This window comes from Polaribacter sp. Hel_I_88, assembly GCF_000687935.1.
GTDB lineage: Bacteria > Bacteroidota > Bacteroidia > Flavobacteriales > Flavobacteriaceae > Polaribacter.
Map to the genome: position 1 here is coordinate 1960826 of NZ_JHZZ01000001.1, position 115343 is coordinate 2076168.

The 115343-nt window shown below is 29.5% G+C and carries 102 protein-coding genes and 1 tRNA gene (2 of these 103 running past the window's edge); 41 read left to right on the forward strand and 62 right to left on the reverse strand.

Going from position 1 to position 115343, the window contains the following annotated elements; genetic code table 11:
- The 3 genes from P161_RS0108795 to P161_RS0108805 form a co-directional block, all read left to right on the forward strand.
- Positions 1-597, forward strand: partial view of a DASS family sodium-coupled anion symporter gene (locus P161_RS0108795; protein WP_026776641.1) — the 3' end only. Its footprint begins 834 nt before the window's first position; the window shows 597 of its 1431 coding nt (coding positions 835-1431); its start codon lies beyond the left edge, outside the window; its stop codon occupies positions 595-597.
- Between the two features lie 111 nt (positions 598-708).
- Complete coding sequence (locus tag P161_RS0108800; protein WP_026776642.1) at positions 709-1074, forward strand: S24 family peptidase; 366 nt, start codon at positions 709-711, stop codon at positions 1072-1074.
- Positions 1071-2345 (forward strand): Y-family DNA polymerase, encoded by a 1275-nt coding sequence (locus tag P161_RS0108805; RefSeq protein WP_026776643.1) that lies wholly within the window; start codon positions 1071-1073, stop codon positions 2343-2345. The genes P161_RS0108800 and P161_RS0108805 overlap by 4 nt, the downstream gene beginning before the upstream one ends.
- 17 nt (positions 2346-2362) lie before the next feature.
- On the opposite strand, the gene P161_RS0108810 is transcribed toward P161_RS0108805, so the two are convergent.
- From P161_RS0108810 to P161_RS0108820, 3 genes are all read right to left on the reverse strand, one after another.
- Positions 2363-3031, reverse strand: a complete 669-nt coding sequence (locus P161_RS0108810) for a LysE family translocator (RefSeq protein WP_026776644.1) — start codon at positions 3029-3031, stop codon at positions 2363-2365.
- Positions 3032-3168: 137 nt separating this feature from the next.
- Positions 3169-4215 (reverse strand): ferredoxin--NADP reductase, encoded by a 1047-nt coding sequence (locus P161_RS0108815; protein ID WP_026776645.1) that lies wholly within the window; start codon positions 4213-4215, stop codon positions 3169-3171.
- A gap of 8 nt (positions 4216-4223) precedes the next feature.
- Positions 4224-5213, reverse strand: a complete 990-nt coding sequence (locus tag P161_RS0108820) for an aspartate-semialdehyde dehydrogenase (protein WP_026776646.1) — start codon at positions 5211-5213, stop codon at positions 4224-4226.
- Positions 5214-5910: 697 nt separating this feature from the next.
- On the opposite strand from P161_RS0108820, the gene P161_RS0108825 reads away from it, so the two are divergent.
- Positions 5911-6942, forward strand: coding sequence for a rhodanese-related sulfurtransferase (locus P161_RS0108825; RefSeq protein WP_026776647.1), 1032 nt, complete (start codon positions 5911-5913; stop codon positions 6940-6942).
- Positions 6943-7154: 212 nt separating this feature from the next.
- On the opposite strand, the gene P161_RS0108830 is transcribed toward P161_RS0108825, so the two are convergent.
- The 5 genes from P161_RS0108830 to P161_RS0108850 form a co-directional block, all read right to left on the reverse strand.
- Positions 7155-8237, reverse strand: a complete 1083-nt coding sequence (locus tag P161_RS0108830) for a hypothetical protein (protein ID WP_026776648.1) — start codon at positions 8235-8237, stop codon at positions 7155-7157.
- A 120-nt stretch (positions 8238-8357) separates the two neighbouring features.
- On the reverse strand, positions 8358-9122 hold the full coding sequence (locus tag P161_RS0108835) for a LytTR family DNA-binding domain-containing protein (protein ID WP_026776649.1): 765 nt from the start codon (positions 9120-9122) through the stop codon (positions 8358-8360).
- A 36-nt stretch (positions 9123-9158) separates the two neighbouring features.
- A complete protein-coding gene (locus P161_RS0108840; RefSeq protein WP_026776650.1) occupies positions 9159-10166 on the reverse strand; it encodes a sensor histidine kinase in 1008 nt (335 codons plus the stop codon).
- Positions 10167-10271: 105 nt separating this feature from the next.
- Positions 10272-12644 (reverse strand): outer membrane beta-barrel protein, encoded by a 2373-nt coding sequence (locus P161_RS0108845; RefSeq protein ID WP_026776651.1) that lies wholly within the window; start codon positions 12642-12644, stop codon positions 10272-10274.
- Positions 12645-12953: 309 nt separating this feature from the next.
- Positions 12954-13652 carry a zinc metallopeptidase gene (locus P161_RS0108850; RefSeq protein WP_026776652.1) on the reverse strand — a complete coding sequence of 233 codons (699 nt, stop codon included), beginning with the start codon at positions 13650-13652 and terminating at the stop codon, positions 12954-12956.
- A gap of 148 nt (positions 13653-13800) precedes the next feature.
- Here P161_RS0108850 and P161_RS0108855 point away from each other — a divergent pair, with 148 nt between their 5' ends.
- The 6 genes from P161_RS0108855 (at position 13801) to P161_RS0108880 (ending at position 18203) form a co-directional block, all read left to right on the forward strand.
- Positions 13801-14847 carry an asparaginase gene (locus P161_RS0108855; protein ID WP_026776653.1) on the forward strand — a complete coding sequence of 349 codons (1047 nt, stop codon included), beginning with the start codon at positions 13801-13803 and terminating at the stop codon, positions 14845-14847.
- 231 nt (positions 14848-15078) lie between these two features.
- A complete protein-coding gene (locus tag P161_RS0108860) occupies positions 15079-15804 on the forward strand; it encodes a MotA/TolQ/ExbB proton channel family protein (protein ID WP_026776654.1) in 726 nt (241 codons plus the stop codon).
- An 86-nt stretch (positions 15805-15890) separates the two neighbouring features.
- Positions 15891-16277, forward strand: a complete 387-nt coding sequence (locus P161_RS0108865; RefSeq protein ID WP_231494721.1) for a hypothetical protein — start codon at positions 15891-15893, stop codon at positions 16275-16277.
- A 4-nt stretch (positions 16278-16281) separates the two neighbouring features.
- A complete protein-coding gene (locus P161_RS0108870) occupies positions 16282-16926 on the forward strand; it encodes a biopolymer transporter ExbD (RefSeq protein ID WP_026776656.1) in 645 nt (214 codons plus the stop codon).
- 21 nt (positions 16927-16947) lie between these two features.
- On the forward strand, positions 16948-17415 hold the full coding sequence (locus P161_RS0108875) for a biopolymer transporter ExbD (RefSeq protein ID WP_026776657.1): 468 nt from the start codon (positions 16948-16950) through the stop codon (positions 17413-17415).
- Positions 17416-17528: 113 nt separating this feature from the next.
- Positions 17529-18203, forward strand: coding sequence for a porin family protein (locus tag P161_RS0108880; RefSeq protein ID WP_026776658.1), 675 nt, complete (start codon positions 17529-17531; stop codon positions 18201-18203).
- On the opposite strand, the gene P161_RS0108885 is transcribed toward P161_RS0108880, so the two are convergent.
- The 5 genes from P161_RS0108885 to asnS all read right to left on the reverse strand — a co-directional run bounded on the left by P161_RS0108885 (position 18198) and on the right by asnS (position 22320).
- On the reverse strand, positions 18198-18797 hold the full coding sequence (locus P161_RS0108885; RefSeq protein WP_026776659.1) for a hypothetical protein: 600 nt from the start codon (positions 18795-18797) through the stop codon (positions 18198-18200). The two genes, P161_RS0108880 and P161_RS0108885, sit on opposite strands and share 6 nt — an antisense overlap.
- Positions 18797-20260, reverse strand: coding sequence for an RNA polymerase factor sigma-54 (gene rpoN / locus P161_RS0108890; protein WP_026776660.1), 1464 nt, complete (start codon positions 20258-20260; stop codon positions 18797-18799). The genes P161_RS0108885 and rpoN overlap by 1 nt, the downstream gene beginning before the upstream one ends.
- A gap of 82 nt (positions 20261-20342) precedes the next feature.
- Entirely contained in the window at positions 20343-20576 is a 234-nt protein-coding gene (locus P161_RS18300; protein WP_051605706.1) for a type II toxin-antitoxin system RelE/ParE family toxin, read from the reverse strand.
- Entirely contained in the window at positions 20564-20797 is a 234-nt protein-coding gene (locus P161_RS0108900) for a hypothetical protein (RefSeq protein ID WP_026776661.1), read from the reverse strand. The genes P161_RS18300 and P161_RS0108900 overlap by 13 nt, the downstream gene beginning before the upstream one ends.
- Positions 20798-20886: 89 nt before the next feature.
- Positions 20887-22320, reverse strand: a complete 1434-nt coding sequence (asnS, locus tag P161_RS0108905) for an asparagine--tRNA ligase (RefSeq protein WP_026776662.1) — start codon at positions 22318-22320, stop codon at positions 20887-20889.
- Positions 22321-22458: 138 nt separating this feature from the next.
- On the opposite strand from asnS, the gene P161_RS0108910 reads away from it, so the two are divergent.
- Positions 22459-23505, forward strand: a complete 1047-nt coding sequence (locus P161_RS0108910) for an ATP-binding protein (RefSeq protein WP_026776663.1) — start codon at positions 22459-22461, stop codon at positions 23503-23505.
- Here the strand turns inward: P161_RS0108910 and P161_RS0108915 are convergent.
- The 17 genes from P161_RS0108915 to P161_RS0108995 all read right to left on the reverse strand — a co-directional run bounded on the left by P161_RS0108915 (position 23500) and on the right by P161_RS0108995 (position 41903).
- Complete coding sequence (locus P161_RS0108915; RefSeq protein ID WP_026776664.1) at positions 23500-24228, reverse strand: LuxR C-terminal-related transcriptional regulator; 729 nt, start codon at positions 24226-24228, stop codon at positions 23500-23502. The genes P161_RS0108910 and P161_RS0108915 overlap by 6 nt on opposite strands.
- 225 nt (positions 24229-24453) lie before the next feature.
- Positions 24454-26826: an RND family transporter gene (locus tag P161_RS0108920; protein WP_026776665.1), complete on the reverse strand. Its 2373-nt coding sequence runs from the start codon at positions 26824-26826 to the stop codon at positions 24454-24456.
- Positions 26827-26926: 100 nt separating this feature from the next.
- Entirely contained in the window at positions 26927-27481 is a 555-nt protein-coding gene (frr, locus tag P161_RS0108925) for a ribosome recycling factor (protein ID WP_026776666.1), read from the reverse strand.
- Positions 27482-27566: 85 nt separating this feature from the next.
- Positions 27567-28274 carry a UMP kinase gene (gene pyrH, locus P161_RS0108930; protein ID WP_026776667.1) on the reverse strand — a complete coding sequence of 236 codons (708 nt, stop codon included), beginning with the start codon at positions 28272-28274 and terminating at the stop codon, positions 27567-27569.
- A gap of 166 nt (positions 28275-28440) precedes the next feature.
- Positions 28441-29256: a purine-nucleoside phosphorylase gene (locus tag P161_RS0108935; RefSeq protein ID WP_026776668.1), complete on the reverse strand. Its 816-nt coding sequence runs from the start codon at positions 29254-29256 to the stop codon at positions 28441-28443.
- Between the two features lie 40 nt (positions 29257-29296).
- On the reverse strand, positions 29297-29944 hold the full coding sequence (locus P161_RS0108940) for a TIGR04282 family arsenosugar biosynthesis glycosyltransferase (RefSeq protein ID WP_231494722.1): 648 nt from the start codon (positions 29942-29944) through the stop codon (positions 29297-29299).
- Positions 29937-30431, reverse strand: coding sequence for a rhodanese-like domain-containing protein (locus tag P161_RS0108945; RefSeq protein WP_026776670.1), 495 nt, complete (start codon positions 30429-30431; stop codon positions 29937-29939). Before P161_RS0108945 ends, P161_RS0108940 begins: the two co-directional genes overlap by 8 nt.
- Before the next feature lie 76 nt (positions 30432-30507).
- Complete coding sequence (locus P161_RS0108950; protein WP_026776671.1) at positions 30508-31335, reverse strand: metallophosphoesterase; 828 nt, start codon at positions 31333-31335, stop codon at positions 30508-30510.
- A complete protein-coding gene (locus P161_RS0108955) occupies positions 31320-32702 on the reverse strand; it encodes a sodium:solute symporter (protein WP_051605707.1) in 1383 nt (460 codons plus the stop codon). The genes P161_RS0108950 and P161_RS0108955 overlap by 16 nt, the downstream gene beginning before the upstream one ends.
- Before the next feature lie 66 nt (positions 32703-32768).
- The gene (locus P161_RS0108960) at positions 32769-34214 is read right to left on the reverse strand and encodes a SusD/RagB family nutrient-binding outer membrane lipoprotein (protein WP_026776673.1); all 1446 of its coding nucleotides are present in this window, start codon (positions 34212-34214) and stop codon (positions 32769-32771) included.
- A 118-nt stretch (positions 34215-34332) separates the two neighbouring features.
- A complete protein-coding gene (locus tag P161_RS0108965; RefSeq protein WP_026776674.1) occupies positions 34333-37527 on the reverse strand; it encodes a SusC/RagA family TonB-linked outer membrane protein in 3195 nt (1064 codons plus the stop codon).
- Positions 37528-37602: 75 nt separating this feature from the next.
- A complete protein-coding gene (locus tag P161_RS0108970) occupies positions 37603-38280 on the reverse strand; it encodes a DUF2064 domain-containing protein (RefSeq protein ID WP_026776675.1) in 678 nt (225 codons plus the stop codon).
- Positions 38281-38395: 115 nt separating this feature from the next.
- On the reverse strand, positions 38396-39451 hold the full coding sequence (gene arsS / locus P161_RS0108975; RefSeq protein ID WP_026776676.1) for an arsenosugar biosynthesis radical SAM (seleno)protein ArsS: 1056 nt from the start codon (positions 39449-39451) through the stop codon (positions 38396-38398).
- A gap of 124 nt (positions 39452-39575) precedes the next feature.
- Positions 39576-39902, reverse strand: a complete 327-nt coding sequence (locus P161_RS18305; protein ID WP_036841365.1) for a hypothetical protein — start codon at positions 39900-39902, stop codon at positions 39576-39578.
- Positions 39903-39988: 86 nt separating this feature from the next.
- On the reverse strand, positions 39989-40324 hold the full coding sequence (locus tag P161_RS0108985) for an arsenosugar biosynthesis-associated peroxidase-like protein (protein WP_026776677.1): 336 nt from the start codon (positions 40322-40324) through the stop codon (positions 39989-39991).
- A 39-nt stretch (positions 40325-40363) separates the two neighbouring features.
- Complete coding sequence (locus tag P161_RS0108990; protein WP_026776678.1) at positions 40364-41074, reverse strand: DUF547 domain-containing protein; 711 nt, start codon at positions 41072-41074, stop codon at positions 40364-40366.
- Positions 41075-41195: 121 nt separating this feature from the next.
- Positions 41196-41903 (reverse strand): queuosine precursor transporter, encoded by a 708-nt coding sequence (locus P161_RS0108995; RefSeq protein WP_026776679.1) that lies wholly within the window; start codon positions 41901-41903, stop codon positions 41196-41198.
- A gap of 233 nt (positions 41904-42136) precedes the next feature.
- On the opposite strand from P161_RS0108995, the gene fabD reads away from it, so the two are divergent.
- A complete protein-coding gene (fabD, locus tag P161_RS0109000; RefSeq protein WP_026776680.1) occupies positions 42137-43018 on the forward strand; it encodes an ACP S-malonyltransferase in 882 nt (293 codons plus the stop codon).
- A 100-nt stretch (positions 43019-43118) separates the two neighbouring features.
- Here fabD and P161_RS0109005 read toward each other — a convergent pair whose 3' ends face one another.
- Positions 43119-45965 (reverse strand): pitrilysin family protein, encoded by a 2847-nt coding sequence (locus P161_RS0109005; protein ID WP_026776681.1) that lies wholly within the window; start codon positions 45963-45965, stop codon positions 43119-43121.
- A gap of 174 nt (positions 45966-46139) precedes the next feature.
- On the opposite strand from P161_RS0109005, the gene P161_RS0109010 reads away from it, so the two are divergent.
- From P161_RS0109010 to tsaB, 14 genes are all read left to right on the forward strand, one after another.
- A complete protein-coding gene (locus tag P161_RS0109010; protein ID WP_026776682.1) occupies positions 46140-49532 on the forward strand; it encodes a class I tRNA ligase family protein in 3393 nt (1130 codons plus the stop codon).
- A 157-nt stretch (positions 49533-49689) separates the two neighbouring features.
- Positions 49690-50460 carry an enoyl-CoA hydratase/isomerase family protein gene (locus P161_RS0109015; RefSeq protein WP_026776683.1) on the forward strand — a complete coding sequence of 257 codons (771 nt, stop codon included), beginning with the start codon at positions 49690-49692 and terminating at the stop codon, positions 50458-50460.
- Between the two features lie 3 nt (positions 50461-50463).
- Positions 50464-51021, forward strand: coding sequence for an MOSC domain-containing protein (locus P161_RS0109020; protein WP_026776684.1), 558 nt, complete (start codon positions 50464-50466; stop codon positions 51019-51021).
- Entirely contained in the window at positions 51021-51578 is a 558-nt protein-coding gene (locus P161_RS0109025) for a hypothetical protein (RefSeq protein WP_026776685.1), read from the forward strand. The genes P161_RS0109020 and P161_RS0109025 overlap by 1 nt, the downstream gene beginning before the upstream one ends.
- A gap of 215 nt (positions 51579-51793) precedes the next feature.
- A complete protein-coding gene (gene cyoE / locus P161_RS0109030) occupies positions 51794-52696 on the forward strand; it encodes a heme o synthase (RefSeq protein WP_026776686.1) in 903 nt (300 codons plus the stop codon).
- Positions 52697-52699: 3 nt separating this feature from the next.
- On the forward strand, positions 52700-53287 hold the full coding sequence (locus tag P161_RS0109035) for a cytochrome c oxidase subunit 3 (RefSeq protein ID WP_026776687.1): 588 nt from the start codon (positions 52700-52702) through the stop codon (positions 53285-53287).
- 52 nt (positions 53288-53339) lie between these two features.
- Positions 53340-54323: a cytochrome c oxidase subunit 3 gene (locus P161_RS0109040; RefSeq protein WP_026776688.1), complete on the forward strand. Its 984-nt coding sequence runs from the start codon at positions 53340-53342 to the stop codon at positions 54321-54323.
- Between the two features lie 90 nt (positions 54324-54413).
- Positions 54414-54755: a cytochrome C oxidase subunit IV family protein gene (locus P161_RS0109045; protein ID WP_026776689.1), complete on the forward strand. Its 342-nt coding sequence runs from the start codon at positions 54414-54416 to the stop codon at positions 54753-54755.
- Positions 54756-54868: 113 nt separating this feature from the next.
- Positions 54869-55540: a hypothetical protein gene (locus P161_RS0109050; protein WP_026776690.1), complete on the forward strand. Its 672-nt coding sequence runs from the start codon at positions 54869-54871 to the stop codon at positions 55538-55540.
- Positions 55537-56187 carry an SCO family protein gene (locus P161_RS0109055; RefSeq protein ID WP_026776691.1) on the forward strand — a complete coding sequence of 217 codons (651 nt, stop codon included), beginning with the start codon at positions 55537-55539 and terminating at the stop codon, positions 56185-56187. Before P161_RS0109050 ends, P161_RS0109055 begins: the two co-directional genes overlap by 4 nt.
- Entirely contained in the window at positions 56180-56719 is a 540-nt protein-coding gene (locus P161_RS0109060; protein ID WP_026776692.1) for a DUF420 domain-containing protein, read from the forward strand. The genes P161_RS0109055 and P161_RS0109060 overlap by 8 nt, the downstream gene beginning before the upstream one ends.
- On the forward strand, positions 56712-56930 hold the full coding sequence (locus P161_RS0109065; protein ID WP_026776693.1) for a hypothetical protein: 219 nt from the start codon (positions 56712-56714) through the stop codon (positions 56928-56930). The genes P161_RS0109060 and P161_RS0109065 overlap by 8 nt, the downstream gene beginning before the upstream one ends.
- Before the next feature lie 125 nt (positions 56931-57055).
- Positions 57056-58387, forward strand: a complete 1332-nt coding sequence (locus P161_RS0109070; protein ID WP_026776694.1) for a TolC family protein — start codon at positions 57056-57058, stop codon at positions 58385-58387.
- An 81-nt stretch (positions 58388-58468) separates the two neighbouring features.
- Positions 58469-59155 carry a tRNA (adenosine(37)-N6)-threonylcarbamoyltransferase complex dimerization subunit type 1 TsaB gene (gene tsaB, locus P161_RS0109075; RefSeq protein ID WP_026776695.1) on the forward strand — a complete coding sequence of 229 codons (687 nt, stop codon included), beginning with the start codon at positions 58469-58471 and terminating at the stop codon, positions 59153-59155.
- Here tsaB and P161_RS0109080 read toward each other — a convergent pair.
- From P161_RS0109080 to P161_RS0109095, 4 genes are all read right to left on the reverse strand, one after another.
- Complete coding sequence (locus P161_RS0109080; protein ID WP_026776696.1) at positions 59152-59820, reverse strand: hypothetical protein; 669 nt, start codon at positions 59818-59820, stop codon at positions 59152-59154. The two genes, tsaB and P161_RS0109080, sit on opposite strands and share 4 nt — an antisense overlap.
- 39 nt (positions 59821-59859) lie before the next feature.
- Entirely contained in the window at positions 59860-60666 is an 807-nt protein-coding gene (locus tag P161_RS0109085; protein ID WP_026776697.1) for a mechanosensitive ion channel family protein, read from the reverse strand.
- Positions 60667-60728: 62 nt separating this feature from the next.
- Positions 60729-61085, reverse strand: a complete 357-nt coding sequence (locus P161_RS0109090) for a DUF1304 domain-containing protein (protein ID WP_026776698.1) — start codon at positions 61083-61085, stop codon at positions 60729-60731.
- Between the two features lie 15 nt (positions 61086-61100).
- Entirely contained in the window at positions 61101-61301 is a 201-nt protein-coding gene (locus P161_RS0109095) for a dodecin family protein (RefSeq protein WP_026776699.1), read from the reverse strand.
- 161 nt (positions 61302-61462) lie between these two features.
- On the opposite strand from P161_RS0109095, the gene P161_RS0109100 reads away from it, so the two are divergent.
- Positions 61463-61816, forward strand: a complete 354-nt coding sequence (locus tag P161_RS0109100; RefSeq protein WP_026776700.1) for a toxin-antitoxin system YwqK family antitoxin — start codon at positions 61463-61465, stop codon at positions 61814-61816.
- 411 nt (positions 61817-62227) lie between these two features.
- Here P161_RS0109100 and P161_RS0109105 read toward each other — a convergent pair whose 3' ends face one another.
- The 6 genes from P161_RS0109105 to P161_RS0109130 all read right to left on the reverse strand — a co-directional run bounded on the left by P161_RS0109105 (position 62228) and on the right by P161_RS0109130 (position 74482).
- On the reverse strand, positions 62228-62953 hold the full coding sequence (locus tag P161_RS0109105; RefSeq protein WP_026776701.1) for an energy transducer TonB: 726 nt from the start codon (positions 62951-62953) through the stop codon (positions 62228-62230).
- Positions 62954-63015: 62 nt separating this feature from the next.
- A complete protein-coding gene (locus P161_RS0109110; protein WP_051605708.1) occupies positions 63016-63393 on the reverse strand; it encodes a VanZ family protein in 378 nt (125 codons plus the stop codon).
- A complete protein-coding gene (gene gcvH, locus P161_RS0109115) occupies positions 63359-63739 on the reverse strand; it encodes a glycine cleavage system protein GcvH (RefSeq protein ID WP_026776703.1) in 381 nt (126 codons plus the stop codon). The genes P161_RS0109110 and gcvH overlap by 35 nt, the downstream gene beginning before the upstream one ends.
- 29 nt (positions 63740-63768) lie before the next feature.
- Complete coding sequence (gene sprA, locus P161_RS0109120; RefSeq protein WP_026776704.1) at positions 63769-70962, reverse strand: cell surface protein SprA; 7194 nt, start codon at positions 70960-70962, stop codon at positions 63769-63771.
- 4 nt (positions 70963-70966) lie between these two features.
- Positions 70967-71548, reverse strand: coding sequence for a Holliday junction branch migration protein RuvA (ruvA, locus tag P161_RS0109125; RefSeq protein WP_026776705.1), 582 nt, complete (start codon positions 71546-71548; stop codon positions 70967-70969).
- A gap of 657 nt (positions 71549-72205) precedes the next feature.
- Positions 72206-74482 (reverse strand): NADP-dependent malic enzyme, encoded by a 2277-nt coding sequence (locus P161_RS0109130; protein ID WP_026776706.1) that lies wholly within the window; start codon positions 74480-74482, stop codon positions 72206-72208.
- A 278-nt stretch (positions 74483-74760) separates the two neighbouring features.
- Between P161_RS0109130 and P161_RS0109140 the strand changes: the two genes are divergently transcribed.
- Positions 74761-77226 carry a DUF5686 and carboxypeptidase regulatory-like domain-containing protein gene (locus P161_RS0109140; RefSeq protein WP_026776707.1) on the forward strand — a complete coding sequence of 822 codons (2466 nt, stop codon included), beginning with the start codon at positions 74761-74763 and terminating at the stop codon, positions 77224-77226.
- Positions 77227-77238: 12 nt separating this feature from the next.
- On the forward strand, positions 77239-77481 hold the full coding sequence (gene moaD, locus P161_RS0109145; protein WP_026776708.1) for a molybdopterin converting factor subunit 1: 243 nt from the start codon (positions 77239-77241) through the stop codon (positions 77479-77481).
- 133 nt (positions 77482-77614) lie between these two features.
- On the opposite strand, the gene P161_RS0109150 is transcribed toward moaD, so the two are convergent.
- Positions 77615-77890 carry a DUF3817 domain-containing protein gene (locus tag P161_RS0109150; protein ID WP_026776709.1) on the reverse strand — a complete coding sequence of 92 codons (276 nt, stop codon included), beginning with the start codon at positions 77888-77890 and terminating at the stop codon, positions 77615-77617.
- A 164-nt stretch (positions 77891-78054) separates the two neighbouring features.
- Here P161_RS0109150 and P161_RS0109155 point away from each other — a divergent pair, with 164 nt between their 5' ends.
- Positions 78055-78477, forward strand: coding sequence for a molybdenum cofactor biosynthesis protein MoaE (locus P161_RS0109155; protein ID WP_026776710.1), 423 nt, complete (start codon positions 78055-78057; stop codon positions 78475-78477).
- A gap of 25 nt (positions 78478-78502) precedes the next feature.
- Here the strand turns inward: P161_RS0109155 and P161_RS0109160 are convergent, their stop codons facing one another.
- The 6 genes from P161_RS0109160 to P161_RS0109185 form a co-directional block, all read right to left on the reverse strand.
- Positions 78503-79864 (reverse strand): exonuclease domain-containing protein, encoded by a 1362-nt coding sequence (locus tag P161_RS0109160; protein ID WP_026776711.1) that lies wholly within the window; start codon positions 79862-79864, stop codon positions 78503-78505.
- A 131-nt stretch (positions 79865-79995) separates the two neighbouring features.
- Positions 79996-80652, reverse strand: a complete 657-nt coding sequence (gene rpe, locus P161_RS0109165; RefSeq protein ID WP_026776712.1) for a ribulose-phosphate 3-epimerase — start codon at positions 80650-80652, stop codon at positions 79996-79998.
- A 162-nt stretch (positions 80653-80814) separates the two neighbouring features.
- A complete protein-coding gene (locus P161_RS0109170) occupies positions 80815-81618 on the reverse strand; it encodes a hypothetical protein (RefSeq protein ID WP_155810449.1) in 804 nt (267 codons plus the stop codon).
- Positions 81619-81738: 120 nt separating this feature from the next.
- On the reverse strand, positions 81739-82005 hold the full coding sequence (locus P161_RS0109175; protein WP_026776714.1) for a hypothetical protein: 267 nt from the start codon (positions 82003-82005) through the stop codon (positions 81739-81741).
- A 9-nt stretch (positions 82006-82014) separates the two neighbouring features.
- Positions 82015-82353: a hypothetical protein gene (locus P161_RS0109180; protein ID WP_026776715.1), complete on the reverse strand. Its 339-nt coding sequence runs from the start codon at positions 82351-82353 to the stop codon at positions 82015-82017.
- Positions 82354-82789: 436 nt separating this feature from the next.
- On the reverse strand, positions 82790-83653 hold the full coding sequence (locus P161_RS0109185; protein ID WP_015482077.1) for an RNA polymerase sigma factor RpoD/SigA: 864 nt from the start codon (positions 83651-83653) through the stop codon (positions 82790-82792).
- A 199-nt stretch (positions 83654-83852) separates the two neighbouring features.
- On the opposite strand from P161_RS0109185, the gene P161_RS0109190 reads away from it, so the two are divergent.
- Complete coding sequence (locus tag P161_RS0109190; RefSeq protein ID WP_081817009.1) at positions 83853-84422, forward strand: RNA polymerase sigma factor; 570 nt, start codon at positions 83853-83855, stop codon at positions 84420-84422.
- 703 nt (positions 84423-85125) lie between these two features.
- Here the strand turns inward: P161_RS0109190 and P161_RS0109195 are convergent.
- From P161_RS0109195 to P161_RS0109240, 9 genes are all read right to left on the reverse strand, one after another.
- A complete protein-coding gene (locus P161_RS0109195) occupies positions 85126-85899 on the reverse strand; it encodes a LuxR C-terminal-related transcriptional regulator (RefSeq protein ID WP_026776717.1) in 774 nt (257 codons plus the stop codon).
- A gap of 26 nt (positions 85900-85925) precedes the next feature.
- The gene (pulA, locus tag P161_RS18310; RefSeq protein ID WP_081817010.1) at positions 85926-87878 is read right to left on the reverse strand and encodes a type I pullulanase; all 1953 of its coding nucleotides are present in this window, start codon (positions 87876-87878) and stop codon (positions 85926-85928) included.
- Positions 87879-87977: 99 nt separating this feature from the next.
- A complete protein-coding gene (locus tag P161_RS0109205; protein ID WP_026776718.1) occupies positions 87978-88895 on the reverse strand; it encodes a glutaminase in 918 nt (305 codons plus the stop codon).
- A gap of 50 nt (positions 88896-88945) precedes the next feature.
- Entirely contained in the window at positions 88946-89404 is a 459-nt protein-coding gene (locus tag P161_RS0109210) for an RES family NAD+ phosphorylase (protein ID WP_026776719.1), read from the reverse strand.
- A complete protein-coding gene (locus P161_RS0109215) occupies positions 89404-89910 on the reverse strand; it encodes an antitoxin Xre/MbcA/ParS toxin-binding domain-containing protein (protein ID WP_036841369.1) in 507 nt (168 codons plus the stop codon). The genes P161_RS0109210 and P161_RS0109215 overlap by 1 nt, the downstream gene beginning before the upstream one ends.
- A gap of 272 nt (positions 89911-90182) precedes the next feature.
- Entirely contained in the window at positions 90183-91877 is a 1695-nt protein-coding gene (gene lysS / locus P161_RS0109220) for a lysine--tRNA ligase (RefSeq protein ID WP_026776721.1), read from the reverse strand.
- Between the two features lie 549 nt (positions 91878-92426).
- Positions 92427-93527, reverse strand: a complete 1101-nt coding sequence (locus P161_RS0109230; protein WP_026776722.1) for a DUF4407 domain-containing protein — start codon at positions 93525-93527, stop codon at positions 92427-92429.
- A gap of 87 nt (positions 93528-93614) precedes the next feature.
- The gene (locus P161_RS19095; RefSeq protein WP_081817011.1) at positions 93615-95927 is read right to left on the reverse strand and encodes a M56 family metallopeptidase; all 2313 of its coding nucleotides are present in this window, start codon (positions 95925-95927) and stop codon (positions 93615-93617) included.
- Entirely contained in the window at positions 95924-96295 is a 372-nt protein-coding gene (locus tag P161_RS0109240) for a BlaI/MecI/CopY family transcriptional regulator (RefSeq protein ID WP_026776723.1), read from the reverse strand. Before P161_RS0109240 ends, P161_RS19095 begins: the two co-directional genes overlap by 4 nt.
- Positions 96296-96406: 111 nt before the next feature.
- Between P161_RS0109240 and P161_RS0109245 the strand changes: the two genes are divergently transcribed.
- Genes P161_RS0109245 through P161_RS0109255 form a run of 3 tightly spaced genes read left to right on the forward strand, consistent with a single transcriptional unit; the run spans position 96407 to position 98263 of the window.
- Complete coding sequence (locus P161_RS0109245) at positions 96407-97036, forward strand: peptidylprolyl isomerase (protein WP_026776724.1); 630 nt, start codon at positions 96407-96409, stop codon at positions 97034-97036.
- 2 nt (positions 97037-97038) lie between these two features.
- Complete coding sequence (locus tag P161_RS0109250) at positions 97039-97611, forward strand: hypothetical protein (RefSeq protein WP_026776725.1); 573 nt, start codon at positions 97039-97041, stop codon at positions 97609-97611.
- A gap of 37 nt (positions 97612-97648) precedes the next feature.
- Positions 97649-98263: a DUF2490 domain-containing protein gene (locus tag P161_RS0109255; RefSeq protein WP_231494723.1), complete on the forward strand. Its 615-nt coding sequence runs from the start codon at positions 97649-97651 to the stop codon at positions 98261-98263.
- A gap of 60 nt (positions 98264-98323) precedes the next feature.
- Here P161_RS0109255 and P161_RS0109260 read toward each other — a convergent pair whose 3' ends face one another.
- Positions 98324-99493: an OmpA family protein gene (locus P161_RS0109260; protein WP_026776727.1), complete on the reverse strand. Its 1170-nt coding sequence runs from the start codon at positions 99491-99493 to the stop codon at positions 98324-98326.
- Positions 99494-99648: 155 nt separating this feature from the next.
- On the reverse strand, positions 99649-101037 hold the full coding sequence (locus P161_RS0109265) for a dipeptidase (protein ID WP_026776728.1): 1389 nt from the start codon (positions 101035-101037) through the stop codon (positions 99649-99651).
- A 90-nt stretch (positions 101038-101127) separates the two neighbouring features.
- On the opposite strand from P161_RS0109265, the gene P161_RS0109270 reads away from it, so the two are divergent.
- The 7 genes from P161_RS0109270 to P161_RS0109300 all read left to right on the forward strand — a co-directional run bounded on the left by P161_RS0109270 (position 101128) and on the right by P161_RS0109300 (position 112593).
- Positions 101128-101209 (forward strand) — tRNA-Leu (locus P161_RS0109270).
- 119 nt (positions 101210-101328) lie between these two features.
- Positions 101329-108048, forward strand: coding sequence for a PAS domain S-box protein (locus tag P161_RS0109275; RefSeq protein WP_026776729.1), 6720 nt, complete (start codon positions 101329-101331; stop codon positions 108046-108048).
- Positions 108045-108686 carry a response regulator transcription factor gene (locus P161_RS0109280; protein ID WP_026776730.1) on the forward strand — a complete coding sequence of 214 codons (642 nt, stop codon included), beginning with the start codon at positions 108045-108047 and terminating at the stop codon, positions 108684-108686. Before P161_RS0109275 ends, P161_RS0109280 begins: the two co-directional genes overlap by 4 nt.
- 193 nt (positions 108687-108879) lie before the next feature.
- A complete protein-coding gene (locus P161_RS0109285; protein ID WP_026776731.1) occupies positions 108880-109251 on the forward strand; it encodes a response regulator in 372 nt (123 codons plus the stop codon).
- A 496-nt stretch (positions 109252-109747) separates the two neighbouring features.
- Positions 109748-110728, forward strand: a complete 981-nt coding sequence (locus tag P161_RS0109290; RefSeq protein WP_026776732.1) for an NADPH:quinone oxidoreductase family protein — start codon at positions 109748-109750, stop codon at positions 110726-110728.
- 58 nt (positions 110729-110786) lie between these two features.
- A complete protein-coding gene (locus tag P161_RS0109295) occupies positions 110787-111818 on the forward strand; it encodes an AraC family transcriptional regulator (RefSeq protein WP_026776733.1) in 1032 nt (343 codons plus the stop codon).
- Positions 111819-112134: 316 nt separating this feature from the next.
- On the forward strand, positions 112135-112593 hold the full coding sequence (locus tag P161_RS0109300; RefSeq protein WP_026776734.1) for a hypothetical protein: 459 nt from the start codon (positions 112135-112137) through the stop codon (positions 112591-112593).
- Positions 112594-112724: 131 nt separating this feature from the next.
- On the opposite strand, the gene P161_RS0109305 is transcribed toward P161_RS0109300, so the two are convergent.
- The 3 genes from P161_RS0109305 to P161_RS0109315 all read right to left on the reverse strand — a co-directional run.
- Positions 112725-113048, reverse strand: a complete 324-nt coding sequence (locus tag P161_RS0109305; protein ID WP_026776735.1) for a hypothetical protein — start codon at positions 113046-113048, stop codon at positions 112725-112727.
- An 11-nt stretch (positions 113049-113059) separates the two neighbouring features.
- Entirely contained in the window at positions 113060-113614 is a 555-nt protein-coding gene (locus P161_RS0109310; protein WP_026776736.1) for a hypothetical protein, read from the reverse strand.
- 187 nt (positions 113615-113801) lie between these two features.
- Positions 113802-115343, reverse strand: the 3' portion of a protein-coding gene (locus P161_RS0109315; RefSeq protein ID WP_026776737.1) for a CHASE3 domain-containing protein. It continues 240 nt past the right edge of the window; the window shows 1542 of its 1782 coding nt (coding positions 241-1782); the start codon falls outside the window, past its right edge — the gene reads right to left on this strand; it ends in the stop codon at positions 113802-113804.

The following is a 115343-nucleotide window of genomic DNA, read 5'->3' on the forward strand; positions in this document are numbered from 1 at the left end:
TTTTTATGGATTACAAGAACCATTATCAATTCTATTTTGCCAGAATTAAAATTATCAGATACTATAATTAGTTTAATTGGGGCAGTTTCTTTATTTGCAATTCCTATGAACTTTAAAAAAGGGAATTTTATTTTAGAATGGAATGATACTCAAAAATTAGCTTGGGGAATATTACTGCTTTTTGGAGGAGGTTTGGCACTTGCAAAAGGAATGGATTCCAGTGGAATTGTAGCTTTAATTACAGATACAATTGCAACAGGAAATTTCAACATTCTATTCACAGTTTCGCTATTAATTATTTTGATGTTGTTTATGACAGAATTAATGAGTAATGTTGCCTTGGTTGCTGTTTTGGCGCCAGTGGTTGCAGGGATTGCAGTTGGATTAAATATTCCGATTTTAAACTTGTTAATTCCTGTAACCATGGCAAGTAGTTGTGCATTTATGTTGCCAATGGCAACGCCTCCAAATGCCATTGTTTTTGCAAGTGGTTATGTAAAAGTAAACGAAATGGTAAAAGCAGGTATTTTCTTAAATATCATTGCAGTTGTTTTGTTAATCTTGTATTATCAATTTGTAATTCCGTTGTTTTTTTAACGGTTTCATTTTTCAATTTTATAAAATATTGATTTTCAAAACATTGAAAATTGTTAATTAGTTCTTTTAATATTAACATTTACCAATTGCTTTTTCTTGTAATTTTAAAGTGTGAAATCAGGTAAGGTAAATTTAGTAGAAAAGTCTAAAAAAAGCTATAGAGTTGCGCGTCCAAAACAGACGGGTTTCTCTAGTCCTGCAACACATTACACAGAACCAAGAATCGATTTAAATGCTGAATTAATTACAAATCCGTCAGCAACTTTTTACGTAAGGGTTATCGATAATAGCTTTCAAGATTTTGATATTTTAGAGAACGATGTTCTAATCGTAGACAAATCATTAACTCCAAAAAATAACCAATTGGCAGTTGTTGTAAAACAAGACGCTTTTCAAATTGAAAGAATTGATACAAACTCGAAAGAAGAAATTCAACTTTGGGGAGTTATTACCTATGTTATAAAATCTGTTTTATGATTGCTTTAGTAGATTGTAACAGTTTTTATGCTTCTTGTGAGCAGGTTTTTAGACCTGATTTACAAGGAAAACCTGTGGTGGTTTTAAGCAATAATGATGGTTGTGTAATTGCTGCCAACAAAGAAGCAAAAGCGTTGGCACACATCCCAATGTTTCAACCTGTTTTTAAAATTAAAGAAGTTTTAAAAGCAAATAATGTTACCTGTTTTTCATCCAACTATACCTTATATGCAGATTTATCTCAAAGAGTAATGGATACTTTACGAGAATTTTCGCCAATTGTAGAGGAATATAGTATAGATGAAAGTTTTGTAGATTTATCTCATTTTGATGTGGATGAACTAGAAGAAATTGCACATAAAATTAAAGAAACTGTGCATAAAAATACAGGAATTCCGGTTGGAGTAGGAGTTGCCAAAACAAAATCGCTCTCAAAAATGGCGAATAAATATGCCAAGAAAATTCCAGCAAATAATGGAGTTTATGTAATTGATTCCGAAGAAAAAAGAAGGTTTTTATTACAAAATAATAGCGTTAAAGATATTTGGGGAATTGGACGTAAACATACAATTCGCGTAGAAAAAACGGGAGCAAAAACAGCGTTAGATTTTGCTGAAACTAATTTAGCTTGGGTTCGCAAAGAAATGACAGTAGTTGGTGAGCGTTTATGGAGAGAACTCAATAATTTTCCTTGCCACACAATGGAAGTTGAAATTGCCACCAAAAAAGGAATTGGCACTGCAAAATCTTTTGGTTATAAACTCACAGAATACAGTTTAATTGAAGAAGCAACTAGTTATTATGTAGCAGAAGTTGCAGATTTATTGCGTCAACAAAACTCGGCTGCTACTTATTTAGAAGTTTTTTTACAAACCAATAGTTTTAGCAATACAGATCATCAATATTATAAGAAAATTATCATCACTTTAGAGATGCCTACCAATAGTACAATTAAGTTAACACAAGAAGCTATTAAAGGATTAAGGCAAATTTTTATACAAGGATATCGCTATAAAAAAGTAGGTGTTCATTTATTTGGTTTAGTACCAGATTCAGAAATTCAAACCAACTTATTTTATCAAGAGCAAAAAAGCGAAAGTAAAAAACTCACAAAAGCAATTGATGCTTTAAACAGTAAGTTTGGTAAAAATAAAGTAAAATTAGCCTCTGTTGGTAACAGAGAAAGTGAATGGGCTTTGATTAAAGAACACAGAAGCCCAAGATTTACCACACAATGGAAAGAGCTTTTAACAATTGGGAAAATTAAATAAGTATTGGTTTGCTTTTTTTAACTAATAAATTCATTTATTTTTTCCTTTGGGATAAAACCCATTAACATTAAATAAACTCCACAAACAATTAAAATAATGCCCATTACTTTTTTTACGCGATAAATAACAGCAGGTGTCATTTTACTTTTAAGCTGTTTTGCTAAAAATATTTTGCCTAAATCTGTTATAAAATAACCGAGAATAATGGTTGCAAAATACCAGAAAATAGCATTTTGATCCATATTTAAAGTTGGGCCAATTACTAAAACTGTGCCTAACCAAAAAGCTAAAACGCCAATATTTATAAAATTTAAAAAATAGCCTTTAAAAAATAATTTCAGATAATTATTTTGCACAATTGGTACTTCAATAGCTTTGGCAGATGCTATATCTTGCTTTTTATTTGCCCTATCAAAATAGCTGATTAAACCGTAAATAATTAAAACCAAACCGCCAATAAAAAACAATCTTGGGTCGTCTTTTATTTTTTCTAACAAAGATCTACTGCCATAATAAGCGATTAAAATAAAGGAAATATCTCCGAAAATTACACCTAAATCAAAAATAATAGCAGCTTTTGCACCTTTTAAAATACTGGTTTGTATCAGCATAAAAAAAACAGGGCCAATCATAAAAGCCATGAAAAAACCAATTAGTAAAGCATTTTTGAAATCGTAAATATCCATAGTTTAAAAATACTGCTTTTTGTTTGAAGAATAAAAAAAGGATGTGAAAAACATCCTTTATAAATTTTATTTTGATGTTTATCTATAGGTTTAATTTTTACAATTAAACAGGTACACAAATAAACAATTCCTAACTTCTAAACATCATCAAAATCAATAGAAATTGTTGGGGTTGTTGGGTGTGCTTGGCAAGCTAAAACAAAACCTTCTTCAACTTCACTGTCTGTTAATATTGAGTTCTTAACCATTACAGCTTTTCCATCAGTAACTTTACACAAACAAGAACTACAAACACCACCTTGACAAGAATAAGGAGCATCTAAATTATTGCGCAAAGTTGCTGCCAAAATATCATCAGTTTGTTGCATTGTAAACGTAGTTTCTTCATCATCTAACAATACTGTTATTTGTGTAGTTCCTTCTTTTACTTCAGCCAAAGCTTCTTCATCAACAGAAACCGTAAACAGCTCAAAATGAATATTTTCTTTATCAATTTTGTTGCTTTCTAAAGTGCTAGAAACCTCATGAATCATTTCTTCTGGGCCACATAAAAAAGCGGCATCAAAAGTGGTTTCTTTGTACATGTTTTTTACAAAATAATTGGTAACACTTTTATCAATTCTACCTCTTAATTGATTTTTAACTTCCTCTCTACTAAAAATATAATGCAATTTAAAGTTGTTTGGAAAAGACTCTTTCAACGCATTTAATTCGTCATAAAAAATAGTGTCAGCAGCAGTTTTATTTCCATAAACCAATGTAAAATTCGATTTTGGTTCACTTTCTAAAACTGTTTTTACCATCGATAAAATTGGTGTAATTCCAGAACCAGCAGCAAAAGCAATATAGTTTTTTTTGGGTTCAGCATTTAACAAAAAGCGCCCTTCAGGAGCTGTAATTTCAATTTCATCGCCTGCTTTTAAAACAGAAGTTGCATAGGTAGAAAACATGCCATTGTCTACAGTTTTGATAGCTACTCTAATATCGCCACTTTTTGGAGTAGAACAAATAGAATATGCTCTTCGAACTTCTTCGCCATTAATTGTTGTTTGTATGGTAATGTATTGACCAGCTGTAAAACTAAACTCCTCTTTTAAGTTTGTAGGAATGTCAAATAATACAGAAACCGCGTTTGCGGTTTCTTTTTTAACTTCTTTGATATGTATTTTGTGAAAATCTGCCATAAATATGTTTAAACTAAATTCTTTGCAATTAAATATTCAGCTATTTGAACTGTGTTTGTTGCAGCACCTTTGCGTAAGTTATCTGCAACTATCCACAAATTTAAGGTTTTTTCTTGAGATTCGTCTCTTCTAATTCGTCCAACAAAAACTTCATCTTTGTCATGGGCATTTATGGGCATTGGATATACGTTATTTGCCAAATCATCTTGTACAACAACTCCAGGAAAATCATTTAAAAGTTGACGAACTTCAGTCAAATCAAAATCGTTATGAAATTGTACGTTTACAGCTTCAGAATGCCCACCAGCAGTAGGAATTCTAACAGCAGTTGCAGTAACTGAAAAGGAATCGTCGCGTAAAATTTTCTTAGGTTCTTTTACCAATTTCATTTCCTCTTTTGTGTAACCGTTTTCAAGAAAAATATCACAATGAGGCAAAGCATTTCTACCAATCTTATGAGGATATGCCATTTCTCCATCAATGCCAGCTTCTTCATTATCCAATTGCTGAACCGCTTTTACACCAGTTCCAGAAACAGACTGATAGGTAGAAACCACCAAACGTTTCATTTTGTATTTTGCATGCAAAGGCGCCAAAGCCATTACCAATTGAATTGTAGAACAGTTTGGATTTGCAATAATTTTGTCATCCGCAGTTAAAACATCACCGTTAATTTCTGGAACAACCAATTTTTTGTCTGCATCCATTCTCCAAGCAGAAGAATTATCGATAACAGTTGTGCCAACTTCCGCAAATTTTGGTGCCCATGTTAAAGAGGTTTCTCCACCAGCAGAAAATAAAGCAATATCTGGTTGCATTTTTACAGCGTCTTCTAAAGTTACAATGGTAAATTCTTTTCCTTTGTATAATAATTTTTTTCCAGCAGATCTTGCAGAAGCTACAGGAATAAACTCTGTGATTGGTAAATTACGCTCTTCTAAAACTCTCAACATTACTGTGCCAACCATTCCAGTTGCACCAACTACAGCTACTTTCATTGCTTTTATATTTAGTATTTTTTATATTTCTGTTTTTACAGAAAAAACAATTTATTTTTTTTGAGAAAAACTAAAAAAGCGTTTTCTCGTGTGCAAATATGAGGACAAATAAAAATATGACCATTATTTTAATAAATATTTACCAATATAATTCCTGTTGTTTAAAATTTAACAAGTTGATATAATTTTATCATTATAATTATTATTTGGAGCTATTTCCAGCTTTCAGCACTCGCTTTTTTTTATGCTGAATTTATTTCGGCATCCGTTCATATTTAGAACAAATTTAATTATAGCCAACAGATACTGAATCGAGTTCAGCATAAAAAAAGAGCTCAAACATTAGCCTGTTTTGAGCGCAGTCGAAAGGCTTTAATCTGGGCTAGACTAGTTTGTTGGCTTTTTGAATCTACGAAATCTAAAAGCTGATATTCAAAAATACACGTTAAAACTATCATCACACACTTTTGTTTTTTAGACCTTTTGGGAGAAATCACATAAAGTTTTAATTTTTGTTGGAAATTAGTTTATGAGTTTTGCTTCTATAAATTGGGTCAGTTCTTAATTGATTCGCAAAGACGAGTTTTTATTGCTTTTTAGTAATTTTCTTTGAAAACTCGTATAATTCGTATCAAAAAAAGATAAAAATTGTAATTTTGCATTCTTATTATTAATCATAAACTAAAATTAGTATAGCATGCAACTGTACAATAAGTTAAGCGCCATTGAACGCGCAGAATTAATTGATAAAGCTGGTAAAGACAGACTTACCATTTCTTTTTATCAATATCACAAAATAGAAAATCCACAATTATTTAGAAATAAGTTGTTCCTAGAATGGAATCCTTTAGATGTTTTGGGTAGAATTTACGTTTCTTACGAAGGGATTAATGCTCAACTTTCTGTACCCTCAGAAAATTTTTATGCGCTAAAAGAACAACTAGATGCTATTTCCTTTTTAAAAGATATTCGTTTGAATGTTGCTATAGAGCAAGACAATAAATCGTTTTTAAAACTAAAAGTAAAAGTAAGAGACAAAATTGTTGCAGATGGTTTAAATGATGAAACGTTTGATGTTACCAACAAAGGTGTGCATCTAAACGCAAAAGAATTCAATGAAATGTTAGCAAATCCTGATACTGTTTGTGTAGATATGCGAAACCATTATGAAAGTGAAATCGGGCATTTTGATGGAGCTGTAACTCCAGATGTTGATACCTTTCGTGATTCTTTAGATATTATAGAGGCTGATTTAAAAGACAACAAAGAAGACAAAAATTTGTTGATGTATTGTACAGGTGGAATTCGATGCGAAAAAGCTTCTGCTTACTATAAACATAAAGGTTTTAAAAACGTTTTTCAACTTGAAGGTGGTATTATAGAATACACACGTCAAGTAAATGAAGAAAATATTGAAAATAAATTTATTGGTAAAAATTTTGTGTTCGATCATAGAAGAGCAGAAAAAATTACAGAAGATGTAATTTCCAACTGTCATCAATGTGGAAAACCTTGTGATACACACACAAATTGCGCTAATGAAGGTTGTCATTTACTATTTATACAGTGTGATGCCTGTTCAGAGAAGATGGAAAATACTTGTTCTACAACTTGCCAAGAAATAATTCAATTGCCTTATGAAACGCAAAAAGAATTAAGAAAAGGGAAACACGCTAGTAATAAAATATTCAAAAAAGGGCGTTCTAAATTGCTTAAATTTAAGAATTAACGAGTAAAAATTAAGGAAAACTCACTGTTAAAAAAATGATTCAAAACAGTGAGTTTTTGTTTAACTTTAATCTTCTCTTTTAAAGTTGATATTTATTATTTCGTAGTAATGAGGCTAAATCTATAAACCTTACAGTTGTTAAAATTGTTGAGACTTATAGTAAGTATGCTAATAAAAATCGTGATTATTTTAAACTTTTGTTTTTAATCCTGTTATTTAAATTCAGCAGTAAAAGCATTTAAGTGGTGTTCTAAAAATACATTCCCAGCTTTTATAATTCCTTCATTATATTTTTTAGGATCTACTGGTATTACAGTAGTTTTTGATGATGTTTTATTATCGGCTTCGTATAGTTTTCCAAAATAAGTGTCAGTTCCAATAAAATCTACATCACTTTTAGTATAACTTTGTATTACTTTTTTATCAATTACATTTTCTATAGTAAAATCTTTTTTCAAAACGCCAGTATAAACTGACTCTGCACTTCCACCAATCTTATATTTTCCACAAACAAAAGAAATACTATTTGCTCCTGTAACATATTCTACTTTTTTTCTGAAAAATAAACTTTTATCGTTACTTTTTGCAGAAATTGCTTCATTTGCCACCAAGCTTAATTGTGTTTTAATTTTAATGTTTGCTGCTGTTCCTTGAAACGCATATGCATCTTTCATAAAAAACACATACAAATCTACAGCTACAACTACAGCATCATCCATGTCTTTAGATAAATTTTGTGGTGTTTTATCCAAGCCAGCAAGTTTTTCAGAAATTAATTTCCCTACTTTGGTTTTTTCTAAATAATAAAAATCAAAACCTGCAGGAGTTGCAGAAATTAAACCTGGTTTGTCTGGTGGCGTTACTATAATTGGTCCACTAGCTTTGGTCCAACCTTCATACGTTTCTGTTTTGCCAGCAACATCTGCAGTAATAATTTCAAATCCATTCGCTGTTAATTTGGTTATAAAATCATCATATAAAGTATTTGTTATTGTTTGAAAATTGTTTTCGTTAACATTTCCAAGACCTACCATTAATTCTGCAGTTGCATCACCTCTTACGCCTTTATCTCTAAACAAACTTCCACCAGAATTCTTTTTTTGTTTTTCATTATATAATTGAAAGTTTACCGAAAAATTAGAGATGTAAATTTTTTTTGATTTCTTTTTTAATTTGTTTAACCCAAAAGTTTCTTCTTTAGGTTTAAAATCGCCAAGTTCTTGACTAACTATTGCTGTATTTGAAATTAATAAATACAAAAACAAGGCAATTTTTAGATATAGTATTTTTTTCATTTGTAAAATAATTTAAAATTATAATACAATATTATCAAGTTTGATAATTAAATGAAATACGTCATTTGACGTATATTTTATTTAATGAAATCTCTAATTAATTATAAATAATGGATTGGTTTAATTTTCCAACCATTTCCTGAAATCAGCAGTTGTAGAAGAACTCGTCATTACTTTTTCTTTGTAATTTTTGATAGAAATCAATAATCTGTTTTTAAAATGACTTTCTATTTTTTCTATAAAATCGATGTTCACGATTTCACTTCTATTAATTTTAAAGAATTTCTTTGGATTGAGTTGCTCGTAAATACTGCCTAAATTTTGAGAAATTGTATGTCGTTTTCCAAGATTATCGATCACCAAACAAAAATCTCCAGAGGCAGAAATTAACCCAATATCTGTTGCATTTAATAGTTGAATTCCGGAATTTTTTTTAATGACAAATCGTTTTTTATAGGTGGTGTATTCGTTTTGTAAAGCCGTTTTTAAAGCATCAATTGTAGTAGTATTTAACGGATTGTAATCACCTTTATTAAATAAAGATTGATATTTATAAATTGCTTTATCAAAATCGTCTTGAGAATAAGGTTTTAAGATATAGGCAATTCCATTGGTGTTAAATGCTTGAAATAAAAATTCATCATGAGCAGAGCAAAAAATAATAGGAGTGTCAGTTTTTATCTTGTTGAATAAATCAAAAGAAATACCATCTAATAACTGAATGTCAGAAAGAATAAAATCAAAAGAATCTTCTTGCAATAATTTTTCTCCATCAGCAATACTTCTTCCCCAAGAATGAGAAATTTTTATATCGTAAAAAGTATCTAAACATTTTATGAGTTTTTGATATGCAGGTATTTCGTCTTCTAAAATTAAAATATTCATTTTATTTTTCTTTTTGCAAGGGGTTGAAACCCCTTGTTAGCCTTGTAATTTTATGATTGGAATAAAAACTTCAAATTTTTTGTCCATATTGTGCACTTGAATTTTTTCATTTGATAACAATTTGTAACGAGCTCTCAAATTGTTTAAACCAGTTCCAAAAGATTCTTCTTTAGATTGTAAAGTAGCTTTTGAGTTTGTAATAATTAACCAACCTTCATTGATTAAAATAGAAGTTTTTATGATGTTCTTTCCATCAGATTTATTGTGTTTTACCACATTTTCTAACAAACTTTGCAAAGCACCTGTGGGTATAAATTTATCAACCAAAGAAATATTTTTTTCGATAACAAATTCATAATCATTACCAAATCTGGTTTTTATCAAAAAAATATAATTTTCAGCGAATTCAATTTCGCTGGCAAGTTCCATAACTTCTGCGTCTTTTGTTTTGATTAAATACCTATAAATTAAAGACAATTTATTAATATATTCTTTTGCTTTTGTGGGATTGCTGTCAATTAAACTATCTAATGTATTTAAATTATTGAATAAAAAATGAGGATTTATTTGAGAACGTAATAATTTAAGTTCGTTCTCTTTTTGCTGTTTTTGAGTTTCTAACAATTCTTGCTGCCCTTCATAAAATTTTTTGATTAATAGAATTCCAAGTGGAAGTCCAATCATATCAACAGCATTGTACAAGCCATCATTTAAGTAAGAAAGTGTGTTTTTAATACTGCTTAAATTGCCTCCTGCACTATATCTACCAATTACATTATCTAAAGTTCCAACTAAAGTTAAGAGCAATAAACTAGCTATAAAGAATAAAAAGTAGTTTTTTCTTTTTACTAAAAAAGCGGGCACAATTTTTTGAATAAAGATTAAAATAACAATAATTGACAAAATTGTACTTGCAGGAAAATCGATTATATATTCGATTAATTTATTATTTTCTCTATAGTAATCAAAACATCCTAAAATAATAGTAGTTCCAAAAACAATGGCAAGAATTATCCAATCAGATTTATTTAATTTCGTATTCATAATTTGATTTTTTAATCAGTAGTCATAAATAAACCTGTTAAGATTACATAAAACATTTTTACAAACTTAAAGATTATTTATTTTCCATTTTTTAACACCCAACTCCTAACTATCATCATTTATTCTATCTTGTTCATCTCTATTTGTATTTCTGTTAGATTTTTTCTTTCCAAATCGATCTCCAAAACTATACGTTAAACGAAACTGAATGTTTTGTCTAGAACCATTACTTTCAACTGCAGCAGCTCCATTTCCATAATCAATAGTACCTACAAAACCTCTGTTTAGCATTTTGTTAAAACCAAGATTAGCTTTTAATGTATCATCCAAAAAAGTTTTACCGAAAGAAAAATCCAGTTCTGCAAACCAATCTACTTCAATTTGATCCTCTAAAGCCCCAGTTCCATAATTTCCACTCAATTCAAAATTAATATCCCAAGGCAATTCGTAGCTTGCTTGTAAAAACCAAATTAAGTTCCATTTGTTTAAATCGATGCCAAAAGTTGATGATTGATAATCTGTATTTGTTACGATGATTCCTGTATAACCTTCCAAACCATCCGTAAAATCTACTGGCGCAAATAATCTAAAATTCCAATTTTCATTATTTTCTACATTTACAACTTGTTGCCTAATTTGTGCAGTTTGGTTGTCTTGTTTAATCAAATCGAAAATAGTATCATCTGTTTTACTATACCCAATTGTGAAAAATGGTTGCCCTTCATACGTTAAATTAAATTGATAATTATTGGTGTAAGAAGGTGTTAGTCTTTGGTTTCCTTGACTTGCAGAAAACGGATCTAAAAATGTTTGAAACGCATTTAAGCTACTGTATGAGGGTCTTTGAATTCTATAACTATAAGATAAACTTGCGCCTAAAACATCTGTCATTTTTCTGCTGATAGACGCACTTGGGAATACTTTCTGAATTGGTCTTTTTAAAATTTCAGTTTTTAAACTTCCATTTTCCATAAATATGGATGTTCCATCTGTGTTGCTATCTTCATAACGCAAACCTCCAGAAAAAGACCATTTCCCAGCAGTTGCATTCAGTTTCGAATAAAGTGCAAAAATGGTTTCGTCTATTAAAAACTGACTGCTTTCTTCTTCTAATACATTAAAACTCCCATTTTCATCGATTAAAGACTGTAAATCGTTGTTGGTAGCAACATCTGCAAAACGTGAACCAGCGCTTACTTTAAAGTTGTCGGAAATTGTTTTTGTATAATCTAAACTATACGTTTTTATTTTATACGTTCCATCTTGAATGTATTTTCTGTCAGTAAAAGGAATTGTACTTCCAGCAACATCATACAATGTGTTGGTGTTGTCGCTTACAAAATCGATATAATTAAAATCGATTAATAAACGATCAGTTTCAGATTTGTATTCGTAATAAGGATTGATGCTATAGTTGTTTCTTTTTCTATCAAAACTATTTTCAGAAAATAATGTGTTTATTGTGTTTTCATCAGAAATAATGGTTTTACTACTAGCAATTCTTGTGGAGTTTCTAGTGTTTAAACTTGCACCAATTCCGATTGAATTTTTATCATTTAAATAATAATCCATACTACCACTAATTCTAAAATTATCAGGATCATAAGGTTCTTTGGTAACTTGGTCATAAGTTTCGTTACCAACAGTTCTTACTAAAAATAAATCTTCTCTAAAAGTAGGTTGAGAATAGCCAATACTTGTTTGCCAATTCAATTTATTCTTATAACTAGCGATTGAAAATCCTGAGCCCCATTCAAATCCTTGATCTTCTCCAACCCAAGTATTTGCACTTCCATGCGTGCCTAATTTTACGTTTTTCTTTAAGATTATGTTGATGATTGCTCCAGAACCAGAAGCCTCATATTCTGCTCCAGGTTGTTCTACAACTTCAATTTTCGCAATATTATCTGCTGGGAAATCTCTTAAAAGTGTATCCACATCCATATATTCTGTAGTTTTTCCGTTGATAAGAATTCGAACACCTCTATTTCCTGCAATTGAAATTCCGTTGTTTGTAACCAAAACTCCAGGAACTTTTCGCATCACATCTTGTAGATTTGTGTTGATCATTTCTGAATTTTCTAAATCTACAATTAGCTTTTCTGCAGTTTGCCTAATAATTGGACGTTTGCTTTTTACAACAATCTCGTTTAACGTTTGACTTTCTTCTTTTAGAGTGATGTTAAACGTTTTGTTTTCATCTAAAGTAAATTCATCGATATTTTGAGTTTTAAAACCCAACATCGAAAACTGTATTTTGTAGTTTCCTGATGATAAATTATCAAAATTAAATGCTCCTTTATCATTAGAAACAGTTCCTTTTGGAGTTGGTTCTTCACTAATTTTATACAAAATAATATTTGTAAAAGGAAGTGGGCTATTTTGTTCATCAACAATTTTACCTGAAATAGTATGTTGAGAAAAGGTTGTTGAAATTCCGAAGAAAAAAATAAAAACACTCGTTGTAAAAAGTTTCATTTGGTTGATTTTAAAAAAAAATTACTCATCAACATTTTTTATGTTGATGTTTCATTTGAAATTGTCATTCCATTTAAGGGATCTCAATTAACACTGTAAAAGTGCCAATTTTGTTACAAAAGAAATATCAAAATCTGATGAAGTGGGTTAAATTTCGGTTCAATCAGAATTTCTTTTCCATAAAAGTTAAGACGCCTAAAATCAACAAAAGGTTTCCTGCAAAAAAAAATGCTTCGAAAAATTCGAAGCATTTTAGAGTGTTTTAAGTAAAGTTTATGGCAATAGAGCATAAAAAAATGTCTATGATGCTTAATCTCTTCCTCCTAAAATTTGTAACCCCCAATATAAAAGCATTGCTAAAGAACCTAAAGCTGCTACTAAATACGTTCTTGCTGCCCATTTTAAGGCATCTGTAGAACCAGCAAGTTCTTCTTGAGAAACCATATTTTTATTTTTTAGCCAAGCTAAAGCTCTGTTACTTGCATCATATTCTACAGGTAAAGTTATAAAGCTGAAAAGCGTTGCAAAACCCATAAAAACTAAACCTGTTACAGCAATGTAAAATCCAATTCCTGTAGCACCAGAAGCTGCACCTAAAATGATTCCTCCAATTACTAACCATTGAGAAAATTTTGATGTAACACTCACAACAGGCACTAATTTAGAACGCATTGTTAACCAATCGTAAGCAGTTGCATGTTGTACAGCATGCCCAACCTCATGAGCAGCAACAGCAGCTGCAGCTGCATTTCTTTGGTTATAAACAGCTTCACTTAAATTCACGGTTTTATCTTGTGGATTGTAATGATCTGTTAATCTACCAGGAGTCGATATTACTTTTACATCAAAAATACCATTATCAGCAAGCATTTTTGTGGCAATTTCTGCTCCACTCATGCCATTTCTTAATTGTACTTGAGAGTATTGTTTAAATTTTTTCTTTAGTTGATTACTCACTAACCAGCTAATTAAGGAAATTGCACCTATTAATATATAGAATCCTATCATAATTTATTGTCTTTTAAAAATTGTATATCATATTTGTTTGATAAATTTACAACATAAAGTATTCCAATTTATTTTTTGCTGATAAATATTGATTATTGGCATACATAAATAGTAGGAATTTAATAATTATTTAAGAATAAATGCCATAATGTCAAGAAAACCTAACATTTTAATTGTGTACACAGGAGGTACAATAGGAATGATTAAAGACTATAAAACAAACGCTTTAAAAGCTTTCGACTTTAATCAAATAACCAAAAATATTCCTGAGTTAGAACAGTTAAATTGTACCATTAAAACAATTTCTTTTGAGGAACCAATTGATTCATCAAACATGAATACTTCTTTTTACGTGGAAATTGCAGAGACAATAGAAAGTAATTATGAAGAGTTTGATGGTTTTGTAGTGTTAACAGGTTCAGATACCATGTCATTTATTTCATCAGCCATTAGTTTTATGTTCGAAAACTTACAGAAGCCAATTATTTTTACAGGTTCTCAATTACCAATAGGAGATTTAAGAACCGATGCAAAAGAAAATTTAATTACATCTATAGAAATTGCTTGTGCAAGAAAAGATGATAAACCTATTGTGTCAGAAGTTTGCTTGTATTTTGAATATAAATTATACAGAGCCAATAGAACCACAAAAATAAATGCAGAACAATTTGAAGCATTTACATCTATGAATTATCCGCCTTTGGCAGAAAGTGGTGTACATCTTAATTTTAACAAACATTATATGTACCATCCAAAAAGTGCAGAAAAACAATTAGTAATTAGAAAAAAGTTAGTGAATGATATTGCTATTCTGAAACTATTTCCAGGAATTACAAAAGAAGTTGTAGAAAGTATTTTAAACATCAAAAACTTAAAAGGGATTATACTAGAAAGTTATGGTGCTGGAAATGCGCCGAACACAACTTGGTTTTTAGAATTACTTAAAAAGGCAATTTTAAATAATATTAGAATTGTAAATGTTACACAATGTAAAGGAGGTGCAGTTGCTCAAGGGCATTATGAAACCAGTATTGGCTTAAAACAAATAGGAGTAATTAGCGGAAATGATATTACTACAGAATCTGCTGTTGCAAAATTGATGTATTTATTGAATGAAAACTTATCTTTAAAAGAGTTTACGTATCATTTTGAAAAATCTTTAAGAGGAGAAATTTCAGACGTTTTTAGTTCGTAACTTTAGGCAGAAAGTATTCAAACACCAAAATTTTTTAAAAAAAGTGATAAAAAGAAAGAATTAGCATAAAAATATTTTTTTATGCATAACATTTTTTGTTACTTGGCAGTCTCTTAAAAATAAAAGAAAGTGGTTTTTATAAAAAATCACAAAAATTACTATTTTTTCTTTTTTTGAGATGAAAATTTATATCTTTAACCCGTTAACTATTAAAATTAATTTATAACAAAGATGAAAAAAGTAGTAAATGTCTTATCTGTAACAGGATTTATGTTTTTTGGAGCTATACAATCCACTTTCGCTCAAGAAGGAGCAGCAGAAGAATCACAAACGTTTCACCAAATTTTAAAGCAAAACTTTATTGATGGTGGCCCAGAATTTATGGGAATTGTTTTAGTAGCTTTAATCTTAGGATTAGCTATTGCCATTGAAAGAATTATTTATTTGAACATGGCAACAACAAATACAAAAAAATTATTAGCTAATGTAGATGACGCTTTAAGTTCAGGAGGAGTAGAAGCTGCAAAAGAAGTTTGTAGAAATACAAAAGGACCAGTTGCTTCAATTTTTTATCAAGGTTTAGATAGAGTTGATGAAGGAGTTGAAGAAGCAGAAAAAGCGGTTGTTTCTTATGGAGGAGTTCAAATGGGACAATTAGAGAAAAACGTTTCTTGGATTTCTTTATTTATTGCACTAGCGCCAATGCTTGGTTTCATGGGTACTGTAATTGGTATGATTGGAGCATTTAATGATATTGCTGTTGCAAACGATATTTCTCCAGCAGTAGTTGCAGGTGGTATTAAAGTAGCCTTATTAACAACTGTATTCGGTTTAATCGTTGCAATTATTCTTCAAATCTTTTATAATTATATCGTTGCAAAAATCGATAGTATTGTAAATAGTATGGAAGATGCTTCTATCTCATTGATAGATTTATTAGTTAAGTATAAAAAATAATATTCAATATGAAAAGTAATAAAATTTTAAATTTTTTAATTGCTGCAATAGCTATTATTGGCGGGATTCTTTTCATAAGGATTTTTATGGAAGACTCTCAAGAAATAGTTGATAATGTAGATGATTTACAGAATACTGTAGTGAGTCCATTAATTTCTTTTTCTTTTTGGTTATTTATTATTGCAGTAATAGTAACAATTGCTCTATCTTTTTGGAGCATGGTAAGGAATCCAGAAAATCTAAAAAAGACTTTTGGAGGTATAGCTGTTTTAGCAGTACTTCTTGTAATCGCTTATTTCTTATCTGATAGCAACGTTGTTTACAATACTGCTGGAGGTATAGAAAGAGGAGGTGAAGAAGGTTCTGCAATAAATCGTTGGGTTGGAGCAGGTATTTGGTATAGCCTTATTTTAGGTGGTATAGCAGGTATATTCTTTATCGTAGATTTATTAAAAGGATTAGTTAAATCATAAAATTATGGCAAGAAGAGAAAATCCAGAAATTAACGCAGGTTCTATGGCAGACATTGCTTTTCTGTTATTAATTTTCTTTTTAGTAACAACTACCATGAATGTAGATTCAGGGGTATCTAAAAAGTTATCAGAAAAGCCACCACCAGATTACGTGCCACCAATCGTTAAAGAGAAAAACATATTTGAGGTTAGCATCAATAGAAATAATGATCTACTTGTAGAGAATGAACCTATGGAAATAAAAGACCTTAAAGATGCTGCTCTTAAGTTTATCGATAATGGTGGAGGTGTAGGAGCGCCAGGTGAAGATGGAACTCCTCCTAGTAGATGTGATTATTGTCAAGGTGAAGGTCTTGAGAGCTCATCAGATCATCCTAACAAAGCAATTATTTCTGTACAAAGTGATAGAGGAACCGAATATGGAACTTATATTAGAGTACAAAATGAGTTGTTGAGAGCTTATTCAGAACTAAGAAATAGATTATCTAAGCAAAGATATAATATGTCTTTTGATGAATTAGAAGAAGCTTACGATAATGCTAAGAATAATGCTGATTTAACAGATCAGGTTGAAACTTTACAGAGAAGAGTGGAAGATATCAAAAAAGCATATCCTCAAATTATCTCTGATATGGAACCAACATCATAATTAATTATAAAATTTTAAAGTATGTCTAAATTTAGAAAGAAGAAAAAAGGAATGCCTGCAGTAAATACTGCATCACTTCCAGATATCGTTTTTATGTTATTATTCTTCTTCATGGTAACAACTACTATGAGAGAGACAGATTTAAGAATAGAAAATCCTGTATTACCTAGTGCTACTGAAATTAAAAAATTAGAAGACAAAAGTTTGGTAAGTACAATCTATGTTGGTAAGTCTACAGATGTTAATAGAGATGGAGCAGGTTATAATAAAATTCAATTGAATGATAAAATATCTACTGCAGATCAAGTGCCAGCTTTTATTTTAGGAAAAAGAGATAAAATAGCTGAGAAATTAGTTCCTTTTATGACTACTTCTATTAAGGCAGACAAAAGATCTAATGTAGGTACAATTATAGATATTAGATTAAAATTAAGAGATGTAAATGCTCTTAAAATTAACTATTCTTCTACACCTGATTCGAAAAATTAAAAATAACGTATTTTATATAAAAAGGATAATTCGAAAGAGTTATCCTTTTTTTTATAATAAAATTTAAATATGTTATTTCTAAATTGTCTATATTTAATTTCAATAATTATATAATGAAGAATATAATTTTTATTGTTTTTTTTATCATGACTATAAGTAAATTATCTGCTCAGAAAGATTCTTTACAATTAGGAGATAGTTATGCAGATGATCAAATATATTTTTCGGTTTCTTATGCACAATTTAATAATCAACCTACAGCAATAAGTAGAAGTAATTTTTCTTATGCAGTTTCTGCGGGTTTTTTGAAAGATGTTATTTTAAACAAAAGAGGTAATATTTCTTTTGCAGCTGGTGTTGGTTATGGATTTAACTTTTTTAATCATGAGCTTAAAGTAGAGGAACTAAGTTCGGGAACAAGCTTTAATTCTGCATCTAATTTGGCTTCAAATATTTTTACTTCACATAATTTAGAGTTTCCAATTGAGTTTAGATGGAGGACATCTACTGCAAAAAAATACGATTTTTGGCGGATATATGGAGGTGTTAAATTTTTATACAATGTATCTAATACATTTAGATTTGAAGAGAATGGAACTAAGTTTAGTTATAATAACGTAAGTGCGTTTAATAACTTTCAATATGGTTTAACGCTTTCAGTGGGTTATGACGTTTTTAATCTCAACTTATTTTACGGTTTAACTCCTGTTTTTAAAAATGCTACTATAAATGGAGAGGAAATTAATACTACTATTTTAAAGTTTGGATTTATTTTTTATATCTTATAAAAGATAATATATTATTGAAGGTGATAGTAATCCTATAAAAAAACCTATGTAAATTTCTTTTGATGAATGCGCTTTTAGTGATAATCTTGCACTGGCTAAAACACCTGCAAGTAAAAAGAGAATCATTATTACTATAGTAAACGACTTCGAGTGTATATTTGTTAAAACAATAAAAAAGCCTGCAAAGATTCCTAAAGACAGTAGGTGAACACTAGTTTTTATCTTAAAAAAAAAGAGTAGGTAAACAATGAATAATGCTAAGGATGTTGCATAAAAAAGAATTCCTAAATCTCTTAAATTTACCACGTTACTAATTGTAGTTCCTAATAAATAAAATAGAAAAACCATTAAGGCAACAGGTAATTTTCTTTCTTTAATACCTTTTATTTTATAACTTTTAATAAACCTTAATTTCTTAAAAAGAACTATTAATAACAACGGAATCAAGTAGGTTACAATAAAAACCAAACTTAAAACTAGTAGTTTTTGCTTACTTACTAAGTTGCTAGGAATTAGTAAAAAGTATAGCATTACACCAATTGTGGGAATAACAATAGGATGTAGAATGGTAGATATGTATTTGAAAAATGACACTATATTTCTTTTCGTAAACGAGCCACAGGTAAATCTAACTGTTCACGATATTTAGCAATTGTTCTTCTTGCAATCGGATACCCTTTTTCTTTTAATATAACAGATAATTTTTCGTCCGTTAAAGGTTTCTTCTTATTTTCTTCACTAATAACAGTTTCTAAAATTTTTTTAATTTCTTTGGTAGATACATCTTCTCCTTGATCATTTTTCATAGATTCAGAAAAGAATTCTTTAATTAATTTAGTTCCATAAGGTGTAGATACATATTTGCTATTTGCCACTCTAGAAACTGTAGAAACGTCCATATTTATTTTATCTGCAATATCTTTTAAAATCATGGGTCTTAACTTGCGTTCATCACCTGTTAAAAAATAATCATATTGATAATGCATTATTGTATTCATAGTTACCAAAAGTGTTTCCTGACGTTGTTTTATAGCATCAATAAACCATTTAGCAGCATCTAGTTTTTGTTTGATAAAGAATACTGCATCTTTTTGAGATTTACTTTTTGTAGTTGCTTCTTGATAGCCTTTTAGCATATTATTATACTCTCTTGAAACATGTAATTCAGGAGCATTTCTAGAGTTTAGCGTTAAATCTAGTTCGCCATCTATAATTTTAATTGAAAAATCTGGAACAATCTGTTCAGCAATTTTGTTATTACCAGCATAAGAACTGCCAGGTTTAGGATTTAATCTAGAAATTTCTGAGTTTACTTCTTTCAACTCATCTTCAGAAATGTTGAATTTTTCTTGAAGTTTTTTGTAATGTTTTTTTACAAAATGATCGAAAGCATCTTCCAGAATAGCAATTGCTAAACTTCTAATTTTATTACTTTCTTTTGCTTTAAGTTGAATAATTAAACACTCTCTTAAATCTCTGGCTCCAACTCCAATAGGATCTAATGTATGCACTGCTCTTTTTAAAACAGCAACAACTTTTTCTTCAGTAGTAAAAACATTTGCTGTAAAAGCTAAATCATCTACTAGATCTATAATTTCTCTTCTTATATAACCACTATCATCAATACTACCCACTAAAAACTCTGCAATTGCACGTTCTTCTTCTGTAAAGTTATACGTATTTAATTGGTTTTTTAAAGATTGATGAAAACTTGTTCCAGCTGCATAAGGCACATTTTTTTCTTCATCGTCTGCAGAATAATTATTGGCTTGCGTTTTATAATTCGGAATTTCATCGTCACTTAAATATTCATCAATATTAATATCTTCAGCATCAATTTTTTCGTTTCCATCTTCTGCATCATCATATTCGTTTGATAAATCGTCATCTATAGAATCTGCATCATCTTTGCCTGTATCTAAGGCTGGATTCTCTTCAATTTCTTGCTTTAAACGTTCTTCAAAAGCTTGCGTAGGCAATTGAATTAACTTCATCAACTGTATTTGTTGTGGAGATAATTTCTGTAAAAGTTTAAAATTAAGACTTTGTTTTAGCATTTTTTAGTTTTGTTTTAAAAACTTTAAAAGTGTTTTTGGATCTTGTCTATTATCCCAAAAAGCAACAATGATAATTTTATAATTAAAAAACTTTATAAAAGATTGAATAATGTTCAAGATTAATCTTTCTTAAATTTAGTTTTTCTGTTGGATTTCCCATTTCAGGAAAATCTTTTAATAACGTAGTTTTTTCTTTAATTTTTAAATTTAATCTTTTAGAATAAGCATTACTATTGTTTCTTAAATTCCAATACTTAAAAACTTGATTCCTCTGTTTTAAAGCTGTTAGAGTCCAAACAATAGTTAGTTCATCCATGAAGCATCTAATTTATCTACTTCTTCTTCAGAATATAAACGTCCATATTTTATATCTTCTTCACTCATTTTTAACATTTCTAGTTGTTCAAGAGAAAAAGATGTTTTTTCATTTACTTTAGATACTTCAAAAATAGAAATTATAGCATTCAGCAACTTTTCATTTTCAGTTGCAGCAATTTTATCAATTAAATTATTTTTTAAATTATCTAATGTATTCATTGTAAATGTATTTTTATAAAAATACAAAATTTAATGTAATATTTACCTTATAAGAGTTTCTTCCTTTTGGAAAGATTAAAATAGGCTTATTAAAATTCAGCATTTTGTGGCGTTCTTGGAAAAGGAATTACGTCTCTAATATTACTCATTCCTGTTGTAAATTGCACCAATCTTTCAAAACCAAGACCAAAACCAGAATGTACAGCAGTTCCGAATTTACGCAAATCTAAATACCACCATAATTCTTTTTCATCAATATCTAAGGCTTTCATTTTATCAACCAAAACATCATAACGTTCTTCTCTTTGTGAGCCACCAACCATTTCTCCAATTCCTGGAAACAATACATCCATAGCTCTTACTGTTTTTCCATCATCATTTAAACGCATATAAAATGCTTTGATATTTGCAGGATAATCAAATAAAATAACAGGACATTTAAAATGTTTTTCTACTAAATAACGTTCGTGCTCAGACTGTAAATCTGCTCCCCATTCATTAATAGGATATTGAAATTTCTTCTTTTTATTCGGTTTTGAGTTTCTTAAAATGTCAAAAGCCTCTGTATAAGACACACGTTTAAAGTTGTTGTCAACCACAAATTTTAATTTGTTTAACAAACTCATTTCACTTCTTTCTGCTTGTGGTTTGCTTTTATCTTCTTGCGTTAATCGCTGATCTAAAAATGCTAAATCATCTTTACAGGTTTCTAAAACATCTTTTAAAACCGATTTTATAAAATCTTCTGCCAAATCCATATTGCCATCTAAATCCATAAAAGCAACTTCGGGTTCAATCATCCAAAATTCTGCTAAATGACGAGTTGTGTTGGAGTTTTCTGCTCTAAAAGTTGGTCCAAAAGTATAGGCTTTACCTAAAGCCATAGCAAAAGTTTCAGCTTCTAATTGTCCAGAAACTGTTAAATTAGTCTCTTTACCAAAAAAGTCTTTAGAATAGTCTATGTTTCCATCTTCTGTTTCAGGAGCTTTATTATCTTCAAAATTGGTAACTCTAAACATTTCTCCAGCACCTTCTGCATCAGAACCCGTAATAATTGGTGTGTTTACATAGTTAAAACCATTTTCTTGAAAATATTTATGGACTGCAAAAGATAGTTTAGAACGAACTCTCATAACTGCACTAAACGTATTTGTTCTTACACGTAAATGTGCATTCTCCCTTAAAAACTCAAAGCTATGTTTTTTAGGCTGAATAGGATATTCATCTGCATTAGAATCTCCTAAAATTTCTATATTAGAAACTTGAATTTCTACAGATTGCCCTTTTCCTTGGCTCTCGACAATAGTTCCTTTTATTGAAACAGCAGCACCAGTTGTAATTCTTTTTAAAGTATCTTCTGGAGTATTTTCAAAATCGATAACACATTGTATATTGTTAATTGTTGAACCATCATTGATAGCTATAAAACGATTACTTCTAAAAGTTCTTACCCAGCCATTTATATGAACTTCTTGTAAAATCGAATCTGATTTTAAAATTTCTGCAACATTTTTCTGTGTCATTTTTTCTTGATTTTTTTGATTTACTTTAAAAAACTTACTGAGTTGTAAAGATACTTTTTTGAAGTAAAAAGCAAACTTAATTTGTCGTTAAATTAAAGGTGATAAAAAAAAATTATCTTTGAGCAAAACAAACCAGTTATGAAAAAAACGATTCCTTTCAAAAGAATTTTAAAGCAATTAAAAGATGATGCCATTGGTAAAGATTCTCATAGAGGAATTACTTTAACATATGCTTGGTTGGCAAATCAATTTGGTCATATTTCCTTAGGTTTTATTCCTAGTTATTTACTTTTTTATTTTTCGAATTTTGATGCTGTAAAATCTTCAATATATGTGTCAGGTTTTTGGTTACTTTTTGAGTTGTATAATTTTTTAGGCCCTTTATTAAGTAAAAGCGAATCGAAATCTGATATGGTTTTTATCCCAAAAAAAACAACTTATAAATTTAAACCAAAATGGAATAATTTAGCTTTTGATACTTTTACAGATGTCTGTTTTTTTGCATTTGGTGCTTTTTTGTTTAGTTTGTTAATAACAGAAGGAGATAATAAAACAGTTTTAATTGTTTTATCAAGTTTAGGCATCTATTTATTATTTGCTACAAGATATTGGTTTGTCACAAAAATGTACCAATTTTATGCGAGGTTTCCTTTTCAATTTCGCTTAAGTCAATGGGATTTTACTATTGATGCTGAAAACAAAAATAAGGTTGAACAATTTAAAAAATCAACAAAAAAAGATGGAAATCATTTATTAATATACGGAGCTTTAAGTACAGGAAAAACAAGTTTAGGAGTAGGGATTTTAAATGAATTAAGTATAAAAAACAACAGTTGTTTGTATGTAAATGCGTTTAAAATGTTTAATTATTTTTTTAATGATGAAAATGACGTTTTAGAAGAACATGAAATATGGAATTGGAAAACGACCAATTTTTTAATGATTGATGATATAAATCCAAGTGAACCCATTCAAGATGAATTGATATCGCCTAAAATATTATTAAGTTTTATTGATACTTTACAACCAATTAACAAAGCAAATAGAGATATTTTAAAGAATAAAAATATAATTTGGGTTTTAGGTAATAAGCAACCTTTAAAAATAAATTATGAAGATTCTTGGAAAAATATGCTTTTAGAAATTGGTATTCCAGAAGAAAAAATTACTACAATTAGTTTATAAGATATGATTATCGTGCGCAAAACTTATTAAATGAGGCAAGCTTTTTACATCAAATCTTTTATATAAAGGATATATTCTTTTTTCTATGGCAGATTGACTCACATTTAATTCACACGCAATTTCTTTAAAGGTAAAACCTCTTGCAGCCAATTCTAAAACTTCTATTTCTTTTCTAGAAATTGCCAATTCGTTAAATAATTGCTGATTTAAAGATTCTTCAAACTTAGATAATTTTGGTCCAAAAGCTGCATATTGCATAATATTACCTAACTTTCTAGAATGTATTTTTTCTGAAATTCCTATAATTTCTAAAATGTTACCGTCTTTAGATTTAAAAACACCCACTCTAGAAAATAGTGGAATGATATCGCCATTTTTATGAATTTTTTCAACTTCGATTGTAAAACTATATTTTTCTAAATCTTTTTTAGTAGCTAATAGAAATTGTAGTGCTTTGTCATTTAGTTCGTTAGAGAAGTTAAAGTGTCTTTTAGAGGTGATGCTAACAATTTTAAATAAGGTAATTTCTTCACTTTTGTACCCTAATAAATCTTCCCAGCCAGCAGCGTACAACATTCTGTTTTTTTCAAAAGAATAAATATATACAGCTTGTCCAATAAAACTTTGTACTTTACTTTTATATTCTTCAAATATTAAATCTTCAGAATCATAAGGAATATCTGATACTCGTACTCTAGTAAATTCTCCGAAATTTTTACTCATTATACGAAAATAATCAAAAACTGCGAAAAAACACAGTTGACATCATCAAAAAAGCACCTTAAATTTGATTAACTATTGAAAAAGAAGATTCTTAAAAAAAAAGTTGCTATGAATAAGAATTTTTTATTAAAAAGTTGCTGTGTTTATAAGACTTAATAACTAATCCCCCGATTTTTTTGATTATGAAAAAGAGATCTCCATTAATTATTTTAATGGAGATTTTTTTTATTCTATATTTTCCTCTTTTGGAGGAATAATTTTAATCTTTGGTTCTTTGAACATTTCTTTATTTGCAATTTTCTTTTCGAAAGTTAATAATAAAGAAGGTAATAACAATAAATTAGAAACCATTGCTAATAATAAGGTGATGGAAACCAAACCACCTAAAGCAATTGTGCCACCAAAACTAGAAAGCGTAAATACTAAAAACCCAAAAAACAATACGATAGAAGTATAAAACATACTAACTCCAGTTTCACGTAAAGCTGCATACACAGATGGTTTTATTTTCCATTGATTTGCCATTAATTCCTGCCTGTATTTTGCTAAAAAGTGAATGGTATCATCCACAGAAATACCAAAAGCAATACTAAAAACTAAAATTGTAGATGGTTTTATAGGAATATCAAAAAAGCCCATTAATCCTGCAGTGATTAATAAAGGCAAAATATTTGGTAGTAAAGAAATTGCAATCATTTGAGGCGATCTAAACATCCAAGCCATAAAAAGTGCAATTAAAACAATAGCTAACGATAATGAAAAAACTAAATTCGTAATTAAATAATTTGTTCCTTTTATAAAAACTAATGCTTTTCCTGTTATGGAAACTGTGAATTTATCTGCAGGAAACTCTTTGTTAACAACAGCTTTTAAGCGTTCTTGAATAACATCCATTTTATCTGTACCAATATCTTTCATAAAGGTGGTTATTCTTGCATAACGTCCTGTAGAATCTACAAATGTTTTTAGCATTCCTGCATCGCTATTTGTGTTTTTGGTATAAGCAAAAATGTAGCTTTGTTCTTGTGTTGTGGGTAGTTGATAATATTTAGGATTCCCTTTATAGTAGGCTTGTTTTGAGTATTTTACTAAGTTTACTACAGAGATTGGTTTCGACAATTCTGGAAAAGATTCTATAACTTCATTAATTTTATCCATCTTTTTTAAAGTGGATAATTTCATAACACCTTTATCTTTTTTTGTATCAATTAAAATTTCTAAAGGCATAATACCTCCAAACTCTTTTTCAAAGAACTTAATGTCTTTGTAAAAGCTTGTGCTTTTAGGCATGTCTTCAATTAAACTTCCAGAAACATTAATTTTATAGACACCAATAATGCTTAAAACCAGTACAATTACTGTTGCAAAATAAATAGTAATTCTTTGATTTCTTACCATTCTTTCCATCCAATCTACTACATTTTCAATCCATTTTCTTTCTAAATGATTTAAATGTTTCTTTTTAGGCAATGGCATAAAACTATAAATGATAGGAATAATCAATAGAGCCAGAATAAATATACTTACAATATTTACAGAAGCTAAAATTCCGAATTCACGTAATAAATCGCTTTTAACAAATACAAACGTTGCAAAACCTGAGGCAGTTGTAATGTTAGTCATTAAAGTGGCATTCCCAACTTTTGCAATTACACGTTGTAAAGCTTTGGCTTGTTGCCCATGTTTTTTAATTTCTTGTTGATATTTATTAATTAGAAAAACAGCATTAGGTACACCAATTACAATAATTAAAGGGGGAATTAAGGCAGATAAAACTGTAATCTCAAAACGGAATAATCCAATAAAACCAAATGCCCAAATAACACCAACAGTTACTACTAATAGTGTAATAAATGTAGCTCTGTAAGACCTAAAAAAGAAGAAGAAAATAACAGCTGTTATTAACAAGGCGCCTAAAACAAAGAGTAATATTTCATCTTGAATGTTTTGTGCATTTAAAGTTCTAATGTAGGGCATTCCAGAGATTCGAATATCTACATTGTTTTCTTTTTCAAATTTTTCTATAATTGGAATTAATTTATCAAAAATAAAATCTCTACGAACAGGCGTATTGATAATTTCTTTTTTGATGTAAATAGCAGTTTGTAAGGTTTCTGTTTCTTTATTAAATAATAGATTATCGTAAAAAGGCAGTTTCTGAAAAAGTTCTTTTTTTATAGCATTAACTTCTTTGGATGTTGTAGGATTTTCAGAATATAATGGTTCTAAAACAAATTTTCTTTTATTTCTATCTGCTTTTAGTTTTTGAACATCGGCAATTGATATCGTAAAATCAATTTCATCTAAATCGTCAAATTGTTTTACTAAGTTATTCCAAGCGTTAAATTTTTTTGGTGTAAAAACTGTAGAATCTTTAATACCAAGAATTACAAGATTACCTTCTTCTCCAAAAATTTCAAGAAATTTATTGTATTCTAAGTTTGCTTCGTGGTTTTCTGGTAAAAGATTTGCTTCTGTATATGAAAACTGCATATACTTCATTTGTGAAGCTAATAGCCCAGTAATGATTGCAATACCTATTAAAACCAAGTATCGGTTTCGTAAAATAATACTTGCAACTTTTGTCCAGAAATTCATTTAAAAAAATATTTCTACAAAGGTAGGTAAATTGTAGAAGTGTATAAAACAAACAAAGAGTGTTTTGCAACACTCTTTGTTAAATATATAATAAGATTTTTTAAACAGTCATTATTTCTTTCTCTTTTACAGCAAGAATATCTTCTATTTTTTTAACATATGTATCTGTTAGTTTTTGAACATCATCTTCTGCAATTTTTTTCATATCGTCAGAAATATCCGTTTTTTTGATGTCGTTGTTGGCATCTTTACGTGCATTTCTAACCCCAACTTTTGCATCTTCAGATTCTGCTTTTGCTTGTTTAGCCAAACCAATTCTTCTTTCTTCTGTTAAAGGTGGTACATTTATCATGATTAAATCACCATTATTCATTGGGTTTAAACCAAGGTTGGCAAGTTGAATTGCTTTTTCAATTGGTTGTAACATGTTTTTTTCCCAAGGTTGAATACTTAACGTTCTTGGATCTGGAGTGTTTACGTTGGCAACTTGAGTCAATTTTGTTTGCGAACCATAATAATCTACCATTACAGTACTTAACATTGCAGGAGATGCTTTTCCTGCTCTAATTGAGCGAAATTCTTTTTCTAAATGCTCAATGGCATTATGCATAGATTCTTTTGCTGTATCTAAAATAAATTCAATTTCTTCGTTCATCTTTTTTTAGAATTTGTAAATTTTATTTGTTCTTAACTTTATTCATTTTAAAAAATAAAATTATTAGAACATTTATTAAAAAATATTAATTTTCAACAATTGTACCAATTTTACCTCCAGAAACTAATTTTAGTAAGTTTCCATTTGTATTCATATCAAATACAATAATAGGTAATTTATTTTCTTCACTTAATGTAAACGCAGTCATATCCATTACTTTTAAACCTTTTTCTATAACATCTTTAAAGGTTATAGATTCAAATTTAATGGCATCTTTATTTTTTTCTGGATCTGTATTATAAATACCATCAACTCTGGTTCCTTTTAAAATACAATCTGCATCAATTTCAATAGCTCTTAAAACGGCTGCAGTATCTGTTGTAAAATACGGGTTTCCTGTTCCTGCACCAAAAATTACTACTCTTCCTTTTTCTAAATGACGAATTGCTTTTCGTTTAATATAAGGTTCTGCAACTTCTTTAATTTCTAAAGCAGTTTGCAAACGAGTATGCACTTCTTCATCTTCTAAAGCACTCTGCAAAGCCAATCCATTTATTACAGTAGCTAGCATACCCATGTGATCTCCTTGCACACGATCCATGCCATTTGCAGCTCCAGCAACGCCTCTAAAAATATTTCCACCACCAATAACAATGGCAACTTCAATCCCTTTTGCTACTACTTCTTTTATTTCTTTTGCATATTCAGAAAGTCGTTTTGGGTCAATTCCATATTGTCTATCACCCATTAAAGCTTCGCCACTTAATTTTAAAAGAATTCTTTTGTATTGCATATTTTATTTTGAGAATTATGCAAAATTACATTTTTTTTTTGATTTTACTTTTTGATGGAAACAAAAAATATTCTTCTGTATTTTAAAATAAACTCAATTTTTAAAAAATGATAATTAATATTACATAGAATAATTAATTATGAAAATGATAAGCATATATAATGGCTTATAAAACCTTAATAACCTCTTTAAACAGTGTAATCATATTCGGTTCTGCTTTGCCAGCAACAGCAATAATTTCTGCAATATCTACAGGTTGTAAATTTTTTGGATCACATTCATCTGTTAAAACAGAAATTGCTGCACAAGGCAAGTTTAATTGTTTGGCGACAATAACTTCAGGAACTGTGCTCATTCCTACAGCATCCGTTTCTAAAATTTGTAACATTCTATATTCTGCTCTGGTTTCTAATTGTGGGCCTAAAACACTGGTGTAAACTCCTTGATGCAATTGTATTTTATGTTCTTGCGCAATTAAATTTAGTTGTATGTTAATTTCTTTGGAATAAGGTTCTAACATATCTGCAAAAATATTTCCAAAATTATTAGCGCCATTAAATGCTAAAGGTGAGCTGCCTTGTAAATTAATATGATCTTCAATCAACATTAAATCGCCTTTTTTGTAATCTAAATTTATAGCACCTGCAGCATTTGAAATCAGTAAATTTTTAATTCCTAAGCCATGCATTGTTCTAATTCCATAAGTAACTTCCCAAGCATTATAGCCTTCATATAAATGAAATCTACCAGACATTACTACAACTTTTTTGCCTGATAATTCTCCATAAATTAATTTCCCAGAATGAAACTCTACAGTTGCTTCAGGAAAATTTGGAATATCTGAATACGAAACTTCTTTTTCAATTGAAATTTCATCTACTAATTTTCCCAAACCTGTTCCTAAAACAATGCCTATTTCAGGGTTTGTAATTCCTTTTGATTTTAAAAAATCTATCGTTTCTTGTAGTTGTTGCGCTTTCATATATGTTGAATTTTAAAGCAATTTAATTTGAATGATAAAGTTACTTATTTTCAATGAATGTAGTCATAATTTCAGGAATATTTACAATATCCTCATAGACATCTATGTCATTTTTAAACTCTAATAATTTTACTTTTTTATCACTTAAATCATTTAAAGTATCTTTTCTTACAGTTTCTGTGCCCCAATCTTTATTTTTAAAAACGTTTTCTTGTAGATAATTCATTCCTAAAAGATAATAACCACCATCTTCTGCAGGACCAATTACTACATCATTTTGGTCTAATTCAACAAATGCTTTTTCAATATTTTTTTCTGATAAATCGTATAAATCACTACCAATTATCATCACTTTTTTGTAACCAGCGTCAAATCCGTTTTTGAATGCATTCAACATTCTTATTCCTAAATCTTCTCCAAACTGTTGATGTTTTTGATAAATATCTGGATTCCAAATATCGTTTTCTCTAATTTTTACAGAATAGTAAACTGCTTTATCAGCATTTACCTTTAATGAAATGTCTCTTGTTCTTTCTAACAAAAATTTATAAATTTCTAGAGCAGTTTCATCGCCAACAGTTTTTGCCAAACGTGTTTTTGCTTTGCCTAATTCTGGATTTCTTGTAAAGATTAATAATAAGTTTTTACTTCTAACTTCCAACTTCATACTTCCATCTTTTTTACTCATAAACTTTCTCTCCTTTTTTCAACCATTTGCTCCAATTTTTGTTAAAAGCGTGAACTTTTTCTGTTGATTTTCCTAAAGTATCAACCACTTTAAAATTCGCATTTTTCCATTCGAAAATTCCTCCATATAAATTGTAAACATTTGTATAGCCTTCTTCAATTAATTTATGAGCCACAGTTTCAGATCGAATACCTAAAGAGCAATACACCACAATTTTTGTACTCTTGTCTTTAGGTAATTTTGCCATAGTTTCATTAAGCTTAAAATCGTTATAACCCACACGAATTGCTTTCTCTAAATGACTGATGTTGAACTCTTCTTCTTCTCTTGCATCCAATAAAATTGCATCATTTTTTGGCATTGCTAACGTCTCAACAGACATATAAGGAACATTTCTTGTGTTCCATTTATCAAGAAGTTTATCCAATTTTGTCTGCCCAAAAGTTGTAGCGCTAACAACTAAAAAAAGTATCACTATTTTTTTCATTTTGATTTTATTGATTTTTCTTTATTTTTTGATTAAAGAATTCATTTAAAATTGTCATTCCTGTTAAAACAGGAATCTATAGTTGAATTCCAAAACCTTGTAAACCAGATTCTAATGGAGGTAAAATTTCTGTATTATCCCAAATTCCTGTAACAATTGTTCTAGAATATTCTTCGGGTAATAAACCATTTTGCATCAACTTACTCGTTAATTTATAATTGTATTCTAATGTTTGATGTGTAAAGTTAAAACTATTATTTGAATCGTCTAAAATAGCATACCAAACAGAAGGATTTCCATCATTTGCAGGCATTCCTATAACTCCAGGATTCAACCATAATTTTTCTTTTTCTTGATGATAAAAAGGCAAACCACAATGTCCTGCAACAATAACATCGCTATTTGTAGTCTTAAAATTTGGTTTTTTAACCTCCCAATCTGTAGATTTAAAAATAAATTCTGATACATTAAAATACGAACCATGTACAACAGTCACTTTTTTATCAGCATATTTAAAACTGATATTATGTGGCAATGTTTGTAAAAAATCTAATGAATTTTCAGACAATTTACTTTGTGCAAAAGGATACCAAAGTTGCGAAAAACCATCACATCTTGAGCCTTCTCTAAAATCGCAACCACAATCTTCTGCATTTTCTCTTAGCTGAATTTCTACATTGCCAACAATACTTTTTGCGCCCCAAAGCTTAAAAAGTTGTACAGTTTCTTCAGGTTGTGCACAATAACCAACAATATCGCCAGTACAAATACAATTTTCTGGAGCAATATTCTCTTTTTCTGCAATTTGTTTTAAAGCTTCTAAAGCTTGTAAATTGCTATACACACCACCAAAAAGCAATGTTTTTCCTGTTATTTGACCTAAATCTACTATTTTTTGATCCATTTTGGAATAAAATATAAAATGATACAACTTAAAATTCCCCAAACATTTACCCAAAGTAAAGATGCGTATTTTCCTTTTGTAAAAATGAGCGATTCTGGAAACCAATTAAATACTAAAAGGATTCCAAAAATCAAACCACAAACTACAGATACATAAAAACTAATTTTTGGCACTTTTACATTCCAAAAAATAAAAATAGGCGTCAACCCAATAACCATTGTTCCAGAAATGGTGGTTGCCGATAAAATTTCTGCATTTAAAAAAACGGGAATGGTTCCTAAAATTGCAACAGCAATCATAGAAATTCTTCCAAAAGAAACCGATTTTCCTAAATTTAAATCGACAGCTAAAAGTTTAGAAAATGATGAAAAAGTAGAATCTAATGTAGAAGCTGCAGAGGTGATCATAATAAAATTGATAACCAACAAAATGACAACTCCAAAAGCTTTTCCAACTTCAACAGCAGCTTGACCTTGCATTCCTTTTGTTTGTGCATACACACCAATCAAACTAAATAAAACAATACAAATGGCACCCAAAATACTTGCCCACAAAAAACTTTTACGAGTTACTTTTGGAGAAGATATAAACCCTCTATCTGTTAAAACAGGATCGTGAAAAGGATAACTAAAAGACTGAATAAGTGCTGCAAAAAAGAGATTTAAACCGAGTTCAAAACTCCAAGTTCCAGAAGTTACTATTTGTTCTGTAGAAAAATCATCTGTCGTAAAAATTGTTCCTAAAATGATCATTAATAAAACAGAAAACAACACCATTTGAATAACATCTGTGAAAATTGAACTGCTTAAACCACCTTTAACTGCGTAAGAAAGTGTCAAAATAGTAAACAAAATAATTGCCCAATAATAGGAGGAACTTCCCATTTCTCCAAAATAACTTCCAATAACCATTGTGTTACTCCAAACTTCATTAAAAAGCCTGAAAGCTATCAAAATAGAAAAAATTGCCATGGCTTTTTTACCGAATTTCGAAATTAAAAATTCGTGAATACTTTTAAAATTTCCTTTGGTTCTTAATTGATAAATGATAATTCCAGCTACAGCAAAAGATAAATAATAACCAGCATACGCAACTCCACCAACCAAACCAAAGTCTAAACCAAGATTTGCTGCGTTTGTAATGCTTTTCGCAAAAATCCAAGAAATAATTAAGCTTCCTGTTAACACTAAAGTATTAGGCGCTTTTTTCTTGTTTACAGCTTTAAAAAACTGATCTGTTGTTTTCGCTAAAGGAGATAAGAAAAATAAGATTAAACTAGAAACAATTATTAAAATCCATTGAGCCCACCCTAACCCTCCCAAAGGGAGGGAATTTTCACTCAATTGAATAAAAAAGGATGTTATCATACTTTATTTTTTTTTATTTTATTTATACAAAAATTTCCACAAGAGTATTTCCCTCCTTTGGAGGGATTAAGGGAGGCTATTCCACCAAACAGGAACATCCAAACTATTCCCATTTGTAGCAGTTTCTGCAACTTTATAATTTTCTTGATTTAGAGATGCAGCTTCTGGTGGATAAGGCATTCTCACAGGAATTAATCCGTTGTTTAAACTTGCTGAAATATTTTTTAAACTTGGAAAACCTGTTCTTCTAAATTCAATCCAACCTTCGTAACCATTTATAACGGATGCAATCCATTTTTGAGTAATAATTTGCTCTAAAGGTGTTTTTCCAATAGCATTAAAGTTTGCATTTCCTGCTAAATATGTGGCTGGTAAATTCGTGTTCCAATATTCAAAAGCTTGTGCAACTCCAGTATTGTATAAAGATTCTGAATTTGTACTGATAAAACCTTTTTCAGCAGCTTCTGCTAAAAGAAAATTGGTTTCCCAAGCTGTCATAAAATTAGCATCTAATGTTGATGTATCTTCTCTAAAAGCAGTTCCTGAAAGAGAAAAATCTGCTAATGCAATTGATGTTGTAGACGAGTTAATTCCGTTGATTAAACCATTAAAACCTGCTGAAGTTGAATTGGCAAAAGGCCTAAAAAAGCTGCCAATTCTATCGTCATTCAAATCGATTAAAATTTCTTCCATGGTTTCAGACAGTACAAAATTGTTAAAATCTCCAATTCTTAATTGTGCCAATCTAAAACTATTGGGTTCCGAATTTGTAAAATCGAAAACGGCATTCTCAGAATTATTTTTGATGTAATTTCCTTCCGAAAAAATAGTTTGTAATTGGCTTGAAACATCAACTTTACCAGAAATTCTAACTAAATATTTAATTTTTAATGAGTTTGCAAATTGTATCCAAGATTGTAAATTTCCATCATATAAAATATCTCCTTGTAAAGGAATTGAACCTGAATAACCATTGATTGCTGCAATACCTTTGTCTAAATTGTCTAAAATTCCGTTTTCATTTTGATAAATATCCTCTTGTAAATCGTAAGCAGGTGTTACAGATCCTTCAATTCCGTTAAAAGCCTCAAAGTAAGGAACATCACCAAATAAATCTGTTAAACCAGCAGTCATATAGGCTTTTAAAATTAAGGCAGGGCCTTCATACACTGCAAAAGCTGGTGTTTCTCTGCTTTGTTTTAAAACAATTTCATTATCACGTAAATTGGTGTAAAAAATCGGCCAAGGATTCCCTCCCAATTGAGGACTTTTTAAATCGTGTCTGTCAAATAAGTTAAAGTCCAAAGCTGTTCTGTGTTGTGCTAATAAATCTCCTGCTACAAAACCTTCGTAACTCATTTGTTCGCCAAAATCGTAAATTACTTGTCTTAATAACAAGTTGGGTTGCACAGCAACTGGTGCATTTTGGTTGGTGTTGATTTCTTCAAAATCTTTTGTGCAACTTGCAAATGTGATTGCAAAAATTGCGACTGTATATATAATATTCTTCATTTTTTATCGATTATCCTGCAAGGTTTCAAAAACCTTGTAGGTATTTTAATTTTCAATTAATTGGTTTATGCTTTCTAAACCTAAAAGGAATCCTCGTTCCTCGGAAATACCTTGCAGGTTAAAAATCAAATCCTACTTTAAAACCTAAAGTTCTGCTGGTGGCATAACTCATATCTTCAACTCCGCTTACAAAACCATTTCCTTGAACCGCTAATTGCTCAGGATCAAAATGTGGATTTTCTGTAATTACAAATAAATTGTTTCCGATAAAAGAAAAATTCATTGTTGAGGTATCTTTTAATCCTAAAAATCCTTCGTTTAAATTTAAAGTATAACCAATTGAAAACTGACGTAATTTTAAAAATGAGGCATCATACACATTGTTTTCTTCATGATTTCTGTCGTAGAATTGTCTGTAATAACTTTCAGGAGAAACAGCAACAGTGTTAGGTTGTCCTGTATTTACATTTACTCCTTGGGCAACAATTCCTGCATCTGGTCTAAAAGCAGTTTCTGCTAATTGACCTCCAACATTTCCTAAAGCACTTGTTCTAGAAACGATTTCTCCACCTTGTCTCCAATCGAATAAAAAGCTTGCTGTAAAATCTTTATATTTGAAAGAATTGTTCCAGCCTAAAGTAAAATCTGGATTGTAATTTCCTAGTTTAATTAACTCATTATTGGCAATATAACGTCCATTATCATCTAACAAAAATTGTCCTTCTGCATTTTTTTCATAACCAGTTCCATACATGTCACCAATTTGTCCTCCTTCTTCAACTTGAAACCAAACTGTTTGGTTTGCACTATCGTAAATTCTGCTATAAGCCAATGTTAATCTACCTTCTTCTTGAGGTAAATCTTTGATGATAGACTTATTACTTGCAAAATTAAAAGTTGTATTCCAAGTAAAGTTTTCGGTTCTAATAGGAGTTCCTCCCAAAATAATTTCAACACCTGTTGTGTTTACTTTTCCTCCATTAACAACTTGTTGATTGTAGCCAGACGAAATTGCAATTGGCAAAGAAATAATTTGATCTTTTGTAGTGTTGTTATAATACGTAAAATCGATATTTAAACGATCTTTAAAAAAACGAAGATCTGCACCAAACTCATAAGAAGTTGTAATTTCTGGTCTTAAGTTCGCATTCGGAATAAAATCTTGATTGCTAAAAGTAGGTTGCCCATTAAAAGGAGTTTGCGACACAAAAGCACCAGAAGTTTGAAACGGATTTGTGTCATTACCAACTTGTGCAATACTTGCTCTTAACTTTGCAAAAGAAATATTTTTATTTAATTCTGTTGCGTTTGATAAAATAAAACTTGTAGAAATTGAAGGATAGAAAAATGAAGTTCCATCTACAGAAAATGGTGTTGCTAAAGCACTAGACCAATCATTTCTTCCAGTAATATCAACATATAAATAATCTTTGTAACCAAATTTTGCAATTCCATATAAAGAATTAATTCTCTTTTTAGAATCAAATTGAAAAGCTTCAATTGGTGAAGCTGCATTGTTTAAACTAAAAATACCTGGTTGTGCTAAATTAGTCGTTTGTAATTGTTTTGTGGAAGCAGTTTGGTCTAAACGATTTCCTCCAAAAGAAGCATCAAAAGAAAAATCACCAAAATTATCTGTGTAATTTACCAAGAAATCTGTGTTTATTTCTCTGTAAAAAACATCATGTTCTGCATAGGCTCCATTTTTAAAACGATTGGAACTAAAATTACGTTTAAATTGTCTTTTTTCTGATGAATAATCCATTCCAGAACGCAAAGAGAAACTTAATTTATCAGTAAATTTATGGTTGATGGCAATGTTTCCAAATACACGATCTCTGTTGAATGAATTTGTATTTTCGTGTAAGATGAAAAACGGATTATCGAAAAAAGTATAGTTAAAAGAATATTGCTGCACACCCTCTAAACCTGGTTGCCAATAATCACGTAAACTATCAATATTTAAAGATCTTGGGCCCCAAGCAACTAAAGAATAATTTGCATTTTCACTTCCATAACCATTAGATGGTCTGTTATCGCTACTCGAATTCACGTAGTTTACAGAACTTGTAATTTTTGTTTTTTCTGTAGGATTAAAATTTAGTTTTAAAGCGGCTGTTTTTCTGTCTAAATTTACACCAGGAATTATAGATTCGCTATCTAAATCTGTAATAGATAATCTGTAAGAACCACGATCAAAGCTATCATTTATAGCAATATTGTTAATGGTTGTAATTCCTGTTTGGTAAAAATCTTTTAAGTTATCTGGATTCGAATTGAAAGCAGTTGGCGTAATTGACAAACCTGAATATAGAGAAGTATCTCCACCTCTTACAATAGTTCCATCTGCTAAAGTAACAGGCGAATCGAATTGCGGAATTAAATTTCCAACATCCAATCTTGGCCCCCATGAATAGGTAATATTGTCATTAATTCCTCCACCTAAACCATCTACATATTCAAAATTTCCAGAATTTCCTTGTCCGAATTCATTTTGAAACTCAGGCAAACGAAAAGCCGAATCAAAAGTAATCGATGAATTTATGCTAATTCCCAAGCCTTTTTTATTGCTCCCATCTTTCGTATTAATCACAATAACGCCATTTGACGCGCGCGTTCCATACAAAGCAGCAGCACTTGGTCCTTTTAAAACAGTCACAGATGCAATATCATCTGGATTTACTTCCATGGCTCCGTTTCCAAAATCAATTTCTTGAAAACCAGCAGCAGCTTCATTGGTAAAATTAAAAACGGTGTTGTTGTTAATTGGAGTTCCATCCACCACAAAAAGTGGATTGTTATTGGAGAAAGAAGCTTCCCCACGAATGGTAATTTTTGATGAGGATCCAACTCCTGTTGCTCCTTGAGAAATGGTAACTCCAGCTAATTTACCAGACAAATTATCTAAAAAATTGGCAGTTTTAACTTCGTTAAGATCTTTCGCTTTTAACTCTTGAACAACATAACCTAACTCTTTGGTTTTTCTGTTTAATCCTAAGGCAGTTACTACAATTTCATTTAAATTCGTTTCAATTTCTTCTAATTGAATGTTGATGGTAGTTTGATTGTCAACTTTTATTTTTTGAGTTTTATAACCTAAATAAGAGAAGGTTAACATCTGATTTTTATCTTGAACTGTAATTGAATACGTTCCATCTATAGAAGAAGTTGTGCCGTTTTCTGTTGATGTTGAGATGGTTACAGAAGGAATTCCTTCACCTGTGATTTTATCGGTAATTGTGCCTGAAATTTTAATTTGTGAAAAACTGATGCTTGTTACAAACAGTATCATCCACATAAAAATGTGCTTCATTTAGTGTAATTTTTGTGTAAATATTTTATTTTGATAAATAGTCCAACACTTTTTATCAATAGATAAAAGTGTTTATTACGCAAAAATTAATGGAGAGCCTTTATTAGAATTTGGTGCAAAAAAAGTTTTTTTAAAGTTGATAGTAAGGTCAACAAAAAACTCTTTTTGAGGACATATAAGTAGCGTTAAAATTTTTAAAACCGATTTTGGTATCGCTTTAAAACTATCTAGTATTTTTTTTATATCCTCTAAAACATCTAAATCATTTAAGATTCCTAAAAGCTTAATATGTAGTTTTTTAGAAGTTACTATAGATGTAATACACTTTTGTAATTTAGAAGTTTGCCAAGGTAATTTTAAGAAGGTTTCTTTATTAAAATGTTCTTTTTTTATCCCCATTAAATAAAAACCACCATCTTTTGAAGGTCCTAAAACCAAATCATTTTTTTCAAGTTGATGAACAGTATCAACTAGATGTTTTGTTTTTAAGTGTGGAGTATCATTACCAATGGTAATTACATTCTTAAAACCTTTATTGAAAATGTTTTCAATAGCATTGGAAAATCGTTCACCAAAAGACGAACCTACCTGGTTTTTTTCAGAAAAATGAAAATATTCAATGCCAGATTTTTCTACCGTTTTTAAAGTTTGATGATTCAGTGCCGAAAAAACATCAGAAGAAAGAAACGTTTTTCTTTCAGCTTCTTTTTCAGCAGAATTTGCAAAAATTAATATGGCAGTATTTTTTTTCATTTATAGCAAGGGAGCATAACCCTTTGTTGTTTTTTACAAGGGGTTTAAACCCCTTGCTATATTTTAGCAAACATATTCCAGCAACAGTTTTCCCCTTTGGGGAATTAAAGGGGCCTTATGCTACAACTCCTTGACAACTACTTCCTGCACCAGCTGTACAACCATAACAATGTTGGTTGATAATAATATTTCTGTTTTGCAATAATTCTTCATTATAATCAGAAACATGTTTTACTTTGCTGGCAACTTTTAAATTTAGCATTTGGTTAAAATCGCAATCAAACAACCAACCATCCCAACTAATAGAAATTGTGTTTGTACACATTACACTTTCTACTGCTTTTGGATTGTAAGCGTCTAATAAAGAGTGCATATAATCTTCATAATTATCGGATGCAATTAAATAATCTAAAAAACGACTTATAGGTAAATTTGTAATGGCAAAAAGACTATGAAAATCGATATCAAAATCTTCTTTTAAGGCTTTTTTGAAATCATTTTCTAGTGCTTGTTGATCTCCAGGTAAAAATGCACCTGAAGGATTATACACCAAATCTAATTTTAAATCAGAACCTGGCATTCCATAACCGACAGCATTTAATTTTTGTAAAGCTTTAATTGATTTGTCAAAAACACCTTCTCCACGTTGTTTATCAGTTTTTCCACGAGTCCAATGAGGCATTGAAGAAACTACGTGAACTCCATGCTTTTTAAAGAATTCTGGTAAATCATGGTATTTTTTATTGGCTCTAATAATGGTTAAATTAGATCGAACAATAAAATCTTTAATCCCTGCTTTGGATGCTTCTTCTACAAACCATCTAAAATTTGGGTTCATTTCTGGAGCTCCACCAGTTAAATCTAACGTATGAGCTTCTGTTTTTTTAATGACTTCCAAACATTGCTGCATGGTTTCCATCGTCATAATTTCTTTACGATCTGGACCAGCATCTACATGACAATGTTCGCAAACTTGATTACACATGTAGCCTAAGTTTATCTGTAGAATTTCTAATTTTTTGGGACGAAGTGGAAAATGACCAGTTTCTTTTATTTTTGCTGCAAATGTTGGTAATTCTCCGTTTGCGAAAATTCCGTTTGAAAGAATTTCCATTTGACGAGATGTATTTGCAATATCGTTATTTCTTGCTTTTAATGATTTAGTTGCCATATTTTAGTTTTCAGTAGGCAGTTTCAGTATTCAGTTTGAGCAGGTTTTTCTGCCAACTGATTCTGTAAACTTTATGTTTTATGCTATTTTTAATATTTACGTAAATGGTTGTGGTTTGGTTTTGTTATGCGTCATTAATTGAATAATTAATTAAAATTTCAACTAATTTTTCTGATGACAAATTCTTATTCTCTTTTACTTCATCCATAAAATCAATAAAATAATGGAAGTTAAAAAAACTATGGTATTTAACGTTGTTTTTTTCAAAAATGATTAATCCATCTGTATTTTCATTTTCTATCTCAAAAAAAGCAAGTTCAGAATTTGAATCAACTTTATCAATCATATAAATTTCTATGGATTCAGAATTAGAGTTAAGAGAATTATTTTTTAAAAAATCTTCAAAAACAATATTTGTTTTAAATAAGTTAACTAAATCTAATAATTTCATTTTAGAATTTCTAATCAAAAGATCCCGCAGAAAAAGCGGGATAAGCGACCTCTAAAATTTTGCCAAAAGGCAAAATTAGAGTCTGCTTACATTTCTAACTTATTAACTTTATTCATCATTTGCACTCCATGTACCAAAGTTGCACCACTTTTAATGGCTGCTCCCACATGAATTGCTTCCATCATTTGCTCTTTAGTAACGCCTCTTTGTAAAGTGTCTTTTGTATAGGCATCAATGCAATATGGACATTGTTCTGTATGTGCTACAGCTAATGCAATTAAAGATTTTTCACGAGCTGTTAACGCTCCTTCTTCAAAAACTTTTCCATAATAGTCAAAGAATTTGTTTCCTAAATCTTCACTCCATTCTGTTATTTTTCCGAATTTTCTTAAATCTCCAGAATCGTAATATGTTTTAGACATTTATATATTTTTATAAATTTAAAAGTTGAAAGATAGTAATTATTTACTGTTCAAACTCCAATCATATTTTAAATAAGATATTTTAGCATCAGAATTGATTTCTGTAGTTGAATACTTGTTTAAATAATCAATTACGGAACCATTTTTAGTAAAATCTTCTTGAAACCAATCAAAGATTGATGAAATTTGAACTTTATCCTTAGAAATCTTATTTCTAGAGGAATCGTTGATAAATGTTTTCATCAATTCCTCTAAATTAGCATGTACATTTTCTTCTGTAAAAGCTTCGTTTCCTAATTTAGGGCAAGAAATAGAAGCACAATTTACACCTACATGAATTCTTGGGTCAAATAAATTTTTACGTAAAATTTCATGTTCAATATGATCTAAGGTGTATGTTTTGCCACCAACTTTCGCAAAAGGAATCTTCCAAGCTGTTTTTCCATCTTTTTTGATATCCATAATTGATTTTAATGGATAATTTTCTAAAATAAGTTTGATAGTATAGGCATTGTAAGCATTGATCCAAAATGCTTTTTGCTTATTTTTTGACCAAGAATCTGCTGGTGATGTTTTTTCTAAATAATCAATGTAAGTATCTAATTTAGCTTCATCCGCTTTAAAAGATTTATAGTCTACAAAGCCGTCTTTTGTAACGTGTTTTTGTAATAAATCATTATAAATTGATGTTTGTGCATTTCCTTGTGAGAAGGTTAAAATTGCTATAAGTACTATAAATATGTTTTTCATAAATGTTTTTGTTTCTACGTTATTAGACGAAGTTTTTATAATAGATTACAAAAATGAGTCCAATCTTTTTTAGAAGCACTCTTTTAATTTTGTAATAGATTAATTTAGTGTGATTTGAAATTTATTTTTGATCATATAAAAACTCATCAGTAAGTTCGTTTGTAAGGTTAAGTTTGAACCTTTTTCTGAATAGAAAAACGGCTCCATATAATAAAGGCGTATCTAAAATGGCAACAATTACTTTAAACAGAAAACCACTAATTAATAAACTTGTAAAGATTTCCCAAGGCAAAATTTTAAAAATGCATAATAAAAATATTACAGTAAAAGTATCTATAAATTGTGATGCAAACGTGGAAAAATTATTACGCAACCATAAATGTTTTCCATGGGTTAGTTTTTTCCAAAAATGAAAAATTTTGATGTCTATAAATTGTGCGAACAAATATGCCATCATTGATGCAAAAACGGCTAAAGGCGATAGTCCAAATACTTGATGAAAAGTTTCATTATTAATAGGAGAAGTTTCAGTTGCTGGAGCAACATCTGAAATTAATATGATAAGCATGGAAAACAAAGAAGCAAAAATACCAGCAATAACGACTTTATTTGCTTTTCTTTTACCATAGATTTCTGATAAAATATCAGTAATTAAAAACGTAATGGGATAAGGTAAAATGCCCACAGAAATTTCAAAACGATACAAACCAAAAGGTTCCCAATAAAAAAACTTTTGAAATATTAAGTTTGATGCCACTAAGGATGCAATAAATAACGCAGCTAATACGAAGTAAATATTATCTGCCAATTGTTTGTCTTTAAGTGTCATGAAGCAAAGTTAGTAAATATTAATTTTGTTTCATATATTTAATTAATTATTAAACAAGTCTAGCCCTGATTGAAGCCTTTCGACTATGCTCAAGGCAGGCTAATGTTTGAGCTCTTTTTTATGCTTTTTCAGCATAAAAAAAGCGAGTGCTGAAAGCAGGAAATAGCTTCAAATAAAAATCATTATTTTTGTCGCCAATTCAACGATTAAATAATTACACAAATTAACAATTTATGAAAGCATATATTTTTCCAGGACAAGGAGCACAATTTTCAGGAATGGGATTGGATTTATACGAGAAATTTCCATTAGCACAAGAATATTTCGAAAAAGCAAATGATATTTTAGGGTTTTCAATTACAGACATTATGTTTGAAGGAACTGCTGAACAATTGAAAGAAACGAAAGTTACACAACCTGCTATTTTTTTACATTCGGTGATTTTAGCGAAGGTTTTGGGTGATTCTTTTCAGCCAGCAATGGTTGCTGGACATTCTTTAGGGGAATTATCGGCTTTGGTTGCAATTGGAGTTTTATCTTTTGAAGATGGTTTGGAATTGGTTTCAAAAAGAGCTTTGGCAATGCAAAATGCGTGTGAAACACAAAAATCTACAATGGCTGCAATTATTGGTTTAGAAGATACTATAGTTGAGGAATTTTGTGCAGAGGTTGATGGAGTGGTGGTAGCTGCAAATTATAATTGTCCAGGTCAATTAGTGATTTCAGGAGAAGTAGAAGCTGTTGAAAAAGCTTGCGAAATATTAAAAGAAAAAGGTGCAAAAATGGCTGTAGTGTTGCCTGTTGGTGGTGCATTTCATTCGCCTTTAATGGAGCCTGCAAGAGAGGAGTTAGCTGCTGCAATTGAAGCAACAACTTTTAACGAACCAATTTGTCCAGTTTATCAAAATGTAGCTGCAATGGCTATAAATGATGCTGCAACTATAAAAGGAAATTTAGTAGCTCAATTGACTGCGCCTGTAAAATGGACACAATGTATCCAAGCAATGATTGCTGATGGAGCAACCGAATTTATAGAAGTTGGCCCAGGAAAAGTATTACAAGGTTTAATGCGTAAAATTGATAGAAAAGTTGCTGCAAGTGGAGCTGCTGTTTAGTTTACAGTTTACAGTTTTCAGTAACAGTTTATAGTAAAAAAAAATCCCAATTTCAAATTTGACATTGGGAATTTTTATTCTATTTTCTTTTTTAAAAGACTTACTTTTTAATCTCTTTTTGTCTTTCATTCAATAAAACAGGTTCTCCATAACCCAATTCTTTCATTCTTTCTAATTGCGTTTCAGCATCACCAACCACTAACCAAATCATTTTATTTGGGTTGATATATTTGTTTGCTAATTCAGCAATTCGTTCTTTAGTCATGGTATTTACAACATTTTCTCTCTCTTTAACATAGTCAGATTCCCAGCCATAATCGCTCATATTCGAGAGCATGTTTAGTTTTGCTCTTGAGGTTTCAAAAGCCCTAGCATTACTTTTAATTAAAAAGCTTTTTGTGGTTTCTAAATCTTTATCAGAAAAAGTACTTGGATATTCTTCTAATATTTTCTTTACAGCTTGTGCAGATTCTAAAGTAACATTACTTCTTACGCCACTAGAAATCGTAAAATCTCCTTTCGCTTTTGTACCAGAAAAACCAGAACGAATTCCATACGTATATCCTTTTCCTTCACGTAATTCTTGTGTTAATCTAGAGGCAAAACCACCACCACCTAAAATATAATTCATCACATTTGCTGCATAAAAATCATCATCATTAGCAGCCAAAGCTGGTGCTCCAAATTGTAAAACCGATTGTTTTGCATTTGGAATATCATAAAAATAAACGGTTGGTTTGTCTGGAGCATCTGGAGTTGTATACTCAGGAATAGTTACTTCTTTTGCAGCCCAATTATCATTTAAATCAGCTAATGAAGAGGTTACATTTTCTTCAGAAATATCTCCAACAACTAACATTTTAGCAACAGAAGGAGAAATGTAATTGTTATAAAAAGTTTTCACATCTTCTAAAGTGATGCTTTCTACAGATGAAACTGTTCCTAAATTATTTTTAGAACGGATATTATCTTTTCCGTAAATCAACTCATTATACGTATTTCTTGCTACAGAATTAGGATCTGCTTCCTGCTGACGTAAACGTGCAATGGTTGCGCTTTTTAATAGTTCGAATTCACTTTCGTCAAATCTTGGTTCTAACAAAATTTCTTGCACTAAAGCCAACGTTTTCTCGTAGTTTTTAGCTAAAGTAGTTGCGCTTATTGTAATTTCTTCTTGACCTGAATACACATTTATACTAGCACCTAGTTCTTGAATTGCTTCTTCTAGTTCAGCTACAGTTTTGTTTTTTGTGCCCTTTTCAAGAAGATTCGCAGTTAAATTGGCAACACCCAATTTATCCATAGATTCTAATAACTGTCCACCATCAATTGTTACATAAAATTGTACGAGAGGCACTTCATCATTTTCAATTCCGAATATTTTTAAACCATTATTTAAACTTGTTTTATAAACTTCAGGAGTTGCTAAAGACGGTGTTTCTCCGTAATTTGGTTCAACACTTCTATCAAAAGAAGAAGGTGTTTTCTCATACGTTGCTGCGATTTTTGGATCGAAACTTTCTTCTGCTCCTGTTACAATTTTCTCTTCTACAACATCAGCTAAAATAGAGCCTGTTAACGCTAAATCAGCTTGATTTTTTGGTACAAAACTAGTAGCAATGTAATTTTTATTTTTGATGTATTTATTATACACATTCATTACATCTTCTGTAGTTACTGCTAATGTGTTTTTGATGTCTTCAGTTACAAAACCAGGATTTCCTGTATAAGTATTGTAAGATGCTAAACCAGTTCCTTTACCCAAAACACTCGATAAACTCTGATAAAAATTAGTTTCTTGACCCGCTTTTATTCTGTTTAAATCTTTTTCAGAAATCCCTTCTGCTTCAAATTTTGCAAATGCTTTTTCAACGCCAGCTTTTAAAGTATCTAATTTTATATCATTAAAAGCTCTAATCACTAAATGTGTTTCTCCAGCAATTTCAGAAGCATAATTATACATAGTTGTGTTAGATGTCAATTTTAAATCATCAACCAAAACCTCATTAAAAGGTGCTTTTTTGCCACTAGTTAAATACTGTGTTAAAACCTCTAAAGCATAAGAATCTTTGTGATACTGCTCCACACTTGGCCAAGCCATTGTTAATTGAGGAACTCTTGCAAAATTATCTTCATAATATAAGAATTTAGTTTCAGCAACATTTCCAGCTTTTTTCTCTAAAGCAGGAATTTCTTCACCTTTAGGTATTTCGTCAAAATATTTATGAACCCATTTTGTAGCTTGTTCAACATCAATATCTCCAGACAACACTAAAGTTGAATTATTTGGCACATACCATTTTTTGAAAAACGTTTTTACATCGTCTAAAGTTGCATTTTGTAAATCTTCTAAAGAACCAATTACTTGCCAATTATAAGGATGGTCTTTTGGATACAAATTTTTACCAAGCACATAAAAATTATGTCCATAAGGTCTGTTGTCTACACTTTGTCTTTTTTCGTTTTTAACAACTTGTTTTTCTTTTGCCAAAACAGGATCTGTAACTGTGTTGATAAAGTAACCCAATTTATCAGCTTCTGCCCAAATCATTTTTTCCAAAGCATCTTTAGGTACTGTTTGTAGATAATTTGTTCTATCTCTTGATGTTGATCCATTGGCTCCTGAACCACCAATTCTTGCGCTCATTTTGTCCAATCCACCTTTTCCTAAATTTTCAGATTCCAAGAACAATAAATGTTCAAATAAGTGAGCAAAACCAGTTCTGCCTTCAATTTCTCTAGCAGAACCCACATGCACCATTAACTCTACAGCCACAACTGGGTCAGATTTATCAACATGAAAAACAACGTCTAAACCATTGTCAAGGGTAATTTTTTTATAGTTGATGCTTAATTCTGGTGTTTTTTCTGTTGATTTATCTTCGGATGAATTTTTACATCCAATAAAAGCAGTGATTGCTAAAAATACAATTAATAATTTTTTCATTTGAGTTGATTTTTAAGCCGTTAAAATTACTTAAAAAAAGTAGGTAAGCAACTGTTTTCTTGTTAAATATCTAATAAATAAAACCAAGTTTTAGCTTTCTTATTTTAATTTCAGAAATCCAATTCACTCTTTAAAAGAATAAATGTAAATTTGCACCCTCAAAAAGCAGAAGTAATGCAATATAATCATCAAGAAATAGAAAAGAATTGGCAAAATTTTTGGGCTGATAACCAAACTTTTAAAGCTAGTAATGAAAGTGAAAAACCTAAATTTTATGTGTTAGATATGTTTCCTTATCCTTCAGGAGCAGGTTTACATGTTGGGCATCCTTTAGGCTATATTGCAAGTGATATTTATGCACGTTACAAACGTCATAAAGGTTTTAATGTGTTGCATCCTCAAGGATATGATTCTTTTGGTTTGCCAGCAGAACAATATGCAATTCAAACTGGGCAACATCCTGCAAAAACTACCGAAGAAAACATAAAAACGTATAGAAGACAATTAGATCAAATTGGTTTTTCTTTTGATTGGAGCAGAGAAGTTCGTACTTCAAATCCTGAGTATTACAAATGGACTCAGTGGATTTTTATACAACTTTTTAATTCTTGGTATAATAAGGACACAGATAAAGCAGAAGATATTTCTGAACTAGAAAAAGTCTTTAAAAAAGAAGGAAACAAAAGGGTTAATGCAGTTTGTGATGATGAGATCAAATCTTTTTCTGGAGAGGAGTGGAAAGCTTTTTCAAAAACAGAACAAGAAGAAATTTTACTACAATACAGATTAACATTTTTGTCTGATACAGAAGTAAACTGGTGTCCTGCTTTAGGAACAGTGTTGGCAAATGACGAAATTGTAAACGGAGTTTCAGAAAGAGGAGGTCATCCTGTTGTCAGAAAAAAAATGACACAATGGTCTATGCGAATTTCTGCATACGCACAACGTTTGTTAGATGGTTTAGAAAAAATTGATTGGCCACAACCTTTAAAAGATTCTCAAACCAATTGGATTGGACGTTCTCAAGGAGCAATGGTTAGTTTCAAAGTTGCGAAAGCAGATAAAAAAGCAACCAAAGAAGTAAAATTATCTTATAAAGAATTAGAAGCTTTAAAAGAATTGCGTGTAAATTTATCGAAAGCAGAGACGTTGCTTTGGGATGAATTAAAAAATAAAAAAGGTGCATCAAAATTTAGAAAAAAATATACAATTGGTGCTTATTTGGTAGATTATATTTCTGCTGCTAAAAAATTAATTGTTGAATTTTCTGGGAAAGAAGATGAAGCTGAAAGAACAACCTATTTTAATGATGAAGGTTTTAACGTAATTCATTTTACAAAAGAAGAAGTTACAGAAAACGTATTAAAAGTTGTTGCTAAAATAAATAATGCTATTCAGTTTTTGAAACCAATTCAAAAATCAGAGAATACAAGTGATGATGTTTCAAATGAAAATGAAGAATCTTACAAAATAGACGTTTTCACAACTCGTCCAGACACTATTTTTGGAGTAAGTTTTATGACTTTAGCTCCAGAACACGAATTAGTTGCTAAAATTACAACTGATGCTCAAAAAGCAGAAGTTGAAGCGTATGTGAAAGCAACAGCAAAACGTTCTGAACGTGATAGAATGGCTGATGTAAAAACCATTTCTGGTGCATTTACTGGAGCGTATGCAATTCATCCTTTTTCTGGTGAAAAAGTTCAAATTTGGATTGGAGATTATGTCTTGGCTGGTTATGGAACTGGAGCTGTAATGGCTGTTCCTTGTGGAGATCAACGTGATTATGATTTTGCTAAAAAGTTCGGAATTCCGATTCCAAATATTTTTGAAGGTGTAGATATTTCTGAAGAAGCACATGCTGGAAAAGAAGGAACTGTAATTGCAAATTCAGATTTTTTATCAGGATTAACCTATAAAAAAGCCTTGAAATTATCAATTTTCGAGATGGAAAAAAGAGGTTTTGGGTATGGAAAAATAAATTACAGATTAAGAGACGCCGTTTTTAGCAGACAACGTTATTGGGGAGAACCATTTCCTGTGTACTACAAAGATGGAATGCCACAAATGATTGATGCAGAACACTTACCAATTGTATTGCCAGAAGTAGAAAAATACTTGCCAACTGAAGATGGAAAACCACCTTTAGGAAACGCAACTGAATGGGCTTGGGATTCTCGTGGAAAGAAAGTTGTTTCTAACGATAAATTAAAAAATAAAACTGTTTTTCCTTTAGAATTAAACACAATGCCTGGTTGGGCTGGGAGTTCTTGGTATTTTAACAGATACATGGATTCTAACAATTCAACTGAATTTGCCAGCAAAGAAGCTTTAGATTATTGGAAAGATGTAGATTTATATATTGGAGGATCTGAGCACGCAACTGGTCATTTATTATATGCACGTTTTTGGCAAAAATTCTTGTTCGATAAAGGAATTGTTCCTGTGGATGAATTTGCGAAAAAGTTGATTAATCAAGGAATGATTTTGGGAACTTCAGCATTTGTTTTTAAAGCAACTGCATTTGTTAAGAATGGCTGTGCAATCGATAAATCAAATGATGATGTTATTGAGAAAATTCCAACTGTGTTTGTTTCAAAAAATTTATTTACAAATGATGATGAGTTTGAAACTGTTGTAAAAGAATATTTATTAGAGAATAAATTATTGAATCCTAATTTTGCAGATTTAGTAATGATAACCAAAACACCTTTGCATGCAGATGTTTCTTTGGTAAATTCTTCTGATGAATTAGATGTAGAGGGTTTTAAAAATCATCCTTTAAATAAAGAGTATAAAAATGCTCTTTTTATAGGAAAGAGTGGAAAAGTCCTCTCTTTTGGAGAGGATTTAGGAGAGGCCTTTGAGGTTGGTAGAGAAGTAGAAAAAATGTCAAAATCAAAATACAATGTTGTAAACCCTGATGATATTGTTGCAGAATATGGTGCAGATGCTCTACGTATGTTCGAAATGTTTTTAGGACCTTTAGAACAAACTAAACCTTGGAAAACATCTGGTATTTCTGGAGTTTCATCTTTCTTAAAGAAATTATGGAAACTGTATTTTAATGGTGACACTTTTGAAGTTTCAGAGGAAAATGCAACTAAAGAGGAGTTAAAAGTTTTACATAAAACGATCAAAAAAGTACAAGAAGATATAGAGAGTTTTTCTTTCAATACATCTGTTTCTACTTTTATGATTGCCGTAAATGAGTTAACTGCATTAAAGTGTAACAAACGTGAAATTTTAGAACCTTTATTGGTTTTGTTATCACCTTATGCACCTCATATTACAGAAGAATTGTATAGCAAATTAGGGCATACTGAAAGTATTTCAACTGCTGCTTTTCCTATTTTTGATGAAAAGCATTTAGTGGAAAGTTCTAAAGAATATCCTATTTCTTTTAATGGAAAAACGCGTTTTACAATGGAGCTTTCTCTAGATTTATCAAAAGAAGAAATAGAAAAAACAGTAATGAATCACGAAAAAACAATTGCACAATTGGAAGGAAAAACGCCTAAAAAAGTAATTGTTGTGCCTGGTAAAATTGTAAATATTGTTGGTTAAAGACATCGCTTTTTTATAGTTTTTAGTTTGTTAGAGATTAAAAAATCAGACCTCCAAGGTTTTTAAAACCTTGGAGGTCTTTTTATTCAGAATATCTTCATCGATTTACATTGATTTTTTATCAATAAAAACCTACATTTGGTAAAATTATTCTCCTATGACCACTTCAAGAAAAAGCGGAAGTTTATATACCAATATTCAAAATAATATTGCTACTATAGAGTTTGGGCATCCTGCAAGTAATTCCTTTCCAAGTGATTTATTAGACAGATTAACAAAAGAATTAGATGCAATTGCACAAAACGATTCAGTTTCTGTAATCATTTTAAAATCTGAAGGCGAAAAAGCATTTTGTGCTGGTGCTTCTTTTGATGAATTAGTCGCGATTTCAAATTTAGAAGAAGGGAAACAATTTTTTGCTGGTTTTGCCAATGTTATAAATGCCATGAGAACGTGTGGCAAATTAATTATTGGACGAATTCAAGGAAAAACAGTTGGTGGTGGAGTTGGTTTGGCTGCTGCTTGCGATTACGTTTTGGCAACTGAAAGTGCATCCATAAAATTATCGGAATTTACTATTGGTATTGGTCCTTTTGTAATTGAACCTGCAGTAAAACGAAAAATAGGGTTGGCAGCTTTGTCCGAATTAACCTTAGATGCCACAAATTGGCAAAATGCTTATTGGGCAAAAGAAAAAGGCTTGTATGCAAGAGTTTTTGAAAACATAAAAGAATTAGATAAAGAAGTTGAACTTTTTGCAGAAAAATTAGCTTCTTATAATCCACAAGCTTTAGCAGCAATGAAAAAAGTGCTGTGGGAAAATACAGATGATTGGGAGTCACTTTTATCGGAAAGAGCAAAAATTTCTGGAGAATTAGTTTTATCAGAATTTACAAAAAATGCGTTGGCTAAATTTTCAAAGAAATAATTTATGAAAATTATAGCAACTAATATTGGTGAACGTAGAGAAGTTCATTGGAAAAAGAAAAAAGTAACTACGGGTATTTATAAATTTCCAGTTGATGAACCTATTTTTTTGGATAGAGAAGAGGTAAAAGGAGATGAAATTTCCGACAGAAAATATCATGGAGGAATCAATCAGGCTGTTTACGGATATTCTTTAAAACATTATGAATATTTTAAAAACTTGCATCCTAATTTAGAGTGGAGTTATGGAATGTTTGGTGAAAACCTAACAATTGATAATATAGAAGAAACAAAAATTTATGTTGGTGATACTTTTAAAGTCGGTGAAACTATTTTAGAAGCAACACTTCAAAGAGACCCTTGTTTTAAATTAGGCATCCGTTTTAACGATATGAAAATTGTAAAACAACTTTGGAGCACCACAAAATGTGGCGTTTATTTTAAAGTTTTACAAACGGGTTTTGTAAAGGTAGGAGACAAGTTTGAGCAGATAAAAAGTAGCCCAGAAAATGCTACTATTGCAGAATTATTAATCCAAAGAAAAAAAGAAAAAGCAATTTAATGAAGTTAAGAAAAAGATATTTTTTGCTTATTTTTTTAGCAATTGCTCCTTTTTATAAATTTATTCATCCAGAAAATTATTGTTTTGGTGATGTAGATTTGGTGATTATTGGAGGCTTTATGGTATTATTTGCAATTACTTTTTTAGTTATTTTCTTCAATAACTTATATTTAATAACGATAAAAAAAGAACTCTTTAATTTTAGACCAGTAATTATAACAGTTGTTTTTTTAATAGCCTTATACACTACTTTAGGATTGCATGACAAGAATATATTTCAAGAGAAAATAAAAACCTATAAAGGTTTTTCTAAAGAAAAAGATCAACTTGAAATAAATTTATTTGATGATAATACTTTTGAGCTGAAAATAATTTATCCTAAATCTTACTGTGTCGAAAAAGGCGAATATAGTTTTAAAAACGACACATTATTACTAGATAAATATAATAAAGTAAAAGGGAATATTATTTTTGATGATATGTATGTTTATAATGACACTCAGAAAAGCTTAAATCCTATATATTCTGGTCTTCCTGTTTTTGTTTCAGAAAAATAAATAAGCACTAAAAAATAATAGTTTTATGTGTTATAATTAAAATAAAAGTATATATTTGTATGTGGTTTTTAATTAAGCCACACTTTTTCTTTTTCATAGCAATTTTCCCACTCATTTTATGAGTGGGTTTTTTTGTGTTTTTTAACTAATAAAACACTTTAAATATATGGTAAATTGATAATTATCAAATATCTTTGCAGTTCATTAGTGGCAATATGAATGCAACAGTAATTTCAGAGACAAAAACATCAATGAACACACTTTTATCAGATTTGAAACAGCTTACAAAAGTTGGGTTGTCTTTAAGTGTGGTGTTCTCTTCTATTGCTGGGTATTTATTAGGGGTTGAAGTTGTAGATTACAAAATACTTTTCTTATTAGCTTTAGGAGGTTTTTTTATGGTGGGTGCATCAAATGCATTTAATCAAATTATAGAAAAAGACACAGATGCTATTATGCAAAGAACAAAAAACAGACCTTTACCAACTGGAAGAATGTCTGTAAATTTTGCCATGTTTGTGGCTGTTTTATTTACAGTTTTAGGTTTATCTATACTGTACAGCATCAATCCAAAAACAGCATTGTTTGGAGCAGTTTCTATATTTTTATATACTTGTGCCTACACACCTTTAAAATCGGTAACACCACTAACTGTTTTTGTAGGTGCAATTCCAGGTGCAATTCCTTTTATGTTAGGTTGGGTTGCAGCTACTAATCAATTTGGTATAGAAGCAGGTTTTTTATTTATGATTCAGTTTTTTTGGCAATTCCCACACTTTTGGGCCATTGGTTGGTTGCAAGATGAAGAATATAAAAAGGCAGGGTTTAATATGTTGCCAATGAATAAAAAGGACAAAAATGCAGTAAAACAAATTATATTTTACACTGTTATTATGATTTTTGTTTCTGTAGCACCTGTTTTAAAAGTGTCTGGTGATTTTTATATACATCCAATATCTGCTGTACTTGTTGCTTTATTAGGAATGTACATGTTATATTTTGGTTTTAAATTACACAAATCTGAAACAAATATAGATGCAAGAAAGTTGATGTTATCTAGCATTTTGTATATTACACTAGTGCCAATTATATATGTAGTTGATAAATTTTTACATTAAAAAATGACAAACGAACAAACATTAAATCAAGAATATATTGTAGCCAAAAAAAAATCTGCAAAACCTATGTTATGGGTTTCTATGATTAGTATGGTTATGTTTTTTGCGGGCTTAACAAGCGCCTACGTTATAAGTATGAAACGTGAAGATTGGGTTGCTTTTGATTTGCCTGAAGCATTTTATATAAGCACAATTTTAATTATTGCAAGTAGTATTACACTTATGCTATCGCAAAGATTTTTAAAACAAGATAAAAGACAATTATCACTTATAATGGTAGTAGTTACTTTACTTTTAGGAATTGGTTTTGTTTGGCAACAATATGTTGGTTTTAATCAACTAAAAAGTATTGGATTATTTTTTACAGGACCAGAAAGCACAGTTTCAACATCGTTTATAATTGGTATTTCTTTTATGCACGTTCTGCACATTATTGCAGGTTTAGTTGTTCTTTTTGTTGTAATTTATAATCATTTTAAATACAAATACAAATCAGACGATATGCTTGGTTTTGAACTAGGTGCAATCTTCTGGCATTTTGTAGATTTATTATGGATTTATCTATTTTTGTTTTTCTCTTTTATAAAGTGATTAAAAATAGTTATTTTTGACGAACGTTTAAGATTTAAATTAAATATTATTTATGGAAGCAAATATTGCTATACCTTCAGACGAGAAAAACACTTGGAATGGTGGTAGTGGAGTAAAACCATTTGGCGCTAGCTATGGTAAAATGATGATGTGGTTTTTTATCGTTTCTGATGCACTAACCTTTTCAGGATTTTTGGCAGCGTACGGTTTAACTCGTTTTAAATTTATCGATTCTTGGCCAATTGCAGATGAGGTTTTTACACACGTCCCTTTTATACATGGAATATATCCAATGTATTATGTTGCATTTATGACGTTTGTACTTATTTTTTCTTCAGTAACAATGGTGTTAGCTGTTGATGCTGGTCATCAAATGAAAAAAAACAAAGTAGCTTGGTATATGTTTGCTACCATTATTGGAGGTTTAATATTCGTAGGCTCTCAAGCCTGGGAATGGAATACGTTTATAAATGGTTCTTATGGAGCTGTTAAAACGCCTCAAGGTAAAGTTTTACAATTTGTAAAAGACGGTCATCAAATAGCGCTATCAGATTTTGTAGTAGGAGATAGAATGGATGAAAGAGTTACACACACAAAGAAAAACGGATTATGGTTTGAAAGTGGAGAAACAGTCCCTGAATATTCAATTGCTCAAATTACAGCTTCGTATAAAGCAAACCCTAATATTCAAATTAGGAGCGAGCAAATTAATATGGATGAAAAGAAAAAAATAGTTTTTTCTAGAGAAAAAGGGTTAGAAGAATTATTAAAAGGTGGTGCTGTTGTAGAAGGAGCAAATTTAACTGCAAACGAATATGGAAACACAATTTTTGCAAATTTCTTTTTCTTTATCACAGGTTTTCACGGTTTTCACGTATTCTCTGGTATTATGATCAACATAATTATTTTCTTTAATGTGCTTCTTGGTACTTATGAAAAAAGAGGACACTATGAAATGGTAGAAAAAGTTGGTTTATATTGGCACTTTGTAGATTTAGTTTGGGTATTTGTATTTACATTCTTCTACTTAGTTTAAAAAAATAAGTTCATATAAAGGCAAAGCCTTTTGATTTCATTTAAATTGTCTTTCCAGGAAAAGCTGGAATTTAAAAATAGCATTAAAAAAATGGCACACGCACACGAATCACATACTAAAAAAATCTGGAATGTATTTTGGATTTTATCTGCAATAACTATTGTAGAAGTAGCTTTAGGTATTATAAAGCCAGATGTTTTACATTTAACTAGTATTTTAGGAACAAGTCCTTTAAACTGGATATTTATTATTTTAACGTTAGCAAAAGCTTATGGAATTACTTGGGCTTTTATGCACATGGATAGCGAAAAGAAATGGTTTAGAAGAGCAGTCGTTTGGACAACTGTATTTTTAGTCTGTTACTTTGTAACCTTATTTCTTATAGAAGGAGGTTACTTGCATAGCACTCTAGCACCACTTGTAAAATGGTAATAAACAAATATAAAAGGTGGTTTTAACCACCTTTTTTTATAGAATAAATATTTTATGCAAGCCTTTGATTGTTTGTATAACAAAGTAAGATTCTCAAAATTAATTTCTAACAGATGAAATTTTTCACAAAAAAAAGGGTTGTATTATTTTTACTTTTTATTTTTCCTTTACTATGTTTTTTGCTGCTTTCTTTAGGTGAAAATAATTTCACAAAATTACCTGTAGTTAAAGAAAACCTTATTGATGTTTCTGAAATTGATGCAACTAATTCAGCAAAGCTTAAAGAAAATGTTACTGTTCTTTGTTTTTTAGGGAATGATATCAATAAAATCAAATCGGGTGTCTTAAATTTAAATGAAAAAATTTATAAAAAATTTATCGATTATAAAAAATTTCAAATTATCGCTATTTACCCTGCAGACCAAGAACAAGAAGTGCAAAATTTACAGGAAGAAATAGGTGTTTTTACAGATATGCAAAAATGGAATTTTATACCTAGTTCAAAACAAGAAATAGAAGGTTTTTATCAAACTTTTGGTTTAAATGAATCTTTGGTTAACCTATACACTCCAAATGTATTTTTAATTGATAAAGATGTTAATTTAAGAGGTAGGTTAACGGATAAAGACAGTAAAGATGGTAAACTTTATGGCTATAATATGAATTCTGTTGCAGTTTTAAACGGAAAACTTATAGATGACATAAAGGTTTTATATTACGAATATTATGCTGCTTTTAAAGAGAAAAACCAAAATAAAGCAGATAGAAAAGAAGTAGGATTATGAAAAAGAAGTATTCTTATATAGGTGTTGCTTTTATTATATTATTATTTGGCATTTATACTGTACCGAAAGTAGTTAGTCGTTTTGAAAGTAACGAACTTTTAAAATTTGGTAAAATTCCAGAATTTGAATTTACAAATCAAGAAGGGCAAACAATTACCAACGAAACTTATAAAGACAAAGTGTATGTTGTTGAGTTTTTCTTTACAACTTGTCCAACCATTTGTCCGTTAATGAATCAGAAAATGTTAACACTACAAGACGAATTTTTTGGAAATCCAGAATTTGGAATCGCATCAATTTCTATAACACCAGATATTGATACTCCAGCTGTTTTAAAAGAATATGCAAAAGAAAATGGTATTACTCATAAAAACTGGCATTTATTAACTGGTAAATCAGATGATGTTGTGTATGCACTTGCAAACAATGGTTTTAAATTGCCAACAGGAAAAGGAGTCTCACAAGATGAGCATAATGGTTTGTATCATTCAGGAAACTTTGCCTTGATAGATAAAAATGGATATATGAGATCTAGAAAAGATGAGTTTGGTAACCCAATGTTTGTATACAGAGCTCTTGACGAATATGAAATGGAAGATCAAATGAAAGAACTAAAAGAGGATATAAAATTATTATTAAATGAGTAGTCTAGCCCAAGAAAAAAAGTATAAAAAAATTATAACTGCCTTATCAATTATAATTCCTTTAGCAGTTGCAGCTTTGTTTGGTGTTAATTTAAAGGATTTAGGTTTTAATGTAGAGCCTTTAAGTTTTTTACCACCAATTTATGCTACTACAAACGCGCTAACAGCAGTTTTATTAGTAGCAGCAGTTATCGCCATAAAAAATGGTAATAAGAAATTACATGAGCAGTTAAATACAGTTGCAATTGCTTGTTCCTTAGCTTTTTTGTTGATGTATATTGCATATCACATGACTTCTAACTCTACCACATTTGGTGGAGAAGGAGCTATAAAATACATCTACTATTTTATTTTAATTACACATATTATTTTATCTGTAATAGTAATTCCATTTGTGCTTTTAACCTATATGAGAGCAAAATTGGGTAATTTCGCTCAACATAAAAAGATCGCTAGAATTACTTTTCCTATTTGGTTATATGTTGCTATTACTGGTGTAATTGTATATTTAATGATATCTCCTTATTATGTTTAAAAAAACCGTATTCTTAATTTTATTATTGTTGTTAACTGTACAATCATCATATGCTCAATGTGCTATGTGTAAGGCAGTTGTAGAAACAGGAGATACAGAAATGGCTGAAGGAGTTAATAACGGCATTTCTTATTTAATGGTTTTTCCTTATTTGTTGGTTGGGGTTTTAGGTTACACTTTATATAGATATAAAAAGAAAGCTGAAAATTAACATTTTAATAATAGTAAAATGCTGTAACATATTTTACTTTTGGTCGTCTTATAAGTAACTATTTAAATAAAATATCTTTGTTTTTTTTAGTTTTTAATAAATAATCAACCAAAAATAATTACGTTTTGAAAATTAAACTTATAGTATTAGTAGCGTTAATGACTTCTATAGCTACTTTTTCTCAAAAAAAATGGACACTTAAAGAGTGTGTAGACGAAGCTTTAAGAAAAAACATTTCTATTCAACAAAACAAACTAAGTCTTGAATTAGCCAAAAAAGATGTTGAAATTGCCAAAGGAAATTTTTTACCAAATTTAAATGCTAATACTGGTGGAAATTTAAACTTCGGAACTGGTTTTGACCCTGTATCTCAAGATAGGGTTAATACAAGTTTTTTTGGAGGTTCTATAGGAGCAAGCTCTGGTATTACTGTTTTTAACGGTTTTAGAAATACAAACATTTTTAAACAGGCTCAATTAGGCGTAGAATCTAGCTTATTAGATTTAAAAAAGATTGAAAATGATATTTCTTTATTTGTTGTAAACGGGTACTTAAACGTATTATTTGCTAAAGAAAATTTAAGCGCGGCTAAAGTTCAATATGAAATAAGTAGAACTCAAATTGAAGCTGCAGAAAGTAGATTTAAAGCAGGTGTTATACCAAAAGGAGACTTATTAAATACACAATCTACAGCAGCTACTAATTTACAAACGGTTGTTACTCAAGAAAATGCTTTAGATTTGGCGTTGTTAAATTTAGCACAGCTATTACAAGTTTCTGCAGATAATTTTGATGTAGCTCCAGTAGATGTTGGTACACCATCTGCTAATTTATTTTATAAAAATTCATCATCAGTATATGACAAATCTTTAGATAGATTGCCAGAAATTGCTAGAGCAAAATTAGCTATTGAAAATGCTGATTTTAATATTGAAATTGCAAAGGCATCTTTTTTACCTTCAATTACTGCATCTGCAGGCTTGTCTACTAATTATGGTTACAATTTAAATTTACCTCCTGGTTTTTCTAATAATGCATTTTTTGATCAATTAAGTGATAACTTAGGTTATGGACTTGGTTTTAATATAAGTATTCCAATTTTTAATCGTTTTCAGACAAAAAATAGAGTTTCACAATCAATCATCAATAAAGATATTTCTGAAACTAGGTTAGAAAGCGAAAAATTGAATTTAAAACAAACTATAGAACAATCTTTTTTAGATGTTAAAACAGCATTAAAAACTTTCGAAGCTTCAAAAATATCTTTAGAAGCGCAACAAGAAGCATTTAAAAATGCTCAAGAAAGCTATAATTTTGGAGCAATGACACAATTTGATTTCGATCAAATAAGAGCACGATTGGTAAATGCAGAAGCTGCTTTAATACGTTCTAAGTATGATTATGTTTTTAAAACGAAAGTATTGCAATTTTATGCTGGAGATTTAGTTTTAGAATAATTAAAAAAAAATAACGATTCAAAACCTCACTAATTTTAGTGAGGTTTTCTTTTGATTTATATTTGCAAAAACAATAAGATTTTGAGCATCATTTTAAATATAGAAACTGCCACAAAAAACTGTTCTGTTAGTATTGCAGAAAATGGAAACATAATTGCTATTAAAGAATTAAATAATGGCAATTATTCTCATGCAGAAGTATTACATCCATTTATTGTTGATGTTTTAAAGGAGGCTAGTTTAACTTCAAAAGAAATAGATGCTGTTGCAGTAAGTAAAGGGCCAGGTTCCTATACAGGTTTAAGAATAGGAGTTTCTGCTGCAAAAGGTTTATGTTTTGCTTTTGATAAACCTTTAATTTCTATTGATACTTTAACATCCTTATCGCATGCAGTTTCTATCGATTCTGGTTTTATAATACCCATGATTGATGCAAGAAGAATGGAGGTTTATGGAGCTGTTTACAATAACCATAATCAACAGGTTAGAGATATAAAGGCAGAGATTATTGATAAAAATTCTTATGCTAAATATTTAGATCTTGATAAAGTTTATTTTTTAGGTGATGGTTCTCAGAAGTGCAAATCAATAATTACACATAAAAATGCTGTTTTTGTGGATGATACATATCCATCAGCAAAAGAAATGGCACAATTATCTTTTGTTAAATACCAAAAAAGCGACATAGAAAATGTCGCTTATTTTGAACCTTTTTATTTAAAAGATTTTATTGTAATTCCTGAAAAGAAAAAGAAGCCTACTTTTTAAAGTGAGTTGAAATAGGTTACAATCTTTTTTAAATCTTCTAAATCTTTATTATTTAGCCTATTACTTTTCATATAATTTTTAATTTCTGATTCTTTTCCGTCGAAAATAGCATAGAATTTTCTCTTATTACTTGGGACTTCTATAATACTATTATTATCAAATTTTATATAAAATATATCATCATTTCTAATAAAATCTGCTTTTTTACCAGCTACATAGCTGTTTACAGGAGGTTTTTCTTCTTGGTACGTTACAGTTTGTCTTGATAATAACTGATTTTTTCCTTCATTATGAACTATAAAGTATTTTAAATCATTATTAAGCTCAAAAAGCTTGTATTTAGTATTCAAATTTTGGAATACAATTGTTCTGTCATTTATCTTCTTCAAATATAATAATTGATCATTCTTAGAAAATTCCATTTCATCTCTGTACATATTATACCTTAGAAAAAATGTTTCAACAATATCATCTACATTGGCTGCCAAATAGCTTGTAGTGATATACATTTTAGGTGCTAATTCCTTAAATTCTTCGGATTTATCAATTTCTGTATTTGGATTAAAAATTGTGTTATATGAAGTTCCACTACCAGTAGTAATTCCCCCAACTTGAGAGAAAGCTAGTGCAGGTAACATTAAAATTGCTATAAAAATTTTTTTCATAATATATTTAGTTTTTATTTGTTTAATTAATATCAATAACTATGCCTTTTTTACAATATTTACGTTATGAGGATAAGGTATTTCAATACCAGCTGCATCAAAAGCTTCTTTAGTTTGTTCCATAACATCAAATTTTACTGCCCAATAATCTTCCTTTTTAACCCAAGCTCGTGTAAAAAAGTTAATAGAACTATCACCCAATTCAGATAAATTTACAGCAGTTGCAGGTTCTTTTAAAATTAATGGATGTTTGTTTAAGATACCGAAAATAATATCTTTTGTTTTTTTAATATCAGAATCATAACCAACACCAAAAGTAAAATCTACTCTACGTGTAGCTTCTGTACTGTAATTTACAATATTTCCGTTAGAAAGTGCTCCATTTGGAATAATTACTTCTTTATTATCTGTAGTATTTAACTTGGTTGTAAATATTTCGATTTCTTTTACAGTTCCACTTTCTCCTTGAGCTTCTATAAAATCACCAATTTTTATCGGTTTAAAAATCATGATTAATATACCACCAGCAAAATTACCTAAAGAACCTTGTAAGGCTAATCCTATAGCTAAACCAGCAGCTGCAATAATTGCTGCAAAAGATGTTGTTGCAACGCCCAATTGAGAGATTACAGTAATAAATAAAAGTATTTTTAAAATCCAACCTAAAAGATTTCCTAAAAATTTTTGAAGTGTTAAGTCAACACCTCTTTTTTGCATTAACTTTCTTGAAGATTTTATAACTATTTTAATTACATATAAGCCAATAAGTAGTATTAATAATGCAGTTATTACTTTAGGTGCATATAAAAATAATAGATCTTGAGCTGTTTTAATAAATTCTTCCATTGTTTATATTATATTTTAATTTGAAACAAAAATAACAGTTTACATTTAAAAAGAAGAAAATATTAAAGTAATAAAACAGATAAAATACTTAAAAAGGCTGGTATGGTTTGGATGTATAAAATTTTAATAGAATTAGTAGAATATGCACCATAAATACCAGCTATACAAATACATATTAAAAAGAATAAAGCAACGTCTAATTTACTGCTAACTATAGACCAAATTAGGCCAGCTGCTAAAAAACCATTATACAAACCTTGATTGGCAGCCATAATTTTAGTTTCTTCAGCAAATTTTTCATTTTTAAGATTAAAAGCTTTTATTCCTTTTTTCGATGTCCAAAGGACCATTTCTAAATAGAGAATATAAATGTGAATTAAAGAAACTAATCCTATCAAAATAATTTGTAGAGTATTCATAATTAAAATACGTATTTAATTTACTTCGAAAGTAATTTTTACATTAACCCTAAACTCAGTAATTATATTGTCGTTTACTACAGCACTTTGCGATTGCACAAAAACAGATTTTATATTTTGTATTGATTTTGCTGCATTTTTTACAGCTTTTCTGGTTGCTTCTTCCCAGCTTTTGTTTGAATTTGCTAATACTTCTATAACTTTCATAACAGCCATAACTTTTTGTTTTAAAATGATTTAATGTAAATATAGATTATTTTTACAATAATATTTAATAGAAAATTCCAATGTTAATTTAATGTTACCAAATTGTTGCTTTATAGTTAGTTTATTTGTATATTTGTAATTATAATGTTAACCTTAAAACCAAAGTCACAATGAAAAAATTTTTATCAATATGTATGTTAAGCATAGCAACTATAGGTTTTTCACAAGATAATAAACCATCATTTAAGGCTGAGGGAGATCTAGTAAAAGCTACGTACTATTATGAAGATGGATCAATAAAAACTGAAGGTTTTTTTAAAGATAAAAAACTTACAGGAGAGTGGGTTCGTTTTGATAAAGCTGGTAATAAAACACAATTAGCATATTATGAGTCTGGTAAAAAAGTAGGCAAATGGTTTATATGGACTGATGAGGCTTTAAAAGAAATTAATTATGAAAATAATTCAATAGCTTCTGTTAATATTTGGAAACCAGAATCTAAAATTGCGCTTAACGAAGATTAATTTTTCTCATTAAAAAATATTTAAGATCCATTAGAAAATTTCTAATGGATCTTTTTTTGTTTATATTTTTCTATTCTATTTTCTATACTAGCTATAATTTACAAATTGCCAGATTATATATTAGAAGCTAACATTCTTTATTTATAAACCTATAATCATTTTACAGTCATTTTAAAAGAAGATTAAATGCGACTTTGAAGGAATTCATTATGCTTTAATAGATTTAAAAAGATAAAAAAGTAGGAACTAGATTATAATTAAATATTTTTTACTCATTATAATTTAAAGTATTTATAAGATAATAGTTAACTTAATTAATAATGTATCAACTATAAAAAAGATAAATTTTTAGGAATAAAAAAAGTCGTTTAGAGAAACTCTAAACGACTTTTTTAAAATGTATTATAGTTGTTATTCCACAATTAATGTAAAAGGAATACTATACTTTACTCCAACTGGTTTTCCTCTTTGTTTACCAGGTTTCATAGTTGGTAATTGTTGCATTACACTTATTACCTCACTTTTAATCTTTGGGTGTGGAGCTCTAGTTTGAACATCCACAATTTTACCAGTTTTATCAATTTTAAAACTGATAAAAACTCTTTTCTTACCAGGAGCTAAACCAAGTTCATTTGGTAGTTGTGCATCAAACTTTCTAGAGAAATGTCTTTGTACTTTTTCACTAAAACAAGCTTTTAATTCTTCTTTGTTTCCTTCACAACCAGGAAAAACAGGTACATCTTCAATAATCATAAAACTTACGTCTTCGATTACTTCTTCTGCTTCAGAAATCTCAACAATTTCATCTACAATTACAGCTTCTGTTTCATCTGTTTCTGTAGTTTCCATCACTGTTTCTTCGATTTCTTTATCATCTTCAACAATCTCAATTTTTTCTGGAGTTGGTGGTGGTGGTGGTGGTTTTTGTTTTGGAGGTTCAGGTTGTTGCATTACAATTGGAATATCTTCTTCCATTTCTGATCTCATATCAGCAACAGCCAACTCACCATAGGTTTTGTCGTATGTTTTTTGTTCTATTACAGCATAGGTTACAAATAAAGCCAATACAAGCCCAATCTGCATAAATATTTTGCTGAAATTTTCTAAATTCGATTTAGGATTTTTTTTAATTTCCATTATTAAACATTTTATAGATTGCTAATTTAAATAAATTATTGTGTTAAATACAAGTCTTAGCATTAATTAATGTATTTTTTTTTAAAAAAAAAATTAAAAATGAATAATGCTAATAAAACACCTAACGAATTTGCTAAAACATCTTTATAATCTCCTGTTCTGTAAATCGTTAAAGTACTCTGTAATACCTCAATAATTATGCCAAATAATATACAACAAATTACAATGATATATTTTTTATTTGGTTTTTTGTAAAAAGAGAATAACCATGTTAAAGCCAAAACAAAATAGGCAATACTGTGATATGCTTTATCTATATTTTTTACATCAACACCTGTACTTGGTAATTTTAATAAACTTAAAAAGATAATAGCTATGGTTATTGCAACTGCAATAACAAATAAATTATCCAGAAATAAGGTCTTTATACGCTTCAGCATCTAATAAGTTGTCTATTTGAGATGCATCAGAAATTTCGATTTTGATCATCCATCCTTTGTTGTAAGGGTCTGTGTTTACTAATTCAGGATCGTTTTCTAACTCATCATTAAATTCAATTACTTCTCCAGTTAATGGCATAAATAAATCTGAAACTGTTTTTACAGCTTCTACAGAACCAAAAACGTCTCCTTCTTCTACAGTATCATCCAAGGTATCAACATCAACATAAACAATGTCTCCTAATTCTCCTTGTGCAAAATCTGTAATTCCTACAGTTGCAATATTGTTTTCAATTTTAATCCACTCGTGATCTTTAGTGTATTTTAATTCAGCTGGAATATTCATTTTTTACTTTTTAGATTTTTGTTTTTATTTTAATTTCCTCCTAAGTTATAAACTAAATTTATACCTCCATTAATTGCCTGTCTTGGGAATGTAGTAGAGATTGCAAATTTAGATGTTTGGTGATTATAATAAAAAGAAGCTGTTAAATTGCTACTTAATATATAATCGGCTGTAAATTTAATAGAAAATAATCTTTGACCACCACTAATTTGATTATTATCTTCATCAATATATCTAATTTGTGTTAAATTATCTCTTAAAGAAACATCTGCTCTTAAATTTATATCTCCTTTTAAGGTTGTTTTTTTACCTGTAAAACGCGTATTAAATTTAACATCTTTAAAAACGTACCCCAAACCAACAATATATTCTGTACCTGCAATATCTGTTAAAGTACTGTTGTTAAAGTTCATGGTTAAAGTTCTGTCCCTTTTTATTTCACTTCTTAACGAAAATGAATTTCTCATTTTCATATCTACTTTTATTAATGGTGAAAACTCATCAACTAAAGTAGCACTTGCAATTAATCTTTGTGGTTCAAAATTACCAGCTATATTTTTTTGAGTAAAAGCGGTATCATCTCCATATTGTAAATTGTTTGTAAAATTAGATATTGTATAAGAAGAACGATATCCATGAGAAACTACAAATGAAGAAAAATTCTTTTTAAACCAAGCCATTTTCATAAAACCATTGTAGCGTAAAGTCCAATTTGGAATTGGAATATTTCTGAACAAGCCCGTATTTACTTTGTTTGGATCTTTGCCAGAATATGCTGCCATAAAAGCAGGTAATAAAACTTGCTGACTATTTTCCCCAAATCCTGTAGCATCTACTCCAGGGTTTTCTCTGGCAAATCTATTTGCAATTTCTCCTCTGTAATCTTTCATGGTTTGAAACAAAGCATCTCCATCTTTAAATGCTGTAGAAAACATGGAGTAACTTGTACTAAAGTTTCCTGTTTCAAACGTATCAATTCCAAAATCGATAGCTCCAGTTGCTGTACCATCTTGAATAATATCTAATTGCTGAGATAAATCGCTTGTTTTAATTTTATTACCCCTCACATCAATATTTAAATCATCAAAAGGTTTTAAGGTAAATGTATAATCTAACTTATTATAGGCAGTTCTGTTATAGGTTTTATTAAAGTAAGCACTTTCATCAATATTTGGCGTTGTTGGGTCATCAACTAAAGCTCTAGGCTCTACTAACCAGCCATTTATAAGCGCTTTGTTTCTAATATCTACTTGACTACCAAATGCAAAAGAGGTTGGTGGGCCTCCTAAAAACCCAGTACCTGCATCATAACCTTGTAAATATTGGCCGTTGTTTTCTGTATAACTTATTTGCCCTTGTTTTACTGAAGTTAATAGTTCCCAAGTGGTTTTTAAAATTTTCTTACCAATAGGTAAATTTTTACTCGGTCTTATTCTTGCTGTATTTTTTCCTTTGGCATTTTTACGTTGTGTTTTGGTAAGTAGCAATTTTTCGAAACCAACACTTTTGTAAATCTTATCAAAAGAAAAAGTAGTATTTAAATTGTGAGTATTTGCATTCTGAATTACGTTACCAATTTGCTCAACAATAGTTTCATCTTGAGATGATACTTGCCAATCATAATCTGCAGTGTATCCATAATCGGCTTTCATAAAACTTAAAAATGGAAATTTATCTAAAGGCAAAGCATAGGTTGCATTTAATTTTTGATGATATTGATTTGCTCTTCCTGTATTAAAGAAATCATCAAAAATTTGCAATTCTTCTCCACTTCCAAAAGCATCATAAATGTAATTATTGCTTGCGTTAAAGTTTAGTACAATGGATCTTGTTAAATCGAAAGCCACAGTATAATCCCAATCAAATAAAAATCTACGTTGTTTTAATTCTGGTTGTGCAGATAATCCAGGTACCAAATTTCTAGATTGTTGCTCATTATAATTTCTATTAATCCTAGAGTTGATGGCAACTGTAGTTGGTATAGGGTTAAAGTTAAAATCTTTTATAAATTTTAAATACTTGCTCGTAAATAAGGAATCATTTTTCTTAAAAGGTTCAATGGGTTTCGAGTTGAAATTAAAATTGTAAGCAGCAGATGCAATTACATTTTCATTAATATATTTTTCAATATTATAATCTCTATGAAACTCTTTATTATGTGAATAAGAAACCGCTACATTTTCCACATCATAAAACTTAGGTTTTTTTGAAGTGTTCGGATTTCTATTCTTTTTAACATTGATAAAACTAATACTCGTTCTTTTTGTATAATCTCTAGAAAACTCACTATTTGGATTCTGTTCTAGTGCATCAGCTAACGTTACATCTTGGTATTGAGGATCAAATTTTGGGTCTATAAATTTTTCGCCAACACTATAACTCATAGGGATTTGAATTCCCCATTTTTGAGGCGTTAAAACTTTGCCTAAGCTTAATGTTGTTGCAACATCATATTGTTTGGTTTCATCTAAACTACGTTGGTTTACTCTGTCTTCTACATTTCCAAATCCTATGGTTTGCATGCTTCCAGAAAGCGATACGTTTGCAACATCAGCAAAATTGGCATCAGCATTCATAACAGCAGCCCAACCAGCTTCGTTGTCAAAACCAGCAGAACGCAATTCGTTAAACCAAATTTCACCAGATTTATTTGAAGTACTTATGTTTTTTAACCCTAAAACAATAGTTCTTAATTGTGCTAAAGTTGGGTTTCCTTTTACTGTAATTGTATAAGGAACATCGGTTTGTGCAGAAGATGTAAAAGGTTCATTTATGGCTGCTCCAATAGCATCTCTTTCTAGTTTTACTTTTCCAAAACTCTCTAAAAAAGCATCTAAATTATTTTCTTCTGGCCAAATATCTAATTGGCTATTACCACCAGAACTTACTGTTAAAGGCATTTCTAATTCGTAGTAATTTTCATTTAAATCTGTACCTAATCTTATTACTCCAGCAAAATCATTATCAGAAATAGGAGCTTCTACATTTAAACCTTCTAAGTGCATAAACATTTTAAGATTCTTAAAACGTCTTAAATCTACACTAATATTTTTAAAAATTGCGCGGGTTTTGTTTGGTTCTAAATTGGTAACTTTTAAGGTAACAGATTGCTCATTTTGCAATTGCACAGTTGTGGTTCCTTGCAAACGTTCACGTTCTATACCTGGAGGTTGAATGTAACTTCCATTATTTTGTTCAATACTTACAACACCAACCTCAAAACCTTCTAGTTCTGCTTGCGTTAATTCTCTATCAGGATCAATTGCTGGATCTATAGTTCTTGTATAGCGTCTCCAATCTCCACGAACTAAATCTAACTCTCCAAAACGAATTACTACAGGTATTTTAAAGTTTGTTAAGTACATTCTTACAAAACGAATACTGTTAAAGTCAGAAATTCCATTTACAGGCGTTCCATTTCTTATAGGAACTCTAAATTGATACCATGTAGTTTCTTGTGTATTTCCGTTTTCTAAAGTTACAGAGGTTGTTTTAGAATCTACAATAAAATTTCTACCTTCTCTTAAATCATTTTTATTCATAGAAATCTTATACTCATAATAACTCTCAACAGTATTCATAGTTTGATCTCTGTTGATGTCTTCCACATCTGGGTATGTTGTAGAAGATGTAGGATATGTTTCTGGTGATTGATTTAACGTTGGCGAGTTGCCTTGTGTATTATTAAAATCTTTATACCTTGTTAAAACGGATGCATTAATGGCATCTAAATTTCCTCCTCTAAAAAATTGAAAGTTATCAGAAGCAATATCATTAGGATTTAAACGGTTAAAATTGATATTTAAATTCAAAGAATCTGATAATTTTTGTAAATTTTGTTGCTCTTCAATATCATTTAAACCATCAAAACCTAAATCTTGATTTGTTCTTGCAGCATCTTCTTCGCTAAATGCATATATAATTGATGGATTTCTTGGCACATCACCCCAAATAGTTTCGTTAACGTTAGAACCTGGTATTTTTACACCATCTTCTGGCAAACCGTTTTCGAACATTTTACGATTATCCTTTACAATATCTTCAGAGATGTTTCCTAAATTGATATATAAATCTCCAACTTGATTGGTAATGTTTTCAGGATTTACGCCTTGAGGTAAACCTTCTTCTTCTGTAATAGAATAATTTTGATAAGGATCCATTACCCAAAACTGAATAAATTCTACATTGGCTTGATCAAAATTGTTTGTGTTTAAAGGACGCATAATTCCACCCCAATTCTCTTCAGGATTAATAAACTTACCTTCGTTATTAACATCATTATTAGTGGTGTTAAAATTATAAGAACCTCTTTCTTCTGGAAAATAGGCTAAATCTAATGTTCTTATTTGTGTGTTTTGGGTGATGTCAAATTGCTGATTAGGAAATAATTCAGCAAAATTAATTTGTCTTGTTTCTGCTCTAGACAATTCATCTGCATCTACACTTGCAGGTGTTTCTCCAAATCCATAAAAAATCTGATCAATACTATACCAAGCTAATTTTCCTCTTTTATAGTTGTAAGTCAAACCACTATTACCACCATTAAAACGATCATTTGCTTGATTATTTGGGGTACTTGCTTCATACCAATCTAAAGCCGATAATAAGCTAATTGGTATTTGCGATGCTTCAAAATCATCTATATAAGAAGTTGCAGCTCCAGCAACATCAATACCACTTGGTGTTCCTGGCAACAAATACGCCATATCTCCACTTACAGATAAGTTAGAAGGTACATCTGTATCTACAAAAGGTAATTTATTTGCTAATTTAGTAAAATAAGGAACTTCTGTAGAATAGTCGAAATTGAAACCTAACATTGTATTGTTAATAGGTTCTGCTCCAAAGTTTACTTTAGGTGTTAAAGGCCTTTCATTTACATTTAAAATAGTAGCACCAACTACTAAATCTTCAGAAAAAACATGCTCTATATCAACACCCATAAAGGTTTTTCTTTGTTGATTAAAAACAGCATTATTTTCTGTTGATACATTTATTGGAGTTCCAGAAGCTTGTAAGCCAGGATCTATAATTTGCACTCTTCCTAATTGATAATCTACTACATAATCTACACCTTCTACCAATTGTCTTCCTCCAGCAGTTACTCTTACAGAACCTCTAGGAACGTTAAAGGCGCCAATAGGAATTCCGCCAGCACTTTCCGATTTAAAGTATCCTTTTAAAAAGTATTTATCTTTATTTTGAAAGTTGTTTTTGATGTTAATCTTGGTGTTTAAATACAATTCCCTAAACAAAAAGCGTTCATCTACAGCAGGATTCAAACCAACATCATTTGGATTATTAGGATCTATAATTAAATCATTACCAAATGGTTCTGGTTCTGGAAATATTACAAATCCGTTTTGAGAATTTACTGTAATATCTTCTACATAATCGAAAAAACCATCTGGAGTTCTAAACTGACTTTGGTCTAACTGGTCTAATTTAAAAACTTGAATTAACGGAATTGTAGGAATATCTGGTGTGTTTGCATTCTGTAAAACATTGGATGCAATACCTGTATCATCATCTCTATATTGAATTTCGAAACGGAAACCATCTTGTGTTAAAGGGAAAGCACCTAAAGCATAAATGTTTTTCATCATCAACCTCCAAGTTGGGAAAGATTCATCTCTACCCGTTGTTGGGTTTGTTCTTTTTGTTTGTAAAATTTCTGAACGTAATAATTTTACAGCTAAATTATTTGGTGCTTGTACACCATCATTAGAGAATTCACCAACTTTAAAAGACTTTTTAGAGTTTGCACCATTTACAGTTCCTGCAACTGTATATTCATAAGCAACTGCTAAAACTTCACCATCATTTAATCTTCTATTTAAAGAAATATACCCTAATTTAGGATTTAATCGGTATTCATTCGCATTCAGTTTTCTTGCATTTTCAAGAATAGAATAATCTGTTCCTTGTTGCATTTGAAACTGATTATTTAAGGTAGCATCTACATTAGAAACATCTCTAATACCATCTAAAACGTTTTGTGTATAAATATTATTGGCATTATTTTGAGGCAAATTTAATTGCTGTCCATTTGCATTAATGCTAATAGGGTCAACAGGTTGTACTGTTCCTGCATCATCTACCAAATTTTGATAAAAGTTATTATTGGCGTTAGGATTGTTTAATTCTCCTAAATCTGCTAAAGCTACAATACTTCTAAAATCTTCAGTTGCTGCATTTCTGTTGGTAATCCAAACTTCAATACGAGTAATGCTAACTTGGCTGTTAATTAATGGATATTGTTTTAACGAGTTTGCGTAATTATCAATAAAAAATTGTGATAAGAAAAAATGTCTGTCATTATCATAATCTGTAGTTCTTAACTCAAATTCTTCAATTGATGCACCAGCTTCTGCAACCACAGTTTTACTTTCTGAATTTTGTTGCGAAAAAACAGCGGTAACATTAGTGTTTCCAAATTGTAATTGAGTCTTTACACCGAATAAACTTTGCGCGCCATTTATTAAGGAATTTTTAATAGGCATAGCAACATTACCAGCCTCAATTCCTTGCAAAATATCGTCTTCTGTGGGTGTGTAATCTAATTTCACTAAATTCTGAAAATCGAAACTAGCTTGGGTATCATAATTTGCAGTAAACTCCAAGCGCTCCCCAATTTTTGCACGAATACTTGCATTTATTTGTTGATCGAAATCAAAAACCAAACTGCTTCTATTTTCTTCGGATATTTGTGGGTTTTCTGTATTTTGATAAATAAAACCAAGACGTACGCTTAAATTTCCAGTGGGTGTAAATTCAATTTTATTACCTCCAAAAATAGATTCGAAGAACTTTGAGTTTACATAATAATCTGGTAATAAGTCTTTTTGAGCGGCTGCAGCACCTTTCTTTTTGCTATTCGTTGCACTTACTTTGTCTTTAAAATATTGCAACATATCTCGCTTTAAACGATATTGAGCATATTCTTTACGTGTTAAAAAAATGGGTGTTTTTGTATAATAATCGCCAATTTTTTCTACGATTACATATCTGTTTAAAGTTTTGTCAAAAATTACTTCTTTTTTGGCTAAGTCATCTAAAAAGAGACCTCCTTTTTGGGTGTTGTTAAAATCGTACCTTAAATTTAAGGTATCTTTTTTTACAATTGTAGAATCTTTACTTTGTTTTGTTTGTGCATTAAAAGAAAAATTTACTAGAAAAGTAAATAGCACCACTAAAAGTATATTTTTTAAAAATCTAATCAATTGATTATAAGTTTTTTAAAGCTAGTTTTATAATTTTTTCAACGGTAGCATCAGGGTTTTCTTTTAAAACAGCATTTACAATCTTTTCAGATTGTTTTTTATGAAACCCTAAAACGTCTAAAGCAGATAACGCTTCATCTTTATTTGTATTGCTTTCAGTATAGGAAATTGCATCAACATCAAAGGTTTTTAAGATTTTATCTTTTAAATCTACAATAACTCTTTGTGCAGTTTTTGCACCAATTCCTTTTACAGATTGAATAACAGCCACATTTTCTGAGGCAATTGCATTTTGAATTTCCTCACTGGTCATAGAAGAACACATAGTTCTTGCAATACTAGGCCCAACACCAGAAACCGAAATTAAAAGTTTAAAAACCTCTCTTTCAGTCTTGTTGATAAACCCAAACAAGGTGTGTGCATCTTCTCTTATCGATAAATGTGTGTATAAAACTACATTTTCATCTGCAGGCAAACCAGAAAAAGTATTTAGTGAAATATGTAGCAAATACCCAACACCATTGCAATCTACAACTACCTCTGTAGGACTTTTCTCTACCAACCTTCCTCTAACTTGTGTAATCATTCCTTTTTTTTCTTGGCGTCTAAAGTAATAATTTATTTTAGGTTAGTTGCATTCCCTATTTAGAAATACTAATAAAAAGTTAAAAGAAGTTGAGAGTGTTATAGAAGTAGGTTTAAAATATGGGTAAGATTGTTTGTAATCGATTTATATTTAGGTTGTTATATTGTAAGTATTTTTGGTAATTTTATTTTTTATAGATAGTACTGGTTATTTTTCTATTTGTTTTATTCGGATGTTGTACGCAGTTTTTTATTGACAATAGTGAATTACAATTCCATCATTTAATTCAGACGTGTCTAGTCCTGAAATATGGTTACAGGTAAAAATTGTTTTTAAGCTGATAATTGATATATCATATTTGGTGTTTTATAATCTAAAGATACGTGTAATCTAATTTCATTGTATAAATTAATTGCATTTTTTGCAGCTCTCTTTGCGTGAGCCACGTAATCAAAGGTTTAGTCGAGATAAAATTTGTCTTTTAAGATTCCTTTTACGCTTTCAGCCATGGCGTTTTCGTAACAATGATTTTCTTTCTAAGTGTCAACATTTGGTGTTTTCTAAGGACATTAAATAAAGTATCTCTATTGTAAACAAAAAAGCTTACAAACCAATGGGTATGTAAGCCTTTTTAAAATAAATTTTATGCTTAAAATGCTAAGCTATACTTTCTTTTTGTTGAGCATCTACAGCTGCTAAGGCTGCCATATTTACCATTTCATCTACGCTAGAACCTAATTGTAAAACGTGAACGGCTTTGCTTAATCCTAAAATTACGGGACCAATAGATTCTGCTCCTTGTAACTCCTTTAAAAGTTTGTAGGTAATATTTGCAGATTCTAAATTTGGGAAAATTAACACATTTACTTTTTTACCATTCAATTTTGAGAACGGAAATTCTTTTGCTAACATTTGCGAGTTTAAAGCAAAATCTGCTTGAATTTCGCCATCTACAACCATATCAGGAAAATTGCGGTGCATATACGTAACAGCCTCTCTTATTTTTGTTGAAGTTTCGTGAGATGAAGAGCCAAAGTTAGAAAAAGACAACATTGCTACATTTGGTTTTACACCAAACATTTTTGTTAAATGGGTTGTTAACTGAACAATTTTTACCAAATCTTTAGCAGTAGGATTTACGTTAATAGTAGTATCTGCTAAAAACATTGGCCCTTGTTTCGTTAACATTAAATTACAAGCAGCAACTTTAGAAACGCCTTTTTGTTTTTCTATCAACTCTAAAATTGGTCTTACTACAGAAGGGTAAGGTCTTGAGTATCCAGTAATTAAAGCATCTGCTTCTTTTTTATTTACCATCATTGCACCAAAATAATTACGCTCGCGCATTAATTTTTTTGCTTCAGATAATGTTCTACCTTTTCGCTGTCTGCTTTTCCAGTAGGCTTCTCCATAACGATCTCTTCGTTTTTCTTCTTCATCCGTTTTTGGGTCAAAAAGTGGCACATCATCTGTAAAACCAATTTCTTCTTTTAGTTCCAGAATTACTTCTCTTCTTCCTAATAAAATTGGGATTCCTATTTTCTCTTCATGCACTCTTTGTGCTGCTTTTAATACATCTAAATGATCAGCTTCAGCAAAAACAATACGTTTTAAATTACTTTTAGCTCGGTTATGTAGCAGTCTAATTTCTTTACTGCCAGAACCAGAACGTTCCATTAATTCCTCTCTATATTTATTCCAATCTGAAATAGGTTCTAAAGCCACTCCAGATTCCATAGCCGCTTTTGCAATTGCTGGTGGAATTTCATAAATTAATCTTGGGTCAAATGGTTTCGGAATAATATATTCTTCGCCAAAAGCCAAGCTAACTTCATCATACACAATGTTTACTTGTTCAGGCACTGTTTTTTTAGCCAAATCTGCTAAGGCATGCACAGCTGCCATTTTCATTTCCTCGTTAATTTTAGTGGCTCTAACATCTAAAGCACCTCTAAAGATAAACGGAAAACCAAGTACGTTATTTACTTGATTAGGATGGTCTGATCTTCCTGTAGCCATTACAATATCGTCTCTTGTTGCAAGTGCCAAATCATAATCTATTTCTGGAACTGGGTTTGCCATAGCAAAAACAATCGGTTTTTTGCCCATAGATAACAGCATTTCTGGTGTTACCACATTTCCCATAGACAAACCAATAAAAACATCGGCATTTTGCATGGCTTCTTCTAACGTATGCAAATCTTGAGAGGTTGCAAATTCGGCTTTTTGTGAGGTTAAATTATCTCTATCTTTTCTGATAACACCCTTGCTATCACACATTACAATGTTTTCTCTAACAGCACCCAATTCTAAATACAAACGGGTACAAGAAATGGCAGCAGCTCCAGCACCATTAATGACCATTTTTACTTTGGTAATGTCTTTTTTGGTGATTTCAATAGCGTTTTTTAAAGCAGCAGCAGAAATAATAGCAGTTCCATGTTGATCATCATGCATTACAGGAATGTCTAATTCTTCCTTTAAACGTCTTTCAATTTCAAAAGCTTCTGGTGCTTTGATGTCTTCTAAATTAATACCTCCAAAAGTGGGTGCAATTGCTTTTACTGTTTCTATAAAATGCTCAACATTTTTAGAGTCTATTTCGATGTCAAAAACATCAATATCAGCAAAAATTTTGAATAATAAACCTTTTCCTTCCATAACTGGTTTTGAGGCATCTGGGCCAATATCTCCCAAACCTAAAACTGCAGATCCGTCTGTAATAACAGCTACTAAATTACCTTTAGCAGTATATTTGTAAGCATTGTTTTTATCTTTTGCAATTTCTAAACAAGGTTCTGCAACTCCTGGAGAATAGGCTAATGCTAAATCGTGTTGCGTTGCATATTTTTTAGTAGGTACAACAGCAATTTTACCTGGTTTTGGTTTTGCGTGATATAATAAAGCTTCGTGTCTTTTTCTAGAATCGCTCATGCTTAAAGTTGTTTTTAAATTGACCAACAAAGATAATACTTAAAAATAAAGGGTAAAGTTATTTTTAGTTTTTAAAAGATGATTTTTAATAGTAATGTGTTAAATCTTTTTAAAGCAAAATTTTAGAAATCACTTTTTTTTTGATGCTAAATGCTAGGCAACTTTATCATATTTTTCTTCGTCTTTACGTAAAATAATTAATTGATTGTTTAACAAAAAATCAACAGTTACTTGTAACAGAAACTCTAAATTTACGACCAATAAAGAAAATCAACCTAATGAAAAAAATTGCTTTACTAGTTTTCCTTTTTATAAGCTCTATACAACTAGCACAAATAAAAGGTACTATAACCGATGTTAAAAACGAGCCACTTTCTTTTGTGAGTATTTATTTAGATAAAACTGTTACAGGAACTACTTCTAACGATGCTGGAGAATATGTTTTAGACATCAACAAAAAAGGAAATTATACGATTGTTTTTCAGTTTTTAGGCTATAAAACAATTAAGAAAGAGGTTGCTATAAACAATTTTCCTTTTGAATTAAATATACAATTAGAGGAGGAAGATGTTCAATTAAACGAGATTTCAATATCAACAAAAGACAATCCAGCAAACAGAATTATTAGAAATGTAATTGCGAATAAGGATAAAAATACTGATAAATACTCAAATTATACTGCTAAATTCTATTCTCGTGGATTGACTAGAATTAAAGACGCTCCAGAAAAATTTGTAGGCATAAGTATGGGCGATTTTGGTGGAGGTTTAGATTCTACAAGAAGTGGAATTATCTACTTGTCAGAAACTTTCTCAAATATTTCTTTTCAAAAGTCACCTAAAAAATTTAAAGAAAAAATTGTTGCTTCTAAAGTTTCTGGAGAAGATAATGGTGTAAGTTTTAATAGGGCAGAGGATTCAAATATCGATTTATATGAAAATAGTATCGAAGTTTTTAACGATTTGGTTTCGCCAATTTCTAGCAATGCTTTTAGCTATTACAACTATAAATTAGAAGGTACTTTTTATGATAATAATGGCAAATTAATCAATAAAATTAATGTGTTACCAAAACGTAAAAACGACCGAATTTTTGAAGGTTCAATTTACGTTGTAGAAGATGATTGGGCTTTGTATGGTTCAGATTTAACAACTACTGGGAAACAGGTAAACTTACCTTTTGTAAACTTTTTGGGGCTAAAACAAACCTATAATTATTCAGATAAAATAGATGCGTGGGTATTAATTGGACAAACCATAGATTTTGACATTAAATTTCTAGGATTCAAGCCAAAAGGTAAGTTTTCTTATGTGTATTCTGATTATGATTTTAATCCTGATTTTAGCGAAAAAACCTTTACAAACGAAGTATTATCTTTCGAAAAAGATGCCACTAAAAAGGATACAACTTTTTGGAACACCTTAAGACCTGTGCCACTTACAAAAGAAGAAACGCAAGATTATTCTTTAAAAGATAGTATAAAAACGATTAGAAAATCTAAAAAATATTTAGATTCTTTAGATGTAAAAGGCAATAAATTCGGTTTGTTTGATCCTTTATCTGGGTATTCATTCCGAAATTCTTACGAAAATTGGTCTTTTTCTTACAATGGCCCTTTGCTAAGAACAGGTTTTAATACTGTGCAAGGTTTTAATGCATCTGCAGGTTTTAGTTATTTTAAAACTTTAAATGAAGAAGGCAAATGGTGGAATGCTGGCTTGAATTTTAATTATGGATTTTCTGATAAACGATTAAGACCAACGTTCTATTTCTCTAAAAAATGGGATAATTTTTCCAAACCTAGACTGTCTATTTCTGGAGGAATTGTAACACCACAATTTAATGGTAGAGATCCTATTTTTAAATTAAATAATACAATTACGTCTCTTTTTTATAGAGATAACTTTATGAAAATATATGAAAAAACATATACAGAAGTTCAGTATTCAGAAGAAATTAAAAACGGAATTTACTTTTTTGGTTCTTTAGAATATGCAAAAAGAACTCCACTTTTTAACACGACAGATTATTCTTTTGCAAAACAAGACACTAATGGATATACGTCTAACAATCCTTTAAATCCAACAGATTTTGAAAATAGCGCTTTTGCCGAACACAATATTGCTACTTTAAATATAGGAACAACGTTTGTATTTGGTCAAAAATATTTGAGTTATCCAGATATGAAAGTAAATCAGGGTAATGATAAATACCCAACAATCAGTGTAAATTATATAAAACGATTTGGAGCAAGCAACACTGAGTTAAATTCAGATTTATTTTTGGCAAATATTAGGCAGAATATTACTGCTGGTAATTTTGGTGATTTTGCATATCATATAAGAGGAGGTGCCTTTTTAAAGCAAAAAAATATTGCTTTTATGGACAAGTTACAAGCCAATGGAAATCAATTATTGTTTCCTATTGATAGAGAATTAAACAGTTTTAATTTGCTAGATTATTATAGATATTATACCAATGATAAATATGCAGAAATGCATATGGAACACGATTTTAAAGGCTCTATTTTAGGTAAAATTCCTTTAGTGAATAAGTTAAACTTCCATTTAATTGTGGGTGGAAAAGTGTTGTTTATGGCTGATAAAAATCCGTATTCAGAATATTCTATTGGTTTAGCAAATTTAGGTTTTGGTAAATACCGTTTTTTACGATTGGAATACGTGAATGCAAATTATGGAAATATAAATGAAAGTGGTTTGGTATTTAGAGCCAGCTTATTTTAATATATTTATGGTATGAATATAAAAACACTTTTTTTTGGAATCACAGCAGATTTAGTTCAACATTCAGAACTAGATATTTCTGTAGATGAAAAAAGTACGATTGCTAGTTTTAAATCGATTTTAAAAGAAAAATATCCACAGTTAGAAAACTTAAACTCGTATGCAATTGCTGTAAATGAAGAGTATGCTAGTGATGATTTGATTTTGAAAAATGGAGATGTTGTTGCAATTATTCCTCCTGTAAGTGGAGGGTAAAGCCCCTTTAATTCCCCAAAGGGGAAAATACTCTTATGTTATTTTCTATTTGAAATTGTTGCACAAAAATTCTCTGTGAATCTCTGTTTTTTTCCTCTTTGAATCTCTGTGTCTAAACTTTTTCTACAGAAAATTACTTCTGCAAATATTTCTTATCAACATAAAAAGTACCAAAAGGAATTACAGAAGCAATTAAAACAATTCCCAACGTTTTATTCGTCCAATTCATTTCTTTTTTAAGGACGATTGCCAAAACAATATAAAGCATAAAAAGTATTCCATGAGGCATTCCTAGCATTTTTACATATTGTGGATCTTCTTGAAAATACTTAATTGGTGTTGCAATAAATAATAAAAGTAAGTAAGAAACGCCTTCTAAAAAACTTACAATTCTAAAGATATTTTTCATTTTTTTATGTGATGTTAATTCGATTAATTTCGATTTTTTATCAAAATTGAATCGAGAACATTTGGTTTTAAATTTCAGTTGCAAAAATACAACTTGTTTCACTATTTTTGCCTTGAATTGAACCTGTTTCAGTATCTTTTAACTTTATTTAAGCATTTTTAGTAATGATTAGAACATCCATAAAAATAACATCAGAAAAATTAAATCTACAGGAATGTTACAGTTTTGTAGAAGATGATATTTGTGGAGGAATTACTGCTTTTATTGGCACTGTAAGAAATGATACGCAAGGAAAGGAAGTTACACAATTAGATTTTTCTACGTACAAACCTATGGCAATAAAAGAGATGCAAAAAATTGCAGATTTGACTTTAGAGAAATTTGATATATTTAAAATCGCCATTCATCATGCAGAAGGAATGTTGCAAATTGGCGATGTTCCTGTAATTATTACAACGTCATCCAAACATAGAAAAGCAGCCTTTTTAGCCTGTGAATTCGCTATTGATACTTTAAAAGAAACTGTTCCTATTTGGAAAAAAGAACATTTTTCTGATGGTGAAGTTTGGGTAAATGCACATCCTTAATTTTAAAAAAACTTTTGCTTCAATTTTAAACTGATAAAGCTGCTTGTTTCTTTAAATAAGAAGCTATAATTTTTTGAATATCGTTATTGTCTTTTTGAGGTTCTAAAAAAAACTGATAGTCTTCAGGATTTTCCAGTTGCTCAGCTTGTTGTGATTCTACATAGCCAAAACCTTTGTAAATTCCGTTTAAAATTAATGCAAAACCAGTTTCATTTTCAGTTCTACCTGTTTCTTTTAAAATAAAATTCTGTTTATTAAAGGTGATAGAATTAATAGCTTCTTGAACTCGAATATTATAATTTTTTACAGATTCTTGATTGCAACAAATGCCTAAACAATCATCTAAAATATGCTCAGAACAATTGGCAACGTTGGTTTGTAAATGACAATATTTTGGGCATAATTTAAAATCGATACATAAAGTTTCTAAAAAAGTTCTGCATTCACCAATTGAATTGAAATTAATTACTGGGTTTGGAGCCAATTTCAGTTTATTATAGGCTAAATGTATAATTCCTTTTTGATCTATATAAGAGAAAATTCCAAAAGTATCTTTTTTACGTTTTTGAGCGTAGTTGAATTTTGGGTATCTGTGTTTAATTTCTGAAGATTCCAACAAAAGAGCTAGTAATTCACTACCAGTTTCAGTAAAAGAAATATGTGCAGTTTCCAGACACATTTCTCTCTCTTTTTTCTTTTTATCGTAAAAATGACTGATCACTCTTTGCTTTATATTGTTGGCTTTACCAACATAAATAATTTCTTTAGCGCTATTTTTAAAATAATAAACACCAAAGGTTTCTGGTAAATTATCAACATCACTTTTATTTAAAAGTGGAGGTAAAGTGGCTTGTTTAGAACGTGGATTTAAAAAAGAATTAATCGTAAAATTAGTATCTCTTTCTAGTAATCTTCTAAACAATTCTGTGGTGGCTTCTGCATCTCCTTTTGCTCTGTGTCTCCCATTTATGGGTATTTGTTCACTGATGCAAATATTGCCTAAACTGTAAGAATTTAAACCAGGTACAATTTTTCTCGTTAAACGAACAGTACACAATTTTTTACGAACAAAAGGAAACCCTAAACTCTTAAATTCGTCTTGAATAATATTGTAATCGAAATTTACGTTATGAGCCACAAAAATAGTGTCTTTTGTAATATCGATTACTTTTTCTGCAATTTCATAAAATTTAGGTGCATTTCTAACCATCGCATTTGTAATACCAGTAAGATTGGTAATAAATGGTGGAATATCTTGCTCAGGATTTACAAGGGTTGTGTATTCATCAAGAATTTTTTTGCCATCAAAAACAAAAATGGATATCTCTGTTATTTTTTGACCTTTTGCGCCATTTCCTGTGGTTTCTATGTCGATTACAGTGTACAATACTTTTTTTTAATCTGGAATTAGGTTATGAAAGTATACTTATTTTTTTGCTACGAATTCACGAATTATTTTTTTTAGAATAAAAATTCGTGAATTTGTGGCATTTATTTTTAAAATTATTGGTGAAATAATTATCCAACAATATTTTTTAAATCTGCAATGGTTGCTGTTGGATCATCACTTCTAAAAACATAACTTCCTGCAACTAGAACATTGGCTCCAGCTTCAATTAGTTTGTTTGCGTTTACATTGGTTACTCCACCATCAATTTCAATTTGGCAGTTAGATTCTGTAAACTCGATTAAGTGTCTTAACTGATTTACTTTCTTATACGTATTTTCGATAAATGATTGTCCGCCAAAACCAGGGTTTACACTCATAATACATACCAAATCTAAATCTGCAATTATATCTTCTAAAACTGCAATTGGTGTATGAGGATTCAAGGCAACTCCAGCTTTCATGCCTGCTGCTTTAATAGCCTGAATTGTTCTATGCAAATGGGTACAAGCTTCATAATGTACCGTTAAAATATTGGCGCCTAAATCTGCAAATGTTTGAATGTATTGATCTGGATTTACAATCATTAAATGTACATCAATTGTTTTTTTTGCGTGTTTTGTAATCGCTTTTAAAACTGGCATACCAAAAGAAATATTAGGCACAAAAACGCCATCCATAATATCGATATGAAACCAATCTGCTTCACTGTTATTAACCATTTCTATATCTCTTTGTAAATTGGCAAAGTCTGCTGCTAAAATTGAAGGTGCAATTAAATTACTCATTGTATTTGTTGTGTTGTTTGTATTTTACAAAGATACTAAGAAAGGAATACTTTTTTAAGAAAGCACGCTTTTAAAAGAGTTTTGAGTTTGGAACAAAAAAATCACTAATAGTTTTAGTGATTTTAAATGCTGTTATTTTTTTGAGAATAAATTACGGGATTTTTAGTTGTGATATTGGGATGTTAGTTGCTGCGTTTTATTTTTTTCAATATCAGTAAGAATGTATTTTTTCGAGGTATAATCATAAGATAAAATCTGCATATTCCTTTGGTCAACCATATCGATTAAAAACTTTTCAGTTTTATGAACTTGGTTAAAAGAAAAAATAACTTTTAAATTTTTTAATTCGTTTTCGGGTAATAAATTTAATTCATTATTAATATAATTATTTATTAACTCGTCAGCTTCTGAAACAGTATATTTTGCAAGAATTATTGGTAGATTTAAATATTCTTCACATTGAGATTTTATTTTTAAATTAATTTTGTTTTGTTTTTTGTTCGGCTTTAAATTTACTTTTTCAATTGCAAACACTAATTTTCCAGGACTTGGGTTTTTGAAATCAAATTCAATGCTTGAATTCTTTTGTTTTCGTTGGATTATGTTTTTTGCGACAGGTAGTAGTTTGTTAATTGAGTCTGAAAGTATTAAATCCTTTGAATTTTTAAAATCAAATATAGCAGAGAGAGTTTTGTTTTCACAGTCTATATTGCCACCATAATTAAAATGTAGTTCGGTTATGTAATTCTCATCAGAACTTTGTTGGGTAACTCCAAATACTAAATGAAATTCTGATTCATTGTCATACCAAGTAGGCCCAATTTTAAGTTTCAATTTTTTCTTGTTTAAATCAATAGTTCCAACATCCATTATTTCTAATTCTTTATTTTCAATTGTCGTCTTCGGTTTTGTTCCACAAGAGTTGAAAAGGAATAGAATATTTAATAATAGGATGATTTTTTTCATAGTAATTTTCGTACGGCTTAATTTTTTTATTTTTGATTTGTTACGTGAATTAAGAAACTAATTTAGTAAATAATTAAAGACCAAGAAAATCTGATAGGATTTTTGAAAGTAGGCAAGAAGTCAACAATATATTATATATGGTGTTAGCAAATCGTTTTTATTGTTTCTCATTATCAAGTCATTTTTTTCTCCATTATCTTCTAATTCTCCTTTTATTTTAATTCTCGAATTTTCTTTTAAATTCCGTTCATCACTTTTTTTGGCAAACAGAACAATTAATTTTCTTTTAAAATTATTATGTTTAATCTCTGTTATAATATAGTTATGTCCACCATCAGCACCAGTTGATTGAACTTTATAGTTTTCTAAAATTATTTCTGTCAACATTAAATTCTGTTATTTAGTGAATTCAGCATTTTTTAATTTCCCATTTTGAAAATCAAGTTCACAAATAAATCCGCCAAAATTCCATATCCGATTTTTATTACCTTTCATAAATTCCACATAAGAGTCAGCTGTCATATTTGTAGGATGTTGAGCAATCCAAATCAGTCTTCCGTTTTTGTCAAATGCGTTACAATTCTTAAATTGTCTATGTTTTGGTGCATTTTCGTCAAACTTATAAATAACAACTGCTAAATCATTTATTATTCGGACTTCTCTAATATTATATTCCAACTCAAATTCACTTCCTTCAATTTTTAAAATCCGATTAGACGATTCTACTTTTTTCATTTTGTGTTTTTCTCAAATGTTTGCCAACTATTTATATAACAATTTTTACTACACATATCCCGTAAAATAAACATGATATAGTGTTTTTTATATTACTGTTTTACTGTAAATATAATTTATTTATTGGAGTATTTAAAGGACTATTAATTCAAATGATTATTTTAAACTATTTTGTAAAAAGCCCTCAAAGGGTTTTGAACCCTTTAAGGGCTGGATTATTGAAAGATTAATATTTTAAAATTTATCAGTTAGTTGGCAAACAAGTCTAGCCCAGATTGAAACGACATCCTTTTTATGCTTTTTCGCATAAAAAGATATAGTGGAAAGCTGGAAATAGCTTCAAATAAAAAAACTCCCGAAATTGAATTCGAGAGTTTTAAATATTTTCACACTTATTTAAAAGTAAGAGTGAGATAACTAGTGCAATCTGCGATTGCTAGCCTAGGTAAGTCATTAAAATTTTAGATCTAGATGTGTGTTTTAATCTACGAATTGCTTTTTCTTTAATTTGACGAACACGTTCTCTTGTTAAATCGAAAGTTTCACCAATTTCTTCTAAAGTCATTGGTTGGTGTTCACCCAAACCAAAGTATAATTTTACAACATCTGCTTCTCTTGGTGTAAGTGTTTCTAAAGCTCTGTTAATTTCAATTCTTAAAGATTCGTGTAATAAAACACGATCTGGATTTGGAGACTCACCAGAGTTTAAAACATCGTATAAATTAGAATCTTCACCTTCAATTAAAGGAGCATCCATAGATACATGACGTCCAGAATTCTTCATAGATTCTTTAACGTCGTTCACAGTCATGTCTAGTTTTTTTGCAATTTCTTCAGGACTTGGAGGTCTTTCATTTTCTTGCTCTAAAAACGCATACATTTTATTGATTTTATTAATAGAACCAATTTTATTTAAAGGCAAACGTACAATTCTAGATTGTTCTGCTAAGGCTTGTAAGATCGATTGACGAATCCACCAAACAGCATACGAAATAAATTTAAAACCACGAGTTTCATCAAAACGTTTTGCTGCTTTGATTAATCCTAAATTACCTTCATTAATTAAATCTGGTAACGTTAAACCTTGGTTTTGATATTGTTTTGCAACAGATACTACAAATCGTAAATTGGCCTTTGTTAATTTCTCTAAAGCTCTTTGGTCTCCAGCTTTAATAAGCTGTGCCAATTCCACTTCTTCATCTGCAGTAATTAAGTCTACTTTACCAATTTCTTGTAAATATTTGTCTAGGGAAGCAGTTTCTCTGTTTGTAACCTGCTTGGTAATTTTAAGTTGTCTCATTTAATTTGCTATAACTTTATAAGATTAATGTAATCGTTACAATTACTTATACGTAAGCTTTTAAATAAATGTTACAAAAAGTTTTATTTTTTTTAAAAGTGATGCATAAAACATTCAACGTGTTTTATGTACACTTCAACTTATTATTTAAAATTAAGTGAGATATTTTATTTTTTTTGTTTTTAAAAAGTAAAACATATTGAGCTCAAATATTACATATAAGTTAACAGATGAGGAATTAGTCTTTAAAATAATTGAAACAAACAACTCACAACTGTTCGCTATTTTATATGATAGGTTTTTTAAAGTTGTATATCATAAATGTTATGGATTTGCAAAAAGCAAAGAAGAGGCAGAAGATTTAACACACGATGTTTTTATTAGATTGTTTACAAAGCTAAAAACCTTTAAAGGAACCGCTAAGTTTTCTACATGGTTGTATTCTTTTACCTATAATTTTTGTGTAAATTATGTACAGAGAAATGCATATAAGAAAAAAGAAAAATTTACTATAGTAACAGACGTTATTAAAGATAACGACGTTTCCGAGAAATTAGAAAATGCTCAATTACTTGCTTTAAAATCAGAAAAATTGGCAAGGGCTTTGGAGTTAATAGCACCAAAAGATAAAATGATTCTTTTAATGAAATATCAGGAAGATATAAGTATTAGAGAAATTAAAGAGACATTAGTTATTGGCGAAAGTGCCGTTAAAATGCGAATTAAAAGAGCAAAACATAAAGTTGTAAGTATTTATGCAGAATTATAAAATAGATAAATTTCGCTTTTAATTAAAAACAGAAAGCACAATAATTAAATACTTTTTACTTTGCAACTTAAACTATTGTTTTTATTGTAGCTTTTCAAATCCTATAAAGTAAATTATCTTTTTTTTATCCTAAGTTGCCTATCAGAAAAAGAACTTAAAGACAGGTTTATAGAGCATTTTTTTCTACTGATTGATTTTTGAGCAATTCAGTTTGCAACATTGTTTTTAGCAAAAACTCAATAATAGTTAGCGATTCAGGATTAAATTAAAAAAATGCAATAGAGGTTTGATTGCTAATAATTTATCTATTATATTTGTATTTATTTTAACGTTTTTAGAATGTTTATAGGGAAAGGTTATATAGAAGATATAGAAAGATTCCTATTAAATTATTAATCTGATAAAATTTTTAAGCAAATAATAATATCAAAATTATTTTTTTAGATTTTATAAAACGTTTAAATTAAATTGCTATTGAATTTAATAAAAAAATTGCGTTTCCTATATAGTTAATTATTGATAAAAAAATTGAAATGTTGCTTTATGAGCATCAGAAAATTTGATGGAAAGTTGGGGGACTGTTCTATCATGAGTGATTTTTAATCATAAATAAAAGAGACCGTTTTTACGGTCTCTTTGCTTATATATTTTTTTATAAAAAATTAAACGTTTTCAATATATCTAAATGCAATTTTAAATTTTTCTAAAAAAGTAGATTTATTAAACAATATTGAACAAGTTCTTTTGTAGAATCAAAACTTAACTTTGCTAAAATATTTTTTCTGTGTACGCTTACTGTATGTGGACTAATGTGAAGTTTCTCTGCAATTTGATTAGTCGTGTTATTTAAAGCCAACAATCTAACAATATCTTTTTCTCTATTAGTTAAAGAAACTGTGAGTAATTTTTGAGAATAATTTTTATAGAAAATAGTTTCATACTCATTTTTATCATTTAATTTTTTTACAGTGGCAATAATTGGTCTTTTTTCTCCACCACCAATAACACTTTGATGCGTAATTCCAATAATTGGTTTTCCATTTTCATCAAAATAAGTTGGAGTTTGATGCTCATAAACATTCAAATATTCATCTTTGCTATTTTTTACTCTAAAATTCCAAGTGTAACTTAATTTACTTCTATCTTCAATCGGAATTTCTGTCATTGTAAACAACATTAGGTCGTTTAAAGCACGCATCCAAATAGGAATATCATCTGGATGAAAATGCGAAAACCAATAAGGAGCGCCAATTGTGGTCATTTTTTCTCTATCTAAACCAAGTGTGTATTCAAAGTTTTTACTGATAAAAGGATATTTTTGGGTTGTGGTATTGGTAACAATAAAAAACGATTGCATTGCAGGTAAATATTCATCTAATTCTTTTAATTTTTGAATATGTTTTTCTACAACAGTTTCTTTGTACTCTGAATGTGTCTCAAAAATTTCTTCAAATAAATCTATTAGTTTACTGCTCATTTATAAGTATGTTTTTTATATTGATTTTATTTTTGAAATAATATAGCCATGGATTTTGCTGGAATATTTACCATTTTTGAAACTTTTTGTTCTTTTTCAAAATTGAAATCATCTCCTAAAACAGCAATACTCCAAGACTTTTTTAACGTGTAATTTACACTATTTTTTTGAGCATTATAAATTACCAAAATAGTTTTCCAAGAATCGTTATTTGCATTATTTTTAAGTTGATAAGAAACGAATCCGTCTTCAATTTTTAAAAACTCTAAGTTTTCTTGAACTTCTTTTGCAAAAGTCATTCTAAAAGCAGAATGTTCTTTGCGTAACTTGATTAAATTCTGAAAATAAGCAACAACATCAGCATTCTTAACCTTTAAATTCCAATTAATTTGATTGATACTATCTGGAGATTTATAAGAATTATGTTCGCCATTTTTGGTACGCATCATTTCTGAACCAGCATGTAAAAAAGGCGTTCCTTGAGACGTTAAAACAATTGCAGTTGCCAATTTGTGCATTGCTTTTATTTCTTTATCGGATGCTTTTGGTTGCGATATTTTTAATTTATCAAATAACGTATGGTTGTCATGACAAGAAACATAATTAATTGCTTGCCAAGGTTCATTTGCCCAAAATTCATCAGAATAATTTATTTTTTTATAATTTATTTGAGCATGTTTAATGGAACCAACAACGCCAAATTTTATGGATTCTTCCATACCTTTTGCGCCATTTACAAAACCTGTGCTCTTATCTTCAAAAACAGAACCTTTAATTCCATCTCTTATATCATCAGAAAAAGCAGCAACTTTTGGCATTTGATGCGTGTGTTTTTTCAAAGCTCTTTTTGCTTCTGGAAGTGGAGAATCTCCAGCAGTCCAACCTTCACCATAAATTAAACTATTAGGGTTTATTTTTTTGATTTCGTCTGCTAATAAATTCATGGTTTCAATATCATGAATGCCCATTAAATCGAATCTAAAACCATCTAAATGATATTCCTCTGTCCAATATTTTACAGATTCAATCATAAATTTTCGCATCATTTCTCTTTCTGAGGCAGTTTCATTTCCACAAGCTGCAGCATCAGAAAAATTACCTTTTTCATCAAATCTGTAATAATAGTTTGGGTTTTCTAAATTAAAATTTGAGGTTTCTGTTCTTCCTGTATGATTATAAACCACATCTAAAATAACGCCAATATTGGCATCATGAAAAGCTTTAACCATCGTTTTAAATTCCTTAACTCTCACTTCAGCGTCAAAGGGATTTGTAGCAAAAGAGCCTTCAGGAACATTATAGTTTTGTGGATCATAACCCCAATTAAATTGCGGCTTCTCTAAATTACTTTCATCAATTGAATAATGATCGAAAGTTGGTAATAAATGAACATGAGTAATGCCCAGTTCTTTTATATGATTGATGGCAGTTAAAACATTTAAAGAATTTTTAGAATCTTTTTCAACCAAACCTAAATATTTACCAGCAAATCTAGAATTTGCTTCTTTTTGAATGGTAAAATCTCTAATGTGCAATTCGTAAATAATAGCTTCGTTTGGTGTTTTTAGTGTAACAAAATCATCATTTTGCCAATTTTCAGGATTGGTTTCATCAAAATTTAGAACCATAGCTCTATTCCCATTTACACCAACTGCTTTTGCATAAATTCCAGGTGTTTCTGCAAGCCAATTATCATTAACATAAATTTGATAGGTATAGTAAGTTCCATTTAAATCTCCATTAATAGTTTTTTCCCAAACACCATTTTCATCATCTTTTAGTTGATGAGTTTCAATAATTTTAGTGTCATTCCCAGATTTATAAAAGTTTAGCTTTACAGCAGTTGCAGTTGGCGACCAAATTTTAAAAGTGGTTTTTTCTTTAGAATATTCCAACCAAAGATTTTTTTCTGTGGACGGATATTCATCAAAAGAACTAAAATTAGTGGCTCTTTTAGAGCAAGAGTGTATCAATATCATAAAAAGTAGGCATGATAAAATTTTAATTGCTTGCATAGCATTTGGATTTGATTGAAAGCAGAAAGTTCATCTTTTTAATTGAAACGTACAATAGAACTCTTAAAAAATTGAAGATTCAGTTTTGGTTGTAAACCTTTCTAAAAACAACATTCCTTTGTAAGAGTTTCCTTTCGGATTCAATTTCGGACTCCAAACAACAATGCAAAATTTATCTGGATGAATGGCAAGAATGCCACCACCAACACCACTTTTTCCTGGTAAACCAACTCTAAAAGCAAATTCGCCAGATTCATCATAAAAACCACAAGTAAGCATTATTGCATTAATTCTCTTTGCTTGGCTTTCTGTAAGGATTCTTTTTCCTTTTTGGCATAAAAAACGATCATCAGCTAAATAAAGAAAAATTTCAGACAGGTCTTTACAACTCATTCTTAAAGAACAGATATGAAAATAGAAATCTAAAACTTTTTCTGTATCATTTTTAATATTACCAAAAGATTTTATAAAATTACAAAGTGCTCTATTCCTAAAACCCGTTTTCTTTTCAGATTGTGCAACTTTTTCGGAATAATTTAATGTTGGGTTGTTCGCAATATTTTTACAAAAATTTAAAAAATCTTCTTTTGGGTTTTTAAGATGCCCAACTAAAATATCTGAAATTACAATGGCTCCTGCATTTATAAATGGATTTCTAGGAATTCCTTTGTCGGACTCTAATTGTTGTAAAGAATTAAAAGGATTTCCTGAAGGTTCAACATCTACTCTTTGCCATAAAGCTTCTCCTTCCAGCTGATATGCCAAGGTTAAAGATAGTATTTTAGAGATACTTTGTATGGAGAATTTTTTTTCATGATCGCCAATTCCAAAAGAATCTTTATCGATTGTAGTTATGTGAACTCCAAAATTTTTGTCGTTCACATTGCCTAATTCAGGAATGTAATTGGCTACTTTACCAATATCATCAACTTTTTTTAATTCTAAATAAATGTCTTCAATAATTTTTTTATAGGTTTCCATTGATGGTTTTTAGTCTTACAAATATCCTTTAAATTTAATGAAATGATTTTTTATTTGAACATTCTTTTATCGAAAGGAAAATCAGAAATATCTACTATTTTAATTTTTTTAAAATCTTTATGGTATGGATTGATCAAGTAATTAAAATCGCCTTTAACAACTGCAGAAGGCACTTTTAAAAGACAGAATTCTAAATCATCAATAAATAAATCGCCAATTTTTTTAGTTTTAGAATTTGGTAGCATAGCATTCCAATTTTTATCTAAATCAATGAAGTCAATTTTTTTGATTTCAATTTCATTAGGAACATCAATGGTAAGCATCACAAAATCTTTAGGTAAAGTAGCAATAGTTACATGCACTGCAACTTCTGCCATTGCTAAAGCTCTACTTTCTGCTGTGTAAATAATTTCTGTTCCTTTGCTATTCCATCTGTTGTTAGATTTTGCAGCACCTTTGCCATTAAAAGCAGTTGCGTATTTTTTTTTGGAAAGTCTAAAAAGCTGCATTATGCAAAAATTCCATGCTCAATTCTACTTAATTCTTCTAGTACTAATTCTTTGCCATAAGAATCTTGTAAAAGTTCTGCAGGTTTTAAATTATTGAAAATAAACGATGGCGTATTTAACCACAAATAAAATTGTTCTGTAGAATCGAAAACATCTTTACCATAATTGGTAACTTCGGCTATTTCTATAATTTTTTCTGTGTGGATTGGCTTAAATAAGTGGTTTTTATCATTGCTATATCTTTGCAAAGATTTTTTAGAAATGTTTAAATAGTTTGCCCAATCATCTTCTGTAAAAGGAATAATTTTTTTGATAACATTAAAAACTTTATATGGCAACCCTTTTTTAATAACTTGAATTACAAGCATTTTATTGTCAAAAAAATCTGAAAATGAATTGTTATCTTTATTAAAATTAAAGATAGAAGCTGAATTTAAACTGATTGCATAATTGTTAATGGCCTCATTAACCACATCAAAATCGGAAGTGTGTTTTTTATAATTCATAACTAAAATACATTTGACTACAAATTTACGACGTTTGTCTTGGTTTAAAAAATATTTAGCTCTTTTATTTTTATATAATTAAATGATTTAAAGTTATTTAAATTTATCTCACAAAAAAAAGGAACTACATTTCTGTAATTCCTTTTTTCATTGTTTTAGAAACAAGCTTAATTTTTTTTGCTACGAATTCACTAATTATTAGAACTAAAATAAATTTCACTTAGTTTAAAATCCTTCAGATTTTTTTATTCGTGAATTCGTGGCATATTTTTTTATATAATTTCAACAAACAAACCTTCCTCAGTTTTAGAAACTTTGGCAACATCTTTTTTGGTTAAACCTTTAATGGTTTTATCCCATTTTTTGTTTGATAAGCCAGATTGTGATTTCAGTTCGTTTAATTCTATTTTTTCAGCTTTGGTAATCATCGCCAAAACAGCTTTTTCATCATCATTCAATTCAATAGAAGGCGCTTTTTTCTCTGGTCTCATTTGAGGGAAAAATAACACTTCTTGAATCGATTGATTATTTGTTAAAAACATAATTAATCTGTCCATTCCAATTCCCATTCCAGAAGTTGGAGGCATTCCATATTCTAACGCTCTTAAGAAATCTTCATCAATAAACTCTGTAGCTTCATCATCACCTTTTTTAGCTAATTTTAATTGATGTTCAAAACGCTCACGTTGGTCAATTGGGTCATTTAATTCAGAATATGCGTTTGCAATTTCTTTACCACAAACCATCAATTCAAAACGCTCTGTTAATTCAGGATTTGTTCTGTGTTCTTTACAAAGTGGAGACATTTCTTTAGGATAATCTGTAATAAAAGTTGGCTGAATGTAATTCCCTTCACATTTTTCACCAAAAATTTCATCAATTAATTTCCCTTTCCCCATGGTTTCATCCACATCAATGTTCATTGATTTTGCAGCTGTTCTAATTTCATCTTCGGTCTTGTCATAAATATCAAAACCTGTATACTCCAAAATAGAATCACGCATTGTAATTCTTTTGTAAGGCGCTTTAAAATCTATTTTATGTTCGCCAAAAGTAGCTTCTGAAGTTCCATTTACAGCAATTGCACAATGCTCTAAAAGTTTTTCACAAAAATCCATCATCCAATTGTAATCTTTGTAAGAAACATAGATTTCCATGGCTGTAAATTCAGGATTATGAGTTCTATCCATTCCTTCATTTCTAAAGTTTTTAGAGAATTCATACACACCATCAAAACCACCAACAATTAATCTTTTTAAATACAATTCGTTGGCAATTCTCATATATAATGGAATGTCCAAAGAATTATGATGCGTTATAAAAGGTCTTGCAGCTGCACCTCCAGGAATTGGCTGTAAAACAGGCGTTTCAACCTCAAAATAACCAGCATTATTAAAGAAAGAACGCATTGCATTAAACAATTTTGTTCTTTTTATAAACACCTCTTTTACTTTTGGGTTTACCACCAAATCTGCATAACGTTGTCTATAACGCATTTCTGGATCTGTAAAAGCGTCATACGTTTTACCATCTTTTACCTTCGGAATTGGCAAAGGTTTTAAAGATTTAGATAACATTTTAAACTCCTTAACCATCACTGTTTTTTCACCAACTTTAGTCGTGAAAAGAGTACCAGTAACTCCAATAAAATCTCCTAAATCTAATAATTTTTTAAAGACATCATTGTACATAGATTTGTCTTCACCTTCGCAAATTTCATCTCTATTAAAGTACAATTGAATTCTACCTTCACCATCTTGTAACTGCCCAAAAGACGCTTTTCCTTGAATGTTAATTACCATTAAACGACCAGCAATTACCACCTGTTTTCCTTCTACATATTCCTGTTTTATTTCTTTCGAGTTTGAATCTACAGGAAATAAATCTGCTGGATAAGGGTTAATACCTAAATCTCTTAATTTTGTAAGCTTTTGTCTACGTACAACTTCTTGTTCTGATAATTGCATTGGATCTTTAAATTTTCTGATTTTATTAAGCAACAAAGATACAATGTAACTGCAAATAGGCAATTGCGAAAATTATAAAAAAAATGATATTTATTTTAGAATTTACAAAATCAACGTATATTTGTGTGTTGCTTTTTGTTGAAGTAACATTTAGTTGTGTTGTTTTGGCATTTTTTGTAAAAAATGCCTTTGGTTTTGTTAACCAATGGAAAGCTTCCCTTAAATGGGACGCTTTTTTTTTGTGAAACTAATTTTTAAAATAGCGAAGCTAAATTTAAAAATTGCTAGTTGAACAAATCCCGATAAAAATTGGGATCTTACACTAAAATCATCTCAAATTTTTAATTTTTTTGAAGCTATTTCCAGCTTTCACTACTCGCTTTTTTTTATGTTGAATTTATTTCAGCATCTGTTCATATTTAGAACAAATATTATTTCAGCTAAGAGATATTGAATCGAGTTCATCATAAAAAAAGAGCTCAAACAGGTCGTTCAATCTGGGCTAAACTTGTTTGAAAGTATAATAATTATTAGAAACTAAAGGCTTTTCTACAACATTTTCTGTTGTTTTTTATAGAAAGAATCTGCTTGCAATTTCATGAGTTCTCTTGCCATTTTTTGTTTGTAGTTGTACAAATCATCATCTGCAGTAATATCTTTATATACTTTATTATCAATAGCAATATCTGCTTGCAACATTTGTTCTCTTTGTTGCATTTGTTGCGTTGCCCAAGTTTGTATAGCCGATAATTTTTCTTCTAACTTAAAATCATATTCGCCTTTTGGTGCTAATAGTTTTGCAATAATTGGTGATGTTTCAATTGCTAAAAACAGCAAAAAAATAAAGAACGATGTAAAAAAAGGCAATTCACCCAAAGCATTTATTCTAGCCATTAATCCATCAAAATTAGCAATAATTGGTTGCGATTTTGTTTCAGCTAATTTTTGATTTTTCACTAAAACAGCAATGGCATTTTCTTTTTCTTTGATAATCTCGTGATTATCTTTTTTCAATTGATTTAAAGCCAATAAAGACGCATCGTGTTTGGCTCTTTTTTCCTCGTAAACAGGTCCTTTTCCTAGTTTTTTGGTTCCTTTGGTTCCTTCAGCTTCTGCAATATAGGTTTCATACAAAGCATTGGTTTCATTTTCTTTGGATAAAACTTCTTGTTTTAAAATATCAATTTCCGAATTTATCTTTGAAATTTCTGGAGTAAATTGTTGCGCTATCTGCGTTTTATTCTCCAAAGTCATTTTGTTTTTTTGCGTCAATAAAACTTGGTTGATTTCCTTTTCGAATAACTTTAATTCCAAAGGTTTAGAAATAACGACAGCTATTATTATTGCTAATACAATTCTTGGAGCAGCTTGCAGTAATTCCTTCAACTTAGAATCCGATTTTTTAATGGTAGAAACTATAAATCTGTCTAGATTAAAGATTAATAAACCCCAAATCAATCCAAAGAAAATAGCAGCAAACAAGTTATCAAACACAGTAAACAAAGCATAACTACCAGCAATAGTTGCCATAATTGCTGTAAAAAATACAGTAGCTCCAATACCAACATATTTATTTTGTTCGCCATTAGAACATTCGTTAATTAAGTTTTTATCAACTCCAGAACAGGTAAGAAAGAAATTTTTAAGCATGGTTTTATAATCAATTGGATACTTCTACAACGTTTAAAAATAGAATTTGTTACATAAAAAAACCTCGAAATTTCGAGGTTTGTATTTTTAATTTGATTCACTTAGTTTATACACTTTTCCTTTTTGTTTAGCGTTCATCATTATTTTATGTTTAGCTTCTAGAACCTTCATGTTTTTAATAATATAATCTGGTGACATAAAATTTGATTTTATAGACTCATCAAGAAGAGCATATTGTTTTTTTATTTCTTCAAGTTCTTTTTTAGTGCGACTTTCATTGCCAATGTAGTTTTCAGATAATTTCAAATACTTATTTAATTGAGTTTCTTGATTCTTTTGTTCTTCTGTTGGAGATGGTGTTGGAGGTGAAATTTTATCAGGTGCCGTAACTTTTGCTCTTTCTTGATCAGACATTTTAGTATTATAAATCTCTTTTAAATAAATCAAATTTGCTTTTCTGTTGTTTGATGTTCTTTCTACTCTATTAGCTAATCTTTTATAGGTAAATACCCAATCTATTTTTGGTGTTAATATTGGTATTGTCTTTATAAAATCGTTAACATTAATTACTGATTTTTTTTGTTCGTCAGACATCAAAGTATAGATTTCTTTGATTTTATTGATTTCTTTTACTTTAAAAATATCAGTCTTTTTTCTTTTTTTAACTACTGATTCATATTTTTTCATTTGTAATTCTGTAGCAGCTGTTTTTTTTGGAATTGTATCTATATATTCTTGTTTCTTTTTTACTGGTGGAGGTGGAGGTGGAGGTGGATAGTCATTTCCAGTTCTTACTTTCCAAGCTTCATAAGCATTTTTAGCTTTTTCAATTTCTTCTTTAGTTGCATTAGGAACTGGTGGTGGAGGTGGAATTAATAATTTATCTTCTTCAGTGAAATCTTTTCTTAATTTATAAAAAACTTTGTTGTTTTTTCTTAATCTTATATAGGGATCTTGTGGAAGAACTGGTCTTTTAGCTTTCTTTTTATCTTCCTTAGAAAGATTAAAATACCTAGACCCAAGATCTGAAAATGAATTTTCTAAAGTTTCTTTGCGTTCATCATCACTATCTATATAATGAGGTTTTTTATTTCTAAATGCTTCGTAATTTTTATTACTTTTTTTATATTCATTAAGATCTTTTTTGCTATCTATTGTTTCACGAATTTTATCTGATTTCGCAACTTTCTGTTTCGAAGTTTTAGCTATTGGTGGTGGAGGTGGTGGAATTATTTCAGAAATATTCTGAACTCCATTCTTTTGTTTTTCAGACATCAAACTATAAATAGATTGCATTTTTTTAATATTCTTTAACTTGTAGATATTATGTTTTTTTCCTTCATTTAAAAGCATCTTATATTCGTTCATCTGTTTTTCTGACGCTTTGTTTTTTTCAATGATAGTGTCTTTGTCTGTATAAGAAATTTTTAAATTATTTACATCTTTTAGTTTTACCCTAATATCTTTTGGATCTAAATCTTCAATTTGTAAATCATTTATTGGAGCGTCTATATAATCTTTTACTTCAATAACTTCTTGCGCTTCAACTCTTTCTGCAAAGAGGAAAATAAAACCTGCCAAAAGTGGAACTACTGCCAGCTTTTTAAGCCAAATTTTTGTTCGGGAACTTTGTGTTGTCATCATTTTTAATCTTTTTTTAGTCAATGAATAATTCAAATTACTGGCCAAGTAATAATCGTTTTTCCAAGCAGCTTTATTCAATAATAAATGCTGATATTGGGTTGTGTTTTTATGTAGATTGATTACAGTTTCGTCTGCTAAAAACTCATGATTTAGCTGAACTGCTTTTTTAAGTAATATAAAGAAAGGATTTATCCAGAAAATGGCTTGTAGAAACTCTAAAAACAAAACATCTAAGGTGTGTTTTTGAGTAACATGAGTCAGTTCATGAGTGAATAATTCTTGCTCGATTTTTTGATTTTCATAGTCATTTTTATTGATGAAAATATAGTTCCAAAAAGTATGAGGCAATATCTTATCATCAACCAAAACCAAAACTGCTTTTTGGTAATTTACTTTTTTGTTCTTTCTTATTTTTTGAATAATATGAAACAAGTTTTTTCCAAATCGTAAGAAAAAGATGGATGAAATTAGGCTATAAATTCCTATAATTATGAGTGTGTAATCAATGGATTTTTCTACTATAATTTCAGGAGTAATTTCTGTTGAGTTCTCGAAATTATTTATTGGTGTCTCTTTTAAAATTAAGGGAGCCATATCAATATAAATAACATATAAAGGCGCTAAAAAGGAAAAAAGTATGCTTCCTAATAAATAAAAACGATTGAAATTGTACATTTTCTCACGTTCTAAAACCAAGTGATAAAATGCTAAAAGCAATGCCAAACAGGTTGCCGATTTTAATAGATATACAATCATTTTTCTTGATTTTTAATTTGAGTATCGATTACTTTTTTTAATTCTTCCAATTCCTGAGTTGTTAAATTGGTTTCCTTTGTGAAAAAAGAAGCAAACTGACTAGCAGAATCGTTAAAGAAATTTTTTATCAAGCCATTTACATGATTCGAAAAATAATCTGTTTTTTTAATAATTGGGTAATATTCTCTAGATTTTCCGAACAACTTATAATCAATAAAACCTTTGTCTTTAATTCTTTTTAGTAAGGTTGCAACTGTTGTTGTTGCTGGTTTTGGTTCAGGAAAATCTTCTAATAAATCTTTTAAAAATGCTTTTTTACGTTTCCATAAATATTGCATTAATTGCTCTTCGGTTTTAGATAATTGCATCGATTTTTATTTTTACTCTACAAACATAGAATAAAAAAATGAATTCTACAAATGTAGAGTTAAAGTTTTTTGCTTTTTAAGTATCTTTGAGTTCTTATAACAAACAAAAAAATGAAAAGAATTTTAGTATTAGCAACAGTTATTTTAATTTCTTCTTGTGCTACAAAAAAGTTTAAAGAAAAATGGTTAAAAAAAGAAGCGCCTGCAACTTTTAAAGCCAGATTTGAAACTACAAAAGGAAATTTTGATATTGATGCAGTTAGAGAATGGTCGCCAAATGGCGTGGATAGATTGTACCAATTGATAAAAAATGAGTATTACCAAGATGTTGCCATTTTTAGAGTTGTACCTAATTTTGTGGCGCAGTTTGGGATTCATAATGATACACTCATAAACAATGCTTGGCAAAAAAGAGGTATTGAAGATGAGCCTGTCATCAAAAAAAATGATTCTATGACAATTTCTTTTGCTAGAGTAGGAGTTAAAACAAGATCCAACCAGCTATTTATCAATTTAAAAGAAAATTATAGGTTAGATAAGTTGGCTTATTCTGGTGTTACAGGTTTTCCTGTAGTTGCAAAAGTAATTGCAGGTCAAGAAAATGTATTGAAATTTTACGATGGTTATGGAGATAATTTAGGGCGTAAACAAGGGCAAATTGCAAAACAGGGAAATGAGTATCTGCGAAAGGAATATCCAAAAGTAGATTATATTTTAAAGGCTTATATTTTAAAGGAATAATAATGAAAAATCTTTGTATTATTTTTACTGCACTAATTTCAACTATTTCATTTTCTCAAGAAAAGTTTGAAAAAGAATACAGAATTAATTTTTCTGAGGCTCCACAAAAAGCGCAAAAGATTATTACCAAATGGAAATTTCCTAAAAAAGTAAAATGGTATGCAGAAGAAAGTAATGATGGTAAAACTTTTGAAGCTAAAACCTGTTACAAAAAACATAGATATAGTATTGAGTTTGCTGAAACTGGTAAAATTTTAGATGTTGAAAAAACTGTAAAATTTAAAAAGCTAGAAAGCAATCTACAAAATCTTATTGTAAAAAAATTAACAACAAACTTTAAAAAGTATAGAATTAAGAAAACTCAAATTCAATTTAATGGAGATGAAAATGAGCTTTATAAAATAGTTTTTGATTTAAAGTCGATGTCTACATCTATTAAAATAAATTATGAACTGATAGTAAAAGCTAAAAAAGATAGCGATTATGATTTGTATGAAATTTTGTTTGATGAAAAGGGGAATATTCTTAAAGAGCTAAAATTTAAACCTGTAAATTCTATAAACCTTGAATTTTAAAACAAAAGTGCTCATTTTGTTGGTTAGTTTTTTTTGTTTGAAAACAAAAAGTCAATCTAATTTTGATGCAGGTTTATTACCGAAAATAGTGTTATCAAAAAAAATAGATGATAAATTAAAGTGGGTACATAGTATTGAATCTAGAGCTGTAGTTTATGATGATGAGTTGCAACTGTCTCATAATTTGGTAGATGCTTCTTCTATTCTATCATTAAAAACAAGTTTGAATCAGTCTTTTAATTTTGGATATATTCTGCGTTTTCGAGATTCAGATATTATTCACAGAACTTTTCAGCATTACAATTTTGTAAATCAGTTGACGGCCATAAAAGTTGGGCATCGATTTGCTTTTGAGCAATTTTATCAATCTAAAAAACAAACTACCTTTAGAACAAGATACAGAGTTAGTGCAGAAAAAGCTTTAAATGGAGAAAAAGTAGATGTGAAAGAATTCTATTTAAAACTAGGAAATGAATATTTGTATGACTTTGAAGAGAAAGATTTGGAAATACGGTTAACTCCTTATTTGGGTTATAAAGCTAGTGAAAAAGATAGAATTGAGTTTGGTTTAGATTATAGATTAGGTGGGTTTATAAATAATATAACCGAAAATAACCTCTGGTTTAGGGTAACTTGGTATTATGAGTTATAAAAAAAACATCTACAAAGCAAATTGTAGATGTTTTTTAATATTTAAAGAATTAATTATTTACTAATTAATTTTAAAAGTAACTTTTCTTGCTAATTGTCTAGCGCCTTTTGTCATTGTTTTGTCTTCACCAACACCACCATAAGACAATCTAGTTGCGCTAATTCCTGAAGCAACTAACATATCAAAAACAGCTTTTGCTCTGTTGTTAGATAAAGTTAAATTTTTCTCTTCTTTACCAGTTTCATCTGCAAAACCAATTAAAGAAGCATTTACATAAGGATTGTCGAATAAAAACTGTCTTAAATAGTTTACTGATGATATAGATTCTTTCTGAATTTTGGTACTGTTTACATCAAAATACACATTAACATAACCTCTATTTAAAAGCTCTTTAATAAAATCTACGTTAGAGCTTGTTACAACATCTCCATAAGTAGTTTCTCCTTTCTTAACATATCTGTTGTCTAATTCTGTCATGATAAGTTCTTTGTTAGGAGAAGACATTTCTTTGGTTTTTAGAACTTCGATTTCTTTTTCAGCATTATTTAAACGATTTTTTATAGACTCTAATTCAGAGTTTACTACCACAGCTTCTTCACCTCTCCAAAAATCTGAAGATTGTTTGTTTTTACCTAGAGCAATACTTAATCCTATTGATGTATTCATAAGACTAATGTTAGATTCTCTTGGATCTTGATTTGGGCCTCCATCAAAATTATCTTCTTGATGAAAATGAATAATACTATTAACATCTAAAAATAAAGTAAATCTATTATTCAATCTAAATTGAGGTGTTAAACCTATATTCATTGCATACATTAAGTCACCACCATTATCAGTTGGTTCAGTAATATTTAAAGAAGCTGCACCTGCACCAACATGCGTTAGTAACCCAATACGATTTGTCCAAGTATGAAACTTTAAAACACTTCCTAAGTTTACAACTCCTTCTAAACTAGCTCTGTAATAGTTAGATGTAAATGGTTGAGAATCTTCATTGGCTGTAAAACTGTTATAACCCAAATCTAATCGTAAACCAAATTTTTCGTTAAACATATATCTATAACCAATATGTCCTTGACCAAAAATATTTTCAGAAAACCCAGGAGTTAAAGTGGAACCAATTTGTTGAATACCTCCACCAATATCCATAGACCAATGATCGTAATCTTGTGCACTTGCGAAAAAAGACATTAGTGTGAATACTGCCCCAAAGTAAATTTTTTTCATTTTATTTTTATTTATGTTATGTGTTGATTATTTGATTAAAACTTTAAATGTCAAATTTATTACTATATATTTATTTTGAGGGATTTTTTTTATCAATTGTATATTTATATCGTTTAAATGATAAATACAGAGGTTATTATTCCCTAAAGATAACATTATAAAGATAATCGTGCAAAATTAGCATAAAAATATGGAATGGTTTCTATTCCTTTTAAATAATTCCAAACGCCAAAATGTTCGTTTGGAGAATGAATTGCATCAGAATTTAAACCAAAGCCCATTAAAATTGTTTTACTTTTCAATTCTTTTTCAAACAAAGCTACAATAGGAATACTACCTCCACTTCTTTGCGGAATTGGAGTTTTACCAAATGTAGTTTCATAAGCCTCACTTGCAGCTTGATACGCAATATTATCAATAGGAGTTACATAGCCCTGGCCTCCATGATGTGGTGTAACTTTTACTTTTACTGATTTAGGTGCAATATTTTCAAAGTGATTCTTAAATAAGTCTGTAATTACTTTCCAATCTTGATTTGGTACTAAACGCATCGAAATTTTTGCATACGCTTTGCTGGCAATTACCGTTTTTGCGCCTTCACCAATATAACCTCCCCAAATTCCATTTACATCTAAAGTTGGTCTAATAGAATTTCGCTCGTTTGTAGCATATCCTTTTTCTCCATGAACATCGTCAATAGCAATAGATTTTTTATATTCCTCTAAGTTAAAAGGAGCTTTTGCCATTTCTGTTCTTTCTTCGGTTGATAATTCTTGTACAGCATCATAAAAACCAGGAATGGTAATATGATTATCTTCATTATGCAAAGAAGCTATCATTTTTGATAATATATTAATAGGATTAGCAACAGCACCACCATATAAACCAGAATGTAAGTCTCTATTTGGGCCTGTGACTTCTACTTCTACATAACTCAAACCACGCAAACCTGTAGTTATGGATGGAATATCATTCGCAATCATTCCTGTATCCGAAATAATAATCACGTCGTTTTTTAATTTCTCTTGATTTTCCGATACAAAAGTTGATAAGTTTACAGAACCAACTTCTTCTTCACCTTCAATCATAAATTTTACGTTGCAAGGTAAGTTTCCAGAATTAATCATGTACTCAAAAGCTTTAATATGCATGTACATTTGTCCTTTATCATCGCAAGCACCTCTTGCAAAAATGGCACCTTCTGGATGAATAGCTGTTTTTTTAATAACAGGTTCAAAAGGAGGAGAAGTCCACAATTCTATAGGATCTGCTGGTTGCACATCATAATGCCCATATACTAAAACTGTAGGTAAATTTTTATTGATGATTTTTTCACCATAAATAATTGGATAGCCAGCAGTTTCACAAAGTTCTACAGAATCACAACCAGCTTTTTTTAAGCTTTCCAAAACAAAATCGGCTGTTAATAAAACGTCTTTTTTGTAAGCTTTATCTGCACTTATAGAAGGTATTTTTAACAATTCTATGAGTTCGTCTAAAAAGCGTTGTTTGTTTTCTTTTATGTATGATTTTACTGTATCCATGAGATAATTTTAAATTTACATCAAAAATATAAAAATAATAATGAACTGCTTTGTAGTTTGGGATGATTGTTTATATTTGCAAACCAAAATGCGAGCGTGGTGGAATTGGTAGACACGCTAGACTTAGGATCTAGTGCCGAAAGGTGTGAGAGTTCGAGTCTCTCCGCTCGTACTTCTTAAAAGCTTTTTAAAGAAATTTCTTTAAAAGGCTTTTTATTTTAAATAAAATATGATTGATTACAAAAGAGTTACTTTTTTTTCATATTTTTAAGTTCATTATATTCCCAACTTATGAGATTTAAAGAATACTCTAATAAATTAGTATCCTCTACAAATATTTCTATCATTTATTTTATAATATGTTCATTATATATTATTTTTTCAGATAGATTTTTACTGCTCTTTTTTGAAGAAAATATTTCTAATGAAACTTTAAGTGAAATTCAGTCTTATAAAGGTGTGTTTTTTGTTTTAGTGAGCTCTTTACTTATTTATTATGCTTTAAAAAAAAGAGATAAAATAGTAATAGAGTACACAAAAAATCTAAAAAAAAATCAAAAACAGTATCAAGATCTTTTTGAAAACATGTCTCATGGAGTTATTTATGCTACTCCAAAAGGAATCGTTACTTCTGTAAACGAATCTACTTTACAAATTTTAGGTATAACTGAAAAGGAGATGATTGGGAAATCTATCTTTGATACTTCTTGGAAACCAATAGACAGTAAAAGGGAACTTATAGGTTTACATGATAACCCAGCAAAAAGAGCTATCACTAATAAAAAACCAGTTCGTAATAATATTGTTGGGGTTGTTAATGTTAAAACAGGTTTGTACACTTGGTTAAAAGTAAATGCAATACCTGAGTTTGAAAATGGAAATAAAGAACTTTTTAGGGTTTGTGTAACTATAGATGATGTTACTCAATTAAAAACATATCAAGAGGAATTAGAGGAGTCTAAAGATCAAATTAACGTATCATTAAAAAAAACACAATTCAATGAGTTTTTATTAAAAGAAGCTAGCAAGTTGGCTAAACTTGGCGCTTATGAGGTGCATATAGATTCTCAAAATGCTTATTACTCTCACTTATTACATGATCTTTTTGAGTTTCCTGCAAATGATAAATTTCCTTTAAAAGGTGTTTCAAAATTTCTTACAGAAGAATCTAATACTATTTTACAGGAAGGAGTTAAAGCATGTATGGAATTTGGTACCATAGTGGATGAAATTCTGGATCTAAAAGTTAAAGATGATAAACATTTAAAATATAGAGTAATTATTAAGCCAATTTATAATGAAAATAATAAAATTATTGGCAGAAGAGGGGTTGTACAAGACATTACAGAACAGAAAAAAGTAGAAGAAAAAATAGTACAAAGTGAACAACGCTTTAAAGCTTTAGTTCAAGAAGGCTCTGACTTATATGCAATAATAGACAAAATAGGAAACTACGTTTACATGAGTCCTTCTAGTATGAGAATTATTGGCATACCACCAGAAGAATTTATAGGTAAAAATGCTTTTGAATTTCTACACCCAGATGATACTGAAAATGCTTTAGAAAGTCTTAACAAAGTTATTACTGAAGATAGGGTTGTTATGCAACACTATAGAGCTAAAAACCATAAAGATAAGTGGAGATGGGTAGAAACAGTGTTAACTAACATGCTCAATAATCCTGCAGTAAATGGTATTGTTGTAAACTCAAGAGACATCACAGCTCAGGTTGAACAAGAAGAAAACTTAATTAAAGCCAAGGAAATAGCAGAAGAAAATGAGCATAAAATGAAAGAGGCTCAACAACTTGCTAAATTAGGCAGTTGGTATTATGATGTTATAAATAAAGTATCTGAATGGTCTGAAGAAACTTATAATATATGGGGGTTTGATTCAGCAAAAACTTCAATAGAATTTTTAGATCACCAAAAGAGAATTAGCCCAAAAGATTGGGAGTACTTTATAGCTGTAGTTGATAATGCAACTAAAAAAGGAATTCCTTTTAAGATGGAATTAGAGCTAACAATGCCTGATGCTTCTAAGAAAATTGTGAATGCTATAGCGAAACCAATTTTTAATGAAAAAAATCAAGTAATTGCGTTTAAGGGAACAACCCAAGATATTACAGATCAAATTGCAATTGAAAATGAATTAAGACAAGCCAAAGATAAAGCCGAAGAAAGCGAATATTCTATTAGAGAAGCTGGTAGAATTGCTAAAATAGGCTACTGGTCTTATGATAAAGAGAAAGATATAATTTCTTGGTCTGACCAGATTCATAAAATATATGGTACAAATCCTGAAAAAGAAGTTCCAAGTTTGGATGTTATTCTTAGCTTTTTTACTGAAAAATCAAAAAAAGAAATTGTAGAAGCAACTATAGAATTAGCCACAAAAGGAACACCTTATGAGTTAGAGCTAAATTTGATTAACTATAAAAATGAAAATATTTGGATTCGTAATCTAGGGCAACCCGTTTATAATGACCAAAATGAAATTATTGGTAGAAGAGGTGTTTCACAAAATATTACCAAAGAAAAAAATGATCAATTGGCCTTATTAAAAGCAAAGGAAAAGGTTGAAAGGAATCAAAATATCATGAATCAAGCAAGTAAAGTGGCTAAAATAGGATATTGGTATCAAGATCTTGTTCATAATACACTTACTTGGTCAGATTATATTTATCAGCTTTATAAATTAAAACCAGAAGATGATATTTTAAGATATGATGTTGCTAAAAGTTACTTTGATGCTGAATCTCAAGAAAAGATAAGCATTGCAAATAAAAAATTAAATGAATTTGGTACTCCATATGATTTAGAATTAAGAGTTGTTTTTTCTGAAAATGAAGAACTTTGGATACGAAACATGGTGCAACCTGTTTATAACGAGCATAAAAAAATTATTGGTAAAAGAGGTGTTATACAAAATATTACAGAAGAAAAAAGTTTACGAGAACTAAATAGGCAAGTGGCTAGTTTAGCTAAAATTGGAAGTTGGGAGGTAAACTTAGTTGATAAAACAGTTTTTTGGTCAGAAGAAGTACATATAATTCATGGCACAAATCCAGAAACCTATAACCCACAATTAGATGAAGCTATAAATTTCTACAGAAAAGATTTTCATGAACTTATAAAATCTAGTGTTGAAAAATGTATATCGAAGGGCAAATCTTATGATTTAGAAGCTGTTATTATTACAGCAGATAAAAAAGAATTATGGGTTCGATCAAATGCAAAAGCAGAATTTAGTAACGGCGTTTGTACACGAATTTTTGGTAGTTTTCAAGATATAAATGAACGTAAACAAGCCGAAATTGCTGTTCAAGAAAGTGAAACTAAATTCAGGACTATTTTTGAAATTGCTTCTTTAGGGATTGCACAGGTTGATCCATCCAATGGTAAAATAATTCTGATTAATTCGTATTATGAAACTATTACAGGATATTCTGTGGAAGAATTACTGCAGATGAAATTTTCAGAACTTACACATCCTGATGATCTTGAGGGCGATTTGGAATTATTCTATAAAGCAGCTCGTGGAGAAGAGGATTATAGTAATGAAAAGCGTTATATTAAAAAAGACGGTAATATTGTTTGGGTTCGTATTCATTTAGCCTTTATAAGAGACGAAAACGGAAACCCTAAAAAAACAGTTGCTATTTGTGAAGATATTACGCAACGTAAAGAAGCTGAATCAAGATTACAATCTTTAGCAGATAATTTGCCAGGAGTAGTTTTTCAATATTTTTTATATCCAGATAATACAGATAAATTAAAGGCTATAACAGCAGGTTCACAAGAGGTTTGGGGTTTTACAGCGAAAGATGTGGAGCAAAATAATCAGCTAGTTTGGAGCCAAGTTGAGGCAGGTGGAGATCTAGATATTGTTAAAACAAGTATTTCAGAATCAATAAAAACTCAAACCAAATGGTCTGCTCAATGGAAATATGTGATGCCTAATGGAGAAATTAAAACACATTTGGGTTATGGATCTCCTAATTTGTTAGCAGATGGCACTGTAATGTTTAATTCTGTAATTTTAGATGTTACTGAAGAGGCTAAAAATGAACTTTTACTTGAGCAAACCAACAAAATAGCAAAAATTGGTAGTTGGGAAATGGACTTGATAAGCCAAGAAGGAGATAAGATGTTTTGGTCTCCAAGTATAAAAGAAATATTAGAAATAGATAGTAACTATAACCCTACATTAAAAGATGGAATAGAATTTCATATAGGAGAAAGTAGAGAACGAATAAAAAATGCCTTAATGCTTTTAATTAAAGATGGTATTGAGTTCGATGAAGAAATTTTATTACGCACAGCAACAGGCAAACAACGTTGGTGCAGAGCTATTGGTAAAAGCGAAATAATAAATGGAAAAAACACTAGAATTTATGGAAGTTACCAAGACATCCATGAGAAAAAAATTGCCATGCAAGAATTAAAGAAGAGTTTAAAATCTTTAAAAGATTTTAAATATTCTTTAGATCAGTCTGCTATTATTGCTTTTACAAATCAAAAAGGCGAAATTACCTCTGTAAATGAAAATTTTTGTGACATAACAGGTTACAATAAAAATGAGGTTATTAGGAAAACATTAAAAATACTTAATTCTAATTATCATTCAGAATTATTTTTTAAGGAATTATGGAAAACAATAACTTCTGGCAAAGTTTGGCGTGGAGAAATAAAAAATAAGACTAAAGATGGTTCTTATTATTGGGTAGATGCAACTATAGTTCCTTTTTTAGATGAAAATAACAAACCGACCCAATATTTAGCAATCAACTTTGATATTACTGAAAGAAAAAAAGTAGAAGAAGAAAAAACTAGATTCCAAGAAACTCTAGAAAATAGTTTAAATGAGGTTTATATGTTTGATTATGAAACTTATAAATTTATTTATGTGAATAAAGGAGCAATTCAGAATTTAGGATATTCAAAGGAAGAAATCAAAGAGTTAACCCCACTCGATTTAAAAGCAAACCATACAGCATCCACTTTTAATGAATTATTAGCTCCTTTGCACAATAATGAAAAAAGTAAAGTAGTATTTTTTACAAATCATATAAGAAAAGACGGAAGTATTTATCCAGTAGAAGTCCATATAACCTTAGTTGATGAAGCCAATCATAAAAATTTTATTGCTATAGTTTTAGATATTACAGAACGAAAAAAAGCGCAAGAAAATTTACTTTTAACAACAGAACGATTACGAATAGCAACAACGTCTGTAAAAATAGGTATCTGGGATTGGGATGTTGTTAACGATATCCTAACTTGGGATGATAGGATGCTTGAGTTGTATGGAGTAAAGAAGGAAAATTTTGACGGAGCACTAAGTGCTTGGCAAAAAAGTGTACATCCTGATGATTTAGAATGGACAAGTAAACATTTGTTAGATACTATAAATGGAGTACATAATTTTAATTCAGTTTTTAGAGTTGTTTGGCCAGACAAATCCATACACTATATTGAAGCAAATGCTACTGTTATTAGAGATAAAGAAGGAATTGCTTTGCGAATGATTGGTGGTAACATAGATATTACTGAGTCAAAGAAAATACAATCAGAAATTTTAGAAGCAAAAGAACAAGTAGAAATTAGTGAAGCTAAATTTAAATCGTATACAGAAAAGTCTCCTATTGCAATTTTTACAACAGATTTAAGTGGCAGTTATACCTACGTTAACGAAACCTGGCTTAGTTTAACAGGATTGGTTTTAGAAGAGGCTTTGAGTCCCTCAGGTTGGTCAAAAGCTGTACATCCTAGCGATTTAAAAAAAGTAAATAAGAATTGGTATAAATCCGTTAAATCTAATGGAAAATGGAAATATGAGTACAGGTTTATTAATAAAAAAACTGAAAACATTATTTGGGTAGAAGCCACTGCAAAAGAACTCTTTAACGATAAAAATGAGCTTATTGGTTATCTTGGAACCAATGTAAATATAACTGATAGAAAGAAGGCAGAAGAAATGTATCGATTATTGGCAGACAATACTAATGATATTATAGCGCTTCAAGAACCTAATTCAAACATTAAATATATAAGTCCTGCTGTAGAAAGCTTATTGGGGTATAAACAAGACGAATTACTCAAAAAACAATTTAGGGAAGTAATTCACAAGGATGATATGACTTATATTAACAAAGAATTTAATGAAAAACTCTTAAAGGGAATTGTCATAGAAGCAATAACTTATAGAGCTCAGCATAAAAAAGGTCATTTTGTTTGGTTGGAAACTTTAATTTCGCCTATCATGAAAGACAACGAAATTGTTTCTCTAATATCAACTAGTAGAGATGTTACACAATGGATGTTTGCAAAAAAAGAAATAGAAGATTACCAATCTTCTCTTCAAAAATTAACGAGTGAAATTTCTTTAATCGAAGAAAAACAAAAAAAAGAAATTGCAGCTAATATTCATGATCATTTAAGTCAATCTTTAGTAATTTCAAAAATGAGAATTACAGAGTTGGAAAAGAAAACCGAATTAAAAAATATACAAAAAGATCTTGAGTTTATAAAATCACATATCTCTAGTGCGTTAGAAAACAGTAGAACAATAACATACGAACTTTCTCCACCTGTTTTATATCAATTAGGAGTGGTACATGCCTTAGATTGGTTTGCAGAAGAAATAGAAGAAAAATACGGTATTAAATTTAACTTTAATAGCAATGTAGACACTATTAAACTTACTGATTTTAAATCAATTTTAATATTTCGTTGTGTTCAGGAAGCTGTTACAAATACTATAAAATATGCAGAAGCAACTTTGATAACTTTAGAGTTGATTAAACATAAAAATGCAGTTGATATTTTAATTACAGATAATGGAAAAGGTTTTGATACTGCTGTATTAAATACTGGTGGAAATTCTAGTTCTGGTTTTGGTTTATTTGCAGTAAAAGAGCGTATTAGAAGTTTGAATGGGAAATTTATAATTACATCAGAATTAAAAATTGGTACAAAGATTAAAATTTACGTACCTTTAGACATATGAATTCCTCAAGAAAAATAAATATCATTTTAGTTGATGACCATCAAATGTTACGAGATGGTTTAAGGAATCTTATTGAGCAAAAAGCAAACTTGCAAATTCTTGCAGAGGCATCAAATGGCAGAGAGGCTATTAAATTGTGTGCAAAATTAAACCCAGATGTAGTAATTACAGATATTTCTATGCCTAGTTTAAATGGTGTTGAAGCTGCAAAACAAATTCTTAAAGATAATCCAGAAATTAAAATTATTGGTCTTTCTATGCATGCCAATAGAAAATTTGTGCAAGCCATGTTTCAAGCAGGAGGTTATGGCTATTTATTAAAAGATGGTGATGTAAATGAGTTAATTACTGCAATTACTACTGTAATGCAAAATAGAAAATACCTTTCTAAAAATATCAATCAAGATTACTTATATTCTTTAAACGAAGACGAAGATTTAAAAAAAATAAGTAGTAGAGAAACCGAGGTTTTACAACTATTAGCCGAAGGAAAATCATCTAAAGAAATAGGCGAAGTATTGTTTCTTAGTTCTAAAACTGTAGATGTTCATCGAAATAATTTAATGAAAAAATTAGATTTACACACCATACCTGAACTTACAAAATTTGCAATTCGTGAAGGTTTAACATCTTTATAATTTGCAAAAGAAATAGTATAAATAATTATTGATACATTTTTATACTTCTTAGGTTTAAGTTTTTGTCTTTTACTGATACCAATACATAATTATATGCTTCTTTTTGAATTTGTTAGTAACAATAATTAAGAATTATGCTTAGATTTTAAAAGACTAACTTTTACTATATTTAAAGTTCAAAGAAACTTAAATTTTGGCAACAACTAAACACAATCTTTTATTAATTGAAGATGATTTTTGTATTGGAGAAAAGTTATATAATTCTACAAAAGACTTAAAGAACATCCATACAGTTCACTTAGCTGTAAATTTACAAGAGGCAAAAACGAGGTTAATGCAAACAAACTACAATGTTATTGTTCTTGACTTAAATTTGCCTGATGGCAATGGAATAGAATTGTTAAAGTGGCTTAGAGAAAAAAATAAGCTTGTAAAAGTGTTTGTATTTTCTATAAATATCGAGCTAAAAAGAATGTGTTTAAAAAATGGTGCTGATGCTTTTTTTGATAAATCTCAAGACTTCGATTTATTAATTAGTGAAATTTCAAATAGTTTATCATTATAGAAAAATAAGTGCCAATAATTTTAAGAATAAAATTATGTTCATTTAAAAGCAGCATATTTTATTTTTAATAATCAAATTTCCTGATTTTCTAAAATATTTTCGATATTTAACTAAACTTGCTTTACTTATAAATCTAAAAAAAGCTAAACGTTTAAAGTTTAGCTTTTATTTATTATAAAAAGTTGGGGGACACCTAATTTACTACACTCCAAATATAGGTAAGAATTGAGATGTAGGGAATAAGCAAATTACCTAATTTTTGTTTAACTTATTAATATTTTCGTTAAACTAAAATCAGTTTTAATAATAAAAGTCTAAAACATTGGTGGTTTAGCTTCATTTATTTAAAATATTTGGAGAGATTTATTTAAATCTTAAATGAAAAATTAGCTATGTTTTAGTTTTTATAAAAAAAAACTAATCAACTAATTAATAAGGAAACTATCCTTTTTAAAATATAATAAATGTATTTTTAAACACTGTTTAAATTTTTTATATGAAAGCAATTCTTTGTACAAAATTCGGAAAACCAGAAACTCTACAATATAAAGAAATAGAAACGCCCTCTATTAAAAGTGATGAAATTCTATTAAATGTAAAAGCTTGTAGCTTAAATTTTCCAGATACTTTAATTATTCAAGGCAAATACCAGTTTAAACCTGAGTTTCCTTTTTCTCCAGGAAGTGATGTTGCAGGAATTATAGAAAAAGTTGGTAAAGATATTACGCATTTAAAAAAAGGAGATGAGGTTGTTGGTTTTATTCCTTTTGGCGGTTTTGCAGAAAAAGCTGTTGTAAAAGCTAAAGATTGTTTCCCCAAACCAAAAGGAATGAGTATGGTAAATGCGGCTGCTTTTTTATTAGCTTACGGTACTTCTTATCATGCTTTAAAAGACAGAGCAAATTTACAAAAAGGAGAAACTATTTTAATTTTAGGTGCTTCTGGTGGTGTTGGTTTAACAGCTTTAGAGTTGGCAAAATTAATGGGTGCAAAAGTTATTGCAGCAGCGTCAACTAAAGAAAAGTTAGCTTTATGCCAACAGTATGGAGCAGATGAGCTTATTAATTATACTGAAGAAAATTTAAAAGATACAGTAAAAGAGTTAACCAAGGGAAAAGGTGTAAACATAATTTACGATCCTGTTGGAGGTGATTTTTCTGAACAAGCTTTAAGAGCAATTGCTTGGAAAGGAAGACATTTGGTTGTTGGTTTTGCCAATGGTGAAATTCCTAAAATACCAATTAATTTAGCATTGTTAAAAGGCGCAAGTATGGTAGGGGTTTTTTGGGGTGCATTTGTTCAAAAAGAACCCAAAAAAAGTTTAGAAAATAGTATACAATTATTAACATGGTTTGCAAAAGGAGATTTAAAACCACATATTGATAAAATATATTCTTTAAAAAATGCTCCTAAAGCATTAGAAAGTATGATGCAAAGAAAAACGAAAGGTAAAATTGTAATTGATATGGAATTGTAATTCTTCGTTAAGTTTTTAACATTATGAATTAAAATGTATCTTGCTCAAAAAAAATATAATGTCCCAAAAATTTGCTATAGAAGATCATTTTGTAGAAGATATTGTAAAAGAAATGGCAATAAATTTAAGTGCCGATTTTAAAGAAGAAGATAATATTACTTCTTTTAAAATTCCCGAAATTAATGGAGTTGGAGAAGTTTTAGCAGTACAGTTTGCATCTGGTTTAGGGATTATGAATTCAGCTTATAAGCTAAATGAAGATTTGGTTTTAAAAATGAACAAAAATAGGATTAATCCGCTAAAGTTTGTTTTTAATCTAGGTGATACATTTTATCATAATTTTGGAAAAGAAGGTGATTTTGAAAGTATTCCTAAATACAGTGGAGCTATTATTGGAAGTTCTATTGATAAAACTCATTCCTTTAAAATTCCAAAAGATAAAAATATACATATATTTAGTTTAGAATTAAATAGAAATTTATTTGAACATAAATTGGCTTCCTTTAAGTTTAATTTAGGAGATGAATTAAGCAAACTTTTGAGAGATGTAAAGGCTGAAAACCCTTTTTTTTACACCTATCCTTTTGGCTCAGAGGAGTTTGAAATGATTCATAAAATACTACATAATACCAAAAAAGGATTTATTGGTTCATTATATAAAGAAGGAGTAACGTACACTATTTTGTCCAATACTTTAGAAACCTATTTAGGAAATACTTTAGATAATGATATTGACACATTATCAGAAAAAGATACAGATCAAGTTGTAATCATATCTAAATTTATTGAAGATAATTTAAGCGATTTACCAACCATTGAAGAAATTGCGAATAAAAACTTTTTATCAGAAAGTAAACTTCAAAAATTATTTAATATTTACTATAGTTGTTCTGTACACGATTTTACGCGAAATAAAAGATTAGATAGAGCTAGAATTTTGTTAGAAGATGCTAATTATACTATTGCAGAAATTGCAGATGAATTAGGGATTAGAAGCAACAGTTATTTTTCTAAAATATTTAAAGAAAGATATGGAGTTACTCCATCTAAATATAAAAATTCTAGATTATCTGAAATCAGAATTTATTAAAACCAGCTATAAATTTATTTTTTGATTTATAATTAAAAACTTTTTAGCTTTTTCCACATATATTTATCTGCCATTGGGCTTTTAACATTTGTTAATGCTAAAAATGCTTTCTTGTTTTTAAAACTTTTTTTTTAATTATTTCAATTAATTCTAAAACTTAAGTTTTTAAACTTACGCTTTGTAAAGTTTAAAAAAAACGATATTTGAAAAAATAAAGTACTGAAATACGTTATCAATTGTCTGTAAATTGTTAAAGTGAATCGCTTTTAAGGAGTAGTTTTGTGAAGTAGTTTATTGGCTACAAAAAAAATGTACTATGATGAAGCAATTGGAATTAAGTTTATTTTTAGATTCTTTTTTAGAAAATTCTATTCAAAAAGAAATTGGCTATTTAAAAATGTCTGAATGTGTTGAGAATTTGTATTTAAAACCTGTTCTTAAAAAAAAGCATGTAGAATCTTGTCAACATTCAATAGATTTAAAAAAATGTTTTTTGGAATCTAATATTACTCCATCAAAAAAAACATATGGAACAGAATTAAAATTTGATAAATGGATGAATACAAACTCTATTTTGAAAATTACTGATAAAAAGAGAATGTTGAATGAAATTATTTTAGCAGAAGAAAAATGTATTGCAGATTACAACTTATTACTTATCAACAAAGATTTACCACTAAGCTTAAGAACTATAATTAATAATCAAAAAAAATCTGTAGAAAAAAGTTTAATAGAACTTAGAAATTATTCTCTTTTAGAAGGAATTTTATTCTAAAAAAAATACTAATTTTTCATGAGAACTGAATTTTAAAATAGTGTAAGTCTAATTTTCTATCACACATAAAAAAACCTTTAAAATTTAATTTAAAGGTTTTTTATCATTTTAAATGGTATGTAAACATCATATTACTCTTTTAATGTAATTTTTAAAACAGCTTTAGAGTCGCAAGTATTATTTTTAAGTTTATTAGGTGCAATTAAAAGCTCGAAAGTTTTACCTATATAATTGTTTGGTGCTAATTCAAAATCTTTAAAAAGTTTATCTTCATCATCTTCAATAGTAATAGCTTTTTCATCTATATCTGTAAAAAAATATAAGTTACCTTCATTACCATCAAATACAGCTTCATCAATTTGAAAACTATTATTGGTCTCTAATGCAGTTACATCAACATTTGTAGTTGATATAAACATAACAATGGTTCCTAAAAGAGTGGCTAAATATTTCATGATTTTGGTTTTTAAATAGTTAAAAATGTAGTTTCAATTTCGTGTATAGATTTTAAATTCGTATCTATTATAGGTATTATAGAATCTGTTAATTCTAAAATTATTTTATTAGATGAGCTGTTTTTAAGAGAGTTTACAAGCTCTTTTTGTTTTATAACTTTACTTTGAATCATTTCAATTCTTTCTTCAAAAATTAATTTGTCATATAATCTTAGTGCATTTTTTTTGTTGTTATAAGGCACAGAAACCATTATTGCAGAAGATGCTAACTTAATTTCATCTAAAATTTTAATGTGTTTCATTTTTAAATTATTGATAATTTTTCTTTTCGGTTCTTCAATTTCCGAATTTTCTACGATTTCACAAATATCAATTACTTCAATAATAGTTTCACTCGTATTTACTAAAAGTTTGGCTTGTTCTTTATTAGTTTGTACTCGTTCAGAAGAAATTATCGATGATTTTTCATTTTCATCATTCTTGTTTACAATGTAGTTACAAGAGTAAAGTGTTAAAATGGTTATTAAAATTAAAACAGCGTGTGTTTTTTTGCTAATTCTATACATAATACTATTTGATATTTTATACCACAAAGATCAGCATAAGATCAACATTTTATGTTACATTTTTTTTTGGGTCAGTTATAAAATTCCCATATTTGAGGTTTCAAATACTAAAAATCTTTAAATTAGTATTCAGTTTTGGTTAAACTAAAAGCAACTATTTTTAAAAGTATACTTTAATAATTAAATATTAAATAGGCAAGTAAACTTCAAAAATGGCTCCTTTATCTGGTGTTCCGTTTGCAAAAATATAGCCTTTGTGGTTTTCTACTATTTTTTTACAGATAGATAAACCAATACCTGTTCCAGAAAAATCGCTTTTTCCATGCAATCTATTAAAAAGAACAAATATTTTTTCTGCATATTCATTTTTAAAGCCAATTCCATTATCTGTAAACGTTAATTTATGATAATGTTCTTTTTTAGGTTTTATCAACTTATCTTCTTCAATAGCATTTATTCTATGATATTTAATAGAAATTTCTGGTGTGGAATCTTGCTTTTGATATTTTATAGAATTGCTAATTAAATTAGAGAATAGTTGTTGAATTTGAAAAGGTATTACATGCATAACAGGAAATGTATCTGAAGTAATCAAAGCATCAGAATCTGATATTGCTTCTGCTAAATCTTGTTTTGCACCTTCTAAGATTAAATTTATATTCGCTGTTTCAAAGACTTTTTCAGATTTATTGGTTCTAGAAAACTGTAAAAGATCGTCTATTAATAAACGCATTCTTGAAGCTGCATTTTGTATTCTAGAAATATATACATGTCCGTTTTTAGATAAATTATCAGACTCTTTATCTACTAAACGCGATAAGAATGTTTGAATTTTACGCAAAGGTTCTTGTAAATCGTGACTTGCAACATGGTTAAAAGCAGAAAGTTCTTTGTTGTTTCTTTCTAGTTCAGCATTTCTTTCCTCTAACAGTCTAAAGCTCTCAAACTCGTCAGTAACATCTGAAGTTGTACCAATTAATTTTTTAACACCATCTAATTCTAACACTTGCGCATAAGATTTAAAGCGTTTTATGTTGCCACTTTTTTGAATTATTCTAAAATGTACAAATGGTAAATGTTCATTTTCCATCATATCCTCTACATCATTTTTTAGTTTTTCTCTATCATCAGGATGTACATAACTCATAAAAGTATCTAAATTAGGCTTAAAAGATTGAGGTTGCTCACCTAACAATCGATATAGATTATCAGAATACGTATAGGTTTCTTCTTCCATATCCCAAATCCAGTTACCATGTTTGCTAATTATTTCTGATTGATTAGCAGATTCTTTAAACGTTTCTAGTTCTTCATTATAAATTTTTAAAGATTCAATATCTTTCGTTATTTTGTAATAAGCTAATAGAACGAGTGCAATAGACAAAAGAATAAGGAAAAATAAAAAAATGGGAGTTAACAATGCATCACTTTGGTAATTTTCTTGTCTTCTTGATAATTCCTCTCTTTCGTGAGTAATCATTTCAGAAATCTTATTTCTAATGGAGTCCATTAATACTTTACCTTCAAAAAAAACAGGGTCAAATTTTGGGCTTTCTAAATTATCATTGATAGAAAAACTGGACGATCTTTCAAAATTATTAAGTCTTTTATCGATTAAAGAACTTAAATCTTTTAACTTGTTTTGTTGAAAATCGTTTTCTTTTGTAAGTTCTTTGAGTTCTGCAAAACTATTATTGATACTTTCTCTACTTTCTATATAAGGCTCTAA

Bases quoted from the DNA above. Each gene is read 5' to 3' on its own strand.
- P161_RS0108805 (WP_026776643.1), top strand. From the start codon at position 1,071: ATGATTGCTTTAGTAGATTGTAACAGTTTTTATGCTTCTTGTGAGCAG.
- P161_RS0108810 (WP_026776644.1), bottom strand. From the start codon at position 3,031: ATGGATATTTACGATTTCAAAAATGCTTTACTAATTGGTTTTTTCATG.
- P161_RS0108815 (WP_026776645.1), bottom strand. From the start codon at position 4,215: ATGGCAGATTTTCACAAAATACATATCAAAGAAGTTAAAAAAGAAACC.
- P161_RS0108820 (WP_026776646.1), bottom strand. From the start codon at position 5,213: ATGAAAGTAGCTGTAGTTGGTGCAACTGGAATGGTTGGCACAGTAATG.
- P161_RS0108825 (WP_026776647.1), top strand. From the start codon at position 5,911: ATGCAACTGTACAATAAGTTAAGCGCCATTGAACGCGCAGAATTAATT.
- P161_RS0108830 (WP_026776648.1), bottom strand. From the start codon at position 8,237: ATGAAAAAAATACTATATCTAAAAATTGCCTTGTTTTTGTATTTATTA.
- P161_RS0108835 (WP_026776649.1), bottom strand. From the start codon at position 9,122: ATGAATATTTTAATTTTAGAAGACGAAATACCTGCATATCAAAAACTC.
- P161_RS0108840 (WP_026776650.1), bottom strand. From the start codon at position 10,166: ATGAATACGAAATTAAATAAATCTGATTGGATAATTCTTGCCATTGTT.
- P161_RS0108845 (WP_026776651.1), bottom strand. From the start codon at position 12,644: ATGAAACTTTTTACAACGAGTGTTTTTATTTTTTTCTTCGGAATTTCA.
- P161_RS0108850 (WP_026776652.1), bottom strand. From the start codon at position 13,652: ATGATAGGATTCTATATATTAATAGGTGCAATTTCCTTAATTAGCTGG.
- P161_RS0108855 (WP_026776653.1), top strand. From the start codon at position 13,801: ATGTCAAGAAAACCTAACATTTTAATTGTGTACACAGGAGGTACAATA.
- P161_RS0108860 (WP_026776654.1), top strand. From the start codon at position 15,079: ATGAAAAAAGTAGTAAATGTCTTATCTGTAACAGGATTTATGTTTTTT.
- P161_RS0108865 (WP_231494721.1), top strand. From the start codon at position 15,891: ATGGAAGACTCTCAAGAAATAGTTGATAATGTAGATGATTTACAGAAT.
- P161_RS0108870 (WP_026776656.1), top strand. From the start codon at position 16,282: ATGGCAAGAAGAGAAAATCCAGAAATTAACGCAGGTTCTATGGCAGAC.
- P161_RS0108875 (WP_026776657.1), top strand. From the start codon at position 16,948: ATGTCTAAATTTAGAAAGAAGAAAAAAGGAATGCCTGCAGTAAATACT.
- P161_RS0108880 (WP_026776658.1), top strand. From the start codon at position 17,529: ATGAAGAATATAATTTTTATTGTTTTTTTTATCATGACTATAAGTAAA.
- rpoN (WP_026776660.1), bottom strand. From the start codon at position 20,260: ATGCTAAAACAAAGTCTTAATTTTAAACTTTTACAGAAATTATCTCCA.
- P161_RS18300 (WP_051605706.1), bottom strand. From the start codon at position 20,576: ATGGATGAACTAACTATTGTTTGGACTCTAACAGCTTTAAAACAGAGG.
- P161_RS0108900 (WP_026776661.1), bottom strand. From the start codon at position 20,797: ATGAATACATTAGATAATTTAAAAAATAATTTAATTGATAAAATTGCT.
- asnS (WP_026776662.1), bottom strand. From the start codon at position 22,320: ATGACACAGAAAAATGTTGCAGAAATTTTAAAATCAGATTCGATTTTA.
- P161_RS0108910 (WP_026776663.1), top strand. From the start codon at position 22,459: ATGAAAAAAACGATTCCTTTCAAAAGAATTTTAAAGCAATTAAAAGAT.
- P161_RS0108915 (WP_026776664.1), bottom strand. From the start codon at position 24,228: ATGAGTAAAAATTTCGGAGAATTTACTAGAGTACGAGTATCAGATATT.
- P161_RS0108920 (WP_026776665.1), bottom strand. From the start codon at position 26,826: ATGAATTTCTGGACAAAAGTTGCAAGTATTATTTTACGAAACCGATAC.
- frr (WP_026776666.1), bottom strand. From the start codon at position 27,481: ATGAACGAAGAAATTGAATTTATTTTAGATACAGCAAAAGAATCTATG.
- pyrH (WP_026776667.1), bottom strand. From the start codon at position 28,274: ATGCAATACAAAAGAATTCTTTTAAAATTAAGTGGCGAAGCTTTAATG.
- P161_RS0108935 (WP_026776668.1), bottom strand. From the start codon at position 29,256: ATGAAAGCGCAACAACTACAAGAAACGATAGATTTTTTAAAATCAAAA.
- P161_RS0108940 (WP_231494722.1), bottom strand. From the start codon at position 29,944: ATGAGTAAAAAAGATGGAAGTATGAAGTTGGAAGTTAGAAGTAAAAAC.
- P161_RS0108945 (WP_026776670.1), bottom strand. From the start codon at position 30,431: ATGAAAAAAATAGTGATACTTTTTTTAGTTGTTAGCGCTACAACTTTT.
- P161_RS0108950 (WP_026776671.1), bottom strand. From the start codon at position 31,335: ATGGATCAAAAAATAGTAGATTTAGGTCAAATAACAGGAAAAACATTG.
- P161_RS0108955 (WP_051605707.1), bottom strand. From the start codon at position 32,702: ATGATAACATCCTTTTTTATTCAATTGAGTGAAAATTCCCTCCCTTTG.
- P161_RS0108960 (WP_026776673.1), bottom strand. From the start codon at position 34,214: ATGAAGAATATTATATATACAGTCGCAATTTTTGCAATCACATTTGCA.
- P161_RS0108965 (WP_026776674.1), bottom strand. From the start codon at position 37,527: ATGAAGCACATTTTTATGTGGATGATACTGTTTGTAACAAGCATCAGT.
- P161_RS0108970 (WP_026776675.1), bottom strand. From the start codon at position 38,280: ATGAAAAAAAATACTGCCATATTAATTTTTGCAAATTCTGCTGAAAAA.
- arsS (WP_026776676.1), bottom strand. From the start codon at position 39,451: ATGGCAACTAAATCATTAAAAGCAAGAAATAACGATATTGCAAATACA.
- P161_RS18305 (WP_036841365.1), bottom strand. From the start codon at position 39,902: ATGAAATTATTAGATTTAGTTAACTTATTTAAAACAAATATTGTTTTT.
- P161_RS0108985 (WP_026776677.1), bottom strand. From the start codon at position 40,324: ATGTCTAAAACATATTACGATTCTGGAGATTTAAGAAAATTCGGAAAA.
- P161_RS0108990 (WP_026776678.1), bottom strand. From the start codon at position 41,074: ATGAAAAACATATTTATAGTACTTATAGCAATTTTAACCTTCTCACAA.
- P161_RS0108995 (WP_026776679.1), bottom strand. From the start codon at position 41,903: ATGACACTTAAAGACAAACAATTGGCAGATAATATTTACTTCGTATTA.
- fabD (WP_026776680.1), top strand. From the start codon at position 42,137: ATGAAAGCATATATTTTTCCAGGACAAGGAGCACAATTTTCAGGAATG.
- P161_RS0109005 (WP_026776681.1), bottom strand. From the start codon at position 45,965: ATGAAAAAATTATTAATTGTATTTTTAGCAATCACTGCTTTTATTGGA.
- P161_RS0109010 (WP_026776682.1), top strand. From the start codon at position 46,140: ATGCAATATAATCATCAAGAAATAGAAAAGAATTGGCAAAATTTTTGG.
- P161_RS0109015 (WP_026776683.1), top strand. From the start codon at position 49,690: ATGACCACTTCAAGAAAAAGCGGAAGTTTATATACCAATATTCAAAAT.
- P161_RS0109020 (WP_026776684.1), top strand. From the start codon at position 50,464: ATGAAAATTATAGCAACTAATATTGGTGAACGTAGAGAAGTTCATTGG.
- P161_RS0109025 (WP_026776685.1), top strand. From the start codon at position 51,021: ATGAAGTTAAGAAAAAGATATTTTTTGCTTATTTTTTTAGCAATTGCT.
- cyoE (WP_026776686.1), top strand. From the start codon at position 51,794: ATGAATGCAACAGTAATTTCAGAGACAAAAACATCAATGAACACACTT.
- P161_RS0109035 (WP_026776687.1), top strand. From the start codon at position 52,700: ATGACAAACGAACAAACATTAAATCAAGAATATATTGTAGCCAAAAAA.
- P161_RS0109040 (WP_026776688.1), top strand. From the start codon at position 53,340: ATGGAAGCAAATATTGCTATACCTTCAGACGAGAAAAACACTTGGAAT.
- P161_RS0109045 (WP_026776689.1), top strand. From the start codon at position 54,414: ATGGCACACGCACACGAATCACATACTAAAAAAATCTGGAATGTATTT.
- P161_RS0109050 (WP_026776690.1), top strand. From the start codon at position 54,869: ATGAAATTTTTCACAAAAAAAAGGGTTGTATTATTTTTACTTTTTATT.
- P161_RS0109055 (WP_026776691.1), top strand. From the start codon at position 55,537: ATGAAAAAGAAGTATTCTTATATAGGTGTTGCTTTTATTATATTATTA.
- P161_RS0109060 (WP_026776692.1), top strand. From the start codon at position 56,180: ATGAGTAGTCTAGCCCAAGAAAAAAAGTATAAAAAAATTATAACTGCC.
- P161_RS0109065 (WP_026776693.1), top strand. From the start codon at position 56,712: ATGTTTAAAAAAACCGTATTCTTAATTTTATTATTGTTGTTAACTGTA.
- P161_RS0109080 (WP_026776696.1), bottom strand. From the start codon at position 59,820: ATGAAAAAAATTTTTATAGCAATTTTAATGTTACCTGCACTAGCTTTC.
- P161_RS0109085 (WP_026776697.1), bottom strand. From the start codon at position 60,666: ATGGAAGAATTTATTAAAACAGCTCAAGATCTATTATTTTTATATGCA.
- P161_RS0109090 (WP_026776698.1), bottom strand. From the start codon at position 61,085: ATGAATACTCTACAAATTATTTTGATAGGATTAGTTTCTTTAATTCAC.
- P161_RS0109095 (WP_026776699.1), bottom strand. From the start codon at position 61,301: ATGGCTGTTATGAAAGTTATAGAAGTATTAGCAAATTCAAACAAAAGC.
- P161_RS0109100 (WP_026776700.1), top strand. From the start codon at position 61,463: ATGAAAAAATTTTTATCAATATGTATGTTAAGCATAGCAACTATAGGT.
- P161_RS0109105 (WP_026776701.1), bottom strand. From the start codon at position 62,953: ATGGAAATTAAAAAAAATCCTAAATCGAATTTAGAAAATTTCAGCAAA.
- P161_RS0109110 (WP_051605708.1), bottom strand. From the start codon at position 63,393: ATGCTGAAGCGTATAAAGACCTTATTTCTGGATAATTTATTTGTTATT.
- gcvH (WP_026776703.1), bottom strand. From the start codon at position 63,739: ATGAATATTCCAGCTGAATTAAAATACACTAAAGATCACGAGTGGATT.
- ruvA (WP_026776705.1), bottom strand. From the start codon at position 71,548: ATGATTACACAAGTTAGAGGAAGGTTGGTAGAGAAAAGTCCTACAGAG.
- P161_RS0109130 (WP_026776706.1), bottom strand. From the start codon at position 74,482: ATGAGCGATTCTAGAAAAAGACACGAAGCTTTATTATATCACGCAAAA.
- P161_RS0109140 (WP_026776707.1), top strand. From the start codon at position 74,761: ATGAAAAAAATTGCTTTACTAGTTTTCCTTTTTATAAGCTCTATACAA.
- moaD (WP_026776708.1), top strand. From the start codon at position 77,239: ATGAATATAAAAACACTTTTTTTTGGAATCACAGCAGATTTAGTTCAA.
- P161_RS0109150 (WP_026776709.1), bottom strand. From the start codon at position 77,890: ATGAAAAATATCTTTAGAATTGTAAGTTTTTTAGAAGGCGTTTCTTAC.
- P161_RS0109155 (WP_026776710.1), top strand. From the start codon at position 78,055: ATGATTAGAACATCCATAAAAATAACATCAGAAAAATTAAATCTACAG.
- rpe (WP_026776712.1), bottom strand. From the start codon at position 80,652: ATGAGTAATTTAATTGCACCTTCAATTTTAGCAGCAGACTTTGCCAAT.
- P161_RS0109170 (WP_155810449.1), bottom strand. From the start codon at position 81,618: ATGAAAAAAATCATCCTATTATTAAATATTCTATTCCTTTTCAACTCT.
- P161_RS0109175 (WP_026776714.1), bottom strand. From the start codon at position 82,005: ATGTTGACAGAAATAATTTTAGAAAACTATAAAGTTCAATCAACTGGT.
- P161_RS0109180 (WP_026776715.1), bottom strand. From the start codon at position 82,353: ATGAAAAAAGTAGAATCGTCTAATCGGATTTTAAAAATTGAAGGAAGT.
- P161_RS0109185 (WP_015482077.1), bottom strand. From the start codon at position 83,653: ATGAGACAACTTAAAATTACCAAGCAGGTTACAAACAGAGAAACTGCT.
- P161_RS0109195 (WP_026776717.1), bottom strand. From the start codon at position 85,899: ATGAGCAGTAAACTAATAGATTTATTTGAAGAAATTTTTGAGACACAT.
- pulA (WP_081817010.1), bottom strand. From the start codon at position 87,878: ATGATATTGATACACTCTTGCTCTAAAAGAGCCACTAATTTTAGTTCT.
- P161_RS0109205 (WP_026776718.1), bottom strand. From the start codon at position 88,895: ATGGAAACCTATAAAAAAATTATTGAAGACATTTATTTAGAATTAAAA.
- P161_RS0109210 (WP_026776719.1), bottom strand. From the start codon at position 89,404: ATGCAGCTTTTTAGACTTTCCAAAAAAAAATACGCAACTGCTTTTAAT.
- P161_RS0109215 (WP_036841369.1), bottom strand. From the start codon at position 89,910: ATGAATTATAAAAAACACACTTCCGATTTTGATGTGGTTAATGAGGCC.
- lysS (WP_026776721.1), bottom strand. From the start codon at position 91,877: ATGCAATTATCAGAACAAGAAGTTGTACGTAGACAAAAGCTTACAAAA.
- P161_RS0109230 (WP_026776722.1), bottom strand. From the start codon at position 93,527: ATGCTTAAAAATTTCTTTCTTACCTGTTCTGGAGTTGATAAAAACTTA.
- P161_RS19095 (WP_081817011.1), bottom strand. From the start codon at position 95,927: ATGATTGTATATCTATTAAAATCGGCAACCTGTTTGGCATTGCTTTTA.
- P161_RS0109240 (WP_026776723.1), bottom strand. From the start codon at position 96,295: ATGCAATTATCTAAAACCGAAGAGCAATTAATGCAATATTTATGGAAA.
- P161_RS0109245 (WP_026776724.1), top strand. From the start codon at position 96,407: ATGAAAAGAATTTTAGTATTAGCAACAGTTATTTTAATTTCTTCTTGT.
- P161_RS0109250 (WP_026776725.1), top strand. From the start codon at position 97,039: ATGAAAAATCTTTGTATTATTTTTACTGCACTAATTTCAACTATTTCA.
- P161_RS0109260 (WP_026776727.1), bottom strand. From the start codon at position 99,493: ATGAAAAAAATTTACTTTGGGGCAGTATTCACACTAATGTCTTTTTTC.
- P161_RS0109265 (WP_026776728.1), bottom strand. From the start codon at position 101,037: ATGGATACAGTAAAATCATACATAAAAGAAAACAAACAACGCTTTTTA.
- P161_RS0109275 (WP_026776729.1), top strand. From the start codon at position 101,329: ATGAGATTTAAAGAATACTCTAATAAATTAGTATCCTCTACAAATATT.
- P161_RS0109280 (WP_026776730.1), top strand. From the start codon at position 108,045: ATGAATTCCTCAAGAAAAATAAATATCATTTTAGTTGATGACCATCAA.
- P161_RS0109290 (WP_026776732.1), top strand. From the start codon at position 109,748: ATGAAAGCAATTCTTTGTACAAAATTCGGAAAACCAGAAACTCTACAA.
- P161_RS0109295 (WP_026776733.1), top strand. From the start codon at position 110,787: ATGTCCCAAAAATTTGCTATAGAAGATCATTTTGTAGAAGATATTGTA.
- P161_RS0109300 (WP_026776734.1), top strand. From the start codon at position 112,135: ATGATGAAGCAATTGGAATTAAGTTTATTTTTAGATTCTTTTTTAGAA.
- P161_RS0109305 (WP_026776735.1), bottom strand. From the start codon at position 113,048: ATGAAATATTTAGCCACTCTTTTAGGAACCATTGTTATGTTTATATCA.
- P161_RS0109310 (WP_026776736.1), bottom strand. From the start codon at position 113,614: ATGTATAGAATTAGCAAAAAAACACACGCTGTTTTAATTTTAATAACC.